Raw genomic sequence first — 115343 nt, forward strand, 5'->3', positions numbered from 1 at the left:
AAAAGGTACACCATCCGACCATTTCATGCCTTTTCTCAAATGGATAATGAATTCCGTCGAGTTTTTGTTGACCTCATAACTTTTAGCAACGTTAGGCTCAACCTCACTTCCATCCTTATTAAAACGAAATAACGACTCCTCCGTAGGTTGACCAACAGCCCAGCGATCATTAGGTCCGCCCCATGGCATTTTCCAGTCGCCGCCGTATTTGCCGATCTCATCCGTTACTTTTTCGACCATAATTTCGTCTTTTGCTGGAATCCGTTCAGCCACAGGTTTAATCGTTCCTGCCGTTACAAGCTTATTCAACATCGGAGCTTCTTTGTATGTCTCTATCTTGGCAGGCGGCGCTGATGCTACTGGACCTGTTGTTTCTTTCACGACTGCTGAACTTGCTTTTGGAGCCTCACTTTCACTCTCACATGCCACAAAAACTACGGCAAAAATCAACATCATCATTGCAAGAAGCCATCTGTTTTTTTGCAAGCTTATCCCCTCCATGGTTTAAAAGTAATATACGGGTACTTCAATATTCCTTAGCTCTTAACTGGATATTGGTTCCCTTCACCTCCAAGGCAAAATAACTTTAAACCGGTTTAATGGGGGTGCTTACATGTCCGAGCTGTATGTGGTTAAACCGTTTTAATTAATTTTGTAAGCGCTTTAATAAATTTATGAGATTGCTCAGGATACTATCCTCAATCATGAAATCTTCCTGAGAATTTCTGCGAAACTAGAAATCGAGAGATCTTCGGCAACCGTTTAACATTTGGTGTTTAAAAGTATTAAACCGGTTTAATGATGCTACTTTGTAAACGTTTTCTTTCTAATATTTGTATCTTACATCGGATTTGAATCCTTTGCAATCTTTTTTTTGGAAGAATGTGGGTTAGTCGATGGTGCCCCTTCTGGGGCAGTGAAAGGGTCATCAGGTGAGTTAGGTTGTGTTATAATTGAGGTACAATCGTTGTTCAGAGAGGAATTAGTATGATGCGAAAAGGTGAACAAACGAAACTCCGAATTATTGAGAAATCGGCTGTTCTATTCAATGATAAAGGGTACACAGGCACGACAATGCAGGATATCATGGCTGCAACTGGTTTAACGAAGGGAGCGATCTATCGCAACTTCACCAGCAAAGAGGAGATTGCGCTTGAAGCTTTCCAATACGCTGGGCACGTACTCTGGGAGCATTTCTCAGCGGCTATCGAGCTTCACGACACAGCAACCGGCAAAATTGTAGCCATGTGCGATGTGTACCGTGACACCGTCCATAACCCTCCCATCCAAGGTGGATGCCCTTTTTTAAATACTGCGATTGAAAGTGACCACTCCTTCCCCGTCCTTCGGGACCCTGCGGTGGGCGCCTATACGCACATGTTGGGTTTCATTCAATCCTTACTGGCCCAAGGGGTGAGTACAGGCGAATTTCAAACGGAGATGGTCCTGGAATCGGTTGCTTCTTTTATATTTTCCACAATTGAAGGCGGCATTATGGCCAGCAGGCTAACGCAGGACAACCGTCACGTCGCTTATGCCACACAACATATTGAACGGCTGCTCATGACCTACAGGGCTCATTAGCAGCGTCGTCCCGCAACCTTCGAGGCAGGCAGCATCCCTGCTTTGGCTGTACCACGCATGGTATCACCTTGCACGGTTACTTCAAACTTCAAATTCAATCTCATCGGCTTCTTCACCTTTTGCGTCCATGTCAATCGATGACCATCCCAAGTTGGATTGAGGAATTCGGTAACCTCATCACCTTGTGTTGCTGTGCCTTTAACAAATCCATCTTTCAATGAAATATGAAACAAAACAGACATTTTGCCTATTGGTGTTGCAATCTCCGACTGCCATGTGCCGTTTATTTCTGAATCTTCGTGCGACGCCTCTTCGAAATCTTGGGCAACAACTTCCGAACTCGAAGTAAAGTTAATGGGTACCCTACCTTGTGCTCGCCACACCGTCCCTCTGCGTTCGTATTCAAACAACTTCTCCACGGCAGAAGCGATTTGAGGCCCGACTTCACGCTCCACCAAGTACAGCGCTACATCAAGTCCTGATGTCACACCACCTCCACTCACCAATCGGTGTCCATCCTCAACAACTCTTGCCGCAATCGGAATTACACCTGTTGCTCCTAACGCCGCCATTCCCAGATGATTCGTAACCGCATAGCGATCTTCCAACAAGCCCCCCATAGCAAGCACCAACGAACCCCCGCATACCGTCGCCACCGTGATATTCTCATTCTCCAAAGCAAGTTTCATTAATGCCGTTAAATTCGACTCCATCGCTAACTTTAGAATGTTCGGAACAGCATCTTCCGAATCGCCTTCTGGCTTGCCTGATCCCCCAGGAACAAGGATAATACCTGATCTGCTCGGATCTAAGGCAGCTTCTGCTTCAATCGCTGGCCCTTTCATACCGCTCGGTACCGCTCGCTTCCCTTCCGCAGATACGAGCTCCACGGTTATATCTCCACCAGCATACATCGCCGCGGCAGCGAATACTTCATAAGGGGCTATGGCGTCCATCAAATCGAATCCATCGAATAGTACCACTTGAATATGCATTAGAATGCCTCCTTTCTAAAAACGATGCGAATGACTAGCTCAGCGGCCAGCATGAGACATAAGATCGATCCGTACACCGAAAATGTATAACTGGTGATATACGAAAGTCCGAATCCCTGATGGAGCAGCCATGTTAAAGCATGAATCGTGAGATTGGTAAAAACAAAAGCATAACTTCTCGTCATCCACTTGCGATGTTGATTCACTTGTTTCTTCCTAATCTTTACAATGGCGATAATCGTCATGACCAACCACACAATATTCATCAAGTTAAATCCCATGCTGCTTGCCTTACCGCCAGTCGCATATGGGGCCATATAACCGGAAGTGAGATCAACAATAAGTACCGAAATCAAGTAAAAATAACCGTTTACACGATGAAACTTGCGGTGTTTCCTTATGACCGAAGATGAGAAATTAACAGCCCCCGCAATCATAGCCGTACATGCAAAAATAATATGGACATTCATCACCTTTAGCCAGACTGCCGTATTTAGAGCTCGTTTAAGCGCAGTTTTATGGCTAAGAAAATTACTTGCTTGTGGATCATGAATAAAGTTGGCGTACAAAACGTACACAATGAATAGCACGGATACTGTCACCATGAGAACGTAAGCTTTTTTAGTTAGAATCTTCTTTCCCCCCTTTTGGAATTAATATAAAACCGACCACAACTATTAAAAAACGATTAATCAATAACTGACTACAATTAATAACAGACTAAAATCAATAACTGACTACAATTAATAACTGACCAATAAAAAACCGAACCGTACGGTCTTTTTTATTATATATCAAAACTAAGTATCTCCCCTATTTAATTGTTACAAAATCAGGAAGAAACTAACCATGACCACAGCTATAAAAACCAAAGCATAAAAGCGGCCTCCGCTCATCGTGGGGCCGCCAACGTATTTTGACCAAAAAGATAAGCGTAAGCGTTCTTCAATCCACGCTTTTGAAAGATAACCCGTTCTCCTGCAAGGCAGCTCGAAGTTTGGGTAATGAACCTGGGCCCATGCCGTGATATTGTAGAATCTCCGCTTCGCTGTAACCTGATAGCTGTTGAACAGTTGTAATGCCATTGTTCTCCAATGCTCGTCTGGCAGGTGCTGAGAGTGTCGAAAGAAAACCAGATTCCGGCTTGAGCTCTTGTTCGCAAGTCGGACAAGTTGGACAGTCGGTACTTTTATAGTATTTATGTCCTTTATTGCAAATTCTTACTGTTTTCTTTGAGGTAGCCAATCGTCGAGCTCCTTCCCCTATGTAAACAACCTTTTGTAACTATTCTACCATAATCGAACCGCGGTCATCCTCCCTGACCATTGGGCTAATTTATACTAATTTCTCTTGTAGTCATTCGTGGAAAAGTATACACTTTTCTATGGATGATAGTTTTCCTTGGTGCTAGATAAAATGAACGAGACTATGGGGAGGCAACATAACGATGGCACATACAGCCGAAATTGAAAGAGTAAAAACTTTGCTTCGCCATGCGCAGCAACTAGCTGGCGCTAACAACCAAGCAGATGAAAGAATTAAAAGCTTGAGCAGCCGATTAGAATCGCTTCAACAACTTGCAGGTGTGAATGCCGCTGCGAGCGAGACTGCAAGCGACAGCGTTACGGAAGAAGCGAGTGAAGAAGTCAAGGAAGCTAGCGAGGTTAATGAAGAGATCAGTGAAGTGAATAACCAAGCGAATGATGAAGTTGCTGCAGCCGAAGAAGATCCCGCTCCCGCATCACCAAATGAGTAGCTAATCGTTATGAATGCCATTGTATAGGTTGGCCTTTAGTAGATTCTTCTACTTTGGGTCAACCTTATTTTATTAGAAATGGAAGCAGCTACCGCAACTCGAATTTTTCGAGTTACGGCAGCTGCTTCGACCCTTGCTCATCCCCTAACTCGAATTTTTCGAGTTACAGCAGCTGCTTCGCTCCTTGCTCATCCCCTAACTCGAATTTTTCGAGTTACGGCAGCTGCTTCGCCTCTTTCTCAACCCGTAACTCGAATTTTTCGAGTTACGGCAGCTACTTCGACCCTTGCTCATCCCCTAACTCGAATTTTTCGAGTTACGGCAGCTGCTTCGCCTTTTGCTCAGCCCCTAACTCGCATTTTTCGAGTTACGGGAGCTTCTTCGACCCTTGCTCAGCCCCTAACTCGAATTTTTCGAGTTACAGCAGCTGCTTCGCCCTTTTACTCATCCCGTAACTCGAATTTTTCGAGTTACGGCAGCTGCTTCGCCTCTTTCTCAACCCGTAACTCGAATTTTTCGAGTTACAGCTGCTTCTTCGCTCCTTGCTCATCCCCTAACTCGAATTTTTCGAGTTACGTATGAGCAAATGCGACGACGCTACCGACAATAGCGTCGATTTCAAAAAAACGACTATTAATTCAATATCGAATTAATAGTCGTCTTCTAAGTTACTATTCCAAGAGTTGGCTTACTCGCCGGATACTAACCGCACACGCTTCTGGAACACGAATATCCAGCTCGGCATGCTCAGGCGCTGTAACAATAAGCGAAACCATCTGCCCATTGTCGGCTTTCCATGTAACATCTATGCACCCGCCTTGTGGCAGCGGTACCGTTCCTTTTGCCCAACTTAAATCGCCGATGTTGGGTTCAATGATTACCTTTGTCCAGCCCGGTGCAGCTGGTCGCACTCCTAACACATAAGCCCCCAAGAAATACCCCGGAGCCGCGGACCATGCGTGGCAATGACTGCGGGTCAAGTCATTCGCGTTCGCACGGTTCATCGTCGTGTGTCCATACATTTCCCAGCACGTCGTGGCATCGTTATCGAGCATAAAGCCGAAATTTTCTCGCATGTCGTCGAGCATCCACTGCACATGGCCAGATTTCATCAACGTTTCGTAATAAAAGAAAGACATAAACGGACTGCCAATCGGCACGAATCCTTCTGGTGTTGCAGTCAAGTATTCGCTCAGTAAGGCAGCACGATCCCCTTCCGCAACGCCTACGAGCAGCGCCATCACTTGTGTCTGCATGCTAAAAATGCTCGAGCGTCGACCTCCCCGATGAATACAATCGAGATATGCGCCCCTTTCCTCACTCCAAAGATGGCGATTGATCGCTGTTTTCAAGCGCACCGCCATTTCGATACACGCGGCACCCTTTAGAGGCATCCCTGCAAGCTCTGCAATAGCGGCCGTCTCTTGCAGCGCCTTCACTAGCATCAAATTCTGATGTGTGACAATGCCGTCATTAGGTTGATCCATCGGCGCCCAATCGAGTAGGTTCCAGCCCTTCATATCCAATAAATCATCCGTATTCAGTCGTTCCAGATACGCTTCTAACGTCAGCAACATCTTGGGTAGCATATCCGCCGCAAAAACACGATTTCCTGTATGCTCCGCATATTCGCGGCAAGCCACGATCCAAAAGAACGTCCAGTTCGGAATAACACTCGTCCATGCGCTAGGTACCTGGTCGCCATACAGTGGCGTCTGAAACTCGGAGCCAGGAACTAGCCGAAGGCATCTCTCTACAATCTCTGTTCCGCCAAACGTATAATAATTGACGAGCGCTTCATTGCGACTGTCTCCTACCCAGAAAGCCTGCTCGTAAGCCGGGCAGTCGACAAATGTATCCTCCATACAGAGCTTCGTCGTGTGCTTGGAAATATCCCAAATCTGATTGAGCTTATAATCGGAGCTCTTGAAAGCACCGATCTCAGGAGCTGGATAATTGCTCTGAACGACCCGGACATCACGAATCAACACCGGTCTCGTCGCGCCACGCACGGTGACAATCAGATATCTAAACCCTCGGCGAACCGGGGATTCGTAACGTTGCGTACCTTCGCGGGTCACATACCGCAGTGTATTATCCAACCCGAACGTATGCTGAACGTATGTGTCCTTCCGATATTCGATGCCGTACCAATCGATGATGACTCCCGCTTCGGCTTCTAGTTCAAATTCGAGAAACCCACTCCACTCCTTGCCGAAATCGAGTATAAACTCGGTGTCTCCACCCTCGAACACAGGCACCACACCCGGGTCTGTGGAAGCGATCGCAAGGCGTTGCAGACTAGCAGGAACAGAGAACTCCTCTGATTCGCGCTTAGCGAACTGCGGCATGAAGGCATCCTCTCCATTTGCTAAGCTATGAGGAACACCTTCAACTGGGTAACCCGCAGCAAGCACATCTGACAAGCTCGCCAACGGATCGATGCTTTCTGCGAAGCGGACTTTCTCAGCTTCCCACGAGGCAAATAGATCATCCTGATCGATATAATCAATACTTGTATAGGTAAAAGAGGGACCAATGCGAACGAATGGAGACATCGGCTCCCCGTCCTCTTCAGCGCCAAAAGGCGAGATCCACGTCATCTCTGTATCCGCATCAACGCCAATACGGTTACTTTGACCATGTTCAGGGCCATATACGGTGTACAGCAAGAGATGGTCACCTGCTGGCAATTGAGCACGAATATGCTTAAGCGGCGGCTCTACTTCCAGCTCCGCTGCCGTATAAAGCCTATCTCCTAATCGAACGATGCCGAGACCGCTGACGTGGAGCGTAATCTTCAATTCCGTTTCCGCTTCCAAGCGGAGAATAGTTGCGAAAGCTCCACAGAAGAAGATACGGTTGGCATTTTCTTCACCAGGCGCCTTCATCATATGATACGTATCGATAAAAGCCGTAAGTTGATAAGGGACCACTCTAGCTAATGAAATCACGCGCGTAGGCAGAACCGGCTCCTCCGTCAGGTACGGAATATCCCTCGGCACTAGCCGCACCCAAGGCTCCACACCTGCTGGCCCAATGACGGTAGCTTGCTCCCATTGTTCATCGGAATAAGCCGACAATGTCCAGTCTTCCGCCAGCTTTCTGCCATCGATACGTTCTGCGAAAGCTAACTGACAGGACATGCGGGAGATGGCTGGGTCCTGTCCGGCATGTACAGATGTTCGCCAATCGGTGCCTGTGTGCACAAGCGTCATTTCGTTATTGCCCACGAACGCATCTAATTGCGCAAGTAATCCGCCACGTTCTCGTAAATATTGAAAATTGGAGACGCCAAAATGCATCACTCCCACGGCAATTGTATTGATCTCACCACGTCGAAGAAGATGCCCTACCTCATGGGCGTCATAGAAAATATCCGTTGGAAAGTATCGAACAGGGCCTCTTCCGACCCGCTTTCCATTGATATAAGCTTCATAGCGAGAGTCCGCTGTGATCCATAAGATCGCCTTCTCCAGCATTCCCAAATCCTGCGGACAAATAAACGAAGTTCTGAACCAGCGCCATTGATTGCGTGGACTTTCCTCAGATCCTCCCCAGATCCAGTTGGCTTTCCATGGTGTGCTTTTTGCGAGTGTGGTCATCCTTGTATACCTCCTAGCTTTAATAACCTGTCATCCTCATCTTATAACAAATTAACAGCTAATTTCGGTGGTATATGCGACATAGATATAGGGCAATCATGACAAATCATCCTCACCAGATTGCTAATCCTACTTATCCTTCCTATAAAACAACGGGGCATGTCCCGTAACTAACTTAAATACGCGTCCAAAATGCGTGACACTGCCGAAACCAACTTTCTTGGCAATCAGACTCACCTTCATCGGGGTTTGTTCCAACAGTTTTTTTGCTTCCTTAATTCTAACGCTGTTCAAATACTCGACAAAGGTAAAACCAGTCGCTTCTTTAAAGAACCTACTTAAATAATAGGGACTGACATAGAATTTCTCAGCCAACAGGTGCAGCGGCAGCTCCTGCATGTAATGGGTGTTCATATACCGTACAACCTCCAAGATCCGTTCGTGCATGGGACTCGGAGGCTCTAGTGGTTCCAACTCATGTTGTTTGGCATGCCGACAGCAAATAATAAGAAGCTGCAGCACCAGCGTCTGCGCAAACATCTCGAAGCCAGGCTTCTTTTCTTGCATCTCCTGCATAACGGAACGTGCAAGCGACTCAATAGCAAGTTTGTCGTGCAGCGGACATTTGATAATCAGGTAGGCATGCTCAAATAAAGGCTGAAAAACGTCCCGTTTTACATTATTCACCGAGGTCATTTGACTCTCATGAATATTTACAATGAGCCGCTCATGCTTCGGCATTTCTGTGTTGGTCGTCCGATGCAGGATATTGGGAGAGATGATAACGACATCCCCTTCCTCAATGATCACCGTCCTGTCCTTGATAAAAAAAGTCCGCTTGCCGGACATCAAATAGAAAATTTCATATGTGCTGTGAAAATGGTTGGCCGGCATATTGTGACTTAGCGCTTTCCGATAGGAAACAGAGAAGGATCCTTCACCGTTATCAAATTGAAAATCACCCATCCTCATCTCCGCCTCTCGTCTGGTTATGCTTTTATTATACCCCCCTGCTCATAGTCTGCAAGATATAAGAAGAAATTGCTCATTTCCGCAATAAATGTACATATTCCTCTGCTAAGATAGCTATATAAACGAAGGAGGAATCAATCCGATGCAAGCTTCAGAACCTAATATCCATAACCATGCTACCAATCAAGAAGCACTAACCCCTATTCAATGGGCAGAGGCGGCTTGCCAAGCCTTAATGGCCAAATTTGAACCGGAACAGCTTCCCCCTGACCGGTTTCACTATCATCAAGGCGTTTTTCTTTCCGGTATGGAAAAATGCTGGCGGGAAACGAACGATGATAAATACTATACGTATATCAAACGATGGGTAGATAGCCAAATTCTCACTGACGGCAGTATCAAGAAGTACAACCCGAATGAACTTGATGATATTCAGCCTGGTGTGCTGCTCTTTAATCTGCTTGAGCAAACAGGTGATGAACGGTATAAGAAAGCCTTATATACGCTGGTTCCTCTTTTAAAATCATGGAAAACCAACCCTTCTGGCGGCTTCTGGCATAAAGAACGTTATCCGAATCAAATGTGGTTGGACGGATTGTATATGGCTGGACCGATTGCTACCCAGTTCGGTAAAACCTTCGGCGAAGCCGACTATTTTGACATGATGACCTATCAAGCTCTTCTCATGGAAAAACACACCAAGGACCCTAACACCGGCTTGCTTTACCATGGTTGGGATGAAACCAAAGAAGCGGTATGGGCTGACCCCGAGACTGGCTTAGCTCCGGAATTCTGGGGACGCGCAATCGGCTGGTACCCTGTCGCCTTATTGGAGATGTTCGAATACCTTCCTGCGGACCACAAAGATAAAGCTAAACTGACCATCATTCTCCAAGATTTGCTCATCTCTTTACTCCCTTATCAAGATGAAACGACTGGCTTATGGTATCAGGTTGTGGACAAAGGGGACGCCCCGGATAATTGGCTGGAAAGCTCTTGTACAGCTTTATATGTGCATGCCATTGCCAAAGCTGTGCGATTCGGTTATTTGGATTCGAAGTATTTGACCTATGCTTGGAAAGGGTATCAAGGCGTTATTGATACACTGAAGTTCGATGAGAACGGTCACGTGGTCATTGGAAACATTTGTATTGGCACCGGGATCGGGGACTACGCTCACTACATCGCCCGTCCTACGAGCGAGAACGATTTGCATGGCGCAGGTGCATTTATTCTGATGTGTGTGGAAATGAGTCTAGCGAAGGAAAACAGTTAATAATTTCTTCACTTCTCAAAATCTAGCATTCCCTATATACTAATAGACGGGTTATTAACCAACGTTCTATTAAATTGTAGGAGGAATTTTTAACACATGAAAAAAACATTCACTACTCGCCTAACAGCGCTCGCACTTGTAACCGTTCTCACTGGCTCTTTTGCTAGCTCTCTAGCATTTGCTGAAACAGCCACCCCATCTTCATCCGTTACAATGAAATCAGATATGCGTCTTGCCATTGATAACGGTGTTGTGGAGGGCTACGGAGATACCGACTATCGTGGTGCAAACGCCGCTACTCGCGCTGAAGTGATTACGATGATTAACCGCGCTGCGAAGCTGCAAAGCACAGATCCTAGTTCGGTTGCGTTCACGGACCTTGCGACTTGGCAGAAACAAGCGGTTGCTAATGCCGTTGCAGCCAAACTCATTAGCGGCTTTGCGGATGGTACATTTCATCCAAATGCTGCCGTGACTCGTCAAGAGCTTGCTGAGTTAATCGTGAAAGTCGTAACTGGCGGACAATTGCCTCAAGTGAACGAGAATGTGTTGAATTATTTCAAAGACGCTGCCTCTATCTCGAAAGACTCTCGACCTTATGTCGCTTATGCCGTCATTAGCGGTATTTTCACGCCTACGCTCGATGGAAACTTTAATCCGACTGCTGAAGTAACGCGTGATGAAGTAGCTAAGGCGCTTAAACCTGTTTTATTTAAAGTGGTTGATATTCTAACAACGAATGATATTCACGGTAAAATCGAAGTCGGCTTCGATAAAAAGCGTAATCAAGGTCAAGGCGGTATCGAAACATTTGGCGGTATCGTGTCCGATTTCCGTGCTGTGAATCCAAAAGGGACAGTCGTTGTTGATGGCGGTGACGCTTGGCAAGGTACTTTGATTTCCAATACAACGAACGGTCAATCCGTCATGGATACGATGGCGCAAGTGGAGTATGATGCTGCGGCTATTGGCAATCATGAGTTCGATTTTGGCCGTGATGTGCTAATCGACAATATTAAGAAAGCCAAGTTCCCTATTCTCGGAGCTAATATTATCGATGATCAAACAGGTAAACGCGTTGACTGGACACAACCCTATGTCATTGTTGAAAAAGATGGCCTGAAAATCGGCATCATCGGCTTCGCAACGCCTCAAACGACGACAACGACGAAATCGACTAACATTAAAGGTCTTTCCTTTGTAAATCCGGTTCCTTTGGCGAAAGAATTGTCTGATGAGCTTCGCGCGAAAGGCGTCGATATCATCATGGTTACCTCCCACCTGCCAGGTGAGCAGAACCAGAAGTCCGCTGAAATCATTAGTGAACTTGCGGATCTAGCAAAAGGGACAGGGAATGGCACCTTAGATGCAATTGTTGGTGGTCATTCGCACATGCGCGTTGCTGGTATTGTTAATGGCATTCCAGTTGTTGAAGCTCAAAGCTGGCTATATGCGGTTGGGCACATTCAACTGTTTGTGGACAAAACGACCAAGCAAGTTGTTTCCTCCAATGCAAGTTTGCTAGAAACTTACACCAATTTAACGACAGCTGACCCAGAGATTCACCAAACAGTTGAAGATTATAAAGCCAAAATATCAGGGAAATCCGGCGAAGTAGAAGTCGTAGTAGCAGAGCCGCTAAATCGGAAGTCTTTCCGTTTTGGAGCTAATGGCGGGGCTGACCGCGACGGCGCAACACAGTTAGGCAACAGTATCACGGATGCGATGCGCGCTTCTGAGAAATCCGATATTGCTTTCACAAACATTGGCGGTATTCGTACGGATATTGATAAAGGTGAGCTGACTTACAGCGAAATGTTTGAAGTACTTCCTTTTGGCAATTACAACGTAACGGGTACAATGACTGCTGCGCAAATTAAAAAAGCACTCGAAGTTACGGACAAGTATACAAGTCTTCCAGCGATTCAATTCGCAGGGTTGAAGGTAGAATGGGATAACACAAAGCCACTTGGTGAGAAATATTCCAAAATCACTTTGACAGATGGCACTCCGATCTATGTCGATGGTAAGTTTAATACAGACCGTACATTTAAAGTGACAACCAATGATTTCATGGCTACTGGCAGTGGAGATGGCTTTACGGTATTTGGTGAAGTGAAGGATTGGAAAGATGGCGCCATCATGCTGGACGCATGGGTGAATCACGTCAATTCCTTAAAAGCCGCTGGTAAAGAGTTATCGGTACAAGACGATGGTCGCGATGTTCGTTTGGATTTGAAAAAATAAGCTATTATTCAATCATTCAATTCATGAAATAAGACCTTTCTTCCACATCCAACTATGGATAGGGGGAAAGGTTTTTTTTTGACACTCAGCGCATATCCATTATTTCCTTGTGTGTTGGGCGTTTATGGAACTATATGATTTATGTTGATTACTATAAGATTCGCAAATGATATTTACTTTTACTTTTGTATAAGTTATTCTCACTTCTACAAGGCATGGAAGGAGTAAGATCATTCATGAAATTAAACACCTCATTTGCCTCGAAAAAGTTTCTTTTGAAAATCGTCTTGTGGATCAGCGCATCCGTGCTACTCATCGTTGGTATTCTGTCTGTCATTATTTATTTAAATGCACAAAGTTTAATGATCTCCAAGGAATCCGACAACAGTAAAAAAATACTGCTTCAAGTCAAATACAATACAAATCTCATGAATGAAACCATAAGTCGTCTCACCCAGTCCCTCTATTTAAATAACGACATTACTTCCATTATGTATGCCGAGCAAGAGAATATGGTTGATGTCATCACACGCATAAATAACGTCGCTAACTCACTTAACTCCTCCTATCCCTACATTCACTCCATCAGCGTATATAACCGCAATCTGAATCAATTTTACAATGCCGGCTCGCCCATATTTTTCGATGATCCTCAAGTATTAGGGTTATTTAGATCAGATCAAATACTCCCCAAATTAAAACCCATTTTTCGGGATATTCATAAAGTCGTGAATGGTGATAACAAAAGCGAACGCGTTCTTTCCTATTTTATGTATGAGACGGCCACGAGAGCAGAAAACCCGAATGGCGCAGTGGTTATCAATGTGAAACCAGAATGGCTGTTGGGCAATATTAAGCAAATAAACATGGTCGATCGACAGAAAGGAAACAATATTTATATCCTCGACCCCAATGGAAACTACATTAACGAGGATGACAACCAAGAAGATCCCGCCAAACTGAAATGGTTGAAGGATGAGGTTGAACGTCACACCAAAGCATCCTTATCTGCGGAAGCTGAAAGTTCGTTCAGGAGTAAATATATCGATACACAGTATTTAGTTACTTACTTGTATATCGATAGCATTAACATGACCTTATTAAAGATTCAACCTACGCTAGAGGTTTACGGCTATATTCAAGGTTTTAAGACGAGCATTATCTTTATTACGCTCATTTTTCTTGTGATGGCTATCGTTATTTCTGTCAGTATTTCTCGTAAAATCTACAGTCCCATCGGTAATCTCGTACGCACGATTGCTTCTAATCGCCATCATCCTTTCCAACAAAGAGGCAAGGAAGATGAAATTTCTTATCTAGATTCCGTCTATAAGCAATCCATGGAAAAGTTGAAGCTCTATGATAAACAGCTCTACCAATACGGAGATGTGATGAAGCACTACTGGTTAAATCGTATCCTCACGGAAAATTTGAAATTGGATACCATCGAGCTGGAACGCATTTTTCTCGAAATGAAGATTGCCTTGCCACTAGACACTTCTTATGCAGTTTTACTTTTGAAAATAGATAATTATAAGGATTTCCAGCAACGTTTTTCTTCCAAAGATAGGGAAACCATTCGATATGCAATGATCAACATTACCTCGGAATGGATTTCCCGGACTTATTTAAATGAAGGTTTAGACTTAAAAGATGACCACGTCGTCCTGATCCTGAGCATATCTCCAGGGGATGAACCTATTGAAACTACCGTGACAGCACTGATTCAAGAGGCCCAACAATACGTCCAACAGTTTTATAAAATTACATTTACAGCATCCATCAGTCCCCTATCGAATACGGTTGAGTCGTTGTATACCCTCTACAACAAATCGCTGGATCAAACGGTATATCGCTTTCATTATGGTCATCAATCAATTCTGGATTCAAAGATCACGCTTCTTCATGAAGATAACACCAAAACCGGATATGCTAAGAAGTTAGAAGAAAACTTGCAAGAAGTCCTACGCAAACGCAACTTATCTGCGATTGAAGAAGCAATGAGACTGGTATTTGATGAAATCCGCCAACTTAATTACTACAATGCACTGGCTTCGACCTTTCGGCTCTTAGAAACAATGAAAAAAACATTAGAATCAAGCTCAGAACCCGGAATGCCTTCTTTGTTGATCGATCTCTCCAGCTTTTCGCTTCAACTCATGGAGAAAGAGACGTTAGATAGCATCAATGAAACGATCCTGGATGCGATGAAAGATTCCTTACAAACCGTGCCAGGGGATCCAACGAAAAAGTTAAATCATTATGTCGTAGATACCGTATCGGATTACATTGAGACTCACTATCAAGACCCTTCGCTTTGTTTAGCGTCCATAGCCACCATGATGAAGATCTCGCAAAGACGTCTAGGCAACTTGTTTAAAGATGCCAAACAGGTATCCGTTTCTGACTATATTAATGAAACAAGACTCGCGAGAGCAGCTGAATTACTGAGCGAAAATAACATCAGTGTGCGTGAAATTGTAGAAAAAGTAGGCGTTTTAAATGAAACGTATTTCTTCAGCTTATTTAAGAAGCATTTTGGCGTAACTCCTAAAGAATACGCGTTAAAGAGCAATATGAAGCATTTAGCGGATTCGAAGAACAATTTGGAGTTCTAAAGACGTGAGAAAAAGACCGAGCATGTTAACAGATCACACTGTTAGCTGTTCGGTCTTCTTATCTGTATTAAGCCCAATCAAATACAACCGAGAAAACATCATTCGGGTGTAAACGCAATTGTTCATAAGCGGCCGCCGCTTCTGTATAGGGGACGACGCGATCGATATAAAGACGAGGATCAATCGCTTTACTTCGAATTGCTTCAATCGCATTCAATCGATCTTCATTTCCTCGGTCCCCAGGCATTAGAAGGAGGACACCTTCCGAATTCAAATCGACTCTGGGATCAAGGCTAAGTTTGTCTATGTAAGTGGCTTGATAGACGATACGCGGCCAATGACCGACAATACCTGAGATAGGGTTTACGTAATAGGTTTTCGGATCCCGAAACACATTTGGCGTTTTCCGAATTAGCTTATGAGCAAGCGCTACACCCTGTGGGGAGCCTGAAGCTTCAACCACAATGTTGGCACCGCCATCACAATAGGCAAGTATTCGTTCCAAGGCATCGGAGTCAGAAGCTTGGACACATGCGTGAACACCATAACTCAATGAACGCTGAAGTCTAGCTTCTGAAAGATCAACAGCGATCACCCGACACCCTTTGTTGACAAGAAAGCCCGCAGAAAAAGCCCCAATGACCCCTTGTCCGATGACCACTGCGCATTCATCACGTTGTGGTTGTGCTGCCATGACGCCTCGCAAGCTGATCGCCGCCACCGGGCTCACGACATAGTCCAAGGGATCTGATCCTTTGGGCAGCAGCATTGGCTTTTGATCCACGCCAACCAGATGCATACTCGCCTGCCCTCCCCATTGCGAATTGATCTCCTTCAGGTTCGTTTGCGGATTGTAGCTCAGCAGGTCACCAACGCGGTACCCTTTTACATTTCCACCCACGCTAACCACCTCACCAACAGCCGTGTAGCCTGGAATAAGTGGAAATTTGTCAGCAGCGCCATAATACCCTCCTAAGACGCGCGTTTCCGTTCCACTTGAAACAAAGGTATAGCGTGTTTTCACAAGCATTTGATTCTCATTCATGTCAGGCAGCGTAAAGGTACCGAAACCTACCTCGTTTACACGTTCAAATACGATAGCTTGAATTGTTGTCGTCATGGCTACTAGCCTCCCTTTATGTTCAACCAGCTTCCCGCATAGTAACTCACGTTTACGTTCTATTGTTTGCATATGAAATTGGAACCGAGTAACGAAGTAGCCCGGTTCCAATTTTCCGTTACTTGTTTTGCGCTTTCCAAGCGTCGAGTTGCTTCTGAACTTCAGCTTTAATTTTCTCTAAACCAGCATCTTTCAATCGCTGCTTCAAATCGCTCATGAACTTATCATAATCAGGCATCGCTCCTGAATATAAAATGGGTTGCAGTTCATTATATACAGCATTGACTTGAGCAACTTCGGATTTCACGACTTCCCCATTAAAAAGGAATCCGAGGATGGATGATGTTTTGGCTTCATTATTATTTTTTTGCATTTGCTCTAGGGATGCCTTCGAGTTCCAACCTGAATCCCATTGATCCCACAGTGGCCCCAGCCAGTTATGCCAGATGGCCCAGGTTTGTTCTGCTCCGCTCTTCGCATCTATAGACATGGCATCTGTGCCAGCACCGGATTTAACCGTGTAATTCTTTCCTTCTAGCCCATAAGCTAGCGTGTTGGACAGCTTCTTATCTTTCCAGACCAAATTAAGCAGTTCCATTGCTCTTTCTGGATTTTTGGATGTCTTGGAGATGGCGGTTGCCGCCCCTACCATATTACTTGTTGATATAATGGGATAAAATGCAAGGGATTCCACGGTTGGGAACCCAAACAACGCTGTCGACTTCGAACCATCCTCCGTATATCCGCCGGAATCACGCATCACAGCGTATTTCCCGGACTTGGCTTCAGCAGTGAAATCCGTTTTGATTGCCGCATCTTTGGCTACATAACCTTTCACATAATAATCATGCATGGTGCGATAATTGTTGACGAATTGGGGAATGTCCGTTTCCAAGACCAATTGGTTTGCCTTTTCATCATATCGGATCCCTTTGGTTACATTGGTATGCTCTGCAATAAAGTCACCTGGTGCAGAAGCTGTTTTCGTAACCAGCAAAGGCGTTATCGTAGGCTCGTTCTTCTTAATCGTTTCTAAATAAGGCTCCAGATCCTGCAAATTCTTTATTTTCTTATAATCCAAATTGTACTTCGTCACCAAATCTTTTTTGAACACAATGCCATTCGGCGTGGTAAAAGGTCCCTGACCTGGAATCGCCATAATCTTGCCATTATACGTAACAGACTTCCAAGCACGTTTATCCACTTTTGCAAGAATATCCTGCCCATATTTCTTCAGAAGATCGTCCAGTGGCAGGAACGCGCCTTTTTGCACATTGATATCGATGGCATTCGTCCAGTTCGAGGTAAAAACAAGATCGTATGGTTCACCGGAGGCTGACATCAGCTTCATTTTGTCTTCCCAGCTTGCTGCGTCGATAAAGTTGATGTGCAGATTCGCGTTGACAGCGCTTTTAAACGTTTTATTCGCTTCTGCTTCAATCGCTTCTTGATCCTTCATCGTATCAATCGGTTTACGCATGTACCAACTCAGGTTCACTAACTCTTTGGTTGGCTCGACTGCTGCGGTCGTCTTGGGAACCGCTGAGCTGCTGCCCGTGGCAGTTGGGTCATCTTTCTTATCTGTGCTGCACCCGCTAAGTACCACGGAAACCACTAACCCCATCGACACTACGCTGCCCACCACTTGCTTTGTCTTCTTATTTCCCCTGCTCACAAACATACCTCCCTAAGAATATGATGTTCATTTATATATAACAGACACATGACATAATTTCCATGCGCTGGACTTACTTTTATTAGCTACCCTTTAACAGATCCAACCGTCAAGCCTTGCACGAAATATCGCTGAAAGAAGGGGAATATGACCAGCATCGGGCCTGCTGCAAGAATACACATCGCCATCCGCGCAGCTAAACTCGGTACTTGTTGTCCTGGCTTAACCAGACCATATTGCATCGCTTCGGCGCTATTGAGAAACTCCATGTTGCGCAGGACGCGAATGAGTAAATATTGCAGCTTCATTTTATTCTCATGGTCAATGTACAAAAGGGTGAGCCACCAATCATTCCAATACTGCAGGACTAGAAATAAGCCAAGTGTCGCCAATGCTGGTTTACTAAGGGGAATGACGATACGTGTGAAAATGGTAAGTTCGCTTGCTCCATCGATTTTGGCCGATTCAAATAATGCATCTGGAAGTGTTTGTAAGAAGCCTCTCATTAACAACACATGCCAACCTGTGATGAGGAAAGGAAGAATCAAGGCCAATAGGTTATTTTTCAAATCCAGCCAACTCACCATCAAAATGTATGAAGGAACCAGCCCACCTTGAAACAGCATGGTGAAAAAAACATAGAACGAAAGCTGCTTTCGATAGGCATAATCTTTTCTAGAAATCGTGTAGGCGAAGCTTGTGGTAATCCATATCCCTGCCATAGTCCCAATAAGCGTGGTATAAATGGTCACCATATACGCATGGAGCAAGACCGCAGGATCATGGAGAATGACACGATATGCCGTTAAATCAAATTGCTTCGGCAAGATCGAATATCCGTACCTTAGGATATCATTCTCATTTTGAAAGGAGGTGCCGATGATAACTAGGAAGGGATACAGGCAAGCGATACAGACAAGCATAAAAATGCCATGAATAATCCATGTACTGAGCAACAATGGTGAACGAGTGTTAGCAATCCGTGGTGTCATCATAGGACATTCTCCTTAAAATAATGAATTTTCACGATTAATTTTCTTCACAATAAAATTCGTCAACAAGACCAACATGAAACCAACCGTAGATTGGAAGAAGCCCGCAGCACCAGCCATACCAATATCGCCCATATCGACTAACGACCGATACACGAAGGTGTCGATGACATCTGTTGTTGTATACAGAGCGGATGAATTCAGGGTTACGTTATAAAATAATCCGAAGTCACTGTAGAAAATTTTGCCAATTTGCAGAATGACCATCATGATAATGATCGGTTTAATCATGGGAATCGAGATCGAGAGCGCCTGCCGCAGCTTGCCTGCCCCGTCGATTTTGGCCGCTTCATAATATTCCGCGTCCACACCCATCAATGCGGCATAATAGATGACCGCTCCGTACCCCAGCCCCTTCCACACCGCTCCAATGATGAGGATCAATGGCCAATACTTCGGCTCGTTATACCACATAACCGGCGCAATACCGAGCATCTCCAATCCCTTATTAAACACACCGTAATCCATATCCAAGAGAGCCCGAAAAGCAAATCCAGCGACGACCCATGAGATAAAATAAGGAATGAACAAAACGGTCTGATACACCTTCACAAACCGCTTACTGACCTCCCGAAGCATTAAAGCAAATGTGACTGAAATCATGGTGCCTAACGTTATGAACGCCAGATTGTAGAGCAGTGTGTTCCTCAGCACGCGTTGTAAGACATCGCCCTTAAATAGAAATTGAAAATTGTCCAAGCCTACCCACGGGCTGTTCCAGATCCCCAGATCATATTTGTAATCCTTGAAAGGAAGCAATAATCCGTAGAGCGGCACATAATCAAAAATAAACAGTAGCGCGATGCCCGGAAAAGCCAATAAGGTTAAACTGAAGTTCTTTTTAAAAGTTTTCATGTACCTGCCCCTTCTTGCTAGAGTGCCTGTGATGATTGCGTTTGTAATACCTTTACTGTAGATAGTTGAGGGCCGAATGTATATTTTGAAAAGTGTCTTTCTCTCCGAAAAATGACTTTCTTGCCACGGAATGAGCTGCGATTCCTGTTGATGTTTACGATAAATTACTTAATCGTTTCAGAGTTTGGATTTACAGAACACAAAAAGCGTTCAACGACTGCACAGCAGTCATTGAACGCTTTTAAAATACTCGATCACTTAGATTACTCTTTTCGCAACAAAAATAAGATCATAACTATCACTAACACCGAGGTGCCCGGCCACATACATGGTTTTGGGGACCTCCTTCAGTTGCTTTCTGTATCGTATTATCCCGTGCTATTTCCGCCAAAAAGTCGAACAATCCGCTTTATCCTCGATATTAAACGCGATTATTTTCTCAAGCAATTCATAATCTACCGGGCTATTCCACTTCATACGGATTAGTTCTTTCGTGTGATCATAGCCAGCCCCCACAATATCTTCAGCGAAACGCTGCATGCCTGCCTTTTCAGGGGCAACGGCCAGATGCTGCTTCGATACACTGAAGCCAATAATGAACGTATCGTGATCCGTAAACATCGGCTGATTCCAGGCGATTTTGGGCTTTAACTGTGGGAATTGCTTCGATACCCAAGTTAAAACTTCTTCCGTCCGTTCGCGGTGATGCGGGTTATCAATACGCTCTATAAACTCCATAAAAGCTTCCATTCAGCTTCCTCCCCTCCATTAATTAGTTAGCTTTACTATTAACATTCGATATTGTTTTTAGACTTCCATCATACAAATAAATGACAAAAAAATCTCGTAAATACTTGAACCTTACGTTACGTCATGAATTATAGTATAGTTACCGGTAAACAGCTAGCGCATCAAAAAGGAGATGATTATGAAGCAGCTTTGGAAAGTGGGAGAACTTGCTAAACTCACGGGACTCACAATACGTACATTACGGTTTTACGATCAAATTAGCTTGTTCTCCCCCTCGGCGCATTCCGATTCGGGACACAGGCTATACAGTGAAGCCGATCTTTCGCGGCTGCAGCAAATTTTATCGCTGAAAGAGCTAGGCTTATCGCTGGATGAAGTGAAATCCGTACTAAGCGGCGAACACTTCAGTCCATTGGAAATTGTATCGTTGCAAATGGCTCGTCTGAAAGAAAATATTCAGATACAGCAGAATTTGCTGAGCGAGTTGTCATACGTATCAAATCTCATGCAGTTGAAACAACCGGTGACGGTTGATGATTTTACAACATTGTTGGACATGATGAAAAAGAGTCATGAAAAATTTATTATCGAACGTCGAATGACATGGGAACGCCGGCTGGATCTGCTTGGCGACCTTGTTGATGGACATTCCGACGATGCCAATTAAGGGAGCTGACTTTCATGAGTGAACGATTTGCCGTACATAACACATTTGTCATCGAACGTATATATAAAGCTTCACCAGCGCGAGTGTTTGCCTCTTGGGCAGATGCCCAATTGAAAGCGCAATGGTTTTCCAAACCGGATACGTTCGATTTCCGTGTTGGTGGTGAGGAAAAAAGTCAAGGAGGTCCCCCTGACGGACCCGTATTTACTTACGATGCTCGCTATCATGACATTGTCCCGAACGAACGTATCGTATATAGTTATACGCTGGATATGGACGAGAAGCGGATGTCGACATCCGTCACCACCGTGGAGTTCAAGTCAGAGGCTGCGGGTACGAAGCTGATTTTCACGGAGCAAGGCGTCTTCTTGGATGGTCACGACACACCAGCTCAGCGTGAACACGGTACCACTATCATGTTGGACATGCTTGGCAAGCAGTTGGACGATAACTAAACTGATTTACCTGCCGGCCGCAAGGCCGGTTATTTCACTTTTCCATTTGCTTAAATAACAAGCTTATGAGTAATATGAATAAATAATATACGAACTATCGTTGATGGAGGAAATACGATGACAGATTCAGTTGTACAAAGACAGTTGCAAGCCTATAACGACAAAAATATTGACCTGTTCATGGGATGCTATAGCGAAGATGTGAAAATATATGATTTTCCGGATACCCTCACCATGGAAGGACAAGCGGCCATGAGAGCGCGCTATCAAAAATTGTTTGAAACCTTCCCCAACATGCATGCAACGGTGGATAAACGAATTCATCATGGCAAATATGTCATCGATCATGAAGAAATCACGGGACGATTAGAAGGCGGCGCTGTGCTAGAAGCTGTTGCCATGTATGAAATAAAGGATGATATCATTATGAAAGTTTGGTTTCTTAGATAAAAAGGGGAATGATCGGAATGACGACAGTGAAGAATTGGAAAAATGGTGCCGAAGGGCGCAAGTTTATCGCTTCTTTTAGCGGTGGCAAGGACAGCATGTTAGCTCTTTATCAGGCAATGAAGGTCGGCGAAGCCATGGGACTCATCGTTATGCTCGAGGAAGAAGGGAAACGGTCCAGATCCCATGGCATGCCTCCTGAGGTTATTTTTGCCCAAGCTGACTCTATTGGATTACCCGTATTTACGGCGGCTGCCAGTTGGGCTGATTATGAAAAAGTGTTTATTGGGCTATTGGAGAATGCCAAGCAGCAAGGAGCCGAAGTGTTAGTAACCGGAGACTTGGACATGACAGTTCATGGCTGTTGGCAAGACGAAGTGTCGGCAAAAGCTGGGTTACAGCTGGGAATGCCTCTCTGGCAAATGGATCATCGCGAAACTGTGGAAACGTTCATTAATTTGGGATTTGTTTCCATACTTGTGACAGTTAACTTATCCTTAAATATGCGTGAAGACGATCTAGGACGCATATTAACCCCTGCTTATGTCCAAGAACTTGTCGATCGGGGGATTGATCCCTGTGGAGAAGGCGGCGAATTTCATACCACCGTCATCGATGGTCCCCTTTTCAAATATCCCATTCCCATTCGTAAATGTGACATGATAAGAAATGGTGAATATGCCTTTTTACCATTGGAGCTGGAACCCCAATAAAGAGCATCTCCCGTGATCATGCTCACGGGAGATGTTTTGCTTCAACTGAAAAGATTATAGCAGCGATTCCGCGCCATCAATGAAAAGTTCTGTGCCCGTGATATGGCTAGATGCATCAGAGGCAAGGAAAGCGACCAGATGGGCCACCTGCTCTGGTTGACCAGGTGCGTGTTCCAACGGCTGACTTCCCTCCGGATACTTGACGGGAATTTTTATTTTCTCGAGCTCCGGTGTCGGCTGTGTATTCTCTCCGATATTGGTCTTAATGGATCCCGGGCAGATCGCGTTGACGCGGATTCGGTACTGGGCCAATTCTAAGGCAGCCATTTTGGCAAATGCCACTTGGCCTGCTTTGGACGAGCTATAAGCCGTCATCCCAAAATTGGAGAACGCGCGACTTCCGTTAATGGAACTCGTGATGACGATGCTGCCGCCATGTTCTTTCATGTGAGGAATCGCATGTTTCACACAAAGGAACGTCCCCTTAAGATTGACAGAAAGCGTACGATCCCAATCCTCTGGCTCCATGTCTTCGATCGGTGCCAAAACACCGTTGATACCAGCATTAGCAAAGACCATATTCAACTGTCCCCAGGTCTTGGCTACCTGCTCGAAAGCCTGTGCTACTCGGTCCGGATCGGAAACGTCAATATCAACAGTGATCGCCTGGCCACCTGCTGACGCTATCTCTTGCTTCGTCTCCTCTAACCGTTCGTCCTTCAAATCAGCAAGGCATACTTTCATCCCTTGCCTCGCCAGCAGCACAGCGGCAGCTCGTCCAATACCGGATCCTGCTCCTGTGATCAAAGCAACCTTGTCCTTCAAGTCCGGCAGTATCATCAAAGCTTTGTGTGATGTCTGTATATTCACGAGGTACCACTCCTTATCTGTATTGGTAGTTGGCATGAAATCCCATTATTTGGTTTACCCAATCAGGGGGAGAAACATGTGCCCCCACTAATCAATAAACTTTTCAGCCATCTTTCAAACAATACCTACAGGCCAATCAGTTCAGAGAATGGCTTGAAGACCAAGCTAATCAACGTAGTAGGACCTGGTGTATTGGGCAGATCCAACATGGATAACCCCCATACAAGAAGGAGCATTACAATGAATGTTGTTTTTTCTTGTTTTGTTTTTTGTTTTAGCTTTGGCCATTGAAACACCGTAATCAGTAACACACTTAATGTGACATAACTGAAAAAATAACCATTCATATTACTCCTCCTCTTCTGGAACACCTCCCGGTGCGTTAACAAGCCCCGTTCTGAGAATGTTAGCTTCGACATCTATCCTTACTTCCACCTTTGGGAATAACTCCTCCCAATTGTCCTTCACTTGCGCCCATTGCTTGGGATATTTCCTGTGAAATACCTTAGCAAAGTTGAATACATCCACCTTTAGTCGGCCTTGAACCACTTGAAGTGCCAGCTCGATACGGTCCTTCACGACACGTTCAAATTCCTTGTTCATATTGTTAATGACTTCCGGCTTCATCGGATCCATGTGCGTGCTGTTCTGAACGATTGCACCTTCCGTACGCACTTGAATCGTCATGATCCATGTATCGCCATCAATGCTAGGAATTAATTTAATATCCGCAGTAACTGGATTTAAAGATATGACGCTATCCTTCTCATCCATGATGAAGGTAATCGTGTAATGTTTAATTTTATTAATAATCCACAGTAAGCCCCGCGTTTCCTTTTCCGAAATTTCTCCAACCATCTTGTCTTTTTTAAAAATAGCTGTTCCCATTATGTAAGGAATGGTCTGAAAAGGTGCTGACGATTTGGCTAGTGGGAGAATTTGGACGAAGGGAAGCGCGGCCGATTGCGAATCACTCTTTAACATCATGCTCATTTGTTCCATGGTCACTTTGATACCGATCTGCAGCTCGGTTAACTTGCGAATCACTTCCGCCGAAGTGCGTTCGATGGGAGGAAATAATTCAAGTGCATCCGCCGCTTTGCCACCGCTGACAAGCAGATAGGCACGCTCTCTAGGATTAGGATGTCTAATCAGAAAGTCAAAATGATCATGGATACCCGCTTCTGCCACTGATTTGCTGAAAATAAACACTTTGCATTGTCCCCAAAAAAGCTTTCTAGGCACGACTCGCTGGAGCTTGGACAATGCATCTGACATATTGAGTCCTTTGCCAGTTCGTATGACGGTGTGTCTGGCCGCTCCATTGCTGCCGCCGCTTGCTCCGCTTACGCCTGCGCCGTCTTGGCTCTGAGGAACTAGAATTTGAGCCGTCACTTGAATTTGGTTATCCTCAGTTTGGTCCAAAGCTAAGGCAGAGATCAACGCCAAATCATTGAGTTCCGTACGGTCCCAACAACCTGCAAGCACACAAATAGATAAGAGTACTAGGCATATCTTCAACCCTATTTTCATCTGTCTACGTTCCTTTACTCGTCGTTATCCTTTTGCGAACAACAGCCACTACAAGCAAAAGCGACGGAATGAGTACAAAGAAAAAGGAGACGTAGAACGGATTTACAATTTTCAAAAATACGCTCAAATGCGAAAAACTCTCAATATCCCAAAAACTAAAAACGAGAATACACAGACCCATCGGAAAAACATAAGGACGGTAATCGGAAAGCTTTAAACTTTGTGAGATGGAAAGCACCGCAACATAATAAAATATACTAATTTTTATAAAATTCCCGACGACCCACATGGCCAATAGCAAAGATTCCAAATTCTCGAAGAAATTAGCCACGCTAATGTAACGAATCGCGATTAAGACAGGATATATTTTATTATCCGTATCGGGTCCAAATAAAAATAAGGAAACCAAGTCGACATAGATCATGGTTACAACCACGATTGAAAGTGAGATCACACTCCATTTCCTTGATTTGCTCAAATCGCTTAAGTACGGTAGGAAATAGGAAATTAGAAAAAACTCACTAAACCACGCCTGCGGCGCTGCCGTTCCCTTAAACACAGGGACAATGCCTCTTTCCAAGATAGGAAACAGGTTCTTTATGTCCATGTTAGGAATAAGCAGCACAAAGATGCACAAGGGTAAAATAAAGATAGGTGTAAAAATCACAGCACTTCGTGCAAGCATTTCCACACCACCTCGTACAGCGAAAGCCGCAAGCAGAATAATGGCGTAAATGATCATAAGAATCGGTGTTTTGAATAGAAAACAGGCCTTAACAAAATCAGCATATTGCCGAGCGATCTGACCTGCCCCATGCAGATTGAGAAATACGTAGAAAAAACTTAAGATCAATCCAGGAATTCTCCCGATAATGTGTGTGCTGTATTGGCTGATCGTCTGCTTCGGAAATAACTCATGCAACTTAATCGCAACAAAAATGGCAATGAACCCACTCACTGAGGCGAGGAGTGGTGTCATCCAAAGATCATTATGTGCGTAATGGGATGTTATGGTCGGCAGAGCCAAAAAGCCAGTTGCTAACACAGTCGGATACATCATAATTCCTAGCTGAAAGGCTGATATCTGACCCTTCTCCAGCATGAAGATTCACCACTCTTTCCATTACGTTTCGCTATCCTGCTTAGGACTTGGTTTCTGCCCAGGCACCTGCCGGATCTCGTTGTAATCCTGCCCTGTAAAGTGTGGGCGTTTATCCATCATCCACCATGGAGCCCGAATCAAAATATCTTTCATTTCACTCAGCTTTGGAGATGTGAGGGAAGACAAATAGGGAACGCCAAAAGAGCGCAAGCTGCACATATGAAGCACGATGGCGATGAGCCCCATCATAATCCCCAGAAGCCCCAGCGTGCCGGCAAGAAATATCAACGGAAAGCGCAGCATACGAATGGCAATTCCGGAGACGTAGCGCGGAACCATAAAGGATGCGATGCCCGTAATCGCAACCACAATGACCATCGGAGCAGAAACAAGACCAGCTTGAACAGCCGCTTGTCCTATGACAAGTGCTCCGACAATGCTGACGGCTGCGCCAACTTGCTTCGGCAATCGTACGCCCGCTTCACGAAGCGCTTCAAAGGTAACTTCCATCAACATCGCTTCAACGAGCGCTGGGAAAGGTACGGCTTCACGCGCGCTAGCCATGCTGATCAATAAAGAGCCTGGCACCATCTCCTGGTGAAACGTAAGCAGCGCTACATACACGGATGGCAGCAAGAGTGAAATCAGGATAAAACCATAACGAAGCCAGCGAATTAAGGTAGAGATGACAAAGCGCTGATAATAATCTTCCGCTGATTGAAACAAGGAAAAAATGCTAATGGGAGCAATTAAAACAAAAGGCGTTCCCTCAATTAGTATGGCGAATCTCCCCTCCAGCAGATTGCCACAAGTCACATCGGGGCGTTCTGTACTAAGCAGCTGAGGAAAAGGAGAGTAAGGCGCATCCTCAATCAATTCCTCGATATAGCCACTCTCTAGGATCCCGTCTATCCGAATGCGTTGTAGTCGATTCCTGACTTCGACCAATAGCGATTCATCCACAAGTCCTTCTATATAAGCAAGGACAACATTTGTCTGCGTGTACTCCCCCATTTTCATCGCTTCCATTTTGAGCCTAGGACTCTTAATAATTCGACGTATTTGAGAGGTCGTGATTCGTAAGGTTTCGGTAAAGCCTTCCCTCGGTCCCCTGATGCCCACTTCAGCGACAGGTTCTTCTATGCCGCGCTTCTCCCATTTGCATAATCCTAATGCAAGCCCTTTCGCTTCCTTGTCACACAGTAGAATAGGATTTCCATTGGAGATATAATCGACACATTTCTTAAACGTATGTACTTCATTGACTTCAGAGACGGATATTCTTCGCTCGACTAGCTGCCAAACCTCATGATTCAGCTCGGAATCCTCCCGGATCAGTGGTGCAATGACATACTCATCAACAGCTAAGGCATCCGATAAACCTTCTATATACACTAAAATGGCTTTAATTCTTCCACCAATTCGGACAGATCGAAAAACCACGTCTGAGCAATTATGGTAAATCGAGCGTAGCATTTCTTCATTTTGCTCTAAATCTCTATACAGTTTATGCTGATCTGCTTCGATCTCAGATGGTTGCGGATTCTGACTTTGATTGTGAACTGTTGGATGTTTTCTACTTAACTTTTTGATTAGCTTGCTGACCAAATCGCGTTCACTCATTGGGATATTCCCCTTCAACCACGTTCGTTACTTGTAGCGTGCACTACTATTTCCTTTTTTATGAAAATATCTCGCAGTTTTTACCATCTGGTCATAGGAAAGTCTTTGATATCCCTCTAAAAAGAAGTCACGTTGTAGAATTCGTTAGAAATGAGTAGGCCATCTCATGAAATCGACTGCCTTTCGGCTAGAGGGTCAAAAAACCGAAAATATCGGGTAAGTTTGCATTTTACAATCCACATGGATCGGCGTATGATTCACTTAACAAATGAATATTTCCAATATTAAACACTTAATTCCCATCATGGGAAACGGGGGAACCAACCGAAGCCATTTCAATCACACTTGGCTTCACGGGGTGAATCCTGGACTGTAACATGTCTAGGTAGGACGCTCTCAAGTCCGAATCCGACAGCTAACCTCGTAAGTGCTTTGAGAGAGAACCACACCCTTACCTTCTTTCATTGAAGAAGTCCGAGAGTAGAGTTTCTCTACGCCTTAGGGCTTCTTTTTGCTATGTTCACTATCAACTAAATAAGGGAGGCCCTCCAGATGAGCGTAATCGAAATTAATAATCTGACGAAGACCTATGGGAACGCAAGAGGAATATCCAACATTAGCTTTACGATTGAGGAAGGGGAAATTTTCGGTTTTATCGGACCCAATGGTGCTGGGAAATCAACAACCATTCGAACGTTACTGTCTCTCATTTATCCAACAAGCGGTACTGCTCGTATCTTTGGAAAAGACAGCGTCAAGTTCGCCCCTGAGATTAGGCAAGAGATCGGTTATTTGCCATCCGAAGTGTTTTATTATGACAACATGAAAGTAATTGATCTGTTAAAGTACTCTGCAAGCTTCTACAAAAAAGACTGTTCCAAGAAAATGAAAGAATTAATTGAGATCATGGATCTGGATGTCACGAAGAAAATCGAGGATTTGTCTCTAGGTAATAAAAAGAAAGTGGGCATTGTTCAGGGACTGCTCCATGAACCAAAGCTCATTATTCTTGATGAACCAACGAGTGGTCTTGATCCGCTCATGCAGCAAAAGTTCTTTGATTTGCTCGAAGAGCAAAATAAGAAAGGGGCTACGATATTATTTTCGTCCCACATCTTAAGTGAAGTTCAGCGATTGTGTGATCGCGTGGCGATTATTAAAGAAGGAAAGATTGTTGCCGTAGAGAAAATTAGCACGCTAAAAGAAAACAATTACAAGAAATTTAAGATCGACTCTGCCTATATGTTGGACTCGGATTACTTCCAAATGCCTGGCGTCAACAATATTGAAGTAAAGGGCCATTCCACCAGTTTCTTATTTAAAGGTGATATCAATCATGTGATGAAACGAATCGCTGACATTGACATCGAGAATCTTTGGATCGAGGAACCTGATCTTGAGGAGATCTTCATGCATTATTACGAAAAGGAGGCCTAATCGGACAATGAACATATTTTTGCACGAAGTGAAGGCTTACAGGAAAACAACCCTCATATGGACGCTTTCTTTCATGTTGATTGTCATTTTTTTCTTATCCCTTTTCCCCTCCATCTCCAAAGATATTTCAGAGTTCTCAAACATATTGAAAGGGTATCCTGAGGGAATTCGAAAAGCACTCGGCATTGAAATTGAGAGCTTCGGGTCGATTCTAGGCTTTTATTCGTATATTTTCATGTACATAACCCTTTGTGGCGCCATTCAAGCGATGATTCTGGGAACCTCAATCCTCTCCAAAGAAGTGCGAGAGAAAACAGCCGATTTTCTGTTGACGAAGCCCGTTAGCCGTACACGCATACTAACCGCCAAACTGCTGGCAGCCGTTGTCTTACTACTGCTTACATCAGCTATTTATACGATCACGGCAATCATTACGGCGGTTCAACTATCCCCAGATCCGTTTTCCGGTAACCTGTTCATTATGATTTCCAGTACATTGTTCTTTGTTCAGCTCATCTTTCTAGCTATAGGCATCTTAGTATCCGTTGTTTTCCCTAGAATAAAAGCTGTGCTATCCGTGTCGCTGGGGACGGTCTTCGCCTTCTTCCTTATCGGCATGATCATAGCAACCAATGATAGTGGGGCTAAGCGATATTTATCGCCATTTAAATATTTCGATACGAAATTTATTATTCATCATGCGAATTATGAAGCTGCTTATTTATTGGCTGCATCCGGAATTATCTTCGTTTTCGTGCTAGTCAGTTATCTCCTATTTACGAGAAGAGATGTCCATGCTGTATAACATGAATGAGAGGCGGATCGTCCTACATGAATATCTTTCTTAGAGAATTGAACGTTTATAAAAAGTCTATCTTCTTTTGGAGCATCGGCATCATATTCCTGCTTGCCAGCGGGATGGCCAAGTATGAAGCTACGGCTTCCACTGGACAAATCAATGATCTGATCGCTGAAATGCCCAAATCACTCCAAGTCATCATGGGTGCAGGTGCCTTGGATTTATCGAAGGCAAGCGGATATTTCGCCATCCTCGTGCTGTACTTGTATGTCATGGCCACGATCCATGCAGCCGTGCTGGGTGCAACCATTATTGCCAAGGAAGAACGCGATAAAACGGCTGAGTTTCTTTTTGTGAAACCCGTATCCAGAAGCACCGTCATCACGGCGAAATTGCTAAGTGCCTGCGTCAATATTCTCATTTTCAACATCATTACTTGGGTTTCGAGTTTACTTATTGTAGGCAAGTATAGTCATGGCGAAGCTGTACAAAGTAATATCGCTATCGTGATGGTCAGCATGTTTGTTCTGCAGCTCCTCTTCTTAGTCATAGGAACGGCGATTGCCGCCGTGTATACCAATGCTAAAAAGGCCGCGTCCCTTGCGACGGCCATCCTTCTCCTATCATTTCTTTTGTCCATTGCGATTGACTTGAATGATACCCTGCAATTTTTGAAGTACCTCACACCTTTTAAGTACTATGAAGCCAAGAATGTGATGTATGGTGGAGGTCTGGATATAAGTTATGTCATGTTGTCCACGGTTTTGATTGTTGGGTTAACGATCTTAACCTATGTTTCCTTTAAGAAACGTGATTTGCATGTATAAAATCCAGTTAGATTGCGGAAAGCAAAGGAAGCAGGTTCATCACCTGCTCCCCGTTGCTTGCCGCTTATCATAGTCAGAAATAATGAGCACATCCATCGAATTGATTAATGGCACTAACTTTTTAACCACCGTATCTTTCCATACGATAATTTGGGTCGCTCCCGCTTCATTCGCTTTGATGGCAAAAGCTGGTGCAATTTCCTTAGAGCTATTCACCTCTTTATAGGAAAACTCACCGCCTAACCGAACCGTCAGCTTCTCCAGCACTTCTAATTGGGGCTTCCATTGCTCCGCTTGCGCTTGGCCCACCACGATAAAACTCACGTGCCATACGGCTTTCAAGCGATGCGCAATTCGAAAACCGCGTCGGACTAGACGATCCGCATGCGAGATTTCCGTGATGCATACGTAGATCACCTCTTTTCTTCGCCAAGGACCACGAAGCGAGCTTTTCCGTTCCATGGATTCCAATCGTTCATCCACATCATCTGCAATTTCGCGCAGCGCCAGCTCTCGCAGGGCAATCAGGTTGCCCGTCTTGAAGAAATTGTTCAACGCTTGATCGACCTTGACCATCGCATATATTTTGCCTTCTCTCATGCGTAACTGTAAAGCTCCAGGAGCAACATCAATGAGCTGCACTTCATCCGCCGCACGCAAGATGCTATCGGGAACGGTTTCCCTAACCCGAATTCCGGTAAGCTGTTCCACTGCGTCATTTAAGCTTTCCAGATGCTGCACATTCACCGTTGATATCACAGATATGCCAGCTTCCAAAATTTCCAGCACATCTTCGAAACGTTTCTTATACTTCGAGCTAGGTACATTGGAATGCGCTAATTCATCAATTAACACCACTTCTGGTCTTCGAGCGATGATCGCTTGCGTATCCATCTCTTCTAGCTTTACGCCCTGATATGAGATCTGTGCCCGAGGTACGCTCTCAAGCGCGCCGACCTGTTCAATGGTTTCTTTTCTCCCATGCGTTTCAAGTAATCCGATTAGGACATCAATGCCTTTCTTGAGCAGATCATTGCCTTCCCTAAGCATGGTATACGTCTTACCCACACCAGGGGCAGCTCCAATGTAAACTTTGAAACGGCCTCGCCGAATTTTCTCGATTTTCGCCTCGACCTCTTGTTGACTCAGGCGTCTATACGTATATGCTTCCTTCTCCTTTGTAATATGGGCAGGAAGTATGCGTTCCCCCTCCAGAGCAGCGCGATCCGCAACCAAAAATACGTCCATATTTAAGTCTCTTTTTAAAAGTCCATTGATTACCGAACCTTGCCAAAACATTTGCCATTTCGTCTGCTTCGAATGACCTAATACAATCCGTGTGACTTTGTGCGTCATCGCGTAATTCACTAGCTTCTGTGGAATACAGCGACGATATCGCAGCGGGATTTCTTCAAACTTCCCCCCCACTTTTTCAACAAGCTTCATGATGGATCTTCGAAAGGTAGCTGCCTCTTTTGTAAGCGGTTTACCAGGTTTGTACAGCGTCACAACATGGAGGTCACCATTTAATCGTTTGGCAATCTGTTGCCCTCTGCGCACATAAATGGAGCCGTTCCAGTGATACTGTGTCGTTACTAGAATCCGCTCTGATACACCAGAAGGACCCAGATACCCCATTTGTTCGCGATGTTCTTCCAAAGAATCGTTAACATCCTCTGCCACTAGGCGAAGCGCTAACTCTCGAAGTACGCCTAAGTTACCTCTTTTAAATATCGCGGATGCTTTATTCCCCTTCAAGTGGCCTTCTTCCAAACGTGTTAAAATCGTTTCCGGAGTCACATCAATTAATCGTACCTCATCAGCCAATTCCAACGTATCGGAGGGTACACAGGTACCCACTTCAATGCCTGTAAGCCTCTGGGCAACCTCCATCGTTCCTTCTAGTTCATAGACATTGACCGTGGCAATGACACTTATATCATGAGATAGCAAGTATTTAATATCATCCAACCTCGTTGGAAAGCGAGCTTCGGGCCGATTCAGATGGGCTAAACCATCCACGAGGACAACTTCTGGGTTCCTTGCGATTAAGGCATCTATATTTAAATCTTTTTGCTCGCTACCATCTTGCATCCAATGAATGCTTGGCACTCGTTCCAGATCCCCTAATTGTTCCACCGTTTCTGGCCTTTGGAGCGTGGATACCGCACAAATAACCACATCAATTCCTTGCTGCTTGAGATTTTGGCCCTCTCGGAGCATATGGTAGGTTTTACCAGATCCGCTGACGGCGCCAATATAAATTTTCAGGCTGCCGCGGTGCAGTTTGGAAATGGATAACAGAATTTCTTCTGGTGTTTTCCTTTTGAAACCATCCAACCGACATCCTCCTCTCTCCTCGTTCTCCATCTACAAATGTGCAGAAACCACTCTCAGCTAACAAGAGTGGCTGTCTGCTCATGTTCTTACAATTTCACTTGCTTAAGCAGTTCTATATTTAATTCCATGACATTTACCCTTGGCTCACCGAAAACACCGAGCTGTCTAGCTTTAGTAAACTGGTCAACAAGATCATTCAGCTTATTCTCTGCAATCCCTGTCTCCTTACTAATTCTAGGAACCTGCGCTTTGGCCGCTTCTGGTGATACATCCGGATCGAATCCGGAACCCGACATGGTAACCAAATCCGCTGGGATCTCGGTTAGCGCGGGGTTTTCCTTTTTCAAAGCATCAATTTTCTCGGCTAGGGCCGCTGCATAATCGCTCGAAGCTACTGCCAAGTTAGAACCTACCGAAGCCGTCGGATCATATTTGGCTGTGGATGCTCTTGGATGAAAGAGCTTTGGCGATTCGAAGCTTTGGGCCAGTAATTCCGATCCAATCACGGTTCCGTTCGATTCAATCAGGCTTCCGTCCGCTTGTTTCGGAAATAAGACTTGGGCAACACCTGTCGTTGCAAGCGGGTAAATCAGCCCACAGACGATCATAAAGAATAAAGACACACGTAATGCTATAAAAACCGATTTCATACGATATCTCCTCGCTTCTCTTTCTCTCTAGACGATATTTAATCCATGAAGCACCAGATCAATGATTTTAATTCCGATGAACGGTACAACCACACCACCGACACCATAGAGCAGAACATTCCGTGATAATAGTTTATTAGCTGACATAGCCCGATATTTAACACCCTTCATGGCGATTGGTATCAAAAGAGGGATGATAATCGCATTAAATATTAATGCGGATAAAATAGCCGACTCCGGCGATGCCAGATTCATAATATTCAAGGACTGCAGCTGAGGCATCGCTAGGATAAACATCGCAGGAATGATTGCGAAGTATTTGGCAATATCATTAGCGATAGAGAATGTCGTCAACGCTCCACGCGTAATCAGCAGTTGTTTACCAATGGAGATTACCGATAGCAGCTTCGTTGGATCGGAATCTAGATCAATCATGTTGGCCGCTTCTTTGGCAGCCATCGTGCCTGAGTTCATCGCCAGACCAACGTCAGCCTGTGCTAGGGCAGGCGCATCATTCGTCCCGTCACCCGTCATGGCGACTAACTTGCCTTCTTGCTGCTCTTTTTTGATCGCAGCAATTTTATCTTCTGGTTTCGCCTCAGCAATAAACTCGTCAACACCAGCCTCAAGAGCAATCGTAGCTGCTGTCAGCGGGTTATCCCCTGTACACATAACGGTTTTGATGCCCATTCCGCGCAGCTCAGCAAAACGTTCCTTCAAGCCCGGTTTCACCGTATCCTTGAGGTAAATAACCCCATAGATCCGCTCGTTAATCGCTACAGCCAGCGGAGTGCCCCCTGCTTTGGCGATACGATTCGTGATCGTTTCTAAATCAGTCGGAATTTTGCCGCCAAGTGCAGCTACATATTTCTTAATGGCATCAACGGCACCTTTACGGATTTGTGTGCCATTCGCTATGTTGAGTCCGGACATGCGCGTTTCCGCAGAGAACTCGATCATTTCTGCCCCTTCATACGCTGCAGGTTGCCAAGATTCACCAAGCTTATTCGCAAGTTCCACAATGGAACGTCCTTCCGGCGTTTCATCTTTCACCGAAGCTTGCAGCGCGGCGAAAGTTACCTCTTTGGCAGTCAGGCCACCTACCGGTACAAACTCAGCGGCCATCCGATTCCCGAAGGTAATCGTCCCCGTTTTATCCAGTATCATCGTATCGATGTCTCCAGCTGCTTCAACCGCTTTCCCCGACATAGCGAGTACATTAAACTGTGTGACACGGTCCATACCTGCGATACCAATGGCAGATAAAAGGCCGCCAATGGTCGTCGGAATAAGACAAACCAGCAAAGCTATTAATGTGGAAATTTCTAATTTCACATTGAGATATTGCGCCATCGGAACCATCGTCATAATGACGATGAGAAAGATTAACGTCAATACGGCAAGCAGCGTCGTTAAGGCAATTTCATTCGGGGTCTTCTGACGTTTAGCCCCTTCTACCAGGGCAATCATACGATCCAAGAACGATTCGCCTGGATCCGTCATAACTTTCACGACGATATAGTCAGAAGCTACACGCGTTCCTCCTGTTACAGAGGAGAAATCGCCTCCTGCCTCCTTAATGACGGGCGCAGATTCCCCTGTAATCGCGGACTCATCAATGGAAGCTAAGCCTTCAATGATTTCACCATCCGACGGAATAACTTCGCCGATTTCAATACGAACGATATCTCCCTTACGAAGGGTTGTTGAAGACACTTCTTTATACGATCCATCTTTTTGTACCAGACGAGCCTTCGTATCTGATTTCGTTTTCCGCAAGGAATCCGCCTGCGCCTTACCTCGACCTTCTGCCAAAGCTTCTGCGAAGTTTGCGAACAATAAGGTGAAGAGTAGAATCAGGAACACCGTAATATTGTAACCCCGCCCAACGTCCGATGAGCCAAATAACTCTGGAGCGAAGGAAAGCAGCAGCGTAATCACTGTACCTACCTCAACAACGAACATGACGGGATTTTTGATCATCACCCAAGGGTTTAATTTTTTAAACGAATCCACGATCGCTTGATTTACAATTTCTTTCGTTAATGTTTTTTTACGTTCCACGGTCATGCAAATCCTCCCTCTCTATTACGTCTATCCTTAACGCGCAGCCAAATGTTCTGCAATCGGCCCCAATGCCAGCGCCGGGAAGAACGTTAGAGCACCAATAACTAGAATCATCATAATTAAAATTCCCATAAATAAAGGTGTATTCGTGCGAAGCGTCCCTGTCGTAACTGGAACTACACGCTTGGTCGCAAGTGAACCTGCGATCGCAAGCATCGCGATGATGGAGATGTATCGACCTGCCAGCATGACCAAACCAATCATTATGGCATAAAAGTTCGTGCCCGCGCTCAGACCACCAAAGGCAGATCCGTTATTCGCCGCGCCTGAGGTGAACGCATATAGCACTTCAGATAGGCCATGCATGCCTTGATTCGCTATGGAAGTAACGGACTCTGGTCGAATCAATGCCCATGCTGTCGGCGCCAAAATGATAAGCGGATGAATCAGGATCGCAATGGCAGCTAATTTGACTTCCTTGCCCTCGATCTTTTTCCCCAGAAACTCTGGGGTACGACCCACCATTAGTCCACAGATGAATACCGATAATATCAGGTACAGCAAACCGTTTAACAAACCAACACCTTTACCGCCAAACACATTATTCAACATCATCTCGGCAAAAGGAACGATACTCCCGAGTGGTGTCAGCGATTCATGCATCGCATTGACACTCCCCGTCGTTGCAGCTGTGGTTACGGTTGTAAACAGGGCCGTTTCGGAGAGTCCAAACCGGACTTCCTTGCCTTCCATGTTGCCGTGTACACCTAATGCATCTACGGCTGCAATGCCTTTATACTCCGCATAAAACACAGTCGTGAGCATAACCAGGAAGATGATTCCCATAGCCGCGAAGATCGTCCAGCCTTGCTTTTTGTTCTTAATCATCAAACCAAATGCATATACGAGCGAAGTAGGCAACAACATCATACATACGATGTGAATCATATTCGTGAATGGTGTTGGATTTTCAAAAGGATGCGCCGCGTTCGTACCGAACCAACCACCACCATTTGTGCCGATATGCTTAATCGATTCTAGGGAAGCTACTAAGCCCCGCGTAATGGTTTGTCCAGCACCTTCAATCGTTGTCGCTTGAACAGCACCCAGCAACGTTTGCGGAATGCCTTGAAATACGAGAATCAAAGCAACGATGAAGCTCAGTGGAAGAAACACACGTGAAATCACACGCGTTATATCCACGTAGAAGTTACCGAGATTATCCTGACGGCCGATCAGACCACGGATAAAAGCGACCGCAACCGCGAATCCCGTTGCTGCCGATGTAAACATCGGGAATGTAATGGCCACCATTTGCGAAAGATACGATAGTGTATTTTCACCGCTGTAGGCTTGCCAGTTCGTATTCGTAATAAATGATATGGCTGTATTAAAAGCAATCGTTGGAGACACATTACCAATGCCATCTGGATTCAAGGGTAAATAAGCTTGCAGCCGGAAAACAGCATACAACAGAATCATCATGACAAAGTTAACTAGGAGTACGGCTCCGACATACTTTTTCCAGCCCATCGCTTCTTCTTCTTTAACACCCATAATGCGATAGCCGATACGCTCAATTGGAGCAAACACACGATCAAGGCCACTCTTTTCAGATCCAAATACGTTCACCAAGTAACTTCCCACAGGCTTTACCAACAACATGATAATGCCGAGTGTGATGATGACTTGTAACAATCCCATTCCCATAATAGGTTCTCCCCCTGCTTACATATGTTCTAAAATTTTTCTGGCTTCACTAAGACAAAACCAAGATACACCATGATAGCTAAAGCAATGAGTCCAATAACAATCATATAATTACCCTCCTACATGTTGAGGTGTTGAAGCTTCACTACCATTCACCACTTATGCTTTTTCACAAAATTTCATAAATCCCCAAAACCCTAAAAATGTTAATGCCATTAATAAAATCATCGTTACATCGTTGTACATAGCACACCTCCTCCACATCGATCAGATCCTAATTTATTGTTTGCAGCGATGATAGAAGGAACTTCACATCACCGTTTTTGGAATAAATGACATAATCAGCACCTAACCCTTTGTAGATCAACCTTGGATTCGTGCTTTGCGTAACCACATAGATACGTCCCGAGGTCCAGCTGCGACAAATCTGAATATAGCGGCAGCAAAGCGGCAAGCTCTCCTCAAACAAAATGACGTTCCCTATCGGATAGTCAGGAATCATCGTCTTGGCCGGCTCGGATGTATCCACACGGATAATTTGCTTCACTCCTTGTCCTTCTAACCTGAGTCTTTCCATCTTATTATTTGTTAATGCAATAAAAGGAAGACCCAGCAACTTTACATGTTTCATAAAGTCCTCCCCTGCCTTCGTAGACGGAGCGATCAGCAAAAAATCACTTTGCATGACCATCCCCCCTTTCCTGAATCATTGTAACGCCGAACCCTATAAAATCAGTGTAAAGATTCTAGGGTACCCGTATAAAAAAAGCATAAAAATACGCCTTTTAAACAAAAAAAAGAGCAACACTAACCACTTTGTATCTAAAGTGGTTAGTGTTGCTCTAACTTTCATATCGTCGGGATCTTCACGATTACTGTCGTGCCAGTCCCCATCTGACTTTCGATCTCTACGCCGTAGCTTTCACCAAACAGCAGCTTAATCCGATTGTTAATATTGGAAAGACCAATGCTTTTCCCTTCCAAGCTATTGCTCACTCGCTCCGAATGGTCCATATTCAGCTTCGCTTTAATGCTTGCGAGCCCCTCTGTATCGATGCCTAATCCCGAATCCGATACTTGAAAACAGACATCGCCATTCGCATCGATATGACCGCTTACTCGTAGATGTCCGCCTGCGTCTACACGTTCAAGTCCGTGATAGACCGCATTTTCAACAATGGGTTGCAAGATCATTTTTGGCGTTTTCATATCCAATAGCTTTTCGTCAACATCCACTTCCATCGAAAATTTGCTCTCATATCGAATGGAGATAATGTTCATATAAGCTTTGATACATTGAATCTCTTCACTGATTAAAACAAGCTCGTCATTCTTAATGCTATAACGGAATATTTTGGACATGCTCGACGTGATCTGCGCGATTTCCTTGCTGCCGTATTCAAGTCCGATACTGCTTATACAATTTAAGGTATTATACAGGAAATGCGGATTGATTTGACTTTGTAAAGCCGAGAATTCCGCCTGCTTTTTGCTGAGCTCTGACTCATAGAGTCGAATCTGTGTGTTAAATATATCGCTTGTCATCTCTTCCATTTTATCCATCATACTATTAATGTCATAGGCCAGAACGCCAACTTCATTCGTTGAACGTACCTTGACTCGGAAGCCTACATCTCGCTTACCAATCTTCTTCATGTCTGCGATAAGCCCCATGACAGGCCGTGTCAGATTATTAAAGAAAAAGTATCCCATAATAAGCATACTTACAATGATGCCAATGCCAGCTATAATACTAATGTTTTTAATCGCATGCATATCCGTTGTCAACTCTTGCACAGGGATTATACTCACAATACGCCAGCCGTCTGCCTGCTCCAAATCTTTTTCCTGGACGATCACTTCTTCCTTATTAATTGTCGTTTTTACCCCGTTGGTTAATCGGTTCCGATCTACGGGAAGTATCTCCTCGTACAAAATGCCGCGGAAATTGGCATTATTAGATACGATGACCTCATTGTTGCTGTTCAGAATGTACAACGTAGAGTTCGGCGTTAACTCCGTATTTTCCACAAGCTCCTTGAGCTTGTCCGTATTCACCATAATGGAACAATAGCCTGTCCGCTGTGAAAATTGAACCCCGCCAATCGCTTCAATAATGGGTGCTATATAAAAGAAATAGTCACTTCCTGTTTTTTCATCTTGTAATATGTTTGTAAATTGCCCTTTTTTATCAGCATCCAAATTATTTATATAGGTACGGATAAACGCTTCGTATTGATTGGAATAAAAGATATCATGGTTGCCATTACTATGAACGCGTCGTCCATGATTGTCATTAATTACGATGCCACTAACATAAGTGTTAAAGGATCTCATATACTCCATGAGTTCAATGACATAAGTGCCGATATCAAAACTCCGCTTGTAATCATCATCAACAATAGTAAACTCTTGTACCTTTTTATTATCAACAGCTATGTTCGTGCTGACTTTTATATCATTAAAAACGGAATTGATCTTCTGACTCGTTTGTTCAATAATCTTATTCCCATAATTGGCAGCTCGGTTCTGCGTCAAATTATAGAAGCTAGTGTAGGAATAAAATTCCATTACTGTAAAAATGATAATAGAAAATAAAAATATCAGTAGGATCTGATGTTTTAGTTTCAGTCTACTAATCTGCAAACGCCCCACCCCAACCCTCAACTCTTTCTGAACTTCGTAGGTGTTATCCCACTATGCTTTTTAAATACTTTGTTGAAATAATAATAATCCATATAGCCTACTTTTGCTGCAATTTCATCAATGGACCATTCCGTATGTTTTAAAAGCTCACAAGCTTTTTTTATCCTCAAATCCGTGACATATTCTGAAAAGGTTTTGCCTAAATTTTTCTTGAAAAGTTGACAACAATAGACTTGATTGATTAAAAATTTCACAGATAAATCTTTCAGGTACAACTCACTCTGAAAGTTATTGTCGATGTATTTCACCATCTGGCTGAAATATACGTTTTTATCCCCTTCATTCGTAGACTGATAATTCAGTTGTTTGAGATAGTTCACAATGTCATTTAAGAAACTGCACAACGACTCAAAGGTTTCAAAGCGCTCTTTCAATTCCGAGTAATTGAGGAAATCAAGTTCCATGTCTTGTAGTTCTTCGTAATAGCTGCCAACCAAGCTACTGACGACTTGATTCCATAAATAAACAACTTCGCCCATCCCCAGATTATTTTGTTTAAAATACAACATGAGCCTATCCATGATGTCGTCCATATCTTCAAACTTTTTCTCTTGCATAATTGTAGAAATACCATCTATATACGGCTTAACCAAATTAAGCTTCTGTTCATATTCATAGCTACCATTGACTTCATTTAAAAATACGGTTGACGCTGCGATATCTGCTTCTTTAATTAGCTTTGCCATATGATCATACTGATTGGAAATCGAACTGATTCCTACTGTTTTTACATCTAATTCCGTCAAATCCGCAGATTCAAAACGAACATCCAAATCGGTTATGCTTTCACTTTTGAGAATATACAGTGTCTTTCTTGATCCCAGACTAACTTCCAACGCAGGTCTAACATGCAGAGCCTTTAGGTCATGATCATGCTTATTCTCCCCGTTGGCGTACATAATAACGACACGAAAGTAGTCATTTGCTGAGGTATCAAATAGGTGTGTTAAACGATTCATTTCACTTTTATCCGATGAAGTTAGTGCCTCTAAGATCAGGTTATTTCTTACACCTCTCTTATTCGAAAAATGCAAGGCCAGCTTTTCTATTAACGGATCTGCCATCTCAATATCTAACGGTTTTAGGCAATAATCTAGCGCACCGTATCGAAGTGCCTCCTGCGCATAAGCAAACTCAGCGAAACCGCTTACAACAACAAAGTCAACATCCAATCCCATTTCTTTGGTCCTCTTCATTAGATCAAGACCGGATATTTCAGGCATTCTTATATCTGTAATAACGAGATCAGGACTCGCTTCACCTATAAATTCAATGGCTTTATGGGCACTTGTAAATTGACCTGTGATTTCAAATCCGTATTTTTCCCAATCAAACGCATTCCGTATTCCTTTAATCGCCCATGGTTCATCATCTACAATAATTACACTATACATAAGTACCTCCTTGATCCGATGTCCCATATTCAACAAATATTAACCCTTTACCAACCAGATAACAAGTCAGCTAGTATTCTATCACAAAGACCTATGGACATAACGGTGTTATGTCCATAGGCTTTTACTTCACTACTACTTCTTATTTGCTTGCATCGCTTTGTAGATCTTCACATTCTCATCCATGACTGCCTGCCCGCCTGCTGCCATATATTCAGCAACTAGCTTATCGTACAAAGCATCGAATTCAGCTGGCTTGCAAACGATAAGTTTATCTGTCATTTGTTTGTTCATATCTCCAAGTGTTTTACCGAACTTAATATTGGATTCACTTGGCGTATCAAAGAAATAACCTGTGTACGTGTCCGTCGTGTTTATTTTGTAGGATTGTTCGGCAACTGCTTCGAGTCCTGGCGCCGACGCCGCTAGAGCTTTAATATTCTTCTGCTGATCACCCAGCTCAACACCATTAACAACCAAGGTAAGATCCAGATTGAGATAGCTGGTTTGCATATTGTCGCCTGTTTGATTAATCACTTGTGGAATACCATCGACCATCTTATGATTGACACCTTCAAGTCCGTATTGTAGGAAGAATAATACTTTAGGATCGGACATCCAGTTTAGATATTTAATAGCCAACTCTGCATTTTTACTGCTTTTAGGGATAAAGACATTCACGCCATTTTCATTGTACGCAATTTTCTTATATTTCCCTTCGTAATTCTTAAACACATCAACAGGTACAAAACTTGCGTTAGGCACATTTGTTTTTAAAGGTACACTGATATTCTGACGTAATGGATAATCCCAGTTTGCACTGAAGAATCCGACTTTACCGTTAGTCACATCGGCATCCGCTTGTTTGGCTGTTTTGTCTAACGCAAAATCAGGGGAGATTAATTTCTCATTGTAGAGCTTGTTGAGAAACTTTAATCCATCTTTATTTCCCGGTTTTAACCAGTTCGGAGCTGTAACGAATTCCTCCTCTGTCTGTTTTCCCCAGAAAGATTCGCTTAGATTTCCCGTATTATAATTAAAGCCAGTTGCTGCCAATCCCCATGGAATCACACCATTCACGCCGCCTGGATTCTTATCTCGGAACGCGATTAGCGTATTATATAATTCATCTTTCGTAGTCGGAACCGGCATCTCTAATTTATCTAGCCAATCCTTTCTAATGAACATACCGCCCCATGCTAGCGACGTTCTTTTGGCAGGGATCGCCATTTGTTTTCCATTAAAGAGTCCATAAGAAAGAACGGTCTTCCCTAAATAATTCGTCAATTCCTTACCATGCTTAGCTAACAAATCATCTAGTTGAAGGATTCCATTTACTTTTGAATATCTGGAGATGGTCGGGCTGTCATAGGTAAAAGAAATATCAGGCGCCTCATTGGCTGCCATCAAGACATTGAGCTTATCAATTTCCTGTGATCTCGGAACCGGAACAAATTTTACAATCGCATTATTTTGCTTACCAAAATTATCATTGATATACCTTGTCCACGTATTATTGTTCAGATCAGGCTGTCCCTGAATACCTCTATCAAATATCTCAACTGTTAATGTTGTCGGTGGTCCTGATGGCTTTGCTGAAGCTGCCCCTGCCGTAGTTGCCGCTGTCGTTGCTTCGCTTGCATTTTTATTATCGCTGCTACATCCAGCTAATCCACTAGTGAGTAGTGTCAAAACTGGCAATATAACCATCATTTTTTTTATTTTCATCGTTCAACCTCACCTTTATCTCATAGTCATTTCGTATCGCGTTCACATAATGATCTAATCCTAGCTGATCGGTAACAGATTCACCACCTTTCATGCTTTTGGACAAACAACTTCTTGGTGTAACCTATTTCTCAGCCCTTAATAGCCCCCGTCATGACACCATCCACAAAATATTTCTGAAGTTTTGGGTACACTACTAAGATGGGAACGGTTGCAAACATGACACTGGCCGCTTTCAATGACTCCGGAACAATATAAGCACCGACACTGCCTTCACCTTGCTGGGTATCTAGTTGTTGATTCGCCGTGATAATTTGGTACAGCTTTAATTGCATCGGATACAAATTCTTATCGGTTATATAAAAGAGTGCATCTTGGAATCCATTCCATCTGTCCACCGCGTAAAAGAGGCTTAACGTTGCGATAGACGGTAAAGAAAGCGGAAGAACAATTCGAAATAGGATACCTAGTTCGTTACAACCATCCATGGATGCCGATTCTTCCAGACTTTCTGGAAGTGATGATAAGAAGGTTTTTAGAATAATTAAATTGAACACACTCATCGCACCAGGCAAAATTAAGCTCCAGATGGAATTCATCATGCCTAAATTTTTGACCAACATATAGCTTGGAATTAGTCCACCGCTGAAGTACATGGTAATGACCAAGACCGATAGAAAGAAGCTTCTTCCCTTCAATCTCTTCTTTGTAAGCGGATACGCTGCACAAATTGTTAAAAACATACAAACGACTGTAAAGATAATAGTAAGTACAATGGAATACCCCAGTGTATAGATCATCTCGACATCACTCAAGATCGTTTTATAGGTTTCAAGTGTAAATTCTACCGGCCAAAGTGTGACTTTCTGTGACGTAATCGCACTATTTGAACTTAGCGAAAGCGCAATCATATATAGAAATGGAACAAGACAGGTAATAGATACACCAATAATGAATACGATAATACCTAAATCAACGAAATTAATTCTCTTCTTCCTCATCAACAAGCTCAGCTCCTTACCAAATTCCCTGCTCACCAATTTTTTTGGCAATATAATTGGCTGCCAATAAAAATACTAATCCGACTACCGATTGAAACAAGCCTACTGCTGTTGCCTGCGAGAAATCCCCAGACCCAATCCCGATTCGGTAAACAAATGTACTAATAACATCGGAGTATTCACTTACCAAGGAATTCCCCATAACAAATGGCCGATCGAATCCAATCGAGATCATTCTGCCAATTTGCAAAATAAGCAAAATAATAATGGTCGGCTTCATGCCAGGCAACGTAATATGCCATATTTTGCGAAGTCTACTGCACCCATCCATATCTGCAGCCTCATATAATTCTTTATTAATACCAATGATTGAAGCTAAATAGATGATTGTTCCCCATCCTGCACTTTGCCACACACCAATTGCTAAATACATGATTAGCCAGTTGGTTTTCTGAGAAAGAAACTCAATGTTACCAAGACCAAGACTAGATAGGACACTATTCGCCATACCGCCCGATGAAAACATCAGGTAGACCATACCGCCAATAATGACCCAGGATAAGAAATGGGGTAAATAGAGGATCGTTTGGGTTACTTTTTTAAATCTGACATGCCGAATTTCGTTTATCAGAATAGCCAGTATAATAGGTGCCGGGAAACCAGCAACCAGATCCAGAAAGTTTAAAACAAGCGTATTCTTCAGTGCACGGTAGAAGCTATTTTGCTCGAAAATGAATTTGAAGACATCCAAGCCAACCCACTCACTACCGCTAATTCCCTCGAAGATGTTATAGTCTTGAAAAGCCATCACCACGCCATAGATGGGGGCATATCTAAATATCGCGATATACGCCATCGGCAGCAGTAAGAGTAAATATAAGAGCGCATCTCTTCTGATATGCTGTAGGAATTTGTTTTTCTTCGTAGTTTTAACATTTTCTCTATAGCTGCTTAAAACCGCTTTCACTTTTATCATCTCGCTTCCCATTCAGTTGTTCTTGCGATGTCTCATGTAGGTAATTATACGTTTTAGAAATTTTTATAAAATGTAATTTATTAAAATAATTTGGTAATTATTTAATGTACAAAATGGAGGCTGACCAATTAAAAACGGCAGCCATGGACAACAAAGTCCTAGACTGCCGTGCTTTATTCGACCCTCTTCACATTAAAACTATGCTATAAAAATAAAGCCGCCCTAAAGTAGAAGAATCTACATTTAGGACAGCCTATAATCAATATACCGGTAGTGTTTACTTCTTCCTACCCTCTTGCAACGCACGGAATTTGCCTTCAACTTCTTCCCAGGATTCCTTATTCTGGCCAGCCGCCGTGAACGTAAGGAAGCCCATGCCCTGCAGCTTGCCCAAGAAAAACGCGTACCCCTCTTTCTCCGCCGCAGACATGTCTTCACGAGGTGCCGCGCTATAGCGTAAATCGACGGACCAACGTGCCCCATCGGATGAGTTCGGCAAGCTGCGGTGATAGGTAAGATTATGGAACAGCGCCATGTCCCCCGCTTGCATCGGAACTGTTATCTCTGTCCCGCGCTCCGCCGGGTCGCTATCTGGCTGCATCTCCCCTTTGGCATCTCTTCCACTCGCCATGACACCGCCCCACGTATGACTTCCTGGCATCATAGACAAGCACCCATTATGTTCATTCACATCGACAAACGGTATCCACACCGTAATAATATGCATCTCACCGGTAGGTAAGCCGTAATACTGGCTGTCCTGATGCCATGGGAAATAATTGCTGCCCGGTAATTTGGGACGTATATGAAAGTCTCCGTTAAAAATGATATCTTCGCCAAGCAGCGGTCTCAACGTATTAATAATAGTCGGATGGGTGGCCAGCTCGTACAGTTCGCGTGTGAATATATCCTTCTCCCAGTTAATGCCGCCTCGGCCGTCAGCAGCCTCAGATACGGCGGGCCAGCGCTTCTCGAACGGCAATTGTTCATAGCCATGCTCGATCTGCCCCGTCTGCACCAACTTCGCAGCCGCTTCATCTACAGCTCGGGACAGCACGGACCTCATTGGTGTCAAATCCGCTTGCCCTAGCTTTCCTGAAATGATTGTGTATCCTTCCTCTTCGTACGTTTGGATTGATTTATTCATCAGATTTTCCATGTCATCATCCTCCTTATTCTGTTATTATAATAAGGGAAAATGAACCATTATGCTTTATCCTATACCACTTCATTGTTGTCAAATCGTCCTGTCTTACAACTCACTAGTGGAAGGATGTACGGGTATGAACCTTATAAAGACGACGGATGCAACCCATTGGCTGAACCAGTTCCCATTATGCCCTTATATCCGTAGAGCAGACTACGGCATTCGCAGCCGGACCACCCTGCCGCTTGAGCGCCGGCTGCTCGATTACCAGCTCATCTATGTACAAGAAGGACAATGTGTGATTCGCACACGGGATGCCGAGTTCGTGATGGAGCCAGGCTCGTTCTGCTGCTTGCAGCCGGATGTCCTGCACAGCCACCACATCGCAAAGCCGGGCATTATTATGCCCTTCATTCACTTAGACTTGTTCTATAACCCTTTGCGTGGCGACGGCTTTCCCGTCCCTCCAGGGATTGTAGACATTACGGCGCACGAGCATCTGATTCAGCCCAATTTAAATGTCATTAGCGGAATGAATATGCCCATTGTTTTTCAACCTTCTAATCCGGCCTATTTTCGGGATTCTCTCATTAAGTTAATCGGCATGTGGACCTCCTATGAGCCTATGGCGCAAGCTAGAGCCAATCACCTTGCAGGCGAGCTTATACTGCAAATGATTGAGCAATTTTCCCCAACAAAGCAGGAGCCGATCGAGCAAGGACCGACGTCATTGAGCTGGATTACGCCCTATTTGAACCTTCATCTCAACGAACCGATTACGGTTGAAGCAATGGCGCGTAGAGCTAATTTGTCTCGTTCTCGCTTCTCAGCCGTATTCAAAACCAAGTTCGGCGTCGGCCCCTACGATTATTTGCTCCGCCTACGTATTCAACATGCCCAGCAGCTGTTGAAGGAAACCAAGCTGACGCTGGGTGAAATCGCCGATGCTTGCGGCTTCATCAGTTTGCATCACTTCTCCAAAACGTACAAAAAACACACCGGGCAACCGCCAAGTGTGTACCGTAATCATTACTGTTAGATGAAAAAACAGCTGTATACCCGCACTAAGCCGGTTTACAGCTGTTTCACTCCTCGAATTCGCTTTCGGTATTCGCCCGGGGGTACACCCGTATGCTCCTTAAACAGCCGGATGAAGTAATAATCCTGATTGTAGCCGACTAGTCGCCCAATCTCTCCTACCTTCATCTCGCTCTCCGCCAGCAGCAGCTTACTCTTCTCCATACGAATGCGCGTGACATATTCCATGAACGTTTGGCCCGTAGTCTGCTTAAACAACCGACTTACATAGGCCGGGTTGAGGCTGAGTGCTTCAGCGGAGGAGCTGAGGGATAATTCGCCTGCGAGGTTATTCTCGATGATCTGAAGCAGCCGCTCGATATGGCTGATCTGCTTGGAGTCTTCTTGATCCGAATCGCTGTGCTCCTCCGACGCTAGCTTCACCATCCTTCTAAACCAGGCATACATGCTATCGGGGTCGGCTATTTGCATCAACTCTAAGTACAATTTCTCCTCCGGGATCAAGGGGCTCCCCCCTCTAGGGGGCTGTCCGTTCAGCCGATTCAGCATAAACGACAGCAATTGCACGCCCAAAGCACGATGCGCATCTATGGCATAACCGGAATACTCCTGTAATTCCAGCTGCAAGGCGTCGATCACCTGAATCGCCTGATCCGCATTCCCCACTTTGATATAGTCGCACAGAAGCTCCGCCTTCGCTTGCGGGAATGCGAACTCATTCGCCACTACAGGCTGCTGCGCATTCAGGCTGCTGAGCAGTGCTTCCCTCGCCATCGTATACGCTTGCGGCAAATCGCTAATCTCCGCACAGCCGCCACCGTAGCCGACAGTCAGCGCTTCTGGTGAAGCCTCGCGAAGCCGGTCGGACACGACCTGCGCGATGCTGACTTCCCCGTTCTCCGCTGCGCTGCTTCCTGAAAACACCCGCGCCATCTGAACTTCGTCCACCCAGACGGAGAATCCTTCGAAGCCGGCCGTTGCCGTCTCCACGAGTTCCCTCACCTGTATACGGTGGAAATCAGCCTCGAGCGTTCCCTCTGATTCTCCGCTTGGCTGCGTCTTCATCTCGACAACCATAACCTCATAGGGACCAGGCCCCAGCGGTATTTTTAACTGTACAAGCTTGCTCTGTATCTCTTCTAGCGAGTACTTGTTCGGTCTCAGCAGCGAGTAAACGAATCGTTCTTTGTATACGGGAAGGGACTCCTCCCAGCGAAGCCTATACAAGTCTCGCTCTTCCATCGTTTCCTTAACCGGCCTATACAACCGTTTAGACGACATATAGGCCATCAGTCCAGCGATGAGTAGCATGATCAGCCCGATGTAGATGATCACTTGTCTTAGGAAATTCAACGAACGGTCCAAGCCCTCCAGCGGAACGACATGAAGAACGGTCCAGCCGAGCCATTGACTCGAAGCGTAGATTGCAAGCGACGGAACATCCGCAATCGACAGATTAAAGGAACCGTTCTTGCCGTATTCGATTTGCTCCGTTTCCTTACCCAAGTAGCTATCGACCGCAGGACTCTGAGCGTCATCGGTTTCATGCAGCTGAATCTGTCCCTTGTTCGAGAGCAGGTAGACCCTGCCTGAACCGCTGAGCCGGTTCAGTACTTCCTTGTACATCAACTTCTCGTTCAGATTCACGACAAAAGCATTATCACCCACACCGGTCGGCATAATGACCGTCAGCACGTGCTTGAAACTTCCATCCCTCGTCTTCGCTCTTCGCGAATCGAGAATGACAGGAGCTGGAAGCTCTTGCTTCTTCAACGAGAGACGCCAATCCTGATCATAAAACTGATCAAATAGGAAGAATGTCCCCGCCGCAGAGCGATCGCCGAACGCAAGTACTTTATTTTGCCCGCTATCATAAAAGTACAGTGAATCAATGAACTGGCTAGAGAGCATAAACATGGAGATGCTGTCCATCGCCCTTGATTTCTCGACATAATAACGGTACGACTCCTGCAAATCATCAGGAGGAATTTCCCCTGTTAGGTTCTCAAAATAATCCCCCTGCGGGAAAATTTCGAATCGGCGGAACGTCGTATTCAGTGTAAGCTGGCGGCAGGTGTCCATAATCTGTTCGACGATAATTTCCAGTGCATTGATCGTCTGCCCAACGTACTGTTGACTCGTTTGCTCCGCCTCGGACCGAAAGGTTTGGCTTACCTGAATATAGGAAATAACAGACATGGTCAAAATAGGAACGAGGGCTACGACGTACATCCATAAGATGAGCCGTGTGAACGATAATCTCTTCTTCTTGCCTTCCCTCATCGTTGCAAACAGCGCACGCCACAGATGACGCATAGACTTCCTCCTTCCTCCTAATGGTTGCTATTTCGACTCACTAGCGATTAGTAACACCGTGAGATGCCGCTTTTCTCTTGATTTCGTCTGGCCTGTTCATCGATGGCTGCAGGATCATTAATAACGGCCAGCAGCTCGCGATGCATCTCCTGCAGCTTGCCCGCCATGTCTGCTCTCCCTGCCAGATTCTCGAGTTCACCTGGATCCTTATCCACCTGGAACAGCTCCGGTTGTTCTGGATACTCGACATAGTAGTTATATTTGAAATGATCTTTTTTGACCATAAAGGCAGCCTGAAGCATCCCCTGTGCATGGTACTCACTGAATACGACACGCGGAGACTCATCTAAGTCTCCCTGAATCAGCGGCACTAAGCTCTGCCCAGCTAGTTGAGATGGGGACTGAATTCCTGCTAATTCCATAATCGTCGGAATGAGATCAACTAAGCTTACATTATGAGATATGCTGCGTCCTCCTAAGGATTCCGGCAGCCGAATTATCATCGGAATTTTCACCGACGATTCATAGAAGCACTGCTTTTGCCAAATGCCGTGTTGTCCGGCCATCTCGCCGTGATCACTAATATACACCACAATGGTGTTGTCCTTCAGCGAAGATCCATCGATCACGTCCAACATCCGGCCTAAGTAATCATCAACTAAGGTAATTAAAGCATAGTAAGAAGCGAGCGCCGTACGCACTGTCTCCTCTGGCACTTGTTCATCATTGCGGAAGGCATAGCGCATCTGGCGAATGGCCGGGTGCTGATCCTCCAACGTCTCCTCTGTCCAAGACGGCAGCTTCAACTTCTGCGGATCGTACATCCGGTAATATGCCGGGGGTGCGATCAGTGGAAAGTGAGGGAACATGAGACCGCTGACCATCAGCCATGGCTTCTCCTCTTCCGCAGCTGCCTTGGACGTTAAATAGCGTACTGTGAGATCAGCTACGTTAGCATCATATTCTTGCCAAGACCCTTGCCCCGGGCCGCACTGCGTGACGTGGGAATTACTTCCCCTTCTCGCCTCCGGCGTCCGCTTAGGTGTCTGATTATAGCTCTTCCAGCTGTCCATATCGTCAAAGAGTCGCTTGCCGAACCCATGCAGCCTGTCTTCCCCAACCATGTGCATGCGACCGCAGAGCACCGACTCATAGCCAGCGGCTTCAAAGTAGTGGGCGAAGGTTGGTGTCACCGAAGACAACGGCGAGCCATTATCCCATCCCCCCACTTGAAACGCATGCTGTCCAGTAAGAAAAGACATACGGGACGGAACGCACATTGGCGAGTTGCAATAGGCGTTGTCGAACCGTATCCCCTCTGCAGCCAGCCGGTCCATATGCGGCGTCTTGACTTCGGGATGCCCGTAGCAGCCCGTAGCGTGTGCCGCATGCTCATCGCTCATGACAATCAGAATGTTAGGCCTGGATTTCATTGCGTTGCCTCCGTTTGTTCATTTTAACCCTATCACCGTTCAAGAACAACTTTACACATTTACTACCCTTTAACTGACCCGATCATCGCGCCTTTGACAAAATATTTCTGGATGAACGGGTATACGAACAGAATTGGAATCGTGCTGATCATAATCGCAGCTGCCTTAATCGTAGCAGCAGGTGGTGGAATCTCGTTGGTTGGCATAAGATCCTCTTGTGAAATACCGGAGGACAGAATGTTGCGCAGAATCAGCTGCATCGGGTACTGTTTCACATCATTCAGATAAATCGCTGCATCGAACCAAGCGTTCCAATGGCCTACTGCGTAAAATAAACCGATCGTCACGAATGCTGGTTTGGACAAAGGCAAGATAATCCGCCATAGAATGCCTGCCGCATTAGCGCCGTCCATAATCGCCGCTTCTTCGATTTCTGCGGGAATGTTCATGAAGAACGTCCGCATAATGAACATATTCCAAGCGCTGACCAATCCTGGGATAATTAATACCCATATCGAACCCTTCAGGCCGATGGCATCCATCAGCAAGTAAGTAGGAATCATCCCGCCGGAGAAGACCATCTGAACGAAAATAAAGGTCACGATCGCATTGCGGCCGGGCAGAGTCCGGCGCGCCAGTCCGTAAGCGAGCATGGACGTTACAATTAGATTAAGCGCGGTTCCGACAATGACACGGAATAAGGTAACTTGATAGGCATGAAAGATTAAGTTGCTATCTTTCAGGAACATCCGGTAAGCCAGTAAATTCCACTGCTCTGGGAAGAGAATGAATGCGCCTCGACGAACCGCCTCCGCTTCGCTCACAAAGGATGTGGCGAATACCGTCCAGAAGGGAACAAGGAAGATCACACACAGCAGCACAAGAAACGCGTAATTAAACGCCGCAAACAGCTTTTCACCCTTAGTTGGTTTCATCTAGATGCTCACCTCACCAAATGCCTTCTTGACCAAGCCGCTTGCTCAAATAGTTCGTGCCGAGGATCAGGATCGCTGCGAACACACTTTTGAACAGGTTAACGGCTGTAGCGAAGGAATATTGAAATTGAATAAGTCCCTGGCGGTACACAAAGGTATCGATAATGTCCGAAGTCTCATAGACAGGCGGGGAATACAACAGAAACACTTGCTCGAAGCCGGCATTGAGCAGTCCACCTACATTGAAGATAAACAAGATGACGATGACGTGTGTAATGCCTGGGAGCGTAATATGCCATACTTGGCGCCACTTTCCTGCACCATCAATAATCGCAGCCTCATATAGTTGCGGATCGATAGCTGTTAGTGCCGCCAAATACAGGATGCTTCCCCAGCCCACCTGATGCCAGATATGCGAGCTTACAAGGACACTGCGGAAGTAATCGTTGCTGCCTAGAAAATGAATCGGTTCCTTCCCGAACAAGCGGAGCATTTCGTTAACCAAGCCGCCGTCCGTGGACAAGATGTTCATCACAAGTCCTGAAATAATAACCATGGATAAAAAATGGGGCAAGTAAGAAATCGTTTGCACAAACTTCTTGAACACGTGATGCTTGACCTCATTCAGCAACAGTGCCAGAATGATTGGCGCCGGGAAACCGATAAGCAACTTATAGCCGCTAATCACCAGCGTATTCCTAAGCACATTCCAGAAATAGATGGAATCCATAAAGTTCGTAAAGTGCTTGAAGCCCACCCAAGGGCTGCTTATGATTCCTTGAATGCCATCAAAGGGTGAAATATCCTTGAAGGCAATCACAATGCCCGCCATCGGGACATAGTCGAAGATGAGAAAATAAAGCAGGCCCGGCAAAATTAATAAATAGTAAAATTTATGGTGACGTATGGCCACCCAGCGGCGGCTTCCTCTTTTTTTCGATTGAATAGTTGCGGGATTCAGTGACGGATTATTGGTCATCATGCGCTCCCTCCTCCTTCCGATGAATAAACAACGGGGATGCACAAAATGTGCATCCCCTGCACTTGACGCATAGAAGAGACGAATGCTGGATTCAAGCTACTTCTTCAATTTATTGTACTGTTCCGTCTTAGCATCGATGAGACTGGTCATACCTGCCTTGTTCAACTGATCGAGGAATTTGTCCCAATCGCTCATCGGGCGCGCACCCATAATGAACTTCGTCACTTCTTCGTCCCGCAAACGTTTGATATCGCTCATGGATGGTACTTTCTCCGTTAATTCTTTCGTGTCATACACAATATTGTAGTCGAAAGCCATTTTCCCGGAGTCTAGCTTCAATAGCTCTCCACGTAGGAACTCTTTATGCATCTTGTTCATACCGTCGTTAACGTCTGCTTTGTTCTCGTTCGAAAGCGCCATACCCCAGGCAAATTCGCCGGCATACTTGCGATCCTTACTAAGCTCGTAAATGGACTTCGGAGTGATCCATTTCCAATCCTTATCCATCATGCCATATCGGGTAATGATATAGTTATCAATATCCTGATAAATCCAGTTCATGTACTTGATTGCGGCTTCCGGATTTTTTGCCTTTTTGCTAATTACTGTACCACCCGTACCACCCGGGTTAATCGTTTGTGTCTTCCCTTTCGGACCGGTCAAGCTAGGTACAGCAATGTAGTCCATTTCTGGAATACTCGTTTGCACCTTCGGCAGCTGCAGGGTCGTGTGCGAATACCAGCGGGCAGACGTACCTACGCGGTTCGTCTTCAGCAGCTCCAGCGCATCATGCTTTGCGAAAGCTTCTTTATAGATGTAACCCTTCTGGTACCAGTCGGCCATCTTAGTTACGAATTCTTTATAGCCCGGTGCGAACTCGACTGGTTTTACCTTCTTATCTGACGGATCAAGCCAGTCGCCGTAGCCTCCGTCAACAAAGCCCGCTGCCAACGACATCGTCAGCCCTTCAAGGTTCGTCGAGATCGTAATCGTATCGTCCTTGCCATTGCCGTCAGGATCCTTTTCCTTAAAAGCTTTCAGAATCACTTCTAGATCATCGATCGTCTTCGGCGTCTGCAGACCTAGCTTCTGCATCCATTCCTTCCGAACATAGATCGGATACGCAGCCGTCAGCGTCAGACGGGGAATGCCCCAGATCTTGCCGTCCTTATCAGTCATCATATCCCAGGATTCCTTCGGCCAAGCCTTCTTAATGTCTTGACCATACTTATCAAGCAGATCGTTCAGAGGAATAATCGCACCCTTACTGGCGTAATCGGTCCAACTAGCCTGGAACACGTCTACCTCATCATTAGAGGAGAGAAGTAGGTTCAACTTCTCCTTAGCCGTTTCGCTATTAGCCGGAGGAACGATAGCGTTTACATCAACGCCCGTTTTTTCTAAGATATACTTTTTGACCTCATCTAAACGTGCGGCTTCACTACCTTGCGGCATGTCGTTCAAAGCCCCAGAGTTCGCGTAGAATGTTACTTTCGCTGGCGCTCCTTTAGCCGTACTAGTAGGACTTGCTCCCTTCTCACCAGTTTCCCCAGTGCTTCCCCCTGAGCTGCAGCCTGCGAGTAATGAGATGGAAACGAATGTGGCAACGCCTGTTTTTACAAATCTTTTGCTTGAAACCACGGGTAATACCTCCCTTAATTTCTATTGTTGTAAGCGCTATCTTTTGCCTGCCAAGTGAGTATATCACCGTTATTTCCGGCTAGAATATCATACGATTTTGATAAAGGTACATAAATTTTTGATATGTCAAAAATTTATGCACCTAAAGCGTATCCTCTATTATAGTGCTGCTTTGTTTATGCCTAGCCGATGGACTGCTTAAGGGTATCCGCCTTTAACACTTCATTTGATTGGAAGAATGATTCGATCTTCCGCTTCTCGTCCGCCGTCAATTGCTTCAGCGGTTGACGAATGAACGGCGTGCGGAAGACACCCTGCAAGTACATGACATACTTTTCGTACGCCATCACGTCAATGGATATAAGTTCCGTAATAACTTCATTTGCCTGAGACTGAAGAGCTGGCATTTCTTCCCATTGCTTCGATTGCGCTAGACTGAACAGCTTAGCGAAAATCCCTGGCATAATGTTGAATGTACTCCCGATTGCTCCGTCTGCACCCATAATGGCGCCTCCCGTATAGACTTCGTCATGTCCGTTGAATATGAGGAAGTCCTTACCGCACTTGGCGCGAATTTGCTCCATCTCGAACAGGTTGAGCGAGGTGAATTTAACGCCGATACATTTCGGATGCTTCGACATCTGCTCATAGAAGTCCATCGTTAAGCTGACACCGGTCGCACCTGGAAAATGATATATTATCATAGGCAGTGGGGTGGAAGCCATGACATCTTCATAATGGCGCTTAATCTCTGTCATAGACAGCTTGTAGTAGAAAGGCACAACTGCTGATACGGCATCGACATTCATCTGTTCGGCATGCTTCGCAAGCTTAATGGTCTCCCGCGTGCTGATGCAACCTACATGCGCGATCACCGTGCCACGGCCCGCATTCACACGAACAACCGTTTCCAAGATCTGCATGCGTTCTTCCAATGTCAATAAGAAACCTTCCCCTGTGCTGCCGCCTACATAAAATCCTTTCGTTCCCTGACGCAGCTGATGCTCCACGGCTTGCTCAAGGGATGCAAAGTCAATAGCTCCATCTTCCATCATAGGGGTGAGAAGTGCAGTGAAGGTACCTTTAAATTTTTCCAATGTTTGATTTGTCATGGGAATTCACTCCTGTATGCTATATTTTTGTTATAATGATGACATCTTAGCTCGATTAGGAAGGGATGCTTTCTTCTTGGCGGAATATCCTCGTTATTTAACTGAATATCCGAATGCCGACTCGACGTTTCCATTTTTCATGAAAATTGACCGGCACAAGCAAACCCATATTACACCTCACCGGCATGATTTTCTCGAACTTAGCTTGTTTGTGGAAGGCGGCGGTGTAGAAACCATCAATGGCCAGCGTCACACTTTGAAGCCAGGCACGATGATGATGCTTCTGCCCTACCAAATTCACGAACTTCAATATGAGCCTACGGTACTGCCTATGATGTATACTTGCAACTTCGATATCGAGCTGCTGTCCGGAAGCAATGAAGCCGACTGGGGCTTTCAAGCTTGGCTTGATGCACAGTCCGAGGCTCAGGCACCCTATATCCACCTAGATCCGAATGGATTAAGCCGAATGAAGGAGCTCTTCGCAGCCATGTACGACGAGTATATGAGTGATAGTCCTTGGCGCAAATATAAGCTGAAGGCGATGCTGATCGAAATCATCGTCGAATTCGATCGACTTCGTCTGCGGAGCATGCCGATGATAGAGAAGTCGACCACCGTGCCTGTCATGGCTGGCACCGGTTCCAACCGCAAGAACATTTGGCCAGTGATTCAGCATATCCATGCCAATTACCGGGAGCCATTAACGCTAACTGAGCTTGCCCAGCAGTTTCACTTCAACGCCACCCATCTGAGCGAATTGTTCAAAAAGCAGCTTGGACAGAACTTTGTCCATTTTCTACATGAAGTCCGCATTCGTCATGCCAGCAGCTTGCTCTGGTCGACCGAGCTGCCCGTGTCCGCCATCTCACTAGAGGTCGGCTTCGGATCCCTGCAGACGTTCTCCCGCATCTTTCGCCAGCTGAAGGACTGCACACCGATGGAGTATCGACGGAAGCGTCAGGCGTGAAGCCCTCTACGCCCTCCATGACCCAAGCCCAATTGAACCGGGCTAACGTCATTTTGCGTTCATCCGCCTGCTCGGTCTTTGCTCCTCTTTCATACAAGCACAGGATCGAACCGTCGGCTGCTACCGCTAGGTCAGAATATTGCGCCGGTCCTGGCTCCAGCGACTTGCACGCCGTCCAGGTGTGACAATCGTCCACGCTCGCCTTGATGGTTAAGCCCCGGCGTGCGTAGGGATGAACGGTCAGCTGCTCGCTAACCTTGGTTGTCCGTTGTGGCCCCGTCAAATCAGACAGGTTGGCGAACAGAATAGGTGCGACATCAACCCCCTGCTGCTCCGGCAGCTTGATAATGGACCCAAAACAGATGGGATCCGGCAACGCCTCGTCATAATAAGGCTGCGACCATGCCGTCGCCCCATCTGGACTGGTAGTAATCAAGCGGCGGAACGTATCGGATTCGGTTCGCACATTGAACAATACGCTGCCGTCTGATAATTGCACCGGCACGGTCTCATTCGGATGCAGCACGGCGTCCGAAGAGCGCACGACGAATTGTCCTGGGTGCCACGTCTTCCCATGATCATCGCTATAGATGGAGACGACATCGGATGGTCGATGACCTTTTTTCCCGTTTCCAAACTCTTCCCCTGTGCCTAGTGATAACCACACCGGTATGACAAGACGTCCGCTCGTGAGCTGGATGCCGTGTCCTGGACCGGGAGCAATAACCTTCCAGTCGTACTCGGACCGATACGTCTCCATGACAGAAGTAATCTCGACAGGCTCGCTAAACGTTGACCCTTCATCGTCGGATTTCATCGCATAGAGCCGTTCATAATTCGTGCAGTACAAGCAGTGTACGTCCCCTGTCTCCATGTCGGCAAACAACACCAGATTGTTAATCGGCTCCTTCACACTGTAGCGCTCATATCCAACAAGAATTTCTGGTGCATCCCAAGTGACACCGTTATCGAAGCTGCGCCGCATGACGATATCTATCGGATCCCAGTCGCTCCCTCTTCCCTTGCGTGCGTCATACCAAGCGATTACAGTTCCTCGCTTCGTTGTAATTAATCCCGGAATACGGAACACCGCGTAACCGCGATCCCCCGCCGTTTCAAAATCCTGTTTCTCACAAAATGCTTTCTGTGCCATGTACAGCTCTCCTCTCACCTCTGTTTTTTGACCACATCATCGTTAGCAATGTACCGATACAAGCGAGTCCGCCGCCTGCCAAATACACGACGTTAGGCTCAAACCGTCCCATCCCCCAACCTCCAACAGTACTTCCGATGAATCCGGCTACGCCTGCGAATACCGCTGTGAACACCGCTTGACCCGTAGTCTGCAGATGCTGCGGTACTAGCTTGGATACTTGCAGCACGACTGTGACATAGAGGATGGGGACGGTCACTAGATTCATCGTTTGATGAAGAATCAGCCAGAGCGGATCTTTCATCCATGCCAGGGTGATCCAGCGGAGAACGAACATCCAGCCGGCAAACACCAGCAGCTGCGTTTCCCCATACCGCCGGAGCAGCCATCCCGAGCCATAGTAGGCTGGAATCGAGCATAACGTGGCTGCCCCCCAGGCTAGACCGATCTGAAAATCCGTCGCGCCCTGCATTTTCATATAAACACTGAACAACTGATCATTCATGCGAAAAGGAATAGCCATGACTGTCACTGCAGCCACAAAACCCAGATACGTTCGGTCACTCATTAATTCCCTGAGATGCCGAAGCTGCATCGACTTCACCTGGTGATTCCCCTCGCTCGGAAGCTGTGCCCCGATGAGAATCAGCAGTAAGATCACTATCGCGAAAACAGCTGGAAGCGTAGCAGTGCCCCAATAGCTAAGGGCCGTTCCGAAGAGCAGACTGCCTACCGATAACCCAACGGAGCCCCATAACCGAATGCTCCCATAGCTTGCGCCTTTGCGTGTCGAGTAGACAATCGCCATCGTATCCGCCAGTGGTGTAAGCGGAGAATACACGAACATGAATAAGGCGTACACGACGAAAATCGACATCAGTGCCTCCATGCGGAACATCAAGCTTCCTGCAGCCAGTGACAACGCCAGCAGTATGAGAAGCAACGGCTTCAACTTGCGCCAGCGATCTCCCACCACTCCCCACAGAGGCGGTGCCACGATCGAGGCAATAGCGCCCGCGGATACGAGCAACCCTACCTGTACAACCGTATAGCCCTCATGCTGGAGAAATAGTGGCAAATAATACAGAGCAATGACCGTGAGCAGCGCTTGCACAAAATAATACGATGACAGCGCCCTCATCGCAGGTTATGCCCCAATAGAGACGGCATACATACACGCTCCTTTCCACCTCTTAAGTCTACTTCTCCGCAGCCTGCCGAACATCTCAAAATTTCGGCACTCTTTCATTTGTTTTTGGTAAAGAACATGTTCTAAGCGCATTCGGATAGTGGTAAGATGATAGCATATCTCGAAGTAATAAAGATGGACCTAACAGGAGCTGACATCATGTTATGATTGTGGAAAATCACCTTATACTTTGGAACCAGGCATCGTTGAAAATAATTGAGGTACAGCGGGCAGAATTACCGATCGGTGAGTATTTGCATACATCCAAGCTTCTGTCGAGTGCCCTTTTATACATCATAAAAGGTCGTGCTCGGCTCTTACTGGATGGGAATGAGCATCATGTGGAGAATGGCTATGTTTGTCACGCTGGCAAAGGAACTGTGCTTACTATCACCGACATCACTGATCCTGTCGAATATTACCTCATTATGTATAAAGCTTCTCTACCGCTGCCATGCAGTCAAGATCTGATTCAATTGCTGGCTCGTACAAAACCGTTTGATAGCAAATATGCTTGTGTAGTCAGTCATGCAGCTCCGCTGCTCAACACTTTATCCCGTATGGAGCAAGAATGGGAACAGCCTGAAGCTATGGCAAGATTGCAGGTTAAATCGTTATTTTATCAGTTAATTTGCGAGCTAATGGGACAACTGCAGCACCAGCAAATGGAGCAGGATTCTCCAGATATGGTTCTGCAAGCTGTTAGATATATAGATGAACACTATGCCGAACCGATTACAGCCGACACACTTGCTATGCTATTCAACAGCAGTTCACGAACCATGCAGCGAATGTTCAACAAGCGACTGGGTCTTGGGCCAATTGACTACCTGATGCAGATACGTATAGACAAGGCCAAGGAATTGCTTAGCGGTACAAAGGCAGGACTCAAGGATATTGCCGAAGCCGTCGGTTATATGGATAACTATTATTTCAGCCGATTATTTAAACGGTACACTGGCGTTTCTCCAAGCATGTATCGAGAATCCATGCAACAAGCCTTAACGGTTAGCAGTCCGATGCATGCTCCCTTCCATCGCTCACAACCGACGATTATCCATCTAAAAGGTGAACTGATACTCCAGCGACAGCCTGAGAAAATTGCTCTGCTGGATCCCCAGTTTTTGGACCATTTTCTGGCGTTAGGTGAACAGCCAGCCGGCAGCGTTATGGACCCCGATGATCTGAGTAACTTTCCAGAGTATCTGTTCGGAAAGCCGCGTGAGGTGAAAGTCTTAGGCACGATGCATGGTCCTGATCTGGAAGCGCTGCGCTCCTTGGCACCCGATCTGATCATTTGCACCGAGATCCAGAGCCACATTTTTGCCAGCCTCACGCAGATAGCGCCGACCGTTATGCTGAAGCGAAATCGCGACTGGAGAGAAACGTTGCGAACCATCGGGCGGATCATGGGTAAGAAGTTAGAAGCGGAACAGGTCATACAGCTCTATAAAAACAAAATTAATGGGCTGAAATCGCAACTTGCAACCAAGATGTCTGGGCAGTCGGTAACATTGATCAGGCCGTTAGACAATGCGATTAGACTGCACACATGTGCCCATCGTACGGCGGCAATTCTATACACCGATCTGGGGCTGAATCCGCCTAAGCAAGCGGTTGACCGCAAAAGGACGAGCTCGTTGATTTCTTTGGAGGGTTTGCCGGAAGTGGATGCGGACCATTATTTCGTATTGACCAACAACCACTATAAATCTTGGTCGGATGAGCTTCAGACTACGACGACATGGAGAAGTCTACGCGCCGTAAAGCAGCATCATATTTATCACGCCAAATCGAGCATTTGGATTGCTTATTACGGCCCGATCGCGATGAATCACGTGGTTGATTCCGTAGCGAAAGCTTTCTTAGATGCCAAGTAATTCCTTACACATACAAACACTGTTCGTTCAGGATCTACTGATCCTAACAACAGTGTTTTTTGGTGTCGCCACAATCCATGCAGATTGGCGCAAATATCCATGGAAGATCACTGAATGAATCGTTATAGTATTGTAGATGACGATGAGTCTCATTCTCAACAAAATGGAGGAATAATATCATATGTTTTCAAAAATGAAGTTTATATCGACCTTTAGCTTATTACTCTGTTTCGTTATCTTTTTGAGCGCATGCGCCAGCAACTCCACGCAAAGCAGCAACAATGCTGGGACAGGAACGACGAATCCAGTTGCTACTACTACGCCATCCGTCCCTGCAGCACCGGTTACCATTCAGCATTTAAAGGGTGAAATGACACTCAAGGAAGTTCCCAAGAAAATTGTCGTGCTTGACGTTCAGTTCGCTGATCAAATGCTAGCGTTAGGTTTTAAGCCGACGGGCAGCGTAATTGCCGAAACCGACAACGGTCTCCCTCCCTATCTGGGGGATAAAATGAGCAATATCCCGTTGCTTGGCACTTATTTGGAACCAAATATGGAAGCAATCGTTGGATTAGAACCGGATCTCATCATCGCTACGGACGCTCATAATAAGATCTACGACAATTTAGTGAAAATTGCACCGACGATTGTCCTACAGCGCACTGAGGACTGGCAGACCGTGCTATTGAAATTTGGGCAAATCTTGAATAAGCCGCAAGAGGCTCAACAAATCGTTACTAACTATAAACAAAAAGTAAGCGATCTAAAAACAACATTGGCAAAGAAAATGAATGGTCAAACTGTTGCCTTGGTCCGTCCTAGAGATAAGTTGATTCGTCTTCAAACGACTGCACATCGAACTTCACAAATCCTATACAACGATCTTGGCCTGACTCCCCCTCAAATGTCCGTTAACGCAAAAGAGACAAGTGTCATGATTTCATTTGAAGTTCTCCCTGAATTGAACGCTGATCATATGTTCCTGCTTCAAGACGAGACGAATTTGGAGTTAACAACACAATTTCAAAATACGCCGATCTGGAAAAACCTGAAATCCGTTAAGGATAACCACGTCTATTCGGAAAATACAGCGCAGTGGATCGGTTATTATGGACCCATTGCCATCAATTTAGTTGTGGATCAGATTGCCGCTGCGCTTAAATAAACCATTTTAAACAGAGAGACCTAGGAGGTTGTGTATGAACAAGCAGTCACGGCTTGCACTGGATGAATGGGATTACTTGAGTGGGCAATTTAGCTTGAGTGCATATGAGGCAACCCCTCCTGCTTATTCAGTGAGAGCCTTGGACTTGCTCGATGTGGAGATGTGCTCCGAATATTTGGACCAGCTGACAGTGCTTCTACAGTCTCCGTCGAGGATGATCACAGCTTCGCAATTTTTCAAAAGATATGCCGCCTTAACCGCTATTCCGCTGCTTTATGCCATGACCGTGTACAACAAGGGACTCGATTTATCTGCCGACAATTGCGCTCTCGCCTCTTCGCCTGGTCAATCCTGGCTCAAGAATGTCAGTCTTTCCGATATGGATGTTACAATGCCCGAAGCTGGCGAACGGCCTATTTGGCGCGATGCGGTTATTTCATCACTTTTTGCAGAGAATATAGGGAAAATAATAGCAGTCATGTCTAGCGTGGCCAACGTACCTAAATTGATACTATGGGAAAATGTTGCGGTTCGTGTGTACTCGTTATACGAGAAACGAATCGGGGTAACCGAAGAACAACCTGAGCCATTCCGCGCAGACTTCGAGTATCTGATTCATCAGGCTCCTGGCGCATTATTCGGGGAAAAAGAAAATCCATTAGGCCGCTTTTATCGTAAAGCGACTACCTCATCCGTATCTACAACACCCCTACGGGTTCGCCAAACTTGCTGCTTCTATTATGAGGTCTCCAGTATCAAGGAATACTGTACGACTTGCCCCAAGTTGCTGGTTTAAGTTACGTAAGATTCTTAATGGCATTAACAAACAAAGCGCCTCCTTGTTCCTTGGGTGGCGCTTTGTTTGTTGTTCATACTACTCAAGGGGATTATCGCTTGTTATAATGGTTATAATTCTAGACAGGAGGGGACTTGAATGCAGTTTGAGAAGCTGAATCATCAGCTGGCTCAAGTAGACATGTCGGCGGCCGAGCGGATTAAAACATATTTTCAATTCGTCTGCGATCGTTATTCTGTCGGTTTGAACTTGCACGACATCGCTGGGCTTAGCGAAATGGATAGCTCGCTATCCATCGTATTCTCACCTTATCTATATCACAATAATCCCTTCTGTAATTACGTGAAGAGGTTTGAGGCTACCTTTCAAGCATGTGCCCGCAACAAAGCAGTATTATGCCGTATGTGTACAAGGTCAGCCACACCTTTATACGGCTCTTGTTATATGGGTATTGAAGAACTAAGATTCCCTATTCATTGGAAGGGACGATTGCTTGCCTTCCTGTGTGTTGGACAATTCAGCACAGATCTCGAGGCCGCCTCACAACGTCTAAAGACGCAGGCAGCCAAGTATGGCTTAAATGCAAATGAACTCGAGCAACGATTTCTTGCTACCACTCGTCCACTCGATCTTAATATCGGGGAATTGCATGCCCATATCGGGATGCTGACCCAATACTTGATTCTTCTTTACGAAAATTTCCTGTTAAACACCCATCACGGACAAAGCATGGATCAGCGCGCTGAAGCTCATCAACGAAGCTTTATCGTGAGTCGAACCCTTCACTATATTAAAGAAAATTTTACCTACCCAATCACATTAAGTGCTCTGGCAGGTATCAGCTTCTGCAGCGAAACTTACCTAAGCCATCTATTCAAGGAAACAACCGGGTCAACGATCACCGAATATATCAAAGAATTAAGAATTCAAAAAGCAAAAAACTTGTTAGATATCACGACCTACTCGATTACTCTTATCGCACACCAGTGCGGCTTCAATGACTCTAATTATTTCTCCAGAGTGTTCCGTCAGCAGACCGGCATGAGCCCGAAGCAGTATAGAGGGCGGACTAGTGATCGTATTTAAGTAAAAAGAGGATGTTCCAAAAGTCAATTAGACTTTTGGAACATCCTCTTTGTTTCGTTCACGCGTTTCTTCCCTTGCGCACAATTTTTGTGCGCTAGTGTGCGATGGTCGAACGCGTTACTTCCCTTGCGCACAATTTTTGTGCGCTAGCGTGCGACGGGCGACTGTGTCACTTCCCTTGCGCACAATTTTTGTGCGCTAGCGTGCGACGGTCGAACGCGTTACTCCCCTTGCGCACAATTTTTGTGCGCTAGCGTGCGACGGGCGACCGTGTCACTTCCCTTGCGCACAATATTTGTGCGCTAGCGGTCGAATGGGGAGTCACCCTACGTTCGCAAGCGTCAGCATGGTTCATGCTTTTTTATTCATACACGCTCTTACCATTATCCTCGACCAGCAACAGCTGCTTCACGGGCACCATGGATGGCTCGGGCACGTAATATTTAAAGTAATTACTACTGATGTCACCTAATAACTGACGTTGTATCGGATTAGCTCCTTCCAGCAGTTCATCCGAAGCCTTATGGTAGTCGATAGGACGCATCCAAATTGGGCTATATCCCATAAACAGTTGGCGACGCGTATGCTCTGAACGGTTCGGCGCGCCGGCATGCCACAAATTTTGACCGAAGATAAATACATCACCAGGTTTACCGCAAACCTGAACTTCACCGTCCAAGGGAACATTCACATCTCCCTGTACAGGTTTGTATCCTGGTTTATTGTGACTGCCTGGGATGATTTTGGTGTTTCCTCGATTAGGTTGGCTCATGTCACTTAAGATATAGCAAGCTTTTACATAGTACAATGAAGTCAAACCTGCGATGGAAGGGAAATGCGGATTAGGTCCATCTTGGTGCCAATCAATGAAACTGGCTGTTCCCGTTTTCTGATCATTCGGATTAGGCTTGCGCACGGTCAGATGGGAAATATGCAACTGTATATTGTACCCCAGTATGTTAGCCATTAACCTCGTTACAGTAGGCTCATCAATCAGAGAGAGAAACTCCTTGTCTCTAGCTACCGAATGATACCAATTATAACTTAAGCTCTCCTCTTCCGCTGATATCAACCGATCCACCGCTGAATTGAGAAGTTCTACCTTCTCTGCACTAAGTACATTGCGTAAAATGACATAACCATCTGTTTGAAACTGTTGAACCAATCCTTGAATATCTAGTGTTTGTTCTACCATAAGAGTAAGTCCTCCTTCAATTAGATAGCCTCATTTTACCGCGATGTTTCCCCTACTTACCTTCACATTGTTTCGAATTATTAGCATTATTTTTAAGTAAAATAGCCTCTCATTTAAAAAAATGAAAGAGGGTGTCCCCCAGCATTCAGGAGGCACCCTCTATGAAATCATTTTCTTCAATTATTCCTTCCAAAATCAATCTCTACCTTGCCGATTTGCGGGTTCCACGGATTTAAGCTTGTGTTGCGGAATACAATCTTTAGATAAGTCAGCCCCGATGGGATGGAGGAGGATTGATAGACGATCTTACTCCAGTAGGTGCTATCCGGTAGCTGTGGTCCAAAGTTGATTTTTTCCATGGAAAGCTGCTGATAAGTAAGTCCATCCGCCGATCCGTATACGCTAAAGTCAACCGTCGGTTCTCCTTGCCAGAAGTAACTCGTAATCTGATAGGAGGTCATTTCGAGTGGTGTTCGATAGACAATCGCTTCTTCCGTGCTCGTTCTCCTCGTGAGTCGCCCCGCATCTCCGTACATCTTATCACTATTTGCCGTGTCAATCTTCATATCGGTTCCGTTCTTATACAGCAGATTAAATGAATTGAGTTCATCGGTCAGTCTGCCTGGGATAACGACAATGGCCTTCACTGACTTCCATTCGTAAATCGCAGTAATCTCCGCAAGCCCGCTGCTTACAGCAGTAACTAAACCAGTAGCGCTCACGGTAGCAATCGCTGGATTGGAGGAAACATAACGCACACCATTGGTTACAGGACCTAGCAATTGGTTATTGTACACAGCCGTTACAACCGATTGGTGGGTTTGCCCTACCGCTAACTCGTAGGAGATGCTATCCAACTGGAGGGACGAAACGGTCTCCACAGGAACACCAAGCTTCAGTTTCGCTTTCATTGTTTTTCCGGCAGCTTTATTCACATAAACACTCAATTTAATCGTTGGATAAATTTGCGTAATCGTCACGTTGGGATCAGCGGATAGAACAGCTGCCGCTCCTTGATCCACCTCGATCTCAAGACTAGCAGACTGCGCTTGGGTCGGATCAGAAACGCCGATTTCAAGCTCATCTCCCGTCTGCCGAACCATGACGGACGACTTGCCGGATGCCGTGATGCCTCCCGCTGTCTGTACGGCGTCATTCCAGAAATTCGCTGCGGTAATCTGCAACTTATGATCTCTCACAGCCTGAACTGCCGAACTGTTCACGAGAATGTCGACGTCTGGGTTAGCCGCATATTGCCCTACCTGAGCCGCTGTTTGATTCGGCAGAAAAACATATTCGTACGCTTGGTTCGCTGGATTCACACCGTGATCAAGCCAAATCGTTGCATAATTCCGTGTAATCGGATCTGCGGTGCCATACATCGCATTCAAGCGACTCCAAGTGCCTGTTCTCGCTTCCCTTAGTCCGTTGACCATCGTCGGCTGCGGGAAGTAATAACCCCCTGTTCCTTCGAGTTGAATCCAGTTAACTCCGTTCATTTCCTCCTGCCACCCCAAAGTGGAAGGCTTCACTGTGCCGTTAACCGTAAGCGTTTGATTACCTGTTGCATTCAGCATCCGATTGTCGACAATCGTTTCAATGGTACGGTTATCAGACGATTGAATGCCTGCACCAAGTGCAACGATTTCGTCATCGAACATAAACCACGACTTCTTAGCTGTAAGCGTCGAATTGTAGGCTTTCAACTCCATACCAGAAGCACCAAACTGATTGCCTAGTTCTGATCCTCCTACCCAGTTATTCGGTGTATACTTATTCGCTTCGGACTGGTTCTCCGGTCGTACACGCGTATCTACCGTCGTTCCTGGCATGCGATACGGATTCACGGTCGGCCAGAAGCCATCTGTATATGGACTGCTATCGCCATTATAGAAGTACGTTGTGCCTTCTCCCGCATACCAACCCGTGTTGTTCTCGCCATTTCCTTGCTCATAGTTCAGAATACGGCTCGAATCCATCGCCAATCCGAAAGCATAATCCGTTCCTGTATGAACAACGCGATCCATGCTCGCATAATTTCGATGTGTCGCTGCTGCCTCGCGTGGCAGGATGGCCGCATTTTGAAGAACGTTCTTAGCTAACGGAATCGCGCCAAGCGGTAAATCTTTATACAAGCTTTGCGCCTCAGCTTCTCCTTGAATCCAACCCTTCACCATACGTTTAAAAGCAAGAGCTGACCGCTGCGGAGCAAACTCGCTCAATTTGAGAATTGCCGCAATAATATCATGGCCGGCATTCAGATCGGTCTTTTGCGGCCTGGAGATTTCTCGGCCTCTCACCATATCCATGACCGCTCCCTTGTACATGAGTGGTTCGAAGCTGTCAAACACCGTTTGAAATAGAAACTGCTTCGAGGTCTGATTCAAGTCCCATTGCGACTGATCGAGCAAGTAGACCAAATCACTTATGCTGGCGAGTAAGGACTTTCCGTAGCCGCCTGTATAAGGATGCGCGACGTGAGCGATAAAGGAACCATCCACGTAGAAGCCGTCGCTAACCGTTACATATTTCAGTACATCTGCAAGAGCGTCTCTAGAAAGCATAAGTGCGTTACTATCTTGCGTTACGATGCCTCGGACCGCGACCGACGTGGCCCGCCATACTCGGTTAGCCCCTTCATCCGTATACCCGACGCCATTGGCAGGGGTCGGACAGGCATTTTCAGCTGCGTCCATATAATGCTTGCGCTGCTCAGCCGTCAGTTGGTCATACATCAGCACAGTGATATCCGTCACTTGCATTGGGGTAGCAATTTGGAAGTTGTAGAATTCATTATTGTACCCTTCAAGTGTCGAGGATTCATTGAACCAGTTCGTATACAACCAGTCCATCGCACCTGCAATGTCCTGTGCAAGCGTCTCGTTCTGGTACAGAGTGCTTCCTGGCGTTGCAAAGGCAATTGCCATGGTCCGTAGTCTGGCATAGCTCGTTACGACTGACGTGGAGTTTTGCGTGCTGAGATCACTCCAAATGGACGTACGCGTCGGCGTTGTAAGCATCGAACTCCACTGGGCTTGAGCCGAGTTCGTCCGTTTGGTGAAGGCCGCTGCTACATCGGCATCGTTTAAGTCCAGCGTGTTGCCGCCGATGAGCTGTGTTTTCCATTTATCTCGGAGCACACGATACGGATCCGTTACTTGCACCTGCAGGGAAGCGGTCTGACCTGCAAAAGTAATTTGAATCTGCGCCGTACCTTCCGCCAAAGCAGTTAGTTGGCCTTGCGCATTCACTGCAGCGACTTCAGGATGATCGGATATGTAAGCAGCCGTTAGGGTCACATCGTGAACCGTCGTATCTTGCAAGACCGCCGTGGCATGCAGACTGCGGTTTTGCTTCACTTCCATCTGAAGGCCCGAGGCTTCATTGACCTGAAGAGATTGCATTTGCGCTGGTGTCACCACGACGACTGTCGACTGTGCGACTTGCCCTTGATAGGTGGCAGTAATCGTTGCATTGCCTGCCTGCGTGGCGTTTATTACGCCCGTTGATGCATCAACGGCAACGACTTGTGGAGCTGATGAGCTGTAAGAAGCTCCGTTCGTAACCACTGCGGTCGTTCCTCCTTCATAAACAGCTTGCAGAACAGATGAATAGCTTGATCCTGCCGCCATGTAAAGCTGATTTGTGCCAAATTGAATATGATCCAGTCGCTTGCTGACTGTTACCGGCACCGTTGCCGATTTTCCTTGATAAATGGCGGTGATCAGGGCGGTACCGATATCCACGCCTGTCAGTTGTCCCGTACTCGCATCGATGGAAGCGATGCTCGAATTGGACGATGCGTAGACAGCTTCGGCAGGAAGCGCCGAAGAGGAGCCATCCGCAAGCACCGCGTTGGCGACCGCTGCCGTTTGCGAACCGCTGTTTACGGCATACGCTGGTTGAGCGAACGCAATGGAGCTTACCTGCGGCACTACGGCCGGGACCTCGATCAATTGGATATCATCGATATAATGTTTGCTGCCCGCTACAGCTGCTGTTGTATCGGATAGATAAATCGTCACGTTGGTATACACGCCTGAGTTGAATGTGCCACTGGTGTACAATTGCCAAATCGGATTCGCATTATTGGTTGTCTGTACACGGCTATTGCTAAGTTCCACCGCTGCTGCATCATTCCTAGCGTAGACGCGAAACCCGCCGCCGCTCTTGGCGTAGAAGCTAAGTTTGTAGTTCGTATTCGGCAGCACGGGAATATTCACTTTCTTGGAATTGCCGAAACTGGCTTGCGAAGTGAGTCTTAATGATTTGCTTCCCGAATACTTCTCCTCGGTAACGATCGCAGAAGCAGAACCTACGCTCCATGCGGTTGCATCCTGTTCAAATCCAGGATTAACGAGCGGGTTGACGGTCACCACAGCGCTAGCCGTCTGACCTTGAAACAGCGCCGTTACGTAAGCGTTTCCAGAAAACAAAGCTGTTGTAACGACACCTGCGTTATTCACGGTCGCCACGGACGGACGAGAACTGTAGTAGCTGGAACTTGCCGTCACATTCGCTTCACTGCCGTCCGCGTATTGGGCGGTAACAACAGTCGCGTGCGTTTGATTCCCAGACAGCGAATAAGCATTCGAGTCCAAACGAATTGAAACCAGTGCAGGACCCGAGCTGGCTTGAGCGGCAGGAGTTCTCCACGTTACTCCTGCTAGCTGAACCAATAAACAAAGGATGAGCATCACAGCGCTTGCGGGCTTGCTTCTCATTAAATTCCCTCCTATTTGCTATGAGAGTAGTATGAAAATTGCTTTTCAACTTAGTTAAATGCGGACCACTGTCTGTCAGACAATGATCCGCTCTATTCACCTTATTTCCCTAATCTTTATTTCCCTGCTTGTTTTTGCTGTTGAACTAAGAGGTCGTAAACATCTTTGATGGAGACCGCATTCGTTTTATTTTGCTTATACCAGTTGTTGTAGAATTCGTCTACCTTGTCTCCGCCAGCCTTAGTCCATGTACCCTGAATGTTCGTAATCACACTATCCGCGGAATAGTTGCCTGTCACGACGGATTTTTTCAACTCATCGTCAAAGTTCACACTAGCGACAATAGTATTTAGCTCAGAAGGCAAGGATGGCAAGCTTAGATCAATAACCGAACCTGGCATTGGGTTGCTTGGGTTCAAGTAGATTTTGCGAGCTGCTTCAATCAACTTTTTGTATTCCATTTGCGTCGCGTTGTTAGCATCAAGCAGATCTAGTACCGGATCACACTTCATCATGGATTCTTCGCTAACAAGAATAGAGTAATCGGCATTCCAGCTGCGTTCTGCTGTGTTCTTCGCAGCATCTGTTGGAACCGGACAGCCATTGGCATTCGGCTTATAGTGCTCGCCTTCCGTTCCCCAACGAAGCGTCTTCACCGTTTTCTCAGTGTTCAAGTAGTCGATGTATTGCATGACCGCTTTCGGATCTTTCGCTTTCGCATTGACAACACCAGCCATCGTGAACGGCGTATTGATTGCTGGGCTGAATTGGCCGTTCGGCGTGCTTGGCAGTGCAATTGGCGTCACTTGTGCATTCGGGTCATTCTTTCTCAATGATTCGAATACACCTTGTGCTTCGCTGCGCTGTGTCATATAAAATCCGAGCTTACCGTTAATAAAATCACGTTTCGCTTTATCCCCGTTCTGATCGGTCAAGAAATCCTTATCAACGAGGCCGCCATCGAATAGTTGCTTCTTAAAGGCTGTTGCTGCTTGCATGTTTTTCCATGACACAGAGAAAGCACTGTTCTGATCTTGATAGTTCGTGTTATACGGTACACCAAACATATAATCAGCAACTTTCCAGTTCAAGAACCCGCCAAGTGCCATGCCGTACGTATCTTTCTTGCCGTTTCCGTCAGGATCTTGTTCGACGAAAGCTTTCGCGATTTTCAACATATCCTCTGCTGTCTTCGGCGCTTCTAGGTTCAACTTCTTCAGCCAATCCGTACGTACCCACAGCATCCAGTTGATATCACCTTGGCGTACAGCGCCGATGTCGTAAATTTTACCGTCCGCACGGGTACCGAGCTTTTTCAGAACCGGATATTTCTCCAACTGCTGCTTATAGACCGTGCTGTATTTATCAATCATATCGTTTAACGGCATTAATTGTTTACTTTCATACCAAGTCGAACGGTCAGGCGCATTATAGTCGACGATAATATCTGGCGCGCTTCCCGATGCGAACAGCACGTTTAATTTATCAATCGTTTTGTCCCGAGGCACAGGTACGATTGTAAGATCAACAGGGCCATTTTTGTTCATGTAGTCAACCCAACGATTTTTTTCAAAGTTACCTTCCTCCGCAGGAATTTTAGCCCGATCGTAGACAGTGATCGATACTTTTCCTTTTGCCGCTGGCGTAGCAGCACTTGAAGTAGAAGTTGATGTCGTTTTTTCCTCTTTCGCACAGCCTGTCAGAACCATCCCAATTGCTGCTGTTGTAACTAAACCTGCGTACACCCATGTCTTTTTGTTTTTCATACGAACCCTCCTGAAATAAATGTGATTAATCATTCATGTGGTTTACCCTTTTATCGAACCGACCATAATCCCCTTAACAAAATACTTCTGTAAGAACGGATACAAGATCAGCATAGGGACAATCATAATGAAAATACTTGAAGCTCGAATCGCTTCTGGGGTAATCATCTGTACCTGATCAGGCTGCACTTGATCCATTTGACGTGAGAAACTGTTCGCTACCATCTCTTGAACCATAACGGCCATGTTCTTCTTGTCGCTGGAATTAATATAGAGCATGACATTCAAGAAAGAATTCCAATGTCCGACGGCATAAAATAAGGTGAGCGCAGCCAGTACGGGCATAGACAGTGGCAAGATAATTTGAAGAAGGAGTCGCGCTTCGCTTGCTCCATCGATTCTCGCTGCTTCTTCGACTTCGTCGGGAAGCGTTTCAAAAAACGTTTTTAACACCAACATGTTGTATACACTGATAAGCGAGGGCAGCCAAAGCGCCCAGTACGTGTTCACGAGTCCTAGATTTTTCACCAACAAGTAGTTGGGAATTAATCCTGCGTTGAACAACATTGTAAACAGAATCAACATGGTATAGAATCGCCGGCCTTTAAATGCTTTTTTGGCCAACGGATAAGCGGCTAGAACGGTAAAACCCATATTTAAACAAGTACCAAAGACGGTAATGACGATGCTGTTCCAGAACGCTTTGCCAATACCTGTACCTTCAATAACAAGTCGGTAATTATCCAAATTAAACCCGACCGGCCACAATCCCACCTTGCCTGAAACGACGGCTTGTTCTGAACTGAAAGACACGGCCAACAGATAGATTAATGGGAGTATGCAGATAAAACCGATAACGCCCATCACCGCATAATTGACGGAGTAGAAGATCCGTTCCCCAGATGACTGTTTCATGTGATCTCCCCCTTCACCATAATCCGTGATTAAACTTGCGTGCAATTGTATTCGCCGTTAACACCAAGATCAGTCCAACAAGCGATTGGAAGAACCCAAGTGCTGTCGTCAAACTGTACTTGGCCTGACCCAAGCCGATGGCGTAACTCCAAGTAGAGATAACACTCGCAATATCCCGAACGCTAGCATTTTGCAGGACATAGATCGCGTCAAATCCGACATCCATCACATGCTCTAAGGATAAGATCATCATGAGAACAATGACGGGCATGATACCAGGCAGTGTAATGTGCCAAATTTGTTTCCACTTGTTCGCCCCATCCAGAGAGGCAGATTCATACAAACTGGTGTCGATGCTGCTCAGTGCTGCGAGATAAATAATAGATCCGTATCCCGCTTCCTTCCAAATATGAGAGCCTAGAAATACGGCCAGCCAAGACCCTTCGTTATATAGGAATGCGTACGAATGTCCCGTCAAGCGCTCCAAGAGGTTATTCACGATGCCGTGCTCTTGCGCTAACAGCAAGACAACAAATGAACCCACGATAACCCAATTCAGAAAATGAGGTAAATACAGAACGGTTTGTACGGTTCGTTTGAAGAATTGTGCTTTCATCTCATTCAGCAGGATCGCAATGATAATCGGAAATGGAAACCCGACGACCACGGTCAGGAAGCTGATCATCAGCGTATTACGAATGACCTTCAACATATCTGGATTTTTAAATAACAGCTGGAAATTATCGAAGCCTACCCAAGGACTGTGCAAAATACCATCATGTAAGTTGTAATCTTTGAAAGCGAGTACGAGTCCACCCATCGGCACGTATTTGAAAAGTACAAAGTAGACCAATGCCGGTAAAAACATGACGAATAACCAGCGATCCTGACGTTTGGTCTTCTTCACTACCTGTGTGCTAGACGAAGATAGTACCCCTATCGCCTGTTTCACGTTGTCCATCCAATCCTCCCCTTGTTCACATTCTGTGTGTTGCGTGTTGTACCCTTATTAAAACGGCTACACACAGCCTTCGACAAGAGCTCATTTTCATGCTTTACGCACGATATTCTGGTTGGCAAGGATGAGGCGGATTTATGATTATAACCTAGAATTTTGTATAGTGAAAAAAAGGCCCAAACAGCGCTCCATTCCTAACGGAATCGCTATTTGGAACCTTATTCGCACAGTTATCTGCCTCCAGTACTACTCGCTTTTTCCTAACTTGCGATAATCCCCTGGGGTAATCTCTTCAATCTTTTTAAACATCCGGATGAAGGATAATGTATTGTCGTAGCCCACCTGTTTGGCGATCTCTTGAATCGAATCATGGGAGACATTCAACAGAACTTTAGCTTGCTCAATTCTCAAACCTGCCAAATACTCCGTAAACTTAATGCCAATCTCATCTTTAAATAGCTGACTGACATATTTCGTGCTTAGATTAAAATGTTCACTCAATAGATTCAGTGATAAATTAGAATCCCCGTAATTGGCATCAATATACGCCTTAATGCGTGGTGCCGTAGAATGCACGTTGCGTCGCTCACGTAATTCCTTCAGTTGATCGTCTGTTCGCTCGAGCCAATTGTAATAACGACTCATCGTCACTTCGACAGTCTCCAACTGACCAATCTCAGCCTGCAGCTGAGGAAAAGCCGTTTCTTCCCAGTATCCTCGGTATTCGGGCAGCATTTCCTGAAATGCCGCATTCCATTGATAGTTCATATAATCCACGATCATCCGTAATTCTTGACGGGACATCGTATCTTGCTTCATCGACTCCGCCAAACGACGGAATAACGGCTTCCACTCCGCATTCCCTTGCTTAAATTGACCAGCAATGACACGAATTTCATGATAGTGACCATAAGCCGCTTGGCTGTTCACTTTCACTTCACTGGAGGAAATGACTTGGTCTGCGCCTAGCACGATTTTGTAATCGAGCGCATGCATCGCTTCCTCATAGGATAACGAAACTTCGCTCACATCCGTAACGTCACTGCCAATTCCGACGGAAACCGTAAATTTCAAATGATTACGGATCCATTCGTTGAGTTCCCCGGCAATATGAGCCGCAATTTTGCTTCGATCCTGCGGATTCTGTGTATCCGGCAACACCTGTATCGCCGCTCCTAGACGCGTTGCATCCATCCACGCCATCCAAATCCGGCAACCGTGCTTGTCCGCGATTTCTTGCAACGCATTTTGCACGACAAACTTAAGCAAAATTTGATCGCGATAATCATATAACTTCGTAAACTCCGTATATCCATCAATACCGATGGCCATCACATGCCAATAATCATACGCGTCTGGACTTTCGAGAAGACTAGCCTCCAGCCGCCAATCCTCATCGGAGAACATCCGGTTTCCGGTCAGCAAATCATGGATGAAACGCTGACGGCGATACGCCACTCCTTGCGCTTGTTGTTGTTGATAGTCATTCGACTGCTCGATGAGACTCGTAATCGCCTTATCCAAGAACTGCAATTCGTCCTGCCCCTCCGAAACTTGGAATAACTTGCTTTTAGAGGAAGAAGAACTCTCTAGCTTGTCCATAATGGCTTTTAGCGGCTTATAATTGCGCCTAGTCACAAATACGATCCACGCAATACCGCTCAGAATCGCCAGAAGAATGATCACTAGCCAAATCAGCGGGATTGTTGCAAACAATTTAAACGTACCACCGTCGTGCAATCCGCTCTCGATCTGCCAGCCTGAATAGCTCGAAACCAATGTAGTCAGCGTTGTTGTGTGCTGGATTTCGCTTTCCTTGACGACCTGATTCCCTGCTTGGTCTACAATATCTACATAACTAAATTTAGAAGCTGACATGTCCTTTACTAAGCTGGCAATTGCTTTCACGTTGATGTTCACAACGACGAACCCTTTTTCCCCCGTCAGCAGCGGCACACCCCTAACCAATGACACAACGGAATTCACAGGTGCATCGTCGGATTGCTTAAAAGAACGAACCGGTACCCAGCCTGGTGGAATGCCATCCTGTAGGAGCTTGCGAATAAACGTATACTCCGTTGAATCGCTTGCCTGCATGAGAGAATCCTTCATCAATACAGACTGATCAGTTGCCCTATATAAATATAAAGAGTCAATCTCAGGAATGAGTGAGGTCAGCTCTCCAATTTTTTTAGAAGGAATGAACTGCGAGTTATATCGATCTTCCGGTGTATTGTAAAAAAATAAGTGAGCGCTTTCATCATTGTTGAATGCATTAACAACGAGCTGCTCGACTTTCTTTAACGTAAAATCAACCGTACTCAATACTTGTTCCGTATAAACGCGATTCGCTTGCTTGGCTTGGTTCGAAGAGATGTTATTCACCATATAGAAGAATACAAACGACAGCACGAAAGTCACTAATATCAATACAGGAATATAGGATAGCAGTAAGCGATTAAACCATTTTTTTGTCATAATTCGTTCCCCTATGTCTGTATTGTCGATGATAATACTCTACACAAAAAGGGAATATTCGTCTAGTTCCCATCGAACTATTAGAATATCCCCAACGAAATCATGTTTCAATATTCTTTTTTCCTGAATGTTATCAAATATCCCTATGAACGTACATTTCTGACTTTTTGCTTATGGGTACGAAAAATGTAGGAATAATCAACTATTCTCGAACGCTTCCGGTACTGGTTTATTGTGAAATGCTTTTATATCTTGCAACGGAGGAAGTCCGAAAAGCCGGCGGTATTCCCTGCTGAATTGAGCAGGGCTCTCGTAACCGACTTCTAGCGCAGCAGCCGTGGCGTTCGTGGAGCCGTTCAACATGAGGCGTCTCGCTTCCTGAAGACGTAGTTGCTTCTGATATTGCAGAGGAGCGATCGTCGTGACAGCTTTAAATTTATGATGAAGTCCTGAGACACTCATTTTGGACGATCTCGCCACCTCTTCGATGGTAAAGGTCCTGTTGTAATTCTCCTTAATCCAAGCAATGGCTCGACTAATCCCCTCGTTCTGCTGGTCCATAAAGACCCTTTGGACAAACAGATGACCATAATCTCCCGTCAGCAAGCGGAAAATCATCTCACGCTTAATCAGAGAAGACAAAAAGCGGACTTCCTCTTCAGGTTTACTTCGCAGTTCTAGCAGCCGGATGAATAAGTGCTGCAAGTGTTCATCGGATTTACCTACGTAAGCAGCAGGGCCTAACTTTCGGTCTGGCGGCTTTACGCTGATCCCCGTATCCGTTAGGACAGAAGCAATTTCTTCCCCCGTGAGGTCAATTCGCAAGCCCAAATATGGCGATTGCCACTTAGCACCGACGATTTGACCAGAGGCCGGTATATCCATTAACGATACTAAATAGTCTCCCGTGCCATAATAGATCGTGTCCTGACCGAGATGAAGCTTTTTTGACCCTTGTAGAACTAGGCAAAAAGAAGGAGTGAGTACACCGGGCATAATCGCCGTCGGCCGGTTACGCCGGACCAGCGAAAAAAAAGGTATGGACGTCTCATTCCGCCCCTCCGCAAGATCAAGCGACTCCACCACATGTAATAATTCTGCCAATTTCGTCTGCATAGTAACATCCCTCCATCCTTTTCCCCTTCCTATTATACCCCCTTCCCCTAAGAGTGCCAACCCGACTATCCATCTACAAAGGAAATTCTAATTTGCAGTATTGAGCAATTTTTAGGCAGAAACGAGCTACTTCCCGTTGCAAATTCACGGCATAATAGCGTTATAACGTGAAAGGGAGGTCTTCCTCTTGAATTTGAGTGAACATTCGAAACGAATTATTTTGATTATGATCGTCGCCTGTCAGTTAATGATGGTGCTCGACGCTTCCGTATTGGTTACAGCGTTACCCGAAATTGGACGCACGCTGCATCTGTCGACAACCGCTTTGACTTGGGTGCAAAACGCATATATTTTGGCTTTCGGTGGATTCTTGTTGTTAGGAGCTCGCGCGGGGGACATACTAGGGAGAAGAAAAACCTTTAGCGTGGGGATTGCCTTGTTTTCTCTAGCTTCTCTGCTGGCCGGCCTGGCCCCGTCCGCTTCACTGCTGCTCGCTGCTCGCGCAATGCAAGGACTGGCGGCAGCGATGGCGACGCCATCTGCGCTCGCCCTATTGTCGGTCAGCTTCTCGGAAGCTAGAGAACGATCAAAAGCAATCGCGGTATACAGTGCTGTAGCAGGAGCCGGCGGCAGCGTCGGTTTGCTCATTGGCGGCATGCTGACAGATCTGATCTCTTGGCGCGCCGGGATGTTCCTCAACGTGCCGATCGGCATCGCTCTGCTTCTTATGGTACCTCGCTTTATGCAGGAGACAGCGTCCAAAGCGGGCCGATTAGATATCTTCGGAGCCTTGACGTCGGTGATCGGCATGACAGCGCTGGCCTTTGGCTTTGTTCAAGCCGCGTCTGCCGGCTGGGAATCGCCCGAGGTATGGGGCTCGCTTGCTATCGGAGGTATCTCACTAGCGGCTTTCGTATGGATTGAAGCACGCGCCAAAGAGCCGATTACACCACTCCGCCTTTTTGCAAGCCGAACACGATCAGGAGCTTATCTAGGTAGGTTGTTGCTTTTGTGTGGAAATTATCCGATTTTTTTCTTTGTTCCGCAATTTCTTCAGCACGTGCTTCATTTCAACGCTTTGCAAGCTGGACTTGCGATCATGCCATTTACGATCGTTCAGTTTGGGATGATGTACGCCATGCCTTCGCTCGTAAATCGGTTCGGGAACGCTAGAATATTGATCGCTGGATTGATCATCGCCATCATCGGAACAAGCTGGCTGAGCCAACTTTCAGCTGATTCGAGCTTTCTATCTCATATGTTGTTCCCTCTACTCATTATGGGCTGCGGTGCCGGGATGATCTTCCAACCCTTAACGACGTTGGGATTGGCAGGCGTTGAGGCCAAAGACGCGGGAGCAGCGTCAGGGCTCGTCAATGTTGCACATCAGACAGGCGCATCGCTTGGGCTTGCGGTTCTGATCGCCGTATTCGAGATGGTGAACCGGTCAGCAGCTCCTTCGGATGCGACTTTTGCCCATGCGGTCTCCATCTCACTCGTGGGTTCAGTCGTTTTCCTGTCAGCATCGCTTCTGACGGTCTTAATCTTGCTTTTACCAGCGGAGAGGGCGAAGCGCGCCTTCGCGGCTGAAACGCGGAAGGCATCCTGACGCTTTCATGCTTCCTCTTGAACGAAACAAAGTGCCGCCCCTCAGTCCATGACTGTGGAGACGGCACCTTATTTCGTTTAGTCCTTTTAGATATTCATTAAAGAAGAAAGAGATCAAGTTGCTCTACGTTACTGGCTTCTGATTTTGTTGGAGTTTCCTCATTCTTATTATTCTCAAGTGTCGGAGTTGAAACAGCAACATCCAGCTCTTCAACAACTTCAGTACCCACTTCAACAGGAGCACTAATGAGGGAGTATAAAAAGGTTTGAGAACACTGACTGCACATGTAGGGATAGCCTCTCTTTATTTGGAGTGCTAAAGCCATACGATCTTCCAGACTTAATTGATTAGATTGCGCGCATTGACCACATAGAAATTGTTGCAGAATAGACACCTCGCTTATGCAATCAATTATATCATAATCCTGCATTTCCGCCCTCTAAATACACTAGGATTCAGACCTACACAACTTGAATAACAAGCTTCCCAGCAAACATGCCTTCAGCGTAAGCTGATAAGATGACTCGTCCCTTACCACCCGTTAATCTGAGAACTGTACTGACACAGCCCCGGTACATATGCATCCAAGGATTATCATACGTCTCGCTCGAGCATAGATCGCCATTGTCAACACCAACGATTTCTGCGGGACCCGTTACCGCAAAAGTGACTTTTGCACTTTCACGAAATACTGACGTTCCTTCCTGATCTACGGCTCGAACCGTGAATAACTGCTGATAACCTTCCTTGGCTTCCACACGGATCTCCTCCGTGTCAAAAGCAAGTCTCACAGCTGGACCGGCCGTTTTCAACTGATATTGACACGTCTCTTCCCCATTTATAAAGCCTCTCAGCGTAATAGTCCCTGGGAAATAAGGCAGGTACCCTGTAATCATTCGATTGGGATACGCAGATGGCTTCTGCACATGGAACTGTTTCCCGTTCAACTCCAGGGTCACTTCCTCACAATTCGAAGCAATCATATACGGAATGACGGTCTTATTGAATTGAGGGAAATTCCAATGACTCGCATAGCGAGGCGTATCCCAATGTTCCTTCGCCCCTTCATCTTGCAACGAGTAGTCCATCACGGCTAGATAGACCATCGGTTTCTCAGACCAATAACTTTCATATAAATACGATAGCGGCTTCCGCTCATTGTTCGTCGAGAATAAGGAGCCCGCCCATCCTTTGGCTGGATATCCCATCGATTCACCGAGATAATCAATCCCTGTCCATAGCATACCGCCGATGACATAATCATGTTTTTCGACGTCCATCCAAGGCACTTCATCGCTAAAGTTTTGCATCTGATCCGGGTGCCCTCTAAAGAATTGGTAAGTCTCCGAACCCAGAATTAATTTATCCGGCATCGCCTCATGAATGGCAGGGTACCACTGCTCCTGATAATTGCAACTAAGTACATCGACATGCTCAGCAATCCTGCGGATGCGCTCGACTCGCTCGTCATTATTATAAATTTCCGTATCACTGACTTCATCTACAAATTGTTGAATATCCTTGACCTGAGATAAGTCAACCTCACTCTCATATTTAAAATGCGGGTTCATCGCATAGGAGACAGGTCGCGTATCATCAAGAGTAAGCAGATGTTCTTTCAGCATTTTCAGAATGTTGATCATGGATGCCTGCCCTTGATGTTCTACCTCGTTCCCAACCCCCCATATGAAAATGCAGGGATGGTTCCGGTCTCTTTTCACCATCGCTTCTAAATCATGCTGCCATTCCGTCTCAAAATATCTGCGATAGGAACCTCCCGTCCACTTATCGAACGGCTCTTCATAGACAAGCAGTCCCAGTTCATCACAGATGTCCAGAATTTCAGAGGCTGGCATGTGGTGGGCTGTACGAATCGCATTGCATCCCATCGCTTTGAATTTAACGAACCGCTCTCTCCAAATTTCCGAAGGAACGGCAACTCCGAGACAGCTGGCGTCTTGGTGAATACATAAGCCCTTAATCTTAATCCCTTCACCATTGATAAACATCCCTTTACCGGCCTTCATCTCGATTTCTCGAACACCAATCCGCAATGCGTAGCTATCTAGGACACGCTCCCCCTCATAGAGAGACAATTCCACATGATACAAATGCGGGTAATCCGGACTCCATAATGCCACCTGAGGAATCTCAATATGGATCATCCCGTTATCCGATTCACCAGTCATTCGCACACGCTCATCCGAGATACATGCTTTGACCAAGGACTTGCTCCCTGTTGCGATGGTCACGATGCCCGTTTCACCTTGGATACTTGTTTTCACCTGAATGTCTTCCGGTTTCAGATAATTCCTGTTCAATTCAAGCAGCTTCACTGTTCTATAAATGCCTGCCCCCGAATACCAACGGTCCGCCGGGGTAGACGTGTTATCCACTTTCACCAGGATGAGGTTATCCCCTTCATGCACGTAATCTGTGATATCCAGCGTAAATCTGGAATAGCCATATTTTTGCCCGCCGACATCGACACCATTGACCCATACCGTACTATTCTCATAAACACCATCAAACTGCAGCTGATACACATAGCCTTCCTTCTTCTCTTTCAAATGAACCTGTCTTCTATACCAACCAATCCCCCACCGATCTTTGAATCCTTGAGCTAGCCCCTCTTTCATTGTTCGATTTATAGGTGCATGGATAGCCCAATCATGAGGTAAGTGTACGGGCTTAAAGTTGTGATCATGTGGCTCCAGTAATGTAAATTCCCATCCCGTCATCAATTCCGTTTCTTTGCGTGTCATGTGCATCTCATCCTTTCAGTCCAGTGGTACTAATGCCATCCACAATATAACGTTGGAAAATAAAAAATACGATAACAGGCGGAAGCAACGATAAACTAGCCATCGCGAACATCGCAGACCAATCCGTTTGCGAACTCGGATCAGCAAACATCCGCAGCGCTACGCTGACCGTATACATTTTTGGCTTTCCTAGATAAATCATCGCTTCATAGAACTTATCCCACGTCCAGTAGAATTCAAAGATCGCCGACGTAACAAGTGCCGGTACAATCAAGGGAATAATAATTTTGAGATAAATGCCAAATCGATTACAGCCGTCCATCTTTGCTGACTCATCGAGTTCATACGGAATGGTCCGAATAAACTGCATGATGAGGAAGATAAAGAACGCACTTCCAAAAAACGCGGGGACGACCAACGGAAGAATCGTATTGATCCAATGCATTTTATAAAAAATAATATATTGCGGAATCAGAATAATTTGCGACGGCAGCAGCATGGTCACCATCACGGTTGCAAACCAGAACCCTTTGAACCGAAATTTAATCCTCGCAAAGCCATAAGCAATGAGGGAACAAGATAATAGAGCCCCTAAGGTAGAAAGCAAGACGATCACAATTGTATTGGTAAAAAAGGTAGCGAAAGTAATCCCTGCGAAGCCTTTCCAACCACGTGCATAGTTCGCGAAGTTCCAGACTTGCGGCAGCAAGGAATGCGACTCAGCAAACACCCTGGCACTTTCTTTAAATGAACTAGCAATCATCCACACAACCGGATACAACGAGAGCACAGCAATGAGAACGCACAGAATCTGGAAACTTAGCTTAGGCAGTAACGATTTCCAAGTTGATGTCATTTCACTCACCCTTTGATTCATAATGAACCCATGAATTTGACGTTTTGAATACGATGGCCGTCAGAATCGCCACAATGACCAGCAGAATACAGGACAGGGCTGAGGCGTAACCCATCTCAAATAATTCGAACCCTCTTCGGTATACATACAGCTGGTAGAACAACGTTTTGTCCAGTGGGCCTCCGCCAGTGATGATCAAACCTTGGGTAAACGTCATGAAACCGCCGATAATTTGCATAATGAGATTAAAAAAGAGAACAGGACTTAGGAGTGGTAATGTAATCCGAAGGAATCTTTGCCAGCCGTTCGCACCATCCACGACCGCAGCCTCATAGTACGAAGCAGGAATGTTCTTGAGCCCAGCTAGGAAAATAACCATCGGCGATCCAAATTGCCACATGCTGAGCAGAATAATGGAACCTAATGCGGTACTTGGGTCACCTACCCACGAAATATCAGGCGTCTTGCCGAACAGATAACCAATTAGTGAGTTGACGGCCCCTTCTCTTGAGAACAACAGTCTCCACATGACCGCCACCGCAACGCTTCCCCCAATAATGGAAGGAATATAGAAGATCGTGCGATAAACACCGATAAAGCGATGCTTCGTATTGAGCAGCATGGCAATCGCGAGCGCTACGATCAGACGAGCGGGAATTGCAATTAGCACGTAAATGAACGTCACTTTTAGGGATTGGATGAATTTAGGGTCATGCGTTAATATTTCCATATAATTGTCTAACCCCAACCACTTCGGGGAAGATAACAAATCATATCTCGTAAATGAAAAGTAAAATAAACAAAGCAGTGGAACTAAGGTAAATGCTAAAAATCCGATAATCCACGGCAAAATAAACAGATACCCTGCCTTATTTTCAAAGTCTGAACGTGCTACAGTTTTACTCACTTCCCGTCACCTCTTCCGCGACTTACTTGTCAGCTAATTATTGCTCGCTATTCAAAAGGCAGCCGTATAGGCTGCCTTAACCAATTGCATAAACAAATTATTTCTTATTTTTATCCAAAATTTTGATGGATTCACTCTTCAGCGTCGCATAAGCTTGCTCAGGCGTCGTTTTGTTGTATAGGATCTGCTGTTCCAAATCCAACATCAGTTTCTCGATTTCCGTAGAGCCAGCTGGAGGCTGAGGGTCCATCGGTGAGCTTGCTTTGGCAACCTGATCGATATAGGCAGCTGTTACTTTTTGCGCTGGGGTAAAGCCGTCTTTGATGCCGTCTCTAACTTTGCCGGCCACCGGCATACCTCTCTCCGCATTCAACACTTTATTCGCGTCTACACTGTTAACGAAGTAAGAGATGAACTTCGCCGCTTCTTCTTTATTCGTAGAGTTCACTGGAATAGAGAAGTGATTTCCTGGACGCAGATCCATGGCTTTGGTCCCGTTAGGTCCTGGAAGTGGGATAAGTTTCAACTCCTTACCAGCCGCTTTGGAGATGCTCTCAAACTGATTGGTATAAATAATATTGACTGCTGCTTTCTTCTTGGCGAGATTGGACTCTTCTGGCGATTTGATCGAAAGGATGACATCAATTGGAGGAATCAAGCCGTCTTTGCTCCAATTCTTTTTCATCGTATAGAAGTCTACAAAGGTCTTTTCATCGAAACCAATCCCTGTTTTATCTGCGTATTGAACCTGTCCCATCTGCCTAGCATAATAAGGGAACATGAAATTTTCGCCAAGCAGATCGTCAGCGCCATACGCGCCTGTAACCGCCTTCAACTTGACCAAGTCCTTCCCAAGATCTTCCCACGTCGCATAGCCGTTTACTGGAATCGTTAATCCTGCTTTTTGATATGCCTCTGGATCTACAACCATCGCCTTGGCATTCACACCAAGAGGGATGCCATACAGCTTTCCTCCAAGCTTACCGCTAGACAAGGCACTCTCACTGATATCACTGACATCGATCAGCTTCTTCGCTACGAGGTCATCGAGAGGTGCAATTAAATTTTTATCCATGAACTGCTGCGTGTCGGCCGATCCTACATAGTATTGCAGCACATCGGGCATATTGTTTGTTGCCGCTTGTAGGGTAACCTTCTGCCAATAACCGTCGAATCCCTGAAATTCAGGTTGGAAAGTCACATTGGCATGGTCTTTCTTGTACATATCCAGTACTTTATTGGTGGCATCATGTCTAGGCTGAGATCCCCACCACAACACCCGCAACGTGCTATCTTTCGCGCTTGTCGTTTGGCTTGGCGTGCTCGACGACGTTGCCGCTGTTGTTGCTGCAGTACCCCCATCTTTTGTTCCGCTGGAGCAACCCGCTAGTGCCATTGTGACCGCCAAACTTGCCACGATTGGTGTCATCGCTTTATATTTTTTCATCTCAAAAACCCTCCTGTCATATACATTCCTGTGGGAAACTATGTGATCGATAACCAATGGTTATTTTCGGGCCCTGAGAATACCATTTGTCTTGCTTTCATCGTACTTCTATGGGGCTTTCGGGACAATGTAATAACTCGATGACCTCTATGCAAAAACTCTACTTCTTCCCCTCGCCCTTATCTTCGTGTTCGCAAACCTTCTTCCCAATTCCGTTTGTACTCCGATGGCGTGAACCCTGTATATTTCTTAAACACTTTACTAAAGTATGGCGTGTCTTCCCTGAAACCTGTTAACCTAGATATTTCGTACACCTTTAAATCTCCTGCTCGTTCAATGAAACGGATCGCCTGCTCCATCCTGCGTTCCAGCACATATTGCGAGAATTTAACACCAGTTTCTTTGGAAAATAATCGCCCCAAATAGTCCACGTTCATATAAAGCAGTTCTTTCCCAATCCACGTTAGGGATAACTCAGGGTTACCGAGATGTTCATCGACAATCTGAATGACAGACGCTATCATTTTATTCTGACTACTAGACGACTCTTGATAATTGGTTTTCGCCACCTCTATTGAAATCGAACGAAGGAACTCAAATGTCGCATGCAGCGTATCCAATTCTTGAAATTTAACGACCTGAAACATCTTATCAGAGGACGGAGGAAGCTGGCCCTGACGAATGACAATCATGTACAATTCCATACAGTGTGATTTAACCTCATTAATCTCCATGCGGTGTTCCTCAAAGACGTCTAAGAGAGACTGCAAGCGATGGGTAACATCATTTACATCTCCGGCCTTCACCGAGGAGGCGATTGCTTCAAAGGACGCATTAAAATCGACTTGCCAAGCAGCCTTCGAGGTCACTTGGACATCGTCACGCGTAAGCATACATCCCTCTGTAAAATAAAACCGATAACGGAGCACGTCCTGTACCTCTTTGTACATACTGCGAATATCCGTGAACCCGCCAGCTCCGCTGACACCCATAAATAACTCTAATCGGTAGTAAGACTTATAGACATCTCGGACTTCATTTAAAATCGTCGCCATGTCCTCAAACACCATTGTTTGGATGAGAAGAAGTACACTGTCCTCAACAACCGTACTTAAATAGAGCTTCTCCGAAGTAAATAGATCTTCCGCAATGTTTTTTAAAGCGAACTTCTCCAGATAGCCGCAGCTCTCGCCAAACTGAACAAGTACCAGTTGAAACGACTGTGCCTGGATATGGAACATGGCCATAAACTCTTCGAAATCCCGCTGATTATACGTACCCGTTAAGGCAATATCTCGAAGGAACTGTTCTTTCACCTGAGGGAGCACCCGATAAAAATTATTGTTCAGCTTGGTAAAGAACTCACGTTCCCTGTTCGCATTGGCAATTTCCAGTTTTATTTCGCTCAAAACATCAATGATTTGAAGCTCATTACACGGTTTAAGCAAATAATGTTTAATACCATAGCGCATGGCCTCGCTCATATAGTCATACTCGTCATAGCCAGAAAGCACGACAAATACGGTATCGCTTCTCCGTTCCTTAATCTTTCCGATGAGCTCTAGGCCATTCATGACAGGCATCTTAATATCGGTGATCACGATATCCGGCATCTCTTTGTCCACCCATTCCAAGGCTTCGAATCCGTTCTTGGCAGCTCCAATCAACTGCAATCCGTGTTCTTCCCAATGCACCAAAGCAGCTATGCTGTCTCTGGATAACTTCTCGTCATCTACTAATAGCACCTTATACATCTGACACACTCTCCTTTGGCAGCTTAATCGTAACTGTAGTGCCTATCCCCGCCCTGCTCTCAAAATGAAGTCCCGCCGATTCTCCGAACATGAGTCGCAAGCGCTCGTGAATATTTTTGAGTCCGATCCCTGTTCCCTTGGAAGGAATTTCGAATTTCCTCAATTGTTCGAGGGCGATCTCGTCCATCCCTGGTCCGTTATCCGTGATGGATATGTCGAGCCATTCTTCCCTTTCAACGGCAGCAATCGTGATCGTGCAGTCTCCCAGCATATTTTCCAAACCGTGCTTAATCGCATTCTCGACAATTGGTTGGATGGACATTTTCGGAATTCGGTACCTATTGAAGCTTTCGTCGATATCGAGGAGGAAGTGCAGTTCACTCTCAAATCTTACCTTCTGAATACTCATATAATCTTGAATTAGTCCAATTTCCTCACCAAGGGTAATCACTTGCACATTATTGCTGATGGCGTTTCGCAGCAGTCTACTCAGCGCTTCCACCATCCTGGATATAGCCGCTTGTCCGCTGGTCCTTGCCATCCAATTGATTGAAGTCAGTGTATTGTATAGGAAATGGGGGTTAATTTGCGCTTGTAATGCCCTATATTCCGTATCCTTTAACAGCATTTGCCGGGTATAGTTCTCTTCGATCAATGTATCGATTCTTCTTATCATGATAAAAAATCGCTTTTGCAAATAACCGACTTCATCCGAGCGATCCGTGTCTAGGGAATTGGTGACAATCCATTCGAAATCACCTTTCTCTGCATACCTCATCTGCTGCGTCAAGCGTTCAATCGGCTTCGTGATCCCTCTGGCAAAGCCATAACTAATGGCAATGACCGTTATGAATAATAGAAATACGACCATAAGTAGAGCAAAACGCAAATCATTTTTTTTCTTGAAAATGTCATTGTACGAGAGGACACTGAAATAGGTCCAACCTGTTTCCTTCGAGGTCGTGTAGGCGATGAACGAGCTGAATCCACCTACTTTTTGAATGGTATACCCTTGTTTCGCGTCCATCATAGCCACGCTCGGCTGAAAGCCTTCATCGGATGTATAAATAGGTTGGTTACCTTTCCAGATATACAGATATCCGCTATCTTTGGTGACGATTTGATGCTGGCGCACAACAGAGTCGATATTCACTTGAAAAATAAGTGTACCCAGCGGCTCCAACAAATCTGAGCCTGTCGAACGTATCTCTCTTGCGGCCAGCAGATAAGGATGCGTAGCATCGGGATCTACCCACACGTTTCCTCCCTTAGCTTGCCTCGCTTTGATGAGAACCTCTTCCATCTTGTTCTCTTCTGGGATTTGTGCACTTTGACCAACCATCAGACTGTAGCCAGAATCATTCATAAAATGAATAGAAGAAATATGTTTTTCGGTCAGCATATAGACAAAAATTTTGTTTTTGAAATCGGTTAATGTCTGTGCCCGATCGTATTCATTCGTCATTTCCTTTACTTTAGAAAGCTGTTCTTGAATACGGGAATCCGTCGCAATCGTTAACGACAACTTTTCAATATTTCTAATTTCGTTCTCAATATCACCAATCGAATTATTGATGGTTTGGGCCGATTGCGCATATAACATTTCGTCATAAGCACGAAAAATGTACTGTAAACAAGACATGACAACTAGGCTAAAAAATATGATTAACAGCATCATAACGACCATCAGCTTATGTTTAATCTTCATATCCCGGAAGGATATACGACGAAATCGGTCCGTCATCGAGGCGCCAACTCCTTCAAAGAATAGTAAAAAGAGACACTGACCGCTTTATCGTCAGTATCTCTTCTTAGGTTATCTTATTATGAATTCTATGCCCATACAAAAATTCGTGTTTCGGTGGGTAATTTTCAGACTTTAGCTATGAAGCTTGCGTAAGAAGTGCTCAATGGCCTCAATCGATTGTTGCTGAGCTTCCGTCTCCACACCGTAACCAAATCCATGGTCAACACCGGGTAAAACGACAAGATGGGAACGACCGCCATGCTTCAGTACTTGCTCATGGAAGTTAGTCACTTGATCTAACGGGACAAGGGTATCCTTATCACCATACAATAGCAGAAAAGGAGGCTCGTTTCCAACTAATCGGTGCACAGGAGATGCTACTTGGTAAAGCTCATCGTTGGCCCCCAGCGGGAAGCCTAATAAATTCTCAATCGTTTCCCTTCGGTCGAACATCGTGACTACCGGGCAATAGCCGATCACGGCATAAGGTTTGGTGTCTCGATCATGCAGTTCTTCTACTGCACCCAGCAAATCGTCCTCCTGTATCGTTCCCAGTAGGCTCGCCAGGTGTCCTCCAGCTGAAGAACCCACGACGACGATCCGATCTGCATCAAAACCAAACTTCTCACTGGCAGTCTTCATATGCTGCATGGCCAGTCTCACATCCTCAATCTGAGCTGGAAATCTGAATTGCGGTACGAGTCTATAGCTTGCCGTGGCACAGATATAACCTTCACTTGCGAAATGGGCACAAACGTCGTGCCATTGCTCTTTATTGCCTTTATGCCAGCCACCGCCGTGTATGAACAAAAGAGCTGTTTGTTCCCTTGGTTTGAGCGGGATAAACCAATCCATTTTTCTATATTCAGTAAAATGATCGGAATAGCTGATGTTTAGTAACCTCTCCATGATCGAGCACTCCTCCATCTTAATAGTCAGAAATTACCCAACTAATTACACTCACTGTATCAACAATCGTTAATAAGTCCGAATTAGCCGATCTAAATCGCCCTACTCGACGCCCCCTCGCGAAAAATGGCCATTTAGTTGTGCAGATTCGGACTATTCATGCTTTTCCGCACGAAATTTCCGATTTAGTTTGGAAATATCGGACTATGAGAAAAACGTTCACCCCTAAGAGTGAACGCGACTACTTTTTAAATTCTTACAAACACGGCATCTCCAACAACCTCAAGCTCATACCCACGCAGCTTTACACCATTTTCTTCGGCCAAATGCTTGCCCGTCAGCAAATCGAACTCCCAGCCATGCCATGGACATCGTAAAATTTCACGATCCTTGCCATACGTATACTCGTATACCAACGACGGCATGCGCGTTCCGCAAACACCCCCCTCGCAGACTGGAGCCGCAGCGTGTGGGCACACGTTACGCCAAGCATACCAGCGTTCCCCGATGTGAAAAATTCCGAGCTCCATCCCTCTGACTTCCACAATTTTACGAGCACCTTCGGGTACTTCATCTACGGTGCACACGGGATACAAGGTTTTCTCTTTCTGCTTTGTCGTCTCCATGGCCTATGCCTCCCCTAGGATGCTAGTTGGCAATACGGCTGACTGCGGCCGCTCGAACAAGCGATACAAGTTCATCGCATTCTCGCATAAAATCTTTTGGCGCAGCTCTTTACGAATAGGCTGCAAAACAACCTTCGGATTGTCAAAATCCCAATGCGGATAATCCGATGAGAACAGGATGTTGTTGTCAGCCCCCACCATGTCAAGAATTTGGTTCATTTGATCCGGTCTTTCCGGCTCCTCGATCGGCTGCGTTGTAAAGTATACGTGCTGACGAATATACTCGGATGGTAATCTTTTTAGCCAAGGTACCTGGTCGCGAAGCGCTTTATAATTTTTATCCATACGCCACATGAGATGAGGTGCCCAAGCAATGCCACCTTCGATGGCGACAAATTTTAGCCCTGGGAACTTTTCGAAAACGCCTTCACAAACAAGGCTGTTCACATGCGCCATATAGTTTGTCGGCAAAATATTATGCCACTCGATATACTTCGTCGGATAGCCCGATGGTGTTGGCGCCCCTGCAATACCGCGACCTTCTGTGCCAGGATGAACGGCAACGGGCAGCCCATTTCGTTCAGCAGCCTCGTAGATCGGATGGAAGAATCTTTGACCGTACAACATTCTAGACCCGCTGCACATAATGATTTGAACCATATTCTTGTTCTTCGCCATGCGATCAATTTCTTTCGCTGATGCAAGCGGATCCGCATGGTTAATCAGAATCGAGCCTTTGAACACCGGGCTCACGGATAGCCAATGATCCACAAGCCAGTCATTGTATGCACTCATCACAGCATTGCCGTAATCGGGATCCGGGTTCAGGGATACCCCCAGAACACCAGAACCTGTAAGGATCCCATAATCGATACCCCACTTCTCGAAATGATGCTTCAGCATAAAGTGCGGATCACTACCCGGCGTCCCGCCGTTCGGCTGTTTCGTATCCTTGCGCATGACCCCAATTGGTGAATACCAGCCACCGCTATAGCCTGGTCCAACGGCAAGCCACTGTTCATGCCATACCTTAGGTAAATAGGGTAATATATCCTGCGCTTTGGCAATTGCGTTGTGTACGTCAGCGTCAATAATACGCGGTTTTGATTGGTTTGGTGTTGGTGTTGGTGTTTCCGTTGTCATCTGCCCCATCCCCTTTGCATGATTCATTCCTCATGACATTAGGATAAAAGAAAAAGGACCTGCGGTACATGCAGAATCCTATCGTAAATCTGGATTTTTAGTTGATCGCTAGGCTTGGCGATATTGGCTTGGCGTCAGCCCCGTTTCACGGGTAAACAGTCGTGTGAAATAAAAGGAATCGACGAACCCAACCTCTTCCGCCACCTGTTTGATCGGCACTCTGCTCTCTTTTAGAAGCTGCTTCGCTTGATCAAGCCGAATACGAGTCAGATACTGTATGGGAGAGTAGCCTGTGTGCTTCTTGAATAAATTAGAAAAATAAGAAGGAGATAACGATGCCTGCTTAGCCATCGATTCCCTTGAAAGATCTTCTCCATAACGCAATTTCATAAAGTCAATCGCTTCCCTAATCAAAGCCGCAGCTCCCGACTCTTCCGCTGAGCGTCTTCTAGCGCTCGCCACTGTGACTTCCTTAATGAAGTTAAGAAATCCAACACGCGTTTCCCATTCGAATCCTGCTTCTTTCTGATGCCAAATCTGGTAAAGCTGCTTGAAGCCATCCTCCATGCTTTGATTCCCTATCCCCGGTAATACATCCCCCATCGGAAGCGGCCCCTCCGCAACTTGCCAAACTGCCTTGATACCATCCCAATGCAAGAGCCCATATTGATAGTGGAAAGAATAAAAACATAGCGGTTTATCAGGGCTTGTAATGATTTCCATATGATTTCCAGGCCAAACTTGAAAAATCGTCCCTTGACGCAGTTCATGCTGTTCGTGACCGGCTAGACGAAAGCTGCCTTCTCCCTCTACAACTAACCCCAGTATATGAATAAGCGTTCTTTCACGCGTAAGCCTATAGTTTGAGCTCTGCCAGAAGGATGAATCCCTTTTCACCACATCCAACATTTTTGGACTTAAGCTATTGAAGAAGTCGTAATCCATAAGCAGTCCCCCACATTTTCGTACTTACGAATCTTGTTCCGCTTGTTCACGATATTGCCCCGGCGTAATCCCTTCATACTTCTTAAATAGCCGGTTAAAATATGGTGCCTGATAGCCGACACTTCCTGCGATGTCGTTAATTTTCTCATCCGTCTCCAGCAAAAGCTGCTTCGCTTTATTCAAGCGATATTGCGTAACATAATCAATAAAAGTTAGCCCGGTTATCTGCTTAAAGCCGATACTTAGCTTCTTGGCATAAGTGCCATGTAAATCAGCGCAGCCTTCCAAGGAAATATCCTTGGCATAATTCGCATGAATGGTTGACAATACATTCTCAACCAACTGTCTTAATTGCATATCTTGCGTACTGTGAAGTCGATTCACATAAGGTGTCACGATATGCTTTTTCATCCACAACAGTATGGCTTCGGGTTCTTTCAGCTCGGACATTTGGCGCCAGATGTCAATACCATCGTTAAATGCCAACGGACTAAATCCCGAAAGCATGATGGTGTTCTGCATATTACCGAAGAGTTGCAGCAACCCTTGGCGAACATCTAGTTCCTTCGTCGTACGCGCCTTCAATTGCGCTAGGAAACCGTTTAATAGTTCATCCAATTCAAGGTCTTGACCAGAACGCAAAGCTTTAAGAATGGCTGCTTCCACATCGAAGGGATAGGCAATCGCATCATGACCACCAGGCATAATATCGTTCACATCCAACACTTGCTGTTCATCACCTAGCGTTCGATGATTCAAAGCATTGCGCGCATTTTCAAAATATAGCGGCAGCTTAGGCAGCTCTTGCGTACTTGCTCCAACGCACACGGTCACTTCAACATGTAGTAAATTGTTTAGCGTTAGGGCAAGTGCTTCTGCGAAATGAAACAAATTGGCACGCATTTCCTCTAACTGTGAGGTCCTTTCCGTTCTGCATACAAGAAGACCCAAGGTTAGATCCTGCAGGTTAATCGTATTAGCGTCTAGATTCATCGCTTCTGCCAGTTCCTGTGTAATGTTAACAGCAGCGAAGGTGACCAACTGCTCATCTCCAGGTGAAAACTTGCCCTCTGACCTGTAAAGTCCATGAAGTTTTACCGCGATAACCGCAAACTCCCGCTCCTGTACATCCCACCCAAACTGCTCCATCCTTCCTGCAAGTTCCACTTCACTTAGAAAGGACAAGTGCCCCTGCATAAGTTGCAAAAGAAAACTCTCTCGCAGGGACGGCAGCTGACGATCCACGCGTTCTTGAAGGATCTGGCTTTCTCTGGATAAATTTTTCCATTCGTCTGCAATGGTTACAAACTCATCCGAAGAAGTGGATACACGACCCGGCAATAGCTGTTGCATGAGTCTACGTACGGGGTTGTACATATGTCGGAATGAGTACCAAGACAAGATAAGGGCTAGGATAATCCCGAAACAACCCGTCAAAATAATAAACCTAGACAGTGTCTGTACCGGCTTTGTCATTTGGGACAGCGGTGTGGCTACCGCAAATGTCCACGTATTCCCTACGCGATTCATGCCTCCATAGGATACCGAATACGCATCTTTGTTCCACGATTCAATGGAGGACGTTTTGTCTAAGTTCTGATGCTGTGTGATCGACTTCATCAACGCTTTATCCAGATCGGTTGGTTTCGATAGAGAATGACCACCTAATGAAATGACATCGCCGTCCTGTTGCATCAGAACCGTCGATCCCGCTCCTTCCACATCCAGTTCCGCAATGAGTTTATTTAGCTGCTTCGCACTCACTTCAATGATTAACGCAGCCTCCGTTTCCACAAGCCCTCCAGGTAAGCGCACAATTAGGGCGTAAGGCGCCGATTTATCTGGATTCATTAGAGGTAACACATCACTTTTGGTCCAGTACACATCCCGTTGATAGGAAGCGAGTCTACGGTACGTATTCAGCTCCTGCTCGTTCTTGATCGGATTAATACCTGAGCTCTCTTTAATGACGACTTGCTGCTTGTCCAAATATAAGTGGACTTCCTCAATGAGCGGATCGGACGCCTTAATCCAGGTCAACGCCTGATAAATGGATCGCGTGCTTTTATAATCTTTATAAATATCCAGTTCGGAGTAAGCACTCCCTAGATTTAAATTAAAGGACCACTGGGCCATTATCGTTTCTAAATGAACAAGATTCTGATTGATCCGTTCTGTTGCATAGGCGACTTGGTTGCGATACGTCTTCTGTGCCTCATGCTCAATCTGCTGTGTGCCTAGCATATAAAGGATAACGCCAATGATGGCTGCTGGCATACAAGCACTGAGAATAGCAATCAAAAGTCCTTTTTTTCTGTATGGCTGCCGCCACATACAACATCCCTCCTCGTGCCAGATCAGTTCTCTTCCCACTAAATGTTCCTTCATCATATAAGAAATGTAAAGCCCTTACAAACCATTATCTGTAAAAAATAACACTGGAATGAAAGTCCAATGCTAGGAAATCGCTAAGAATATCTGTCTAATTGTCGGAAATCAGCCGCTACCCTACAGTTAAATCCATAAGCAGGATCAATCAACTTCAGAGGACAGGTGAAACTCATGAAAACATCGACCACACCGGTCGCCCCCTTGCATGCACAAATCCGATCTGTCAAAACCGCCAAATCCAAATGGTCTCAAATATGGCATGCACTTAAGCGAGATCGGATGCTTTACCTTATCGCATCACCGATGCTGCTCTTCTTCCTTATTTTTAAATACGTACCCATGTGGGGGATCCTCATTGCTTTTAAGAATTACACTCCCTTTGTTGGCTTCATGCAAAGTCCATGGGTCGGCTTACAGCATTTCGAGCGGTTCTTCAGTGAGGATAGCTTCTTCTTACTCCTCCGCAATACGCTTGCGATCAATTTGCTCAATTTAATCTTTTTCTTCCCGCTGCCAATTCTGCTCTCCATTATGCTCAATGAAGTGCGATTGGAATGGGTTAAGCGGATCATTCAATCTATTATCTATCTGCCACACTTTTTATCATGGGTCATTATCGTGGGCATTACGTATCTGATGCTCTCTACCTCGAGCGGTTTTGTTAATAAACTGCTTGAAACGTTCGGGATGGACAAAATCGACTTTCTGACGAGTCCAGAAATGTTTTGGGGACTCTTAACGATCCAATCCATTTGGAAGGAAGTTGGGTGGGGAACGGTTATCTTTCTCGCGGCTATCGCATCCGTCGATACGCAGCTTTTTGAAGCCGCAAGAATCGATGGAGCTGGACGTATCCGCCAGATTTGGCATGTGACATTGCCTGCGATTCGTAACGTCATCATCATTCTGCTTATTCTTCGAGTCGGGCACATGATGGACGTGGGCTTTGAACAAGTGTATCTCATGATGAACGGTGCCGTCTCCGAAGTAGCGGATGTCTTTGATACATATGTCTATCGAAGCGGCATTCAGCAAGCGCAGTTCAGTTACAGTACAGCCGTTGGCCTCTTCAAATCCATTGTCGGCGTCGTACTTGTCGTCATTACGAATCGCCTTGCCAAAAAATTTGGTGAAGAAGGCATCTATTAGGAGGTTATGTCCATGCATCAAAAATCGTTATCAGATAAATGGTTCGAAGGCAGTATCCTTGGTACTTTGATCCTCATTGCACTGATTATGCTCTTCCCATTTTACTACATTACCGCTGTATCCTTTACATCGCCGATTGAATATTTGCAAAAAGCGATAGTCTTATTTCCTGAAAAATGGACGCTAGATTCGTACCGTTACCTGCTATCCAACAATGTATTTACGAAAGCGGCTGGCATGAGCATGTTCCTCGCGACAGTCGGAACAGCGCTCAGCCTCATCGTCACCTCGGCAGGTGCCTACACGCTTTCTCGAAAGCGATTGCTAGGCCGCCGTATCCTGCTCATTCTGATTTTAATGACGACCCTGTTTAATCCTGGGATCATTCCGCCCTATCTCGTTGTCCGAGAGCTTCATTTAATTAATACCGTCTGGGCGCTCATTTTGCCGGTACTCACCAGCGGATGGTACGTCATTCTCATGAAGGGCTTCTTCGACAGTATCCCAGATGAACTTGAGGAAGCGGCTAAAATCGACGGGGCAACCGATCTCGGCGTCTGGTTTCGCATCATTTTACCTCTATCGCTGCCATCGCTTGCCGCATTCGGACTTTTCTATGCCGTCGCGTACTGGAATACCTTCTTCTCCGCCGTCTTGTATATCACCAAGCCCGATCTGCGTCCGCTGCAAATTGTGCTTCAAATGCTGCTTATTGATTCCTCCAGCTCCGCATCCGGGGAAATCGCCACCCAAATGGCCGGAGAGATCTCGATTCCAACAGATACACTGAAAATGGCGGCTGTCGTCATCGCCACCGTGCCGATTCTCCTCGTCTATCCCTTCTTGCAAAAGCATTTCGCCAAGGGGGTGATGGTTGGCTCCGTCAAAGGATGACTGGCTCTCGAAACGCAACAAGCTGACTCATGTTTTTTTACAAAAAATAAGCTATGATACACAAAGGGAGGATCTTCTATGCCAACAAACAAACACACCTTGTATAAAAGCACAGCCATGACGCTCGTTACCCTGCTAAGTCTGACTACCGTGCTAACTGCCTGCGGAACGGATGCCAAGCCAGAAGGACCTAGCGGCACTAGCTCAGCTGCTGTTTCCAACGAACCTATGAACGTTTCCATCTATACGATACAGCAAGGCGCTCAGGCTGTTGACCCGAGTAACCCGATTTTGCAGGAAATGGAGAAGAAAACCAATACCAAACTCAACATTACTTGGAGCCCTTTAAATTCATTTAATGAAAAAACAAAAATTATGCTTGCCTCTGGCGATCTTGCCGATATGACACTAGTTACCAATATTTTTGACTCGCAGGTTGTCCAACTGGCTACATCTGGCGCCTTCTGGGATGTGACTCCCTATATCAAAGACTACAAGACCTTGAGTGCGCTGCCAAATGTTGTATGGGATAATGCCAAAATCAAAGGGAAAAATTATGGCGTCCCTCGACCGCGTCCGTTGGAAGGGTCATGGGGTGTTCATCTCCGGAAAGATTGGCTTGATAAGTTAGGTATGAAAGTTCCTGAGACCATGGATGAGATGTACGAGGTTCTGAAAGCTTTTACCGAAAAAGATCCAGACGGCAACGGCAAAGCGGACACCGTCGGACTCACCGGACAAGTCGAAGCTGACGGTATGGGCCTTTACTCCTGGGTTGAAGATACATTCAACGGTGCATCCGGTATTTTTAAAATGGTAGGCGACCAGCTTGGCTTCATTGCCTTTGAACCCAGCGAGCGCAAAGCATTGGAATGGTTAAAAAAGGCGTATGAAGACAAGGTACTGACATCGGATTTTGCCGTCATCAAAATGACGCAAGCTCGTGAACAGTATATGGGTGGGAAAGCCGGCGTATTAGGTTCTGCACTGAACCCTCAATGGCTGTACACCGATGCGATGCGGAAAATTGACCCGAAAGCCGACTCTTTCCCTCTAACTTATTTGAAAACACCAGAAGGAAAAAAATATGCCAGCCAGGACACAGGCAACTTTGGCATGTACGTCATTCCGAAGACCGTGCCAGAAGCGAAAATGAAGCGGATTCTATCTCTGATTGATCAAGGGTATGGAGATGAAATTTCCAATCTTTCTCTGTACGGTCTTCCTGACACCCACTACACAGTGAAGGACGGCATGAAAGTGGCAACGGCACAAGCCAAAACAGATAACGTAGCGGATACATCGAATAATATGGCACAAATCTTCCAAAAATTTGACAAATACCAACGCGCTTACTACAATGGCATTCCGCAAGATTTTTATGAGCGCAGCAAAAAGATTATTGATGATCGCGGTGCTTTCAGCACGCCGAACGTTGGCAACGGCCTCATCTCTCAAACGTTTTTAACGAATGGGCCTGACCTGATCAAGAAAATTACAGACATGAAAGTCAAAGTCATCATGGGCAAAGAATCCCTTGCCGCTTGGGATGAGTTTGTCGCCAAAACGAAAGCAGACCCGAACGTACAAAAAATTGTAAAAGAAATCAATGAAGCGTATAAGAATAAATAGTTGGCATTGAATATCCGAAATGCAAGAAGCCAGCAAACGTTATGTTTGCTGGCTTTTCATGAGAAACATGATTCTTCTTATTTTATCAACCTAGCAAATGATTGAAAATGCCTCGGAACTGCGCAGCCACTGCAGCAGTACCTTCATTTAACTCATCGGCGCTGAAATAGTAACGGTGATGAGACTCATCCATATCTAGCATTTCCGCTAGAAGTCCGCTAAAACCACGCGCTTTACGGTCAAATTCCAAGAGAATCTTAACTCCGTTCTCATCCGGGGAAAATACAAGTTCCACCTCTTCAACAGAACGGCTAAATTCACTATTTTTATAAGGTACGAATTCAAAATTCTGAATAAATGGCAAGTGAGAATTGCGTTGCGGAAAATATTCGTTCTCTGCTTTATGTAAATGAAAGCCCAATTCCTCCAACGCTTCAAAAATAGCGGAGGTGTGCGGATGAGCCAGTACTTGAATATCATCACGATCTGATGGATCAACTGCATTGTCAATATCCATGCCTGTACGAATCCAGATTGGGCTTACGCCAATAGAAATAGGTGTCTCGTGTGGCAGCACGAAATGAAAGGGAATTTCGATCGATTCTCCTGGGGCAAAAACTAAGCTTTCTCCCAACAGGATATTAGCTATCACAACCGATTCTGTCACCGTAAAATTCGGATTGCTCTCAGAGGGCGAGGGCTTGCGGTATTGTGTCATAATTTGAAAATAGATTTTGTCCACTTTTTGCTCTACACTGCCGCCTTTAGCAACAATAACACCCTCTACCAGTTCTCCTGGAATGAATGATTCTGTATAAAACTTCGTATCGAAATCAATGTTCCCAATTCCTATTTTAGCCATCATGTTCTTAAAAAAAGACATCTCTATTCCTCCCCATCCTCGTGGTAAATATACCCATTTATATGGTAGCGAATATACGTTCGTTTGTAAATACCATATTTTTATTGAGTGGTCTCGACCCCAAAGCGTATTGATCATATACTTTGCGATTACGTTAAAATCCCTCGAGCGGCTTTTTGAAAACAGAGAGCGGCTGCCACGTATTGGTTGCTTAAACCAATGGGTAATCAACTACAATAACATCTTCCAGTATACCATCCAGCGATTTAACAAATTCCTGATGAACGGGATGCGGACCATAGGAACGCAACGACGCAAGGTCTTCAAATGTTACCCGTAATCCAAGGGTATAGCCCTTCATATTTTCCGTTTCTTCCGTTACGTTGATGCCTGCACTGATATCAATTATCCCGGGGATACGATCACGAAACGTTAACAATTGATCCAGCAATTCCTGTTGCTGGATTAGTGTGATATTCGTATTGAACTTGAATACAACGATATGCTCGTACATGGCTAAATTGCTCCTTTTTTAAGCTTAATGTTGTGGTGCTATCATTACCTGTTGGTTCACCCTATTGTGAATCAGTTAAAGAAAAGTCACAACTGGAATTCCCAATTTGTCGCAGATAATCTTTGTGTCTTTATGATGTTCCTCAGATGGATTGGCATATTCGAGACACCATAGCAATTGAAGTAATAATTTACGATGTGTGTAGTTTGTAGGTATGGGGTTGATGGTTTGATATTCTTCAAAGAAGCCCTCACCAATCATTCCTTTCCATAATTCTAACCGTGCCAAATCAGATTCAAATCCACCTGCCCACGCACTATCAAAATCAACAATACCCGCTAACTCCCATCGTCCATTCCTTTTTCTAACAAGGATATTTCCAGGATTCAAATCTTCGTGTGTTAATCGAGGCGTTAAAACATCATTAAACAAACATTCATTTTTTTGTAATAGCGACACAAACAACTCTCGATTGTAAGGATTTCTGATGCGTTGTTCAGCTCGATTTGATAAAGCCGATATATAATTTGGATCTGAAGTGTTGATTTCCCCCTGAACGCCAATTTCACCAAAAGTCCTATATTCAATGGAATGGAGCTGAGCTACTGCACGACCAAAGTCTTGATATACTTTCTGTGAATCATTCGAATCTATGTCCTTTTTTACATCGGACCACAATTGACCATCAATGTGTGTCATCAAAAGATAACGATATGGAACAATATCGTATGACATATCAAAGGCTAGAGCTTCAAACGTGGGCACCGTGGTCTGCTTACGAACTTGCTGATTAATCGCAAACGTACGATCAAACGGACTTAGAATCGGAGCATTAGGTCCCGCTAATTTTAAAACCACACGCTCAGTTGGATTAGCAAGGGTTATACGTACAACTAGATAATCAACTTTTCTTAGTAGTACTTCATACTCACAGAGAGTACACTGTTTACCGAAATATCCCTGTGCGATGTGTTTAAGAACTAAATAATCTTTTTCAAATACCATATTAAACCTCTTTACTCTTGTAGTAAAATCCATGTTTTATCTAGCAGATTGTTTTACAACGACGGTAGTTAATTAATAATAAATCAACATTGGTAGTTAGGTGTTCGTGCTACAATAATATCGATTTTCGATATCGGAAATCAATATCAATTGAGTGCTTTGCAAATTGCAGAAGAAGGTGTTTAACAGTGGAAAAGGGTAAGAACTCGATACTAGAAATTCTAGTAGTGTCTACAAAACTTGGATTGACGTCATTCGGTGGTCCTATTGCGCATTTAGGATATTTTCGTGACGAGTATGTTAAACGCAGAAAGTGGCTGGATGAGAAAAGCTATGCTGACTTGGTCGCCCTATGTCAATTCCTACCAGGACCGGCGAGCAGCCAAGTCGGAATTTCAATCGGGATGATGCGCGGTGGCTTGTTGGGAGGCATTGCATCTTGGTGCGGATTTACATTGCCATCTGCATTGGCATTAATGATTTTCGCTTATGTGTTAAAAAATTACGATGTGAGTAATGCCGGTTGGCTTCATGGGTTAATGATCGTCGCAGTCGCCGTAGTCGCACAGGCTGTCTGGGGAATGTCGCGCACCCTTGCACCTGATCGTACCCGGGGGACCATCGCGATCTTAACTGCCATCATTACCTTACTTTGGTCCTCTGCTTATGGACAACTGATTCTCATCGCGGTCGCAGGCTTATTCGGCAGGTTCTTTTTAGCAAAATCCGAGATTCCAGAAACTCCCCAGATCGGAATCTCCATCAGCCGACGTGCAGCAGTTATTGCTTGGAGCTTATTTTTCGGGTTACTGATCGGACTTCCGCTGTTAAGGCAAGTTGTTCATTCGCACTTTCTGGCTGTGTTTGATAGCTTTTTCCGCGTCGGTTCGCTGGTCTTTGGCGGCGGGCATGTCGTACTACCATTGCTTCAATCCGAAGTCGTACCGACCGGTTGGCTGACTGACTCCCAATTTCTTGCAGGTTACGGTGCAGCCCAAGCCGTACCGGGTCCATTGTTCACCTTCTCGTCCTACTTAGGGACCGTAATGAATGGATGGCAGGGAGGGTTCATTGCTCTGAGCGCTATGTTTTTGCCATCCTTCTTATTAGTTACCGGCTCTTTACCATTTTGGGATGCGATTCGCCGACGCCCAAATTTTCAATCAATTCTAAAAGGCATTAACGCTGCTGTGGTAGGCATCTTGCTTGCTGCTTTGTATAATCCAGTATGGACAAGTGCGGTTCATACGTCTCTGGACTTTTGCCTTGCGATTGTAGCATTTGGATTACTCATGCTGTGGAAGCTTCCGCCTTGGGTTGTTGTACTATTCTCCGCAGCCTGGGGTGCACTAATCTCTTTAAATATTTAGCTTATAATACAAGGATTTTCTCATAGTTTAAGACCTGTTACCTCATGAATTAACTCTGCAGAAAGCTGCAACTCTTTCATTCTTCTCGCTATGCTATTTTTAGTTGTCCAAGCGCCAAAGTATTTCCCATTCACAAATCCGTCTTCTCTTGCTTCTACAATTTCTTTTGGAACAGTAATAACTTCCGAAACAAATTTACCTACCCAAGATCTTTGTTCGTGATCATACTCGATAACTGCTTCACCTTGAATATCCTCAGTATAAAGAATAATATGCTCACCTTCAGACAATTCGAAGTGTATTAATTCATTATCATTAATTCTTAGCTTTTCAAGGTTCGGGCCATTGAAATCGGTCCATATTTTCTTCATAGATTGTTTTCCCTTTCGTCGGTTCTTATATCTGCTAATAAACAAAAGAGGATCTGCTCTACGCATATCCTCAACTGACGTTCTCGTTAGTTTAAATGACAAGTACTATTTGAAAATTTTATAATATCTGCTTTGGGATGATAGTGTAAGAAATGAATCCCGGTGTTATGGGTATGGAACCAGACATTATTATTTGAAGGTAACTGGATGAAATTTCCAATAAGTTTCGTAATAGTCCCTCCGTGAGAAACAATGGCAACTCTTTTATATTGGCCGCTATTCTCTTTTATGTAAGAAAAGATTTGTTTGATTCGCTCATAAAATTTTATGTCACTTTCATCAACTTCCTGCTCGCATAGATTATCAAGATATGTCACTTCACAATCAACGATACTCGCTAAAATATCCGCCGTTTGCCTTGCACGTTGAAGTGTACTTGACCAAATAAACTCTGGTGGAAATTCTTTTGAAACTCGAGCAGACATTTTTTTACTTTGCTCAATTCCTAAGCTTGTTAACGGTTCAAGTACATTTACTTTTTCATCCTCAGATTCTCCATGTCGAATTACTAATATCTCCATCATTAGTTTCACCTCAATTAATTGCTTTCGCTAATTTTTCTATCTGGATGAAATTGCGATCATGATCTCGATAAAACCTTATTCCATTGCATCATAACCAATAACCTGCTTTGTGATGGGATTAAAATAAACTGTAAGTGGTCCAAGTAAACCCTCGTTATCCGTATGAAATAGCACTCTAACAGCTTTATTCCCATTAAACCATAATAGACTGCGATTTATTTTTGCAAATGTCGTTTTCTTTGGGATAAATAATTGCTTTATTTGTTTTTCTTGTAGAGAAGTAACGGATATTTCGCCCCCCTGCCAATTAACAATATGCTTATTATATTCCGCTTCATCCCAAGCTCGTTTCAGATAAGCATTTTCATTTATGAATGTCGTTGATATTAAGGTGTAAGCAACTACAATTACTAACAATATCAATGCAATCCAGGCTGATTTCTTCCGCAAAAACTCACACCTCCTATGAATCTCTGCTGCCCGATAGATGAGCGAAAGGCTGTCGGTCGTGCCGGCAGCCTCTCATTGCTATGTATTGAACGTTCCTACTTAGCGTAACAATGCAACTTTTGGAATTGTATATTCTATATTATTTGACTTCTAAGGTTCCAAGATTCTTCTGCCATTTGAAGCAGTTCCTGAGTGATTAGCAAAAGATGACTTGATTTTTCTTTCTGATTTATTCTATCTTCTTCTAAGTTACTAAGTAACTTATCAATAACCATGATAAACCTAAGCGATGCACTTGCAGTAAACCCGAAACGAGAAAGGTTTGAGTTTCCACTCCATCCCGCATCTCTAAGTCCTTGCATATAGTTTAGAAATAACACTTCCTTATATTCTGCTGCCTTATTAACTGGAACTTTCTTCTTTAGTAAGGCATATCCAAACATTCGACCGAGCTCTTCTCCTACACCTGATATGCTCGCAAACTGCCAATCGATTGCTATTAATGAATCGCATCCATTCAATTGCTCTATAAAAATGTTATCCCAGTGTACGTCTTGATGGGTAAATACACGGGGAAGAATTTCTAATGTCTTCAGCAAGCTAGTTACTCGTCTTCTATTATTATGATAAATCTCCCACATAGAACTCTTACCTTCAAAATCGTCTACACATGAATCCCAAATAACTTTTTGCTCCTCGATGGGTTTAGCATAAGCAGCACAAACTTCTACCCAAGAACTCATCCAAGTGTGGCATAAAAAAGACTCCGTCGGGAGTGGTGTTCCTGTTAGGTAAGCACCATTGTATTTTCCAAGTAAATAAGATATTTTACTCATATGCGTTAACGACCAGTCACTTTGATTAGATTCAATAGCTAAATCCTCGAGCCAGATACAGACACTTCCATCCGGATACTCTTCTACTTCATAGCATAAAGGTGCCCTTATTCCAAGTGGCAATTGATTCAGTAGCCTTGAATGATAAACCAGCGCTTCACGTTTCCAATAGTAGTAGTGATCAACCTGATTTCGCTTAGAGTCGGGTTTTAATATTTTGAGTATAAGGGCATAATTTTGTTCTTTATCGTTTTCTATAACTGTACAAGATACCCTGTAAACCGAACTTTCTTCCTTGCTTTCTCCAAGAGGGCTACAATTCCATGATAATAACCGTAAAAATTCAAAAGGTACAATTCGCCGTAATAGTGACTGTAAATAAGCAGAATCAATTTTAATTTCTTTTCCCCTTAATGCAGTTATGATCATTTTAGACCTCTGTTTCTTCATAATTTGTATTTATTTATAATACGTAAAATTCCAATTCCTGTATAAAAATCAGACGGGTCTATTTAGAAATAGTTGTGCTAAATAATGTTGAAAAACAATTTACCATCCCATTTGATCCCGCAAAGCCGTTATTTGGGCAATATGATGTCGTGCATGCCAGGAAAACCTTTGTACAGCTTCATCTAAAGTCATATCCCCGTATGTTGGACTCGTAACTACTCTTTTAAAGTCCGAAGGCTGTAATCGACTTATTAGTGACACAAACCTTATGTGTAGTGCTTCCAATAGTACTATTGAAGATTCGATCGGTGTGTACTTATAATCGTCCAACTCTGCCCACAATTCTTCCCGAAATGTCCCAGCAATAGGATGTTCCTCGGTTAAACCACGTTTAAATCGAAAATATGCATTCATTTCTGCATCGGCTAAATGATGAACTACTTGCTGCAGAGTCCATCCTCCTTGACGGTAAGGCGTATTCAGTTGCCCCAGACTCAAACCATCAACCGCTTGGCGAAGCTTATCAGTCAGCCCATCAATTGATTCAATGAATTGCTTTCGTTGCTCTTCGGTAGGTTCCAGAACGACTGTGAACGATCCAATCGGATAACGCAATATATCCACTGTATTCCCCCCCTATTATTTTACCAAATTATAACATAGTAAGTCATTCAAACTTACCGAAAGAATTGGTCACCCCGTTACGGGTGAGTGATTATGACTGATAGCACAAAAGCGCTATTTCTAGATCGAAAGACTCAATTTGGATACATTTTACAGGATATTTGTTAATAAATGGCGAATGTTTCCATAAGAGGATCGCCTTAACTGCAAAGAGAGGTGAAAGCTTTTGAAAGGCCTCGTCATCACATTGATTTTGCTTACATTGCCTTTTTGGGTAGGAATCCATTTAGCTCATGCTACGGGGACCTCGAGTTCCATTGAGCTATTGAATAAAATCACTCAACCGATAGCGGAAACGGTGACAGATCCGCTGAAGCCTATCGCGGGAGTGGCTGGGGAGCTGACGGACAAAGTTGTGCTGCCAGTCGTAGAAACGGTGACAGAACCGCTGAAACCTATCACGGAAGCGGTTGGGGAGCTCACGGACGAAGTTGTGCAACCGGTTGCAGATGCGGTGACGGAACCGCTGAAGCCTATCGCGGAAGCGGTTGGGGCGCTGACGGACGAACTTGTGCAACCTGTCGTAGATGCAGTGACGGAACCGCTGAAGCCTATCGCGGAAGCGGTTGGGGAGCTCACGGACGAAGTTGTGCAACCTGTCGTAGATGCAGTGACGGAACCGCTGAAGCCTATCGTGGAAGCGGTTGGGGAGCTCACGGACGAAGTTGTGCAACCGGTCGTAGATGCAGTGACGGAACCGCTGAAGCCTATCGTGGAAGTGGTTGGTGAGCTGACGGACGAACTTGTGCAGCCGGTCGCAGATGCAGTGACGGAACCGCTGAAGCCTATCGTGGAAGCGGTTGGAGAGCTGACGGACGAAGTTGTGCAGCCAGAGTTGGACTTGGTTATTTCACCCGCAGAGAGCACCACAGCGGATAAATCGCCGCCCCCGCAAGCTGGTCCCTCCGAAATAACATCTTCGACTACCTACACATTGCCTGTTGTGAGCCGTTTGGAGACTATGGGAGGTTCATACACCGCTGCAATTCAATCAATCCCGGAGCCTACGCCTCCTTTATCCAAGGAAAAAAGTCACCAATCGGCAATCACGAATTCGTCGAATAAATTTATGTTTGCACATACAAGCCAATTTCCAGAAAGAGAAACGATTCCGACTATACCGTCATCGAAACCAACGCTGCCTCCGTCTGCATCAGCTGTAGGCTCGCTGTTGCCTTTGGTTGCTAGTGTCAAAGATGGCAAAGCGAAACCTTCGTATTCTGGAAATTATTTAAAAGCGGTGCTGATTGATAAAGCCGATGCTAGGATACAGTGTATCCTAATGTTCTGGCATTGCCGTACCCGACATTACTTAAGTTGGCCACATGCTCCGCCTCTGCGTCCTCCTGTAGCTCCTGCTCTCGATAATTGCTTCAGCCAATCGAGAACAAAGGAGTGTAACTTAGATGCGCTGTACAAAAGCCAAGATCAAGCTAACGTTAAACGACAAACTGATTATTATGAACGTTTTAGTACAATGGTCAAAGAAGACGAAGAGTCAGTTTCAGTCCAGAATGTACCGCGAGCTAGCAAAGAAACTATACAAAAATGTGTTAGACGCCTTCGATGGTCAAGAACTAACCATGATGGCACTCGCTTTGGAGCAGGCGGCGGACCACTCTCCGAACCCTCGGTATAAGCGAATGTACAAGCAAATGGCTCAGAAATTGATATCTGAAAAGAAAAAGTTCCACCAGATCGCATTTCAAGAGCTATCCAAGCGTTACCTCTATAAGTAGATAAAAAGTACTGGGTTGTGGGAAAATAATGTTTTAGACTCGATACATTGAAACCACGCTGCTTTTCGCGTCACAATTCGTTAAGTCATAGACTGACTTTAGATCAGCGACAGCCATGGACATGAGAATAGTCCTTGACTGTCTCTTTTTTATAATCAATATAGCTTGTTTGTAGGCTTTAGTTCACTACCCCATATCTGTTCCCATCAGGATCCTGAATGGAGAATCCTCGCATTCCGTCGAACTCCTCAATCTCACCAACATCGGCTCCTCGCTGCCGCAGCAGGTTATATGCCGACTCAACATCGTACGCATGAAAGTTAAAATACTGTCCAACACCATAATCATTTTTCGGAAAAGGTTTCTGTTCAATGTTATAGGAACGTACGAGACAAAAAATGATTTTGTTATCATTCATCATAGTCACAGTAGCGTTCGGTTCATCTTTGTGCCTGATTTCAAAACCTAACACACGGGTGTACCATTCAGTTGATCGTTTCAGGTCGCTGACCGGGACAAAAATACCAACTCCAAAAAATGGGCTTTGACTCATCTTGAAGATCTCCTCCTTAAGTATTAAAGTGAACTCGACTAATAAACGACACACTCACTGAAAACCAAACAGAGGGTTTAATATATTTTTTCCGTAACCATAAATTGATTCCCGTCTGGATCTTCTATATAAAAAGCGATTCTCCCATTTACCAACTGAATGTTACTGATTTTCACCTGTATCTTTACAAGTTTAAGGTAACATCTACATATCGCACTAAGGTCTCTCTGTTTGAAGGCTTCAACGAGGCTATCCAAATCCATTTGTGAGGCAGGTTTCGGAACCTCCTTCTCAAAAGGATCTGCACTAGCTGCCTCTATTCGATGGGCCAGCTTCTTTAATCTCAATCGTGCACGCCCCAGAGTCACCTGGATGGTTCCTTCCGCTTGTGATAAGAACTCGGCGGTTTCTTTCGCAGTAAAATCAAATACATCCATGAGTAACAAAATGACTAAGGCACGTGGTGATAACCGGTGAGCTAATGCTTCCAGCAGCTCTCGTGTAGATAGCTCCCCATCATGAAATGATGTATTACACTTTAAATAGAACCTCTTGCGATAAGTCCTCTGCATCCCATTGGTTATGGGTAATATGCAAACAATACCGATATATGGTTTGTTCCATTTTCGTTAGCTCTAGAGTAGATATGTAAATTCCCCTCCCTAATAACCTTTTCGCTAATTACCTTAGTTTTCCTTTTACATATAAATTAATCTGCCCATTGGCATGGAAACGCCAGCCGATCGTAATGATCGGCTGGTGAGGTGTCTTTAGGTGCATCACTTTTATTTTGAGCAAACTAACAAGCATTATTATAGGAAGAATTTTTTGATGTTTGAAACTTTTCTGGAATGGGTATGTAGTAATAGGGCTTTTAGTTGATTTTGCAATCGTTCAGGAGGTGTTCGTAATGAGTAATTCTATTCAACTATTAGACCGTACCGGAAAATTGAAACAGATGAGAACGCAGGGGCATATTCCGGCAGTCGTTTACAGCAGCAGAATGAAAAGCGAGCATGTAGCTGTTGAGGAGAAAGTAATCCGCACCGCACTTAAAAACAATGCGCACGCGATTCTAGAAGTCGTTCTTCCTTCCAAGAAGAAGTATCCCGTGATAATTCATCAAGTTCAAAAGGACAGTTTAAGCGGACAATTAATGCATCTCGATTTTCTGCAAATCAATATGAAAGAGAAGCTTGATACTATTGTTGGCGTTCATTTCAGAGGAGAGCCCCTTGGCACTAAAGAAGGCGGCATGCTTCAGATTGAGATGCACGAGGTCATGATTCGCTGTATGCCAAATAAGCTTCCAAGTTCATTAGATGTGGATATCAGCAAGCTGAGTATAGGTGACAAATTGCATGTCTCCGACTTGGATGCGGGCAAGGATGTAGAAATCATAACAGAACCTGATACAATTCTTGTAACCATTCTAGCAGCTCAGAAGTTAGATGTAACACTTGCAGCCGAAGAACCTCAAGTAGATATTGATACCATGGAAGCGAAAAGCAGGTAGATATTTGTACCTGAACAGATTGGGTGAAATATTCTTACCGTTGAGCGAAGAAGTTTATCGTTATAACATCAACGAGGCTGCCGATTAATACCGGCAGCCTCGTTTGTTTTCTTATTGAACAGATATTAATAGTCGGTCAGATAGTTCGGGTCCTGCTTCAGATGTTTGGCAACCATAGCCCTGAGTTGCTTCGCGCTCATTAATCTGGTCGTTGCGTTGCCGAATTTCCCGAGGGTCATGACGCAGGTACTAAGTGCTTCAGGTTCGAGTTTCGTGAATGTGTTGGATCCAACCCGTGCGCAGTGGCGAAACTGTGGCGTGTAGTGGCGGTCACCTTTGGGTCCGATCGTGTATAAGTCAGTTTTCTCGGCAGAAATCGTTCCGACTGCCCCATCCCATTCCTCGACCCCATGAATGAAAGTGTTACGACTAAAATTAACGCCGATCAGCAGGATCTGGGCACCCCGCTGCCAAAGTTTGTGATAGGTGCCGCCCGCTCCGCATGGGGTTTGCAGATGTTCCTCGCCCGCAATAAAGGACTCGGCATCTTTACCAAAGGCTGCCACTGAGTGAGTTGGGTGCAGAGAACGCACGACTCCTGGACGCTTGCGAAAAAGCTCGGTCAGCGCCCCGATGCATGTTGGCGTATACAGGTTGTCGCAGACCGGATTGTCAGTCCCGACATTGCGCCACGTATGCGCCCCCAGCACGATCAACCCGTCCTTCATGTAGTCACTCAGCGCATCAAGCACAGTCTCCGCACCACCCTCGACCGCTCCGATTGCCTTGTACGAAATATGGATTTTCAACGTCCCGAGCGGGTCAACGCCGATATTTTGAAGATGCTCGATCAAATCAGTCTTCGTAAACATAATGTACCTCCGTTTATTCTTATAGGAGGATTTTATCACAAATAACGCCATCTACATCCAATGTTTACAAATCTTCCGTAAACGAAATGTCGGACGTTTAACAAACGGCAAAAACTGTTCGCTATTTATGGATGAAACAATTTTAATAACCATTTATTGCAACTGCTTTGTCTGTCATATTTTGGATTTATACTGCAAGCATTGTTCATTCAAAACGTCCAGGTATGGAAACTTCCTAGTATGCAGCCTCTGCTATTTGATCAGTCTTAGACCGGAGCAACCTATAATTAGACTTCGTCGGGAATGTTATGATGTTCTTGTCATTCAGCTCGTTGTAGCACCACTCTTACAAAGTCGCCTTTGGCATTCGTGTAAGCCAAACGATCATTCTGGAATCGTTGTGTAAGTTCCAACTTTAAGTCACCATATTGTTTTGTATCTTCTGGATGACTTCTTAAATAGTCTCGAAACAGGACATGGCGCTTATACTCGGAGTTGTCCATGGTGCAAACGTATAGGTGATGCCAAATTACATTGGTAGGTGGTATAAAGGCCTCTCGTCCAACATTTCCTAAGTCTCCTTCATGAACATAGCCAAGGGTGGCTAGCCGTTGAATAGCCTTAAGTACATCCGATTGCGCAGACACAACCACGTCGATATCAACAATTGGTTTTGCTGCCAAGCCTGGAACAGATGTACTGCCAACATGTTCTATTGTGACTACAAAATCGCTTAATACAGGAAGTACAAGATCTTGTAGCTGCTGAAACAATTGAACCCAAGAAGGATCATAATCGCGTACTATTAAACCGGTGCCCATCAAGCCCCTCCTGCATATTACTTTAGCAGATAATGGAAGATCCTTGTTAACTGCCTTCATATAATGACAAAACTATAGTTCATCGTTAGTTTAGCGCTTTTTTAAGCAGATTTAATTCTTCATCAAAGCTCGAATGGTAATACTCATTCCATTCATCTTGATTCAATACCTTTACTTCAATATTCCTTCTCTTCGTTATGTACTCTTTTAATTGAATGTAACCACTGATTGGGAAATCGTGATCATGCCATTGTTTCCTAAAACCAACAATTCCATGTTTCCTCAATATTGCCTCAGGAGCGTCAACGATCTCGGAAACAAGATCATCAAAATCACATATTCCATCAATCGTTTCTTTTGCTGATGCCTGAGAATCATCAGCATATACCAGTATTTTAATTCTTACTTTATTATCAGGTTCATTATATAAATACCACTTATATACGGCAGGTTCACAATCCCATTCAAAACAGCTATACTCCTTCACCTCATCAGCATCGACAAACTCAGGTTTTAAACGAATGATTGCATCTACAAAATCGCCAAGGGAATCCGTTAAATAACTTGGTGTAATATAATGTTCATTGTTATTATCTATTTTTAACATGACTTTAGCCCATCCTATGCTCCAAAGTTCATAGGTCAATTTCAATTAGATTCCCACCTTTCTTTGGAAACTCATTTTGACCAGAATTAAGCTATCGTTCCCAGTTAGGTTAGCAATTTTCTTGTCTTCTGTTCAAAATCCTTCCAACCTGATCCGTACCCAAGATTCATCCCCCACCCCGATGAGCGTAAATTCTCAGCTAACTTGATGAAATCATCTCGTTCCTTATTGCTTAATAATGCATTCGGAAAACCTGTGTCTTCTTTAAAGTCACTCAAATAGTCTTGTAATTCCCAGAGTAATTTCTCGTTTTCTTTGTTTAAGGCACCTGAACGACTACCAATTTCAAGAACTAAGCCTATGCCCTCAATCACGTCCTCTAATTTCTCGGTTACATGACTTTGATCCCCCCAACCAGTCTCCATTTGATATGTAATTGACCCTTCAAGCTGTATAAAGTTACTTTGAATACCCCTAAACGCAATCTGCTCCAATGTTTGTCTATCGATTTCATTCTTGTTATTTAAGGATAAGGCTAATATAAAATTACCTAATATGGATATTACAAAAATAATTTTGAGCCATTTAAGATTCTTCATCTTTGTCCTTCCCCAGAGCATTTCAATTAAGATACTCATAGCACTTATGTAACCTCGATTAACAGATTACTATTTGCGCACTCGATGTTTGATTTATTCATACTTTTTAGACGTAAGTTTGGATAGAATGTTCCTTTACACGTTATTTATTGCGTTAATATGTCCACTTGTAGAGAAAGCTTCATAATACTTAGGCTCCCAATCATTAGAAAAAGTTACAGTCATTTCCAAACTTATAATCCGCTATTAGTTCAACTTAATCACGAGCTTAACACCGCGCTAAACTGCCCGACGTGGAAAAGGCAGCCAATATCCTCAGCTGCCGCGGGTGTCTTTTCAGCTATCGTTCCCAGATTGCTAGTCTCACTCAGGTGGTGTATTTAACTCATCAGCAATTCTAAACCATGGCTTTAAAGCGAATATTACTTCCTCATTTTCAAAATCCAAAAACCTTTTTATCACCTTTGTTTGTTTTCCGTCGTTACCTATTAACACCCAAGGACTTGAATTAAATAATTCCTCGTCTTTAAGTCGATATCCATTTTTATCTAGATACCACCCATCATATTCATCCTCTAAATTCATCAGTTTCTCTTTAAATGTAATATTCAAGTTTGTTAATTTTCCCTTAAGGTAGTATTCATCACGTTCGCCTATTAATTCAAATTCAAGACATCCAAAATAATTTAATTTGTACTTTTCCAATTAATATTCCCTCATTTATAGTTATCCGTTAGCGGAATCCATTAAGTTATTAATTCATAATGCAAATAGTAACATTACTATTTCTTTTCTTTTACGAAAGTTCCAATGTCAAGAAATAATACTTCTGTTTCTTTATTTATTTGCTTTTTACTATGGGCAATTGCAATAACAGGATAATATTCTTCAGAAGATGAACGTCTAAATTCTCCGTACTGGGTATATATGCTGAGTGTTGATTCATTTACTGCATCTAAGTTAGTTGGATATTTTATTAACATAGCAATTGCAGAAAATACAGTGCCAATAAAAATAATCACAATGAATATTCTTTTGGCTTCCGCTTTATTCATTAGTTTAGCCTCCTAAATTACATACATTTCAATTTCATCGAACAACCTGCGCCTTACTTCAATCGTTGCGACGTCTTCCTCTAAAATTCCTGTAAAATAAGGTAATAAGAAACCCGAAACTAAAAACGACGATGAACGATTTTATTCGTATATTATTATCACTAACAACAGCCATAATTATAGTGATTATTGTCAATCCCACATTCTCTCGTAGCCATTTATTCGTCCTTTTTATAAATATTCGATAAATTAATATGCTATATATCATCAGTACTATTAGGATTTCACAGGCATTAAGGTAAAAATCCATAAACGCTCACTTTCTCCCCTCAAAAGGCACTTCGTGATTGGATTTTATTGCTTCTATTGTTACGTAATTTATGCTTCGAAAGTTGAGTTAAACTGCCCGTCCCTGGAAAAGGCAACCGATTTATGTCGGCTGCCTTTTTGTGTTCTGTGCTAAGCTATAATGACCTGCCATTCCGAATAAGCCAGGTATTATAAATATTGTAATGTACTCAACAAAATCCTGATACTTAATTGGGAAATAATCTTGAAGGAAATAATATCCTCGCATAGGCTTAACATAAACGTACTGTAAAAACTCCGCGAGCATGTTCCATGTGAAAATATGAAATAACAATCCAAACAGAATACCAATAACTGGGTTTATGATAATAAATAAAATAAACATACTTCTCTTGCGTTGACGCCTCCCATAATAAAACCAGCAGCAAAGGAATATTGTTGAAATAATAAACCTTGAAATTGTATCTTCTTTAGCGCTTGTTAGCGTCATTAAATAATTAACTAAAACAGTCCCAATTAATAGATAAATAATATGCCTAAATAACATTTTAACCCTCTGCATCTCCCCCATGAAAAGTCCCCTTTCCAGAGCAGTATACTTCCCAGAATTATACATTAAAGTGATGATAATGTTAACGAAGATTACTGTCTCTTATTTCATTTGCGTTGATTTGATGGAGGATTTCGTCAACGACGTGAGCGATCGGTGCGGTGGCGTCAATTGTAATCCCGTCTTTGGGAATGCCTTCATTCGTTTGATGCAAGCGCCGAATGATTTCCCGTTCCTCTGGTCTGCCACCCCAATCAGTTGGGTCCAGTGCCACTCGCTCATCAATCCGCCGGAGACAGGTTTCCAGGTCCACCTTAAGGACAAACACGCTGTCAAAGAGATCAATGAATTTGGAGAAATTCCGCGACCCACCGCAGAAAAAAGTTAATGCCTCATCTTGATTGGCGACCAAAGCTTTTACTTTATCTACATGCCAAATGTGGTGTTCGGGTTTAAAGCCATCTGTTGGGGTACCTGTTTCGGGATCGCCTTGATAAGCCAATTCACGATCACCATGAATGGCATGATAGCCACGCCGCTGCAATTCGTTGCAAGCCGTAGTTTTGCCAACGCCGGAAACGCCTTCAATCAGATAATTCCTAATGCCCATGGCAGACCCTCCATTAAACTGGATAAGCATAATAAATTGATATATTTCAGGTTTCCGCTCATTTCTTCTTTACAGGACAGTATATTTGCATTTCATTCCGCTCATCATTTGATTCTCTTATTGTTTTTTCGTCGTATCTCTCAAAATAATAAGCTGTATCATCGTAGGTATACCCGTTTTCATGTAACCATTTCGTAGTGAAATCATAAGCTGTTACCGTCTGGCTAGCCAATCCCTTATAAAGGGTTAATGAGTAAGTACGAGGCAATACATGTATATGGACCATTCCATGCGGTAAGTTCACCAGAGGCTCCACTTCAAAACAACAATAAAAATCAACGGTTCCATTGTTACTTTTGTAATTTGGAGGTGATATGCCATATGTCACATTTGGATTCTTCATGTTTTTTATTTCATTTTGCCTTCTTACCAATTCATCATAGGCATTTTTAATGTTGTTTCCTAAATTAGACATATTAGCACTCGCCCTTACCCCGACAAATGCTGAGATATTGTCAGTTTGGACGATTTTAATCTCCATGTCATTCACTCTCCGCTTTTGAAATCTACAACGACTTCTTACGAATTGGGTATAGCATGTTAAAGTTAAATGTTTCGATTTCAGAATAAGGGATTGTGAGCGCATTCAACGGTTCAAGTGGAACCG

At 44.9% G+C, this 115343-nt stretch carries 99 protein-coding genes, 1 pseudogene and 1 riboswitch (2 of these 101 running past the window's edge); of the genes and pseudogenes, 25 read left to right on the forward strand and 75 right to left on the reverse strand.

Features of this window, described 5'->3' with window-relative positions; all coding sequences use genetic code 11:
- A protein-coding gene (locus tag AC58QT_RS20565) for an ABC transporter substrate-binding protein (RefSeq protein ID WP_497410663.1) crosses the window boundary here: on the reverse strand, nt 1-486 show its 5' portion. 1488 nt of this gene lie to the left of the window's left edge; 486 of the gene's 1974 nt are visible here — the first part of the coding sequence; its start codon is at nt 484-486; the stop codon falls past the left edge of the window.
- Between the two features lie 504 nt (nt 487-990).
- Between AC58QT_RS20565 and AC58QT_RS20570 the strand changes: the two genes are divergently transcribed.
- On the forward strand, nt 991-1584 hold the full coding sequence (locus AC58QT_RS20570; RefSeq protein ID WP_497410815.1) for a TetR/AcrR family transcriptional regulator: 594 nt from the start codon (nt 991-993) through the stop codon (nt 1582-1584).
- On the opposite strand, the gene AC58QT_RS20575 is transcribed toward AC58QT_RS20570, so the two are convergent.
- The 3 genes from AC58QT_RS20575 to AC58QT_RS20585 form a co-directional block, all read right to left on the reverse strand.
- Nucleotides 1581-2579 (reverse strand): DJ-1/PfpI family protein, encoded by a 999-nt coding sequence (locus tag AC58QT_RS20575; RefSeq protein ID WP_497410664.1) that lies wholly within the window; start codon nt 2577-2579, stop codon nt 1581-1583. The genes AC58QT_RS20570 and AC58QT_RS20575 overlap by 4 nt on opposite strands.
- Nucleotides 2579-3184, reverse strand: coding sequence for a DUF2306 domain-containing protein (locus AC58QT_RS20580; RefSeq protein WP_497410665.1), 606 nt, complete (start codon nt 3182-3184; stop codon nt 2579-2581). Before AC58QT_RS20580 ends, AC58QT_RS20575 begins: the two co-directional genes overlap by 1 nt.
- 340 nt (nt 3185-3524) lie before the next feature.
- A complete protein-coding gene (locus tag AC58QT_RS20585; protein WP_497410666.1) occupies nt 3525-3824 on the reverse strand; it encodes an RNA polymerase alpha subunit C-terminal domain-containing protein in 300 nt (99 codons plus the stop codon).
- Between the two features lie 202 nt (nt 3825-4026).
- Between AC58QT_RS20585 and AC58QT_RS20590 the strand changes: the two genes are divergently transcribed.
- Nucleotides 4027-4335 (forward strand): hypothetical protein, encoded by a 309-nt coding sequence (locus AC58QT_RS20590; protein ID WP_497410667.1) that lies wholly within the window; start codon nt 4027-4029, stop codon nt 4333-4335.
- Nucleotides 4336-5006: 671 nt separating this feature from the next.
- On the opposite strand, the gene AC58QT_RS20595 is transcribed toward AC58QT_RS20590, so the two are convergent.
- Nucleotides 5007-7940, reverse strand: a complete 2934-nt coding sequence (locus AC58QT_RS20595) for a family 78 glycoside hydrolase catalytic domain (protein WP_497410668.1) — start codon at nt 7938-7940, stop codon at nt 5007-5009.
- A 129-nt stretch (nt 7941-8069) separates the two neighbouring features.
- Nucleotides 8070-8906: a helix-turn-helix domain-containing protein gene (locus AC58QT_RS20600; RefSeq protein WP_497410669.1), complete on the reverse strand. Its 837-nt coding sequence runs from the start codon at nt 8904-8906 to the stop codon at nt 8070-8072.
- 148 nt (nt 8907-9054) lie between these two features.
- On the opposite strand from AC58QT_RS20600, the gene AC58QT_RS20605 reads away from it, so the two are divergent.
- The 3 genes from AC58QT_RS20605 (at nt 9055) to AC58QT_RS20615 (ending at nt 15053) form a co-directional block, all read left to right on the forward strand.
- Nucleotides 9055-10188, forward strand: coding sequence for a glycoside hydrolase family 88/105 protein (locus AC58QT_RS20605; protein ID WP_497410670.1), 1134 nt, complete (start codon nt 9055-9057; stop codon nt 10186-10188).
- Between the two features lie 96 nt (nt 10189-10284).
- Nucleotides 10285-12435, forward strand: a complete 2151-nt coding sequence (locus tag AC58QT_RS20610) for a 5'-nucleotidase C-terminal domain-containing protein (RefSeq protein WP_497410671.1) — start codon at nt 10285-10287, stop codon at nt 12433-12435.
- Between the two features lie 236 nt (nt 12436-12671).
- Nucleotides 12672-15053, forward strand: coding sequence for an AraC family transcriptional regulator (locus tag AC58QT_RS20615; RefSeq protein ID WP_497410672.1), 2382 nt, complete (start codon nt 12672-12674; stop codon nt 15051-15053).
- Between the two features lie 67 nt (nt 15054-15120).
- On the opposite strand, the gene AC58QT_RS20620 is transcribed toward AC58QT_RS20615, so the two are convergent.
- From AC58QT_RS20620 to AC58QT_RS20640, 5 genes are all read right to left on the reverse strand, one after another.
- The gene (locus AC58QT_RS20620; RefSeq protein WP_497410673.1) at nt 15121-16173 is read right to left on the reverse strand and encodes a zinc-binding dehydrogenase; all 1053 of its coding nucleotides are present in this window, start codon (nt 16171-16173) and stop codon (nt 15121-15123) included.
- A 118-nt stretch (nt 16174-16291) separates the two neighbouring features.
- Complete coding sequence (locus tag AC58QT_RS20625) at nt 16292-17848, reverse strand: DUF3502 domain-containing protein (RefSeq protein WP_497410674.1); 1557 nt, start codon at nt 17846-17848, stop codon at nt 16292-16294.
- Nucleotides 17849-17934: 86 nt separating this feature from the next.
- A complete protein-coding gene (locus AC58QT_RS20630; protein ID WP_497410675.1) occupies nt 17935-18843 on the reverse strand; it encodes a carbohydrate ABC transporter permease in 909 nt (302 codons plus the stop codon).
- Nucleotides 18844-18855: 12 nt separating this feature from the next.
- A complete protein-coding gene (locus AC58QT_RS20635; RefSeq protein WP_497410676.1) occupies nt 18856-19755 on the reverse strand; it encodes an ABC transporter permease in 900 nt (299 codons plus the stop codon).
- A gap of 378 nt (nt 19756-20133) precedes the next feature.
- Nucleotides 20134-20505 (reverse strand): iron chaperone, encoded by a 372-nt coding sequence (locus AC58QT_RS20640; RefSeq protein WP_497410677.1) that lies wholly within the window; start codon nt 20503-20505, stop codon nt 20134-20136.
- Nucleotides 20506-20683: 178 nt separating this feature from the next.
- Here AC58QT_RS20640 and AC58QT_RS20645 point away from each other — a divergent pair, with 178 nt between their 5' ends.
- The 4 genes from AC58QT_RS20645 to AC58QT_RS20660 all read left to right on the forward strand — a co-directional run bounded on the left by AC58QT_RS20645 (nt 20684) and on the right by AC58QT_RS20660 (nt 22787).
- Complete coding sequence (locus AC58QT_RS20645) at nt 20684-21172, forward strand: MerR family transcriptional regulator (protein ID WP_497410678.1); 489 nt, start codon at nt 20684-20686, stop codon at nt 21170-21172.
- 14 nt (nt 21173-21186) lie between these two features.
- Nucleotides 21187-21627 carry an SRPBCC family protein gene (locus tag AC58QT_RS20650; RefSeq protein ID WP_497410679.1) on the forward strand — a complete coding sequence of 147 codons (441 nt, stop codon included), beginning with the start codon at nt 21187-21189 and terminating at the stop codon, nt 21625-21627.
- A 117-nt stretch (nt 21628-21744) separates the two neighbouring features.
- Complete coding sequence (locus tag AC58QT_RS20655; protein ID WP_310499295.1) at nt 21745-22077, forward strand: nuclear transport factor 2 family protein; 333 nt, start codon at nt 21745-21747, stop codon at nt 22075-22077.
- A 17-nt stretch (nt 22078-22094) separates the two neighbouring features.
- Complete coding sequence (locus AC58QT_RS20660) at nt 22095-22787, forward strand: Dph6-related ATP pyrophosphatase (RefSeq protein WP_497410680.1); 693 nt, start codon at nt 22095-22097, stop codon at nt 22785-22787.
- A gap of 54 nt (nt 22788-22841) precedes the next feature.
- Here AC58QT_RS20660 and AC58QT_RS20665 read toward each other — a convergent pair whose 3' ends face one another.
- The 5 genes from AC58QT_RS20665 to AC58QT_RS20685 all read right to left on the reverse strand — a co-directional run bounded on the left by AC58QT_RS20665 (nt 22842) and on the right by AC58QT_RS20685 (nt 27915).
- Nucleotides 22842-23627: an SDR family oxidoreductase gene (locus AC58QT_RS20665; RefSeq protein WP_497410816.1), complete on the reverse strand. Its 786-nt coding sequence runs from the start codon at nt 23625-23627 to the stop codon at nt 22842-22844.
- 155 nt (nt 23628-23782) lie between these two features.
- On the reverse strand, nt 23783-24004 hold the full coding sequence (locus tag AC58QT_RS20670) for a hypothetical protein (RefSeq protein WP_497410681.1): 222 nt from the start codon (nt 24002-24004) through the stop codon (nt 23783-23785).
- Between the two features lies 1 nt (nt 24005).
- Entirely contained in the window at nt 24006-25190 is a 1185-nt protein-coding gene (locus tag AC58QT_RS20675; protein ID WP_497410682.1) for a Ger(x)C family spore germination protein, read from the reverse strand.
- 4 nt (nt 25191-25194) lie between these two features.
- Nucleotides 25195-26292, reverse strand: a complete 1098-nt coding sequence (locus tag AC58QT_RS20680) for a GerAB/ArcD/ProY family transporter (RefSeq protein WP_497410683.1) — start codon at nt 26290-26292, stop codon at nt 25195-25197.
- Between the two features lie 21 nt (nt 26293-26313).
- On the reverse strand, nt 26314-27915 hold the full coding sequence (locus AC58QT_RS20685; RefSeq protein ID WP_497410684.1) for a spore germination protein: 1602 nt from the start codon (nt 27913-27915) through the stop codon (nt 26314-26316).
- A 279-nt stretch (nt 27916-28194) separates the two neighbouring features.
- Nucleotides 28195-28361, forward strand: a riboswitch (cyclic di-AMP (ydaO/yuaA leader).
- Nucleotides 28362-28467: 106 nt separating this feature from the next.
- Here AC58QT_RS20685 and AC58QT_RS20690 point away from each other — a divergent pair.
- From AC58QT_RS20690 to AC58QT_RS20700, 3 genes are read left to right on the forward strand one after another with little or no spacing between them, the layout of a single operon-like run.
- On the forward strand, nt 28468-29352 hold the full coding sequence (locus AC58QT_RS20690) for an ABC transporter ATP-binding protein (RefSeq protein WP_497410685.1): 885 nt from the start codon (nt 28468-28470) through the stop codon (nt 29350-29352).
- 7 nt (nt 29353-29359) lie between these two features.
- Nucleotides 29360-30157 carry an ABC transporter permease subunit gene (locus AC58QT_RS20695; protein ID WP_497410686.1) on the forward strand — a complete coding sequence of 266 codons (798 nt, stop codon included), beginning with the start codon at nt 29360-29362 and terminating at the stop codon, nt 30155-30157.
- Between the two features lie 26 nt (nt 30158-30183).
- Complete coding sequence (locus tag AC58QT_RS20700; RefSeq protein WP_497410687.1) at nt 30184-30978, forward strand: DUF2705 family protein; 795 nt, start codon at nt 30184-30186, stop codon at nt 30976-30978.
- Between the two features lie 39 nt (nt 30979-31017).
- Here AC58QT_RS20700 and AC58QT_RS20705 read toward each other — a convergent pair whose 3' ends face one another.
- The 12 genes from AC58QT_RS20705 to AC58QT_RS20760 form a co-directional block, all read right to left on the reverse strand.
- Complete coding sequence (locus AC58QT_RS20705) at nt 31018-33318, reverse strand: histidine kinase (RefSeq protein ID WP_497410688.1); 2301 nt, start codon at nt 33316-33318, stop codon at nt 31018-31020.
- Between the two features lie 86 nt (nt 33319-33404).
- Complete coding sequence (gene kdpC, locus AC58QT_RS20710) at nt 33405-33968, reverse strand: potassium-transporting ATPase subunit KdpC (RefSeq protein ID WP_497410689.1); 564 nt, start codon at nt 33966-33968, stop codon at nt 33405-33407.
- Between the two features lie 27 nt (nt 33969-33995).
- Nucleotides 33996-36038, reverse strand: a complete 2043-nt coding sequence (kdpB, locus tag AC58QT_RS20715) for a potassium-transporting ATPase subunit KdpB (protein ID WP_497410690.1) — start codon at nt 36036-36038, stop codon at nt 33996-33998.
- A 30-nt stretch (nt 36039-36068) separates the two neighbouring features.
- Nucleotides 36069-37739 carry a potassium-transporting ATPase subunit KdpA gene (gene kdpA, locus AC58QT_RS20720; protein WP_497410817.1) on the reverse strand — a complete coding sequence of 557 codons (1671 nt, stop codon included), beginning with the start codon at nt 37737-37739 and terminating at the stop codon, nt 36069-36071.
- 35 nt (nt 37740-37774) lie between these two features.
- Nucleotides 37775-37852 (reverse strand): potassium-transporting ATPase subunit F, encoded by a 78-nt coding sequence (locus tag AC58QT_RS20725; protein WP_379171775.1) that lies wholly within the window; start codon nt 37850-37852, stop codon nt 37775-37777.
- Nucleotides 37853-38019: 167 nt separating this feature from the next.
- Nucleotides 38020-38430 (reverse strand): hypothetical protein, encoded by a 411-nt coding sequence (locus AC58QT_RS20730; RefSeq protein WP_497410691.1) that lies wholly within the window; start codon nt 38428-38430, stop codon nt 38020-38022.
- 164 nt (nt 38431-38594) lie between these two features.
- Entirely contained in the window at nt 38595-40400 is a 1806-nt protein-coding gene (locus AC58QT_RS20735; RefSeq protein ID WP_497410692.1) for a sensor histidine kinase, read from the reverse strand.
- 8 nt (nt 40401-40408) lie between these two features.
- Nucleotides 40409-41845, reverse strand: coding sequence for a response regulator transcription factor (locus AC58QT_RS20740; protein WP_497410693.1), 1437 nt, complete (start codon nt 41843-41845; stop codon nt 40409-40411).
- A gap of 135 nt (nt 41846-41980) precedes the next feature.
- Complete coding sequence (locus tag AC58QT_RS20745; RefSeq protein WP_497410694.1) at nt 41981-43573, reverse strand: extracellular solute-binding protein; 1593 nt, start codon at nt 43571-43573, stop codon at nt 41981-41983.
- A 131-nt stretch (nt 43574-43704) separates the two neighbouring features.
- Nucleotides 43705-44574, reverse strand: a complete 870-nt coding sequence (locus AC58QT_RS20750) for a carbohydrate ABC transporter permease (protein WP_497410695.1) — start codon at nt 44572-44574, stop codon at nt 43705-43707.
- Nucleotides 44575-44590: 16 nt separating this feature from the next.
- Nucleotides 44591-45550, reverse strand: coding sequence for an ABC transporter permease (locus tag AC58QT_RS20755; RefSeq protein ID WP_497410696.1), 960 nt, complete (start codon nt 45548-45550; stop codon nt 44591-44593).
- A gap of 277 nt (nt 45551-45827) precedes the next feature.
- A complete protein-coding gene (locus tag AC58QT_RS20760) occupies nt 45828-46709 on the reverse strand; it encodes a phytanoyl-CoA dioxygenase family protein (RefSeq protein ID WP_497410697.1) in 882 nt (293 codons plus the stop codon).
- 124 nt (nt 46710-46833) lie between these two features.
- On the opposite strand from AC58QT_RS20760, the gene AC58QT_RS20765 reads away from it, so the two are divergent.
- A complete protein-coding gene (locus AC58QT_RS20765; protein WP_497410698.1) occupies nt 46834-47736 on the forward strand; it encodes a helix-turn-helix domain-containing protein in 903 nt (300 codons plus the stop codon).
- A 35-nt stretch (nt 47737-47771) separates the two neighbouring features.
- Here the strand turns inward: AC58QT_RS20765 and AC58QT_RS20770 are convergent, their stop codons facing one another.
- The 6 genes from AC58QT_RS20770 to AC58QT_RS20795 all read right to left on the reverse strand — a co-directional run bounded on the left by AC58QT_RS20770 (nt 47772) and on the right by AC58QT_RS20795 (nt 56154).
- Nucleotides 47772-50051 carry a helix-turn-helix domain-containing protein gene (locus tag AC58QT_RS20770; protein WP_497410699.1) on the reverse strand — a complete coding sequence of 760 codons (2280 nt, stop codon included), beginning with the start codon at nt 50049-50051 and terminating at the stop codon, nt 47772-47774.
- Nucleotides 50052-50098: 47 nt separating this feature from the next.
- Complete coding sequence (locus AC58QT_RS20775; protein ID WP_497410700.1) at nt 50099-51484, reverse strand: sulfatase family protein; 1386 nt, start codon at nt 51482-51484, stop codon at nt 50099-50101.
- A 62-nt stretch (nt 51485-51546) separates the two neighbouring features.
- A complete protein-coding gene (locus AC58QT_RS20780) occupies nt 51547-52419 on the reverse strand; it encodes a carbohydrate ABC transporter permease (protein ID WP_497284902.1) in 873 nt (290 codons plus the stop codon).
- 13 nt (nt 52420-52432) lie between these two features.
- Nucleotides 52433-53401: an ABC transporter permease gene (locus tag AC58QT_RS20785; protein WP_497410701.1), complete on the reverse strand. Its 969-nt coding sequence runs from the start codon at nt 53399-53401 to the stop codon at nt 52433-52435.
- A 96-nt stretch (nt 53402-53497) separates the two neighbouring features.
- On the reverse strand, nt 53498-55042 hold the full coding sequence (locus AC58QT_RS20790; protein WP_497410702.1) for an extracellular solute-binding protein: 1545 nt from the start codon (nt 55040-55042) through the stop codon (nt 53498-53500).
- 182 nt (nt 55043-55224) lie between these two features.
- The gene (locus AC58QT_RS20795; protein WP_497410703.1) at nt 55225-56154 is read right to left on the reverse strand and encodes an N-acetylneuraminate lyase; all 930 of its coding nucleotides are present in this window, start codon (nt 56152-56154) and stop codon (nt 55225-55227) included.
- A gap of 76 nt (nt 56155-56230) precedes the next feature.
- On the opposite strand from AC58QT_RS20795, the gene AC58QT_RS20800 reads away from it, so the two are divergent.
- Entirely contained in the window at nt 56231-57124 is an 894-nt protein-coding gene (locus AC58QT_RS20800) for a helix-turn-helix domain-containing protein (protein ID WP_497284909.1), read from the forward strand.
- Between the two features lie 115 nt (nt 57125-57239).
- On the opposite strand, the pseudogene AC58QT_RS20805 reads toward AC58QT_RS20800, so the two are convergent.
- Nucleotides 57240-58277: pseudogene (locus tag AC58QT_RS20805) on the reverse strand (sialidase family protein); the annotation flags it as partial.
- Entirely contained in the window at nt 58255-59418 is a 1164-nt protein-coding gene (locus AC58QT_RS20810) for an MFS transporter (protein WP_497410704.1), read from the reverse strand. The pseudogene AC58QT_RS20805 and the gene AC58QT_RS20810, both read right to left, overlap by 23 nt.
- Nucleotides 59419-59630: 212 nt before the next feature.
- Here AC58QT_RS20810 and AC58QT_RS20815 point away from each other — a divergent pair, with 212 nt between their 5' ends.
- From AC58QT_RS20815 to AC58QT_RS20830, 4 genes are all read left to right on the forward strand, one after another.
- On the forward strand, nt 59631-61346 hold the full coding sequence (locus AC58QT_RS20815) for an ABC transporter substrate-binding protein (protein ID WP_497410705.1): 1716 nt from the start codon (nt 59631-59633) through the stop codon (nt 61344-61346).
- 181 nt (nt 61347-61527) lie between these two features.
- Entirely contained in the window at nt 61528-62511 is a 984-nt protein-coding gene (locus AC58QT_RS20820) for an ABC transporter substrate-binding protein (protein WP_497410706.1), read from the forward strand.
- A 34-nt stretch (nt 62512-62545) separates the two neighbouring features.
- A complete protein-coding gene (locus AC58QT_RS20825) occupies nt 62546-63307 on the forward strand; it encodes an IucA/IucC family C-terminal-domain containing protein (protein WP_497410707.1) in 762 nt (253 codons plus the stop codon).
- A gap of 138 nt (nt 63308-63445) precedes the next feature.
- The gene (locus AC58QT_RS20830; protein ID WP_497410708.1) at nt 63446-64393 is read left to right on the forward strand and encodes a helix-turn-helix domain-containing protein; all 948 of its coding nucleotides are present in this window, start codon (nt 63446-63448) and stop codon (nt 64391-64393) included.
- Nucleotides 64394-64754: 361 nt separating this feature from the next.
- On the opposite strand, the gene AC58QT_RS20835 is transcribed toward AC58QT_RS20830, so the two are convergent.
- The 7 genes from AC58QT_RS20835 to AC58QT_RS20865 all read right to left on the reverse strand — a co-directional run bounded on the left by AC58QT_RS20835 (nt 64755) and on the right by AC58QT_RS20865 (nt 77545).
- Nucleotides 64755-65588, reverse strand: coding sequence for a phytanoyl-CoA dioxygenase family protein (locus AC58QT_RS20835; protein ID WP_497410709.1), 834 nt, complete (start codon nt 65586-65588; stop codon nt 64755-64757).
- 176 nt (nt 65589-65764) lie between these two features.
- Nucleotides 65765-70312, reverse strand: a complete 4548-nt coding sequence (locus AC58QT_RS20840) for a polysaccharide lyase family 8 super-sandwich domain-containing protein (protein ID WP_497410710.1) — start codon at nt 70310-70312, stop codon at nt 65765-65767.
- A 116-nt stretch (nt 70313-70428) separates the two neighbouring features.
- Nucleotides 70429-72078 (reverse strand): extracellular solute-binding protein, encoded by a 1650-nt coding sequence (locus AC58QT_RS20845; RefSeq protein ID WP_497410711.1) that lies wholly within the window; start codon nt 72076-72078, stop codon nt 70429-70431.
- A 42-nt stretch (nt 72079-72120) separates the two neighbouring features.
- Nucleotides 72121-72993 carry a carbohydrate ABC transporter permease gene (locus AC58QT_RS20850; RefSeq protein ID WP_310499333.1) on the reverse strand — a complete coding sequence of 291 codons (873 nt, stop codon included), beginning with the start codon at nt 72991-72993 and terminating at the stop codon, nt 72121-72123.
- Between the two features lie 13 nt (nt 72994-73006).
- The gene (locus AC58QT_RS20855; protein WP_497410712.1) at nt 73007-73954 is read right to left on the reverse strand and encodes an ABC transporter permease; all 948 of its coding nucleotides are present in this window, start codon (nt 73952-73954) and stop codon (nt 73007-73009) included.
- A 243-nt stretch (nt 73955-74197) separates the two neighbouring features.
- Nucleotides 74198-76429 (reverse strand): helix-turn-helix domain-containing protein, encoded by a 2232-nt coding sequence (locus AC58QT_RS20860; protein ID WP_497410713.1) that lies wholly within the window; start codon nt 76427-76429, stop codon nt 74198-74200.
- Between the two features lie 198 nt (nt 76430-76627).
- Nucleotides 76628-77545 carry an AraC family transcriptional regulator gene (locus AC58QT_RS20865; protein ID WP_497410714.1) on the reverse strand — a complete coding sequence of 306 codons (918 nt, stop codon included), beginning with the start codon at nt 77543-77545 and terminating at the stop codon, nt 76628-76630.
- 187 nt (nt 77546-77732) lie between these two features.
- Here AC58QT_RS20865 and AC58QT_RS20870 point away from each other — a divergent pair, with 187 nt between their 5' ends.
- Complete coding sequence (locus AC58QT_RS20870) at nt 77733-79154, forward strand: MFS transporter (protein ID WP_497410715.1); 1422 nt, start codon at nt 77733-77735, stop codon at nt 79152-79154.
- A 97-nt stretch (nt 79155-79251) separates the two neighbouring features.
- Here the strand turns inward: AC58QT_RS20870 and AC58QT_RS20875 are convergent, their stop codons facing one another.
- The 12 genes from AC58QT_RS20875 to AC58QT_RS20930 form a co-directional block, all read right to left on the reverse strand.
- The gene (locus tag AC58QT_RS20875) at nt 79252-79584 is read right to left on the reverse strand and encodes a hypothetical protein (protein ID WP_497410716.1); all 333 of its coding nucleotides are present in this window, start codon (nt 79582-79584) and stop codon (nt 79252-79254) included.
- Between the two features lie 31 nt (nt 79585-79615).
- Nucleotides 79616-81919, reverse strand: a complete 2304-nt coding sequence (locus AC58QT_RS20880) for a glycoside hydrolase family 2 TIM barrel-domain containing protein (RefSeq protein WP_497410717.1) — start codon at nt 81917-81919, stop codon at nt 79616-79618.
- Nucleotides 81920-81926: 7 nt separating this feature from the next.
- A complete protein-coding gene (locus AC58QT_RS20885; RefSeq protein ID WP_497410718.1) occupies nt 81927-82775 on the reverse strand; it encodes a carbohydrate ABC transporter permease in 849 nt (282 codons plus the stop codon).
- A 1-nt stretch (nt 82776) separates the two neighbouring features.
- On the reverse strand, nt 82777-83682 hold the full coding sequence (locus AC58QT_RS20890; protein ID WP_497410719.1) for a carbohydrate ABC transporter permease: 906 nt from the start codon (nt 83680-83682) through the stop codon (nt 82777-82779).
- 97 nt (nt 83683-83779) lie between these two features.
- Nucleotides 83780-85129, reverse strand: a complete 1350-nt coding sequence (locus AC58QT_RS20895) for an ABC transporter substrate-binding protein (RefSeq protein ID WP_497410720.1) — start codon at nt 85127-85129, stop codon at nt 83780-83782.
- 179 nt (nt 85130-85308) lie between these two features.
- Nucleotides 85309-86883 (reverse strand): response regulator, encoded by a 1575-nt coding sequence (locus tag AC58QT_RS20900; RefSeq protein ID WP_497410721.1) that lies wholly within the window; start codon nt 86881-86883, stop codon nt 85309-85311.
- Nucleotides 86876-88627 carry a cache domain-containing sensor histidine kinase gene (locus AC58QT_RS20905; RefSeq protein WP_497410722.1) on the reverse strand — a complete coding sequence of 584 codons (1752 nt, stop codon included), beginning with the start codon at nt 88625-88627 and terminating at the stop codon, nt 86876-86878. Before AC58QT_RS20905 ends, AC58QT_RS20900 begins: the two co-directional genes overlap by 8 nt.
- A 135-nt stretch (nt 88628-88762) precedes the next feature.
- On the reverse strand, nt 88763-89539 hold the full coding sequence (locus AC58QT_RS20910; protein WP_497410723.1) for an alpha/beta hydrolase: 777 nt from the start codon (nt 89537-89539) through the stop codon (nt 88763-88765).
- 248 nt (nt 89540-89787) lie between these two features.
- Nucleotides 89788-90165 (reverse strand): Rieske (2Fe-2S) protein, encoded by a 378-nt coding sequence (locus tag AC58QT_RS20915; protein WP_497410724.1) that lies wholly within the window; start codon nt 90163-90165, stop codon nt 89788-89790.
- 3 nt (nt 90166-90168) lie between these two features.
- A complete protein-coding gene (locus tag AC58QT_RS20920) occupies nt 90169-91308 on the reverse strand; it encodes an amidohydrolase family protein (protein ID WP_497410725.1) in 1140 nt (379 codons plus the stop codon).
- Nucleotides 91309-91416: 108 nt separating this feature from the next.
- Nucleotides 91417-92253: a cupin domain-containing protein gene (locus AC58QT_RS20925; protein ID WP_497410726.1), complete on the reverse strand. Its 837-nt coding sequence runs from the start codon at nt 92251-92253 to the stop codon at nt 91417-91419.
- Nucleotides 92254-92277: 24 nt separating this feature from the next.
- Nucleotides 92278-94587 carry an AraC family transcriptional regulator gene (locus AC58QT_RS20930; RefSeq protein WP_497410727.1) on the reverse strand — a complete coding sequence of 770 codons (2310 nt, stop codon included), beginning with the start codon at nt 94585-94587 and terminating at the stop codon, nt 92278-92280.
- A gap of 228 nt (nt 94588-94815) precedes the next feature.
- Between AC58QT_RS20930 and AC58QT_RS20935 the strand changes: the two genes are divergently transcribed.
- From AC58QT_RS20935 to AC58QT_RS20945, 3 genes are all read left to right on the forward strand, one after another.
- Complete coding sequence (locus tag AC58QT_RS20935; protein ID WP_497410728.1) at nt 94816-95793, forward strand: ABC transporter permease; 978 nt, start codon at nt 94816-94818, stop codon at nt 95791-95793.
- A gap of 12 nt (nt 95794-95805) precedes the next feature.
- The gene (locus AC58QT_RS20940; RefSeq protein WP_497410729.1) at nt 95806-96687 is read left to right on the forward strand and encodes a carbohydrate ABC transporter permease; all 882 of its coding nucleotides are present in this window, start codon (nt 95806-95808) and stop codon (nt 96685-96687) included.
- 78 nt (nt 96688-96765) lie between these two features.
- Entirely contained in the window at nt 96766-98319 is a 1554-nt protein-coding gene (locus AC58QT_RS20945) for a type 2 periplasmic-binding domain-containing protein (RefSeq protein ID WP_497410730.1), read from the forward strand.
- 85 nt (nt 98320-98404) lie between these two features.
- Here AC58QT_RS20945 and AC58QT_RS20950 read toward each other — a convergent pair whose 3' ends face one another.
- The 3 genes from AC58QT_RS20950 to AC58QT_RS20960 form a co-directional block, all read right to left on the reverse strand.
- Nucleotides 98405-99202: a sporulation protein gene (locus tag AC58QT_RS20950; RefSeq protein ID WP_497410731.1), complete on the reverse strand. Its 798-nt coding sequence runs from the start codon at nt 99200-99202 to the stop codon at nt 98405-98407.
- Between the two features lie 190 nt (nt 99203-99392).
- Entirely contained in the window at nt 99393-99695 is a 303-nt protein-coding gene (locus AC58QT_RS20955; RefSeq protein WP_497410732.1) for a Dabb family protein, read from the reverse strand.
- Nucleotides 99696-99770: 75 nt separating this feature from the next.
- Nucleotides 99771-100700, reverse strand: coding sequence for a phosphotransferase family protein (locus AC58QT_RS20960; protein WP_497410733.1), 930 nt, complete (start codon nt 100698-100700; stop codon nt 99771-99773).
- Nucleotides 100701-100888: 188 nt separating this feature from the next.
- On the opposite strand from AC58QT_RS20960, the gene AC58QT_RS20965 reads away from it, so the two are divergent.
- On the forward strand, nt 100889-102070 hold the full coding sequence (locus AC58QT_RS20965) for a chromate transporter (RefSeq protein WP_497410734.1): 1182 nt from the start codon (nt 100889-100891) through the stop codon (nt 102068-102070).
- Nucleotides 102071-102090: 20 nt separating this feature from the next.
- Here the strand turns inward: AC58QT_RS20965 and AC58QT_RS20970 are convergent, their stop codons facing one another.
- The 5 genes from AC58QT_RS20970 to AC58QT_RS20990 form a co-directional block, all read right to left on the reverse strand.
- On the reverse strand, nt 102091-102441 hold the full coding sequence (locus AC58QT_RS20970; RefSeq protein ID WP_497410735.1) for a hypothetical protein: 351 nt from the start codon (nt 102439-102441) through the stop codon (nt 102091-102093).
- A gap of 86 nt (nt 102442-102527) precedes the next feature.
- Nucleotides 102528-103025 carry a phosphoglycerate mutase family protein gene (locus AC58QT_RS20975; protein ID WP_497410736.1) on the reverse strand — a complete coding sequence of 166 codons (498 nt, stop codon included), beginning with the start codon at nt 103023-103025 and terminating at the stop codon, nt 102528-102530.
- Between the two features lie 75 nt (nt 103026-103100).
- Nucleotides 103101-103475, reverse strand: a complete 375-nt coding sequence (locus tag AC58QT_RS20980; protein ID WP_497410737.1) for a hypothetical protein — start codon at nt 103473-103475, stop codon at nt 103101-103103.
- A 134-nt stretch (nt 103476-103609) separates the two neighbouring features.
- Nucleotides 103610-104740, reverse strand: a complete 1131-nt coding sequence (locus AC58QT_RS20985) for a hypothetical protein (RefSeq protein WP_497410738.1) — start codon at nt 104738-104740, stop codon at nt 103610-103612.
- Nucleotides 104741-104860: 120 nt separating this feature from the next.
- Nucleotides 104861-105385, reverse strand: coding sequence for a YfiT family bacillithiol transferase (locus AC58QT_RS20990; protein ID WP_497410739.1), 525 nt, complete (start codon nt 105383-105385; stop codon nt 104861-104863).
- 226 nt (nt 105386-105611) lie between these two features.
- On the opposite strand from AC58QT_RS20990, the gene AC58QT_RS20995 reads away from it, so the two are divergent.
- Nucleotides 105612-107084: a hypothetical protein gene (locus AC58QT_RS20995; RefSeq protein ID WP_497410740.1), complete on the forward strand. Its 1473-nt coding sequence runs from the start codon at nt 105612-105614 to the stop codon at nt 107082-107084.
- Between the two features lie 278 nt (nt 107085-107362).
- On the opposite strand, the gene AC58QT_RS21000 is transcribed toward AC58QT_RS20995, so the two are convergent.
- The 3 genes from AC58QT_RS21000 to AC58QT_RS21010 all read right to left on the reverse strand — a co-directional run bounded on the left by AC58QT_RS21000 (nt 107363) and on the right by AC58QT_RS21010 (nt 108361).
- Nucleotides 107363-107737, reverse strand: a complete 375-nt coding sequence (locus tag AC58QT_RS21000; RefSeq protein WP_497410741.1) for a VOC family protein — start codon at nt 107735-107737, stop codon at nt 107363-107365.
- Between the two features lie 77 nt (nt 107738-107814).
- Nucleotides 107815-108309: an RNA polymerase sigma factor gene (locus AC58QT_RS21005; protein ID WP_497410742.1), complete on the reverse strand. Its 495-nt coding sequence runs from the start codon at nt 108307-108309 to the stop codon at nt 107815-107817.
- Entirely contained in the window at nt 108269-108361 is a 93-nt protein-coding gene (locus AC58QT_RS21010; protein ID WP_497410743.1) for a sigma factor, read from the reverse strand. The genes AC58QT_RS21005 and AC58QT_RS21010 overlap by 41 nt, the downstream gene beginning before the upstream one ends.
- Nucleotides 108362-108647: 286 nt before the next feature.
- On the opposite strand from AC58QT_RS21010, the gene AC58QT_RS21015 reads away from it, so the two are divergent.
- Complete coding sequence (locus AC58QT_RS21015; RefSeq protein WP_497410744.1) at nt 108648-109253, forward strand: 50S ribosomal protein L25; 606 nt, start codon at nt 108648-108650, stop codon at nt 109251-109253.
- A gap of 125 nt (nt 109254-109378) precedes the next feature.
- Here AC58QT_RS21015 and AC58QT_RS21020 read toward each other — a convergent pair whose 3' ends face one another.
- From AC58QT_RS21020 to AC58QT_RS21060, 9 genes are all read right to left on the reverse strand, one after another.
- Nucleotides 109379-110125, reverse strand: coding sequence for an AAC(3) family N-acetyltransferase (locus tag AC58QT_RS21020; RefSeq protein ID WP_497410745.1), 747 nt, complete (start codon nt 110123-110125; stop codon nt 109379-109381).
- 320 nt (nt 110126-110445) lie between these two features.
- Entirely contained in the window at nt 110446-110946 is a 501-nt protein-coding gene (locus tag AC58QT_RS21025) for a GrpB family protein (RefSeq protein WP_497410746.1), read from the reverse strand.
- Between the two features lie 85 nt (nt 110947-111031).
- A complete protein-coding gene (locus tag AC58QT_RS21030) occupies nt 111032-111598 on the reverse strand; it encodes a hypothetical protein (RefSeq protein ID WP_497410747.1) in 567 nt (188 codons plus the stop codon).
- 59 nt (nt 111599-111657) lie between these two features.
- Nucleotides 111658-112152, reverse strand: coding sequence for a hypothetical protein (locus AC58QT_RS21035; RefSeq protein ID WP_497410748.1), 495 nt, complete (start codon nt 112150-112152; stop codon nt 111658-111660).
- A 363-nt stretch (nt 112153-112515) separates the two neighbouring features.
- Nucleotides 112516-112857 (reverse strand): hypothetical protein, encoded by a 342-nt coding sequence (locus AC58QT_RS21040; RefSeq protein WP_497410749.1) that lies wholly within the window; start codon nt 112855-112857, stop codon nt 112516-112518.
- 77 nt (nt 112858-112934) lie between these two features.
- Entirely contained in the window at nt 112935-113207 is a 273-nt protein-coding gene (locus AC58QT_RS21045) for a hypothetical protein (protein ID WP_497410750.1), read from the reverse strand.
- A gap of 941 nt (nt 113208-114148) precedes the next feature.
- The gene (locus AC58QT_RS21050) at nt 114149-114676 is read right to left on the reverse strand and encodes an AAA family ATPase (RefSeq protein ID WP_497410751.1); all 528 of its coding nucleotides are present in this window, start codon (nt 114674-114676) and stop codon (nt 114149-114151) included.
- Between the two features lie 58 nt (nt 114677-114734).
- On the reverse strand, nt 114735-115217 hold the full coding sequence (locus AC58QT_RS21055) for a GyrI-like domain-containing protein (RefSeq protein ID WP_497410752.1): 483 nt from the start codon (nt 115215-115217) through the stop codon (nt 114735-114737).
- Nucleotides 115218-115242: 25 nt separating this feature from the next.
- Nucleotides 115243-115343 carry the 3' end of a hypothetical protein gene (locus AC58QT_RS21060; RefSeq protein ID WP_497410753.1) on the reverse strand. It continues 415 nt past the right edge of the window, so 101 of the gene's 516 nt are visible here — the last part of the coding sequence; its start codon lies beyond the right edge, outside the window; its stop codon occupies nt 115243-115245.

Source organism: Paenibacillus sp. J31R109 (assembly GCF_059692055.1).

Excerpts from the sequence above, each read along its gene's own strand:
- AC58QT_RS20855 (WP_497410712.1), bottom strand. The coding sequence starts at position 73,954 with ATGGACAACGTGAAACAGGCGATAGGGGTACTATCTTCGTCTAGCACA.
- kdpC (WP_497410689.1), bottom strand. The coding sequence starts at position 33,968 with ATGAAATCGGTTTTTATAGCATTACGTGTGTCTTTATTCTTTATGATC.
- AC58QT_RS20605 (WP_497410670.1), top strand. The coding sequence starts at position 9,055 with ATGCAAGCTTCAGAACCTAATATCCATAACCATGCTACCAATCAAGAA.
- AC58QT_RS20925 (WP_497410726.1), bottom strand. The coding sequence starts at position 92,253 with ATGGATTACGACTTCTTCAATAGCTTAAGTCCAAAAATGTTGGATGTG.
- AC58QT_RS20970 (WP_497410735.1), bottom strand. The coding sequence starts at position 102,441 with ATGAAGAAAATATGGACCGATTTCAATGGCCCGAACCTTGAAAAGCTA.
- AC58QT_RS20935 (WP_497410728.1), top strand. The coding sequence starts at position 94,816 with ATGAAAACATCGACCACACCGGTCGCCCCCTTGCATGCACAAATCCGA.
- kdpB (WP_497410690.1), bottom strand. The coding sequence starts at position 36,038 with ATGACCGTGGAACGTAAAAAAACATTAACGAAAGAAATTGTAAATCAA.
- AC58QT_RS20580 (WP_497410665.1), bottom strand. The coding sequence starts at position 3,184 with ATGGTGACAGTATCCGTGCTATTCATTGTGTACGTTTTGTACGCCAAC.
- AC58QT_RS20630 (WP_497410675.1), bottom strand. The coding sequence starts at position 18,843 with ATGATGACACCACGGATTGCTAACACTCGTTCACCATTGTTGCTCAGT.
- AC58QT_RS20835 (WP_497410709.1), bottom strand. The coding sequence starts at position 65,588 with ATGGTAGAACAAACACTAGATATTCAAGGATTGGTTCAACAGTTTCAA.
- AC58QT_RS20610 (WP_497410671.1), top strand. The coding sequence starts at position 10,285 with ATGAAAAAAACATTCACTACTCGCCTAACAGCGCTCGCACTTGTAACC.
- AC58QT_RS20885 (WP_497410718.1), bottom strand. The coding sequence starts at position 82,775 with ATGACATCAACTTGGAAATCGTTACTGCCTAAGCTAAGTTTCCAGATT.
- AC58QT_RS20785 (WP_497410701.1), bottom strand. The coding sequence starts at position 53,401 with ATGATGACCAATAATCCGTCACTGAATCCCGCAACTATTCAATCGAAA.
- AC58QT_RS20775 (WP_497410700.1), bottom strand. The coding sequence starts at position 51,484 with ATGAAATCCAGGCCTAACATTCTGATTGTCATGAGCGATGAGCATGCG.
- AC58QT_RS20915 (WP_497410724.1), bottom strand. The coding sequence starts at position 90,165 with ATGGAGACGACAAAGCAGAAAGAGAAAACCTTGTATCCCGTGTGCACC.
- AC58QT_RS21010 (WP_497410743.1), bottom strand. The coding sequence starts at position 108,361 with ATGGAACAAACCATATATCGGTATTGTTTGCATATTACCCATAACCAA.
- AC58QT_RS20825 (WP_497410707.1), top strand. The coding sequence starts at position 62,546 with ATGAACAAGCAGTCACGGCTTGCACTGGATGAATGGGATTACTTGAGT.
- AC58QT_RS20955 (WP_497410732.1), bottom strand. The coding sequence starts at position 99,695 with ATGTACGAGCATATCGTTGTATTCAAGTTCAATACGAATATCACACTA.
- AC58QT_RS20575 (WP_497410664.1), bottom strand. The coding sequence starts at position 2,579 with ATGCATATTCAAGTGGTACTATTCGATGGATTCGATTTGATGGACGCC.
- AC58QT_RS20830 (WP_497410708.1), top strand. The coding sequence starts at position 63,446 with ATGCAGTTTGAGAAGCTGAATCATCAGCTGGCTCAAGTAGACATGTCG.
- AC58QT_RS20695 (WP_497410686.1), top strand. The coding sequence starts at position 29,360 with ATGAACATATTTTTGCACGAAGTGAAGGCTTACAGGAAAACAACCCTC.
- AC58QT_RS20895 (WP_497410720.1), bottom strand. The coding sequence starts at position 85,129 with ATGAAAAAATATAAAGCGATGACACCAATCGTGGCAAGTTTGGCGGTC.
- AC58QT_RS20680 (WP_497410683.1), bottom strand. The coding sequence starts at position 26,292 with ATGCTGGAGAAGGGTCAGATATCAGCCTTTCAGCTAGGAATTATGATG.
- AC58QT_RS20840 (WP_497410710.1), bottom strand. The coding sequence starts at position 70,312 with ATGAGAAGCAAGCCCGCAAGCGCTGTGATGCTCATCCTTTGTTTATTG.
- AC58QT_RS20570 (WP_497410815.1), top strand. The coding sequence starts at position 991 with ATGCGAAAAGGTGAACAAACGAAACTCCGAATTATTGAGAAATCGGCT.
- AC58QT_RS20700 (WP_497410687.1), top strand. The coding sequence starts at position 30,184 with ATGAATATCTTTCTTAGAGAATTGAACGTTTATAAAAAGTCTATCTTC.
- AC58QT_RS20730 (WP_497410691.1), bottom strand. The coding sequence starts at position 38,430 with ATGCAAAGTGATTTTTTGCTGATCGCTCCGTCTACGAAGGCAGGGGAG.
- AC58QT_RS21045 (WP_497410750.1), bottom strand. The coding sequence starts at position 113,207 with ATGAATAAAGCGGAAGCCAAAAGAATATTCATTGTGATTATTTTTATT.
- AC58QT_RS20745 (WP_497410694.1), bottom strand. The coding sequence starts at position 43,573 with ATGAAAATAAAAAAAATGATGGTTATATTGCCAGTTTTGACACTACTC.
- AC58QT_RS20985 (WP_497410738.1), bottom strand. The coding sequence starts at position 104,740 with ATGATCATAACTGCATTAAGGGGAAAAGAAATTAAAATTGATTCTGCT.
- AC58QT_RS20845 (WP_497410711.1), bottom strand. The coding sequence starts at position 72,078 with ATGAAAAACAAAAAGACATGGGTGTACGCAGGTTTAGTTACAACAGCA.
- AC58QT_RS20620 (WP_497410673.1), bottom strand. The coding sequence starts at position 16,173 with ATGACGACAACAATTCAAGCTATCGTATTTGAACGTGTAAACGAGGTA.
- AC58QT_RS21035 (WP_497410748.1), bottom strand. The coding sequence starts at position 112,152 with ATGAAGAATCTTAAATGGCTCAAAATTATTTTTGTAATATCCATATTA.
- AC58QT_RS20765 (WP_497410698.1), top strand. The coding sequence starts at position 46,834 with ATGAACCTTATAAAGACGACGGATGCAACCCATTGGCTGAACCAGTTC.
- AC58QT_RS20860 (WP_497410713.1), bottom strand. The coding sequence starts at position 76,429 with ATGACAAAAAAATGGTTTAATCGCTTACTGCTATCCTATATTCCTGTA.
- AC58QT_RS20975 (WP_497410736.1), bottom strand. The coding sequence starts at position 103,025 with ATGATGGAGATATTAGTAATTCGACATGGAGAATCTGAGGATGAAAAA.
- AC58QT_RS20685 (WP_497410684.1), bottom strand. The coding sequence starts at position 27,915 with ATGAGTGAACGCGATTTGGTCAGCAAGCTAATCAAAAAGTTAAGTAGA.
- AC58QT_RS20910 (WP_497410723.1), bottom strand. The coding sequence starts at position 89,539 with ATGGAGAGGTTACTAAACATCAGCTATTCCGATCATTTTACTGAATAT.
- AC58QT_RS20950 (WP_497410731.1), bottom strand. The coding sequence starts at position 99,202 with ATGTCTTTTTTTAAGAACATGATGGCTAAAATAGGAATTGGGAACATT.
- AC58QT_RS21000 (WP_497410741.1), bottom strand. The coding sequence starts at position 107,737 with ATGAGTCAAAGCCCATTTTTTGGAGTTGGTATTTTTGTCCCGGTCAGC.
- AC58QT_RS20960 (WP_497410733.1), bottom strand. The coding sequence starts at position 100,700 with ATGGTATTTGAAAAAGATTATTTAGTTCTTAAACACATCGCACAGGGA.
- AC58QT_RS20665 (WP_497410816.1), bottom strand. The coding sequence starts at position 23,627 with ATGATACTGCCGGACTTGAAGGACAAGGTTGCTTTGATCACAGGAGCA.
- AC58QT_RS20615 (WP_497410672.1), top strand. The coding sequence starts at position 12,672 with ATGAAATTAAACACCTCATTTGCCTCGAAAAAGTTTCTTTTGAAAATC.
- AC58QT_RS21025 (WP_497410746.1), bottom strand. The coding sequence starts at position 110,946 with ATGGGCACCGGTTTAATAGTACGCGATTATGATCCTTCTTGGGTTCAA.
- AC58QT_RS20750 (WP_497410695.1), bottom strand. The coding sequence starts at position 44,574 with ATGAGGAAGAAGAGAATTAATTTCGTTGATTTAGGTATTATCGTATTC.
- AC58QT_RS20645 (WP_497410678.1), top strand. The coding sequence starts at position 20,684 with ATGAAGCAGCTTTGGAAAGTGGGAGAACTTGCTAAACTCACGGGACTC.
- AC58QT_RS21055 (WP_497410752.1), bottom strand. The coding sequence starts at position 115,217 with ATGGAGATTAAAATCGTCCAAACTGACAATATCTCAGCATTTGTCGGG.
- AC58QT_RS20755 (WP_497410696.1), bottom strand. The coding sequence starts at position 45,550 with ATGATAAAAGTGAAAGCGGTTTTAAGCAGCTATAGAGAAAATGTTAAA.
- AC58QT_RS20675 (WP_497410682.1), bottom strand. The coding sequence starts at position 25,190 with ATGAAAATAGGGTTGAAGATATGCCTAGTACTCTTATCTATTTGTGTG.
- AC58QT_RS20635 (WP_497410676.1), bottom strand. The coding sequence starts at position 19,755 with ATGAAAACTTTTAAAAAGAACTTCAGTTTAACCTTATTGGCTTTTCCG.
- AC58QT_RS20930 (WP_497410727.1), bottom strand. The coding sequence starts at position 94,587 with ATGTGGCGGCAGCCATACAGAAAAAAAGGACTTTTGATTGCTATTCTC.
- AC58QT_RS21005 (WP_497410742.1), bottom strand. The coding sequence starts at position 108,309 with ATGCAGAGGACTTATCGCAAGAGGTTCTATTTAAAGTGTAATACATCA.
- AC58QT_RS20850 (WP_310499333.1), bottom strand. The coding sequence starts at position 72,993 with ATGAAACAGTCATCTGGGGAACGGATCTTCTACTCCGTCAATTATGCG.
- AC58QT_RS20920 (WP_497410725.1), bottom strand. The coding sequence starts at position 91,308 with ATGACAACGGAAACACCAACACCAACACCAAACCAATCAAAACCGCGT.
- AC58QT_RS20880 (WP_497410717.1), bottom strand. The coding sequence starts at position 81,919 with ATGACACGCAAAGAAACGGAATTGATGACGGGATGGGAATTTACATTA.
- AC58QT_RS20795 (WP_497410703.1), bottom strand. The coding sequence starts at position 56,154 with ATGACAAATCAAACATTGGAAAAATTTAAAGGTACCTTCACTGCACTT.
- AC58QT_RS20670 (WP_497410681.1), bottom strand. The coding sequence starts at position 24,004 with ATGAATGGTTATTTTTTCAGTTATGTCACATTAAGTGTGTTACTGATT.
- AC58QT_RS20660 (WP_497410680.1), top strand. The coding sequence starts at position 22,095 with ATGACGACAGTGAAGAATTGGAAAAATGGTGCCGAAGGGCGCAAGTTT.
- AC58QT_RS20900 (WP_497410721.1), bottom strand. The coding sequence starts at position 86,883 with ATGTATAAGGTGCTATTAGTAGATGACGAGAAGTTATCCAGAGACAGC.
- AC58QT_RS20940 (WP_497410729.1), top strand. The coding sequence starts at position 95,806 with ATGCATCAAAAATCGTTATCAGATAAATGGTTCGAAGGCAGTATCCTT.
- AC58QT_RS20655 (WP_310499295.1), top strand. The coding sequence starts at position 21,745 with ATGACAGATTCAGTTGTACAAAGACAGTTGCAAGCCTATAACGACAAA.
- AC58QT_RS20590 (WP_497410667.1), top strand. The coding sequence starts at position 4,027 with ATGGCACATACAGCCGAAATTGAAAGAGTAAAAACTTTGCTTCGCCAT.
- AC58QT_RS20875 (WP_497410716.1), bottom strand. The coding sequence starts at position 79,584 with ATGCAGGATTATGATATAATTGATTGCATAAGCGAGGTGTCTATTCTG.
- AC58QT_RS21015 (WP_497410744.1), top strand. The coding sequence starts at position 108,648 with ATGAGTAATTCTATTCAACTATTAGACCGTACCGGAAAATTGAAACAG.
- AC58QT_RS20865 (WP_497410714.1), bottom strand. The coding sequence starts at position 77,545 with ATGCAGACGAAATTGGCAGAATTATTACATGTGGTGGAGTCGCTTGAT.
- AC58QT_RS20650 (WP_497410679.1), top strand. The coding sequence starts at position 21,187 with ATGAGTGAACGATTTGCCGTACATAACACATTTGTCATCGAACGTATA.
- AC58QT_RS20725 (WP_379171775.1), bottom strand. The coding sequence starts at position 37,852 with ATGATTGTTATTGGACTCATTGCTTTAGCTATCATGGTGTATCTTGGT.
- AC58QT_RS20780 (WP_497284902.1), bottom strand. The coding sequence starts at position 52,419 with ATGAAACCAACTAAGGGTGAAAAGCTGTTTGCGGCGTTTAATTACGCG.
- AC58QT_RS20945 (WP_497410730.1), top strand. The coding sequence starts at position 96,766 with ATGCCAACAAACAAACACACCTTGTATAAAAGCACAGCCATGACGCTC.
- AC58QT_RS20810 (WP_497410704.1), bottom strand. The coding sequence starts at position 59,418 with ATGAGGGCGCTGTCATCGTATTATTTTGTGCAAGCGCTGCTCACGGTC.
- kdpA (WP_497410817.1), bottom strand. The coding sequence starts at position 37,739 with ATGGGATTGTTACAAGTCATCATCACACTCGGCATTATCATGTTGTTG.
- AC58QT_RS21020 (WP_497410745.1), bottom strand. The coding sequence starts at position 110,125 with ATGTTTACGAAGACTGATTTGATCGAGCATCTTCAAAATATCGGCGTT.
- AC58QT_RS20905 (WP_497410722.1), bottom strand. The coding sequence starts at position 88,627 with ATGACGGACCGATTTCGTCGTATATCCTTCCGGGATATGAAGATTAAA.
- AC58QT_RS20815 (WP_497410705.1), top strand. The coding sequence starts at position 59,631 with ATGATTGTGGAAAATCACCTTATACTTTGGAACCAGGCATCGTTGAAA.
- AC58QT_RS20760 (WP_497410697.1), bottom strand. The coding sequence starts at position 46,709 with ATGGAAAATCTGATGAATAAATCAATCCAAACGTACGAAGAGGAAGGA.
- AC58QT_RS21050 (WP_497410751.1), bottom strand. The coding sequence starts at position 114,676 with ATGGGCATTAGGAATTATCTGATTGAAGGCGTTTCCGGCGTTGGCAAA.
- AC58QT_RS20690 (WP_497410685.1), top strand. The coding sequence starts at position 28,468 with ATGAGCGTAATCGAAATTAATAATCTGACGAAGACCTATGGGAACGCA.
- AC58QT_RS20820 (WP_497410706.1), top strand. The coding sequence starts at position 61,528 with ATGTTTTCAAAAATGAAGTTTATATCGACCTTTAGCTTATTACTCTGT.
- AC58QT_RS20600 (WP_497410669.1), bottom strand. The coding sequence starts at position 8,906 with ATGGGTGATTTTCAATTTGATAACGGTGAAGGATCCTTCTCTGTTTCC.
- AC58QT_RS20595 (WP_497410668.1), bottom strand. The coding sequence starts at position 7,940 with ATGACCACACTCGCAAAAAGCACACCATGGAAAGCCAACTGGATCTGG.
- AC58QT_RS20770 (WP_497410699.1), bottom strand. The coding sequence starts at position 50,051 with ATGCGTCATCTGTGGCGTGCGCTGTTTGCAACGATGAGGGAAGGCAAG.
- AC58QT_RS20640 (WP_497410677.1), bottom strand. The coding sequence starts at position 20,505 with ATGGAAGCTTTTATGGAGTTTATAGAGCGTATTGATAACCCGCATCAC.
- AC58QT_RS20740 (WP_497410693.1), bottom strand. The coding sequence starts at position 41,845 with ATGTATAGTGTAATTATTGTAGATGATGAACCATGGGCGATTAAAGGA.